The sequence below is a fragment of the Streptomyces sp. NBC_00203 genome (genome assembly GCF_045206325.1).
GTDB classification, from domain to species: Bacteria; Actinomycetota; Actinomycetes; order Streptomycetales; family Streptomycetaceae; genus Streptomyces; species Streptomyces lutosisoli.
On sequence record NZ_CP108126.1, the window covers coordinates 7,782,606 to 7,897,948 of the forward strand.

At 70.4% G+C, this 115,343-nt stretch carries 91 protein-coding genes and 1 riboswitch (1 of these 92 only partly in view); of the genes, 59 read left to right on the forward strand and 32 right to left on the reverse strand.

Annotated elements, in window-relative coordinates:
• Positions 1 to 16 precede the first annotated feature (16 nt).
• Positions 17 to 5,077 (reverse strand): ATP-dependent helicase, encoded by a 5,061-nt coding sequence (locus OG975_RS34775; RefSeq protein ID WP_406333269.1) that lies wholly within the window; start codon positions 5,075 to 5,077, stop codon positions 17 to 19.
• Positions 5,078 to 5,416: 339 nt separating this feature from the next.
• Between OG975_RS34775 and OG975_RS34780 the strand changes: the two genes are divergently transcribed.
• From OG975_RS34780 to OG975_RS34795, 4 genes are all read left to right on the forward strand, one after another.
• On the forward strand, positions 5,417 to 6,364 hold the full coding sequence (locus OG975_RS34780) for an AraC family transcriptional regulator (protein ID WP_406333270.1): 948 nt from the start codon (positions 5,417 to 5,419) through the stop codon (positions 6,362 to 6,364).
• Positions 6,283 to 7,029, forward strand: a complete 747-nt coding sequence (locus OG975_RS34785; RefSeq protein WP_406333271.1) for an AzlC family ABC transporter permease — start codon at positions 6,283 to 6,285, stop codon at positions 7,027 to 7,029. The genes OG975_RS34780 and OG975_RS34785 overlap by 82 nt, the downstream gene beginning before the upstream one ends.
• The gene (locus OG975_RS34790; RefSeq protein ID WP_406333272.1) at positions 7,026 to 7,334 is read left to right on the forward strand and encodes an AzlD domain-containing protein; all 309 of its coding nucleotides are present in this window, start codon (positions 7,026 to 7,028) and stop codon (positions 7,332 to 7,334) included. Before OG975_RS34785 ends, OG975_RS34790 begins: the two co-directional genes overlap by 4 nt.
• A 175-nt stretch (positions 7,335 to 7,509) precedes the next feature.
• Positions 7,510 to 8,712: a PucR family transcriptional regulator gene (locus OG975_RS34795; RefSeq protein ID WP_406333274.1), complete on the forward strand. Its 1,203-nt coding sequence runs from the start codon at positions 7,510 to 7,512 to the stop codon at positions 8,710 to 8,712.
• Between the two features lie 2 nt (positions 8,713 to 8,714).
• On the opposite strand, the gene OG975_RS34800 is transcribed toward OG975_RS34795, so the two are convergent.
• Complete coding sequence (locus OG975_RS34800; RefSeq protein WP_406333275.1) at positions 8,715 to 9,656, reverse strand: hypothetical protein; 942 nt, start codon at positions 9,654 to 9,656, stop codon at positions 8,715 to 8,717.
• Positions 9,657 to 9,736: 80 nt separating this feature from the next.
• Between OG975_RS34800 and OG975_RS34805 the strand changes: the two genes are divergently transcribed.
• Together OG975_RS34805 and OG975_RS34810 are read left to right on the forward strand one after the other, a co-directional pair.
• Positions 9,737 to 9,931, forward strand: coding sequence for a DUF3046 domain-containing protein (locus OG975_RS34805; protein ID WP_406333276.1), 195 nt, complete (start codon positions 9,737 to 9,739; stop codon positions 9,929 to 9,931).
• A 60-nt stretch (positions 9,932 to 9,991) separates the two neighbouring features.
• Positions 9,992 to 11,206 carry an AI-2E family transporter gene (locus OG975_RS34810; RefSeq protein WP_406333278.1) on the forward strand — a complete coding sequence of 405 codons (1,215 nt, stop codon included), beginning with the start codon at positions 9,992 to 9,994 and terminating at the stop codon, positions 11,204 to 11,206.
• On the opposite strand, the gene OG975_RS34815 is transcribed toward OG975_RS34810, so the two are convergent.
• Entirely contained in the window at positions 11,196 to 11,987 is a 792-nt protein-coding gene (locus OG975_RS34815; protein ID WP_406336612.1) for a hypothetical protein, read from the reverse strand. The two genes, OG975_RS34810 and OG975_RS34815, sit on opposite strands and share 11 nt — an antisense overlap.
• A gap of 355 nt (positions 11,988 to 12,342) precedes the next feature.
• Between OG975_RS34815 and recA the strand changes: the two genes are divergently transcribed.
• The 4 genes from recA to OG975_RS34835 all read left to right on the forward strand — a co-directional run bounded on the left by recA (position 12,343) and on the right by OG975_RS34835 (position 17,990).
• Positions 12,343 to 13,467, forward strand: coding sequence for a recombinase RecA (gene recA / locus OG975_RS34820; RefSeq protein WP_330307707.1), 1,125 nt, complete (start codon positions 12,343 to 12,345; stop codon positions 13,465 to 13,467).
• Between the two features lie 3 nt (positions 13,468 to 13,470).
• The gene (recX, locus tag OG975_RS34825; RefSeq protein ID WP_406333279.1) at positions 13,471 to 14,436 is read left to right on the forward strand and encodes a recombination regulator RecX; all 966 of its coding nucleotides are present in this window, start codon (positions 13,471 to 13,473) and stop codon (positions 14,434 to 14,436) included.
• A gap of 336 nt (positions 14,437 to 14,772) precedes the next feature.
• Positions 14,773 to 15,459: an ArsR/SmtB family transcription factor gene (locus OG975_RS34830; RefSeq protein ID WP_406333280.1), complete on the forward strand. Its 687-nt coding sequence runs from the start codon at positions 14,773 to 14,775 to the stop codon at positions 15,457 to 15,459.
• Entirely contained in the window at positions 15,456 to 17,990 is a 2,535-nt protein-coding gene (locus OG975_RS34835) for an FtsX-like permease family protein (protein WP_406333281.1), read from the forward strand. Before OG975_RS34830 ends, OG975_RS34835 begins: the two co-directional genes overlap by 4 nt.
• Before the next feature lie 108 nt (positions 17,991 to 18,098).
• Here OG975_RS34835 and OG975_RS34840 read toward each other — a convergent pair whose 3' ends face one another.
• From OG975_RS34840 to OG975_RS34875, 8 genes are all read right to left on the reverse strand, one after another.
• The gene (locus OG975_RS34840; RefSeq protein ID WP_406333282.1) at positions 18,099 to 18,494 is read right to left on the reverse strand and encodes a rhodanese-like domain-containing protein; all 396 of its coding nucleotides are present in this window, start codon (positions 18,492 to 18,494) and stop codon (positions 18,099 to 18,101) included.
• A complete protein-coding gene (locus tag OG975_RS34845) occupies positions 18,491 to 19,024 on the reverse strand; it encodes a cysteine dioxygenase (protein WP_330307712.1) in 534 nt (177 codons plus the stop codon). Before OG975_RS34845 ends, OG975_RS34840 begins: the two co-directional genes overlap by 4 nt.
• A gap of 76 nt (positions 19,025 to 19,100) precedes the next feature.
• Positions 19,101 to 19,148, reverse strand: coding sequence for a hypothetical protein (locus tag OG975_RS34850; RefSeq protein WP_309506048.1), 48 nt, complete (start codon positions 19,146 to 19,148; stop codon positions 19,101 to 19,103).
• Between the two features lie 314 nt (positions 19,149 to 19,462).
• Positions 19,463 to 21,169, reverse strand: a complete 1,707-nt coding sequence (locus OG975_RS34855) for an FAD-dependent monooxygenase (protein ID WP_406333283.1) — start codon at positions 21,167 to 21,169, stop codon at positions 19,463 to 19,465.
• 172 nt (positions 21,170 to 21,341) lie between these two features.
• Entirely contained in the window at positions 21,342 to 22,250 is a 909-nt protein-coding gene (locus OG975_RS34860; protein WP_406333284.1) for an amino acid ABC transporter permease, read from the reverse strand.
• Complete coding sequence (locus tag OG975_RS34865; RefSeq protein WP_381252206.1) at positions 22,247 to 22,915, reverse strand: amino acid ABC transporter permease; 669 nt, start codon at positions 22,913 to 22,915, stop codon at positions 22,247 to 22,249. Before OG975_RS34865 ends, OG975_RS34860 begins: the two co-directional genes overlap by 4 nt.
• Positions 22,916 to 23,032: 117 nt before the next feature.
• The gene (locus OG975_RS34870; RefSeq protein ID WP_406333285.1) at positions 23,033 to 23,875 is read right to left on the reverse strand and encodes a glutamate ABC transporter substrate-binding protein; all 843 of its coding nucleotides are present in this window, start codon (positions 23,873 to 23,875) and stop codon (positions 23,033 to 23,035) included.
• A gap of 80 nt (positions 23,876 to 23,955) precedes the next feature.
• The gene (locus OG975_RS34875; RefSeq protein WP_406333286.1) at positions 23,956 to 24,732 is read right to left on the reverse strand and encodes an amino acid ABC transporter ATP-binding protein; all 777 of its coding nucleotides are present in this window, start codon (positions 24,730 to 24,732) and stop codon (positions 23,956 to 23,958) included.
• A gap of 284 nt (positions 24,733 to 25,016) precedes the next feature.
• Between OG975_RS34875 and OG975_RS34880 the strand changes: the two genes are divergently transcribed.
• Positions 25,017 to 25,703, forward strand: a complete 687-nt coding sequence (locus tag OG975_RS34880) for a response regulator transcription factor (protein WP_406333287.1) — start codon at positions 25,017 to 25,019, stop codon at positions 25,701 to 25,703.
• 9 nt (positions 25,704 to 25,712) lie between these two features.
• Positions 25,713 to 27,119 carry an ATP-binding protein gene (locus OG975_RS34885; protein WP_406333288.1) on the forward strand — a complete coding sequence of 469 codons (1,407 nt, stop codon included), beginning with the start codon at positions 25,713 to 25,715 and terminating at the stop codon, positions 27,117 to 27,119.
• 77 nt (positions 27,120 to 27,196) lie between these two features.
• Here OG975_RS34885 and OG975_RS34890 read toward each other — a convergent pair whose 3' ends face one another.
• Positions 27,197 to 28,195 carry a TAXI family TRAP transporter solute-binding subunit gene (locus tag OG975_RS34890; RefSeq protein ID WP_406333289.1) on the reverse strand — a complete coding sequence of 333 codons (999 nt, stop codon included), beginning with the start codon at positions 28,193 to 28,195 and terminating at the stop codon, positions 27,197 to 27,199.
• 117 nt (positions 28,196 to 28,312) lie between these two features.
• Here OG975_RS34890 and OG975_RS34895 point away from each other — a divergent pair, with 117 nt between their 5' ends.
• From OG975_RS34895 to OG975_RS34905, 3 genes are all read left to right on the forward strand, one after another.
• A complete protein-coding gene (locus OG975_RS34895; protein ID WP_406333291.1) occupies positions 28,313 to 28,717 on the forward strand; it encodes a MazG nucleotide pyrophosphohydrolase domain-containing protein in 405 nt (134 codons plus the stop codon).
• A gap of 40 nt (positions 28,718 to 28,757) precedes the next feature.
• Positions 28,758 to 30,284 (forward strand): tRNA (N6-isopentenyl adenosine(37)-C2)-methylthiotransferase MiaB, encoded by a 1,527-nt coding sequence (gene miaB / locus OG975_RS34900; protein ID WP_406333292.1) that lies wholly within the window; start codon positions 28,758 to 28,760, stop codon positions 30,282 to 30,284.
• Between the two features lie 112 nt (positions 30,285 to 30,396).
• Positions 30,397 to 31,125: a class III extradiol dioxygenase subunit B-like domain-containing protein gene (locus OG975_RS34905; RefSeq protein ID WP_406333293.1), complete on the forward strand. Its 729-nt coding sequence runs from the start codon at positions 30,397 to 30,399 to the stop codon at positions 31,123 to 31,125.
• A gap of 258 nt (positions 31,126 to 31,383) precedes the next feature.
• Here the strand turns inward: OG975_RS34905 and OG975_RS34910 are convergent, their stop codons facing one another.
• Positions 31,384 to 31,647 carry an antitoxin gene (locus OG975_RS34910; protein ID WP_330307724.1) on the reverse strand — a complete coding sequence of 88 codons (264 nt, stop codon included), beginning with the start codon at positions 31,645 to 31,647 and terminating at the stop codon, positions 31,384 to 31,386.
• A gap of 24 nt (positions 31,648 to 31,671) precedes the next feature.
• Complete coding sequence (locus OG975_RS34915; protein ID WP_406333294.1) at positions 31,672 to 31,866, reverse strand: gliding motility protein; 195 nt, start codon at positions 31,864 to 31,866, stop codon at positions 31,672 to 31,674.
• A gap of 246 nt (positions 31,867 to 32,112) precedes the next feature.
• Between OG975_RS34915 and miaA the strand changes: the two genes are divergently transcribed.
• From miaA to hflX, 6 genes are all read left to right on the forward strand, one after another.
• Positions 32,113 to 33,051, forward strand: a complete 939-nt coding sequence (miaA, locus tag OG975_RS34920; RefSeq protein WP_327432195.1) for a tRNA (adenosine(37)-N6)-dimethylallyltransferase MiaA — start codon at positions 32,113 to 32,115, stop codon at positions 33,049 to 33,051.
• Between the two features lie 107 nt (positions 33,052 to 33,158).
• The gene (locus OG975_RS34925) at positions 33,159 to 33,695 is read left to right on the forward strand and encodes a hypothetical protein (protein WP_330310311.1); all 537 of its coding nucleotides are present in this window, start codon (positions 33,159 to 33,161) and stop codon (positions 33,693 to 33,695) included.
• 100 nt (positions 33,696 to 33,795) lie between these two features.
• A complete protein-coding gene (dapF, locus tag OG975_RS34930; RefSeq protein ID WP_406333295.1) occupies positions 33,796 to 34,665 on the forward strand; it encodes a diaminopimelate epimerase in 870 nt (289 codons plus the stop codon).
• A 302-nt stretch (positions 34,666 to 34,967) separates the two neighbouring features.
• On the forward strand, positions 34,968 to 37,184 hold the full coding sequence (locus OG975_RS34935; RefSeq protein WP_406333296.1) for a RelA/SpoT family protein: 2,217 nt from the start codon (positions 34,968 to 34,970) through the stop codon (positions 37,182 to 37,184).
• A 109-nt stretch (positions 37,185 to 37,293) separates the two neighbouring features.
• On the forward strand, positions 37,294 to 38,790 hold the full coding sequence (locus OG975_RS34940) for a M1 family metallopeptidase (protein ID WP_406333298.1): 1,497 nt from the start codon (positions 37,294 to 37,296) through the stop codon (positions 38,788 to 38,790).
• Positions 38,791 to 38,963: 173 nt separating this feature from the next.
• The gene (gene hflX / locus OG975_RS34945; RefSeq protein WP_381252236.1) at positions 38,964 to 40,460 is read left to right on the forward strand and encodes a GTPase HflX; all 1,497 of its coding nucleotides are present in this window, start codon (positions 38,964 to 38,966) and stop codon (positions 40,458 to 40,460) included.
• A 113-nt stretch (positions 40,461 to 40,573) separates the two neighbouring features.
• Here hflX and OG975_RS34950 read toward each other — a convergent pair whose 3' ends face one another.
• From OG975_RS34950 to OG975_RS34960, 3 genes are all read right to left on the reverse strand, one after another.
• Complete coding sequence (locus tag OG975_RS34950; RefSeq protein ID WP_406333299.1) at positions 40,574 to 41,749, reverse strand: trypsin-like serine peptidase; 1,176 nt, start codon at positions 41,747 to 41,749, stop codon at positions 40,574 to 40,576.
• Between the two features lie 190 nt (positions 41,750 to 41,939).
• Positions 41,940 to 43,169, reverse strand: coding sequence for a trypsin-like serine peptidase (locus tag OG975_RS34955; protein ID WP_406333300.1), 1,230 nt, complete (start codon positions 43,167 to 43,169; stop codon positions 41,940 to 41,942).
• Between the two features lie 319 nt (positions 43,170 to 43,488).
• Complete coding sequence (locus OG975_RS34960; RefSeq protein WP_406333301.1) at positions 43,489 to 45,057, reverse strand: carbohydrate-binding protein; 1,569 nt, start codon at positions 45,055 to 45,057, stop codon at positions 43,489 to 43,491.
• A 402-nt stretch (positions 45,058 to 45,459) separates the two neighbouring features.
• On the opposite strand from OG975_RS34960, the gene OG975_RS34965 reads away from it, so the two are divergent.
• The 5 genes from OG975_RS34965 (at position 45,460) to OG975_RS34985 (ending at position 54,547) form a co-directional block, all read left to right on the forward strand.
• Positions 45,460 to 46,983: a diaminobutyrate--2-oxoglutarate transaminase family protein gene (locus tag OG975_RS34965; RefSeq protein WP_406336614.1), complete on the forward strand. Its 1,524-nt coding sequence runs from the start codon at positions 45,460 to 45,462 to the stop codon at positions 46,981 to 46,983.
• Positions 46,984 to 47,466: 483 nt separating this feature from the next.
• Positions 47,467 to 49,464, forward strand: a complete 1,998-nt coding sequence (locus OG975_RS34970) for an IucA/IucC family protein (protein WP_406333302.1) — start codon at positions 47,467 to 47,469, stop codon at positions 49,462 to 49,464.
• A gap of 39 nt (positions 49,465 to 49,503) precedes the next feature.
• Complete coding sequence (locus OG975_RS34975) at positions 49,504 to 50,409, forward strand: GNAT family N-acetyltransferase (protein ID WP_406333303.1); 906 nt, start codon at positions 49,504 to 49,506, stop codon at positions 50,407 to 50,409.
• A 57-nt stretch (positions 50,410 to 50,466) separates the two neighbouring features.
• Positions 50,467 to 52,482: an IucA/IucC family protein gene (locus OG975_RS34980; protein WP_406333305.1), complete on the forward strand. Its 2,016-nt coding sequence runs from the start codon at positions 50,467 to 50,469 to the stop codon at positions 52,480 to 52,482.
• An 88-nt stretch (positions 52,483 to 52,570) separates the two neighbouring features.
• A complete protein-coding gene (locus OG975_RS34985) occupies positions 52,571 to 54,547 on the forward strand; it encodes an ATP-dependent DNA helicase (protein ID WP_330307734.1) in 1,977 nt (658 codons plus the stop codon).
• Between the two features lie 641 nt (positions 54,548 to 55,188).
• On the opposite strand, the gene lexA is transcribed toward OG975_RS34985, so the two are convergent.
• Complete coding sequence (gene lexA / locus OG975_RS34990; RefSeq protein WP_189188217.1) at positions 55,189 to 55,965, reverse strand: transcriptional repressor LexA; 777 nt, start codon at positions 55,963 to 55,965, stop codon at positions 55,189 to 55,191.
• Positions 55,966 to 56,483: 518 nt separating this feature from the next.
• Between lexA and nrdR the strand changes: the two genes are divergently transcribed.
• Together nrdR and OG975_RS35000 are read left to right on the forward strand one after the other, a co-directional pair.
• Positions 56,484 to 57,038, forward strand: coding sequence for a transcriptional regulator NrdR (gene nrdR / locus OG975_RS34995; RefSeq protein ID WP_406333307.1), 555 nt, complete (start codon positions 56,484 to 56,486; stop codon positions 57,036 to 57,038).
• Between the two features lie 150 nt (positions 57,039 to 57,188).
• A complete protein-coding gene (locus OG975_RS35000) occupies positions 57,189 to 60,092 on the forward strand; it encodes a vitamin B12-dependent ribonucleotide reductase (protein ID WP_406333308.1) in 2,904 nt (967 codons plus the stop codon).
• Between the two features lie 229 nt (positions 60,093 to 60,321).
• Here OG975_RS35000 and OG975_RS35005 read toward each other — a convergent pair whose 3' ends face one another.
• Entirely contained in the window at positions 60,322 to 60,855 is a 534-nt protein-coding gene (locus tag OG975_RS35005) for a TerD family protein (protein WP_406333310.1), read from the reverse strand.
• 155 nt (positions 60,856 to 61,010) lie between these two features.
• Between OG975_RS35005 and OG975_RS35010 the strand changes: the two genes are divergently transcribed.
• The 3 genes from OG975_RS35010 (at position 61,011) to OG975_RS35020 (ending at position 63,322) form a co-directional block, all read left to right on the forward strand.
• The gene (locus OG975_RS35010; RefSeq protein WP_327432209.1) at positions 61,011 to 61,616 is read left to right on the forward strand and encodes a DUF4937 domain-containing protein; all 606 of its coding nucleotides are present in this window, start codon (positions 61,011 to 61,013) and stop codon (positions 61,614 to 61,616) included.
• Between the two features lie 104 nt (positions 61,617 to 61,720).
• Positions 61,721 to 62,380: a histidine phosphatase family protein gene (locus OG975_RS35015; RefSeq protein WP_406333311.1), complete on the forward strand. Its 660-nt coding sequence runs from the start codon at positions 61,721 to 61,723 to the stop codon at positions 62,378 to 62,380.
• A gap of 12 nt (positions 62,381 to 62,392) precedes the next feature.
• Positions 62,393 to 63,322, forward strand: coding sequence for an ADP-ribosylglycohydrolase family protein (locus tag OG975_RS35020; protein ID WP_406333312.1), 930 nt, complete (start codon positions 62,393 to 62,395; stop codon positions 63,320 to 63,322).
• 401 nt (positions 63,323 to 63,723) lie between these two features.
• On the opposite strand, the gene OG975_RS35025 is transcribed toward OG975_RS35020, so the two are convergent.
• On the reverse strand, positions 63,724 to 65,280 hold the full coding sequence (locus OG975_RS35025; protein WP_406333313.1) for an MFS transporter: 1,557 nt from the start codon (positions 65,278 to 65,280) through the stop codon (positions 63,724 to 63,726).
• Positions 65,281 to 65,452: 172 nt separating this feature from the next.
• Here OG975_RS35025 and OG975_RS35030 point away from each other — a divergent pair, with 172 nt between their 5' ends.
• The 3 genes from OG975_RS35030 (at position 65,453) to OG975_RS35040 (ending at position 67,651) form a co-directional block, all read left to right on the forward strand.
• Entirely contained in the window at positions 65,453 to 66,076 is a 624-nt protein-coding gene (locus OG975_RS35030; RefSeq protein WP_406333315.1) for a TetR/AcrR family transcriptional regulator, read from the forward strand.
• Between the two features lie 178 nt (positions 66,077 to 66,254).
• On the forward strand, positions 66,255 to 66,956 hold the full coding sequence (locus OG975_RS35035; protein ID WP_406333316.1) for a ribonuclease HII: 702 nt from the start codon (positions 66,255 to 66,257) through the stop codon (positions 66,954 to 66,956).
• Between the two features lie 68 nt (positions 66,957 to 67,024).
• On the forward strand, positions 67,025 to 67,651 hold the full coding sequence (locus tag OG975_RS35040; RefSeq protein WP_406333318.1) for a hypothetical protein: 627 nt from the start codon (positions 67,025 to 67,027) through the stop codon (positions 67,649 to 67,651).
• A 384-nt stretch (positions 67,652 to 68,035) separates the two neighbouring features.
• Here the strand turns inward: OG975_RS35040 and OG975_RS35045 are convergent, their stop codons facing one another.
• Together OG975_RS35045 and OG975_RS35050 are read right to left on the reverse strand one after the other, a co-directional pair.
• On the reverse strand, positions 68,036 to 68,668 hold the full coding sequence (locus tag OG975_RS35045; protein ID WP_406333319.1) for a hypothetical protein: 633 nt from the start codon (positions 68,666 to 68,668) through the stop codon (positions 68,036 to 68,038).
• A 223-nt stretch (positions 68,669 to 68,891) separates the two neighbouring features.
• Complete coding sequence (locus OG975_RS35050; RefSeq protein WP_406333320.1) at positions 68,892 to 71,096, reverse strand: RecQ family ATP-dependent DNA helicase; 2,205 nt, start codon at positions 71,094 to 71,096, stop codon at positions 68,892 to 68,894.
• 133 nt (positions 71,097 to 71,229) lie between these two features.
• On the opposite strand from OG975_RS35050, the gene OG975_RS35055 reads away from it, so the two are divergent.
• The 7 genes from OG975_RS35055 to OG975_RS35085 all read left to right on the forward strand — a co-directional run bounded on the left by OG975_RS35055 (position 71,230) and on the right by OG975_RS35085 (position 82,301).
• A complete protein-coding gene (locus OG975_RS35055) occupies positions 71,230 to 72,915 on the forward strand; it encodes a DUF4192 domain-containing protein (protein WP_406333321.1) in 1,686 nt (561 codons plus the stop codon).
• A 657-nt stretch (positions 72,916 to 73,572) separates the two neighbouring features.
• Positions 73,573 to 75,558 carry a glycogen debranching N-terminal domain-containing protein gene (locus OG975_RS35060; protein WP_406336616.1) on the forward strand — a complete coding sequence of 662 codons (1,986 nt, stop codon included), beginning with the start codon at positions 73,573 to 73,575 and terminating at the stop codon, positions 75,556 to 75,558.
• Positions 75,559 to 75,689: 131 nt separating this feature from the next.
• The gene (locus tag OG975_RS35065) at positions 75,690 to 76,448 is read left to right on the forward strand and encodes an NUDIX hydrolase (RefSeq protein WP_327432220.1); all 759 of its coding nucleotides are present in this window, start codon (positions 75,690 to 75,692) and stop codon (positions 76,446 to 76,448) included.
• Positions 76,449 to 76,571: 123 nt separating this feature from the next.
• Complete coding sequence (locus OG975_RS35070; protein WP_406333322.1) at positions 76,572 to 78,332, forward strand: ATP-binding cassette domain-containing protein; 1,761 nt, start codon at positions 76,572 to 76,574, stop codon at positions 78,330 to 78,332.
• A 162-nt stretch (positions 78,333 to 78,494) separates the two neighbouring features.
• Entirely contained in the window at positions 78,495 to 79,382 is an 888-nt protein-coding gene (locus OG975_RS35075) for a FadR/GntR family transcriptional regulator (protein WP_406333323.1), read from the forward strand.
• A gap of 429 nt (positions 79,383 to 79,811) precedes the next feature.
• The gene (locus OG975_RS35080; protein WP_406333324.1) at positions 79,812 to 81,350 is read left to right on the forward strand and encodes an RNA polymerase sigma factor; all 1,539 of its coding nucleotides are present in this window, start codon (positions 79,812 to 79,814) and stop codon (positions 81,348 to 81,350) included.
• Between the two features lie 132 nt (positions 81,351 to 81,482).
• Positions 81,483 to 82,301 carry a serine protease gene (locus OG975_RS35085; protein ID WP_406333326.1) on the forward strand — a complete coding sequence of 273 codons (819 nt, stop codon included), beginning with the start codon at positions 81,483 to 81,485 and terminating at the stop codon, positions 82,299 to 82,301.
• 187 nt (positions 82,302 to 82,488) lie between these two features.
• Here the strand turns inward: OG975_RS35085 and OG975_RS35090 are convergent, their stop codons facing one another.
• Positions 82,489 to 82,719 carry a hypothetical protein gene (locus tag OG975_RS35090; protein WP_121406526.1) on the reverse strand — a complete coding sequence of 77 codons (231 nt, stop codon included), beginning with the start codon at positions 82,717 to 82,719 and terminating at the stop codon, positions 82,489 to 82,491.
• 440 nt (positions 82,720 to 83,159) lie between these two features.
• Between OG975_RS35090 and OG975_RS35095 the strand changes: the two genes are divergently transcribed.
• From OG975_RS35095 to OG975_RS35120, 6 genes are all read left to right on the forward strand, one after another.
• Positions 83,160 to 85,283, forward strand: coding sequence for a DNA topoisomerase IV subunit B (locus OG975_RS35095; protein ID WP_330307753.1), 2,124 nt, complete (start codon positions 83,160 to 83,162; stop codon positions 85,281 to 85,283).
• A 582-nt stretch (positions 85,284 to 85,865) separates the two neighbouring features.
• Positions 85,866 to 86,390: a DUF1453 domain-containing protein gene (locus tag OG975_RS35100; RefSeq protein ID WP_406333328.1), complete on the forward strand. Its 525-nt coding sequence runs from the start codon at positions 85,866 to 85,868 to the stop codon at positions 86,388 to 86,390.
• On the forward strand, positions 86,387 to 87,538 hold the full coding sequence (locus OG975_RS35105) for a sensor histidine kinase (protein WP_406333330.1): 1,152 nt from the start codon (positions 86,387 to 86,389) through the stop codon (positions 87,536 to 87,538). The genes OG975_RS35100 and OG975_RS35105 overlap by 4 nt, the downstream gene beginning before the upstream one ends.
• Positions 87,535 to 88,224 carry a response regulator gene (locus OG975_RS35110; RefSeq protein ID WP_406333332.1) on the forward strand — a complete coding sequence of 230 codons (690 nt, stop codon included), beginning with the start codon at positions 87,535 to 87,537 and terminating at the stop codon, positions 88,222 to 88,224. The genes OG975_RS35105 and OG975_RS35110 overlap by 4 nt, the downstream gene beginning before the upstream one ends.
• A gap of 104 nt (positions 88,225 to 88,328) precedes the next feature.
• The gene (locus OG975_RS35115) at positions 88,329 to 88,817 is read left to right on the forward strand and encodes a DUF485 domain-containing protein (RefSeq protein WP_330307757.1); all 489 of its coding nucleotides are present in this window, start codon (positions 88,329 to 88,331) and stop codon (positions 88,815 to 88,817) included.
• Positions 88,814 to 90,406: a cation acetate symporter gene (locus tag OG975_RS35120; protein ID WP_406333333.1), complete on the forward strand. Its 1,593-nt coding sequence runs from the start codon at positions 88,814 to 88,816 to the stop codon at positions 90,404 to 90,406. Before OG975_RS35115 ends, OG975_RS35120 begins: the two co-directional genes overlap by 4 nt.
• A gap of 76 nt (positions 90,407 to 90,482) precedes the next feature.
• Here the strand turns inward: OG975_RS35120 and OG975_RS35125 are convergent, their stop codons facing one another.
• Positions 90,483 to 91,175, reverse strand: coding sequence for a response regulator (locus tag OG975_RS35125; RefSeq protein WP_327432232.1), 693 nt, complete (start codon positions 91,173 to 91,175; stop codon positions 90,483 to 90,485).
• A gap of 162 nt (positions 91,176 to 91,337) precedes the next feature.
• Between OG975_RS35125 and OG975_RS35130 the strand changes: the two genes are divergently transcribed.
• The 3 genes from OG975_RS35130 to OG975_RS35140 are packed head-to-tail and all read left to right on the forward strand — an operon-like array spanning position 91,338 to position 94,139.
• Positions 91,338 to 92,153: an ABC transporter ATP-binding protein gene (locus OG975_RS35130; protein ID WP_406333335.1), complete on the forward strand. Its 816-nt coding sequence runs from the start codon at positions 91,338 to 91,340 to the stop codon at positions 92,151 to 92,153.
• Positions 92,143 to 93,018 (forward strand): ABC transporter permease, encoded by an 876-nt coding sequence (locus OG975_RS35135; RefSeq protein ID WP_406333337.1) that lies wholly within the window; start codon positions 92,143 to 92,145, stop codon positions 93,016 to 93,018. The genes OG975_RS35130 and OG975_RS35135 overlap by 11 nt, the downstream gene beginning before the upstream one ends.
• 56 nt (positions 93,019 to 93,074) lie before the next feature.
• Entirely contained in the window at positions 93,075 to 94,139 is a 1,065-nt protein-coding gene (locus OG975_RS35140; RefSeq protein WP_406333338.1) for an ABC transporter substrate-binding protein, read from the forward strand.
• Positions 94,140 to 94,281: 142 nt separating this feature from the next.
• Here OG975_RS35140 and OG975_RS35145 read toward each other — a convergent pair whose 3' ends face one another.
• The 4 genes from OG975_RS35145 to OG975_RS35160 form a co-directional block, all read right to left on the reverse strand.
• Positions 94,282 to 94,962 (reverse strand): response regulator, encoded by a 681-nt coding sequence (locus OG975_RS35145; RefSeq protein ID WP_406333340.1) that lies wholly within the window; start codon positions 94,960 to 94,962, stop codon positions 94,282 to 94,284.
• Positions 94,959 to 96,764 (reverse strand): ATP-binding protein, encoded by a 1,806-nt coding sequence (locus OG975_RS35150; RefSeq protein ID WP_406333342.1) that lies wholly within the window; start codon positions 96,762 to 96,764, stop codon positions 94,959 to 94,961. The genes OG975_RS35145 and OG975_RS35150 overlap by 4 nt, the downstream gene beginning before the upstream one ends.
• Positions 96,765 to 96,890: 126 nt before the next feature.
• Entirely contained in the window at positions 96,891 to 97,835 is a 945-nt protein-coding gene (locus OG975_RS35155; RefSeq protein WP_406333343.1) for a sucrase ferredoxin, read from the reverse strand.
• 182 nt (positions 97,836 to 98,017) lie between these two features.
• On the reverse strand, positions 98,018 to 99,289 hold the full coding sequence (locus OG975_RS35160; protein WP_406333344.1) for a citrate synthase: 1,272 nt from the start codon (positions 99,287 to 99,289) through the stop codon (positions 98,018 to 98,020).
• Between the two features lie 97 nt (positions 99,290 to 99,386).
• Here OG975_RS35160 and OG975_RS35165 point away from each other — a divergent pair, with 97 nt between their 5' ends.
• Positions 99,387 to 100,553, forward strand: a complete 1,167-nt coding sequence (locus OG975_RS35165; protein ID WP_406333345.1) for a citrate synthase/methylcitrate synthase — start codon at positions 99,387 to 99,389, stop codon at positions 100,551 to 100,553.
• A gap of 250 nt (positions 100,554 to 100,803) precedes the next feature.
• On the opposite strand, the gene OG975_RS35170 is transcribed toward OG975_RS35165, so the two are convergent.
• Both OG975_RS35170 and OG975_RS35175 read right to left on the reverse strand, forming a co-directional pair.
• Complete coding sequence (locus OG975_RS35170; protein WP_406333346.1) at positions 100,804 to 101,040, reverse strand: hypothetical protein; 237 nt, start codon at positions 101,038 to 101,040, stop codon at positions 100,804 to 100,806.
• Between the two features lie 138 nt (positions 101,041 to 101,178).
• Positions 101,179 to 101,721 carry a DUF6082 family protein gene (locus tag OG975_RS35175; protein ID WP_406333347.1) on the reverse strand — a complete coding sequence of 181 codons (543 nt, stop codon included), beginning with the start codon at positions 101,719 to 101,721 and terminating at the stop codon, positions 101,179 to 101,181.
• A 352-nt stretch (positions 101,722 to 102,073) separates the two neighbouring features.
• Here OG975_RS35175 and OG975_RS35180 point away from each other — a divergent pair, with 352 nt between their 5' ends.
• Positions 102,074 to 103,153, forward strand: coding sequence for a CobW family GTP-binding protein (locus OG975_RS35180; protein ID WP_406333348.1), 1,080 nt, complete (start codon positions 102,074 to 102,076; stop codon positions 103,151 to 103,153).
• Positions 103,154 to 103,178: 25 nt separating this feature from the next.
• Here OG975_RS35180 and OG975_RS35185 read toward each other — a convergent pair whose 3' ends face one another.
• Complete coding sequence (locus tag OG975_RS35185) at positions 103,179 to 105,638, reverse strand: DNA topoisomerase (ATP-hydrolyzing) subunit A (protein WP_406333349.1); 2,460 nt, start codon at positions 105,636 to 105,638, stop codon at positions 103,179 to 103,181.
• A gap of 264 nt (positions 105,639 to 105,902) precedes the next feature.
• Between OG975_RS35185 and OG975_RS35190 the strand changes: the two genes are divergently transcribed.
• The 4 genes from OG975_RS35190 (at position 105,903) to OG975_RS35205 (ending at position 110,731) form a co-directional block, all read left to right on the forward strand.
• Entirely contained in the window at positions 105,903 to 107,267 is a 1,365-nt protein-coding gene (locus OG975_RS35190) for a M16 family metallopeptidase (RefSeq protein ID WP_406336618.1), read from the forward strand.
• A complete protein-coding gene (locus OG975_RS35195; protein WP_406333350.1) occupies positions 107,264 to 108,652 on the forward strand; it encodes a M16 family metallopeptidase in 1,389 nt (462 codons plus the stop codon). The genes OG975_RS35190 and OG975_RS35195 overlap by 4 nt, the downstream gene beginning before the upstream one ends.
• 225 nt (positions 108,653 to 108,877) lie before the next feature.
• Positions 108,878 to 109,038, forward strand: a riboswitch (cyclic di-AMP (ydaO/yuaA leader).
• Positions 109,039 to 109,050: 12 nt separating this feature from the next.
• Positions 109,051 to 109,815 carry a M23 family metallopeptidase gene (locus OG975_RS35200; RefSeq protein WP_406333351.1) on the forward strand — a complete coding sequence of 255 codons (765 nt, stop codon included), beginning with the start codon at positions 109,051 to 109,053 and terminating at the stop codon, positions 109,813 to 109,815.
• Between the two features lie 220 nt (positions 109,816 to 110,035).
• Positions 110,036 to 110,731: a GntR family transcriptional regulator gene (locus OG975_RS35205; protein WP_406333352.1), complete on the forward strand. Its 696-nt coding sequence runs from the start codon at positions 110,036 to 110,038 to the stop codon at positions 110,729 to 110,731.
• Positions 110,732 to 110,948: 217 nt separating this feature from the next.
• Here the strand turns inward: OG975_RS35205 and OG975_RS35210 are convergent, their stop codons facing one another.
• Positions 110,949 to 111,230: an HPr family phosphocarrier protein gene (locus OG975_RS35210; RefSeq protein WP_330307773.1), complete on the reverse strand. Its 282-nt coding sequence runs from the start codon at positions 111,228 to 111,230 to the stop codon at positions 110,949 to 110,951.
• Between the two features lie 175 nt (positions 111,231 to 111,405).
• Here OG975_RS35210 and OG975_RS35215 point away from each other — a divergent pair, with 175 nt between their 5' ends.
• The 3 genes from OG975_RS35215 to OG975_RS35225 form a co-directional block, all read left to right on the forward strand.
• The gene (locus tag OG975_RS35215) at positions 111,406 to 114,303 is read left to right on the forward strand and encodes a GNAT family N-acetyltransferase (protein ID WP_406333354.1); all 2,898 of its coding nucleotides are present in this window, start codon (positions 111,406 to 111,408) and stop codon (positions 114,301 to 114,303) included.
• A 150-nt stretch (positions 114,304 to 114,453) separates the two neighbouring features.
• Positions 114,454 to 115,041: a DUF5998 family protein gene (locus tag OG975_RS35220; protein WP_192582336.1), complete on the forward strand. Its 588-nt coding sequence runs from the start codon at positions 114,454 to 114,456 to the stop codon at positions 115,039 to 115,041.
• Positions 115,041 to 115,343 carry the 5' end (the start) of an alkaline phosphatase family protein gene (locus OG975_RS35225; protein WP_406333355.1) on the forward strand. The gene runs 885 nt beyond the window's last position, so only the first 303 of its 1,188 coding nucleotides appear in the window; the start codon lies at positions 115,041 to 115,043; the stop codon falls past the right edge of the window. The genes OG975_RS35220 and OG975_RS35225 overlap by 1 nt, the downstream gene beginning before the upstream one ends.

The following is a 115,343-nucleotide window of genomic DNA, read 5'->3' on the forward strand; positions in this document are numbered from 1 at the left end:
GGCGTCTGTACGGGACTCAGGCGCGGAGGCGCAGTCCGCGGGGGGTCGCGATGAAGCCTGCTCCTTCCAGGAGGGTCCCGAAGGGGGAGGTCAGAGCGGAGGCGCCGTTGACGCGCTCCACCGTGACCGTGCCGAGCGAGCCCGCGCGGGCCGCTGCGGCGAGGGTCTCGGCGGCGGTGTGCAGCCGCGCGTCCTCCGTGACCGAGCTGTCCGGGTCGGCGGGCCAGGCCAGCAGGGTCTTGCCGCCGCGCTCCATGTACAGGGTCAGCTCGCCGTCGACGAGCACGACCAAGGAGCCCGCCTTTCGGCCCGGCTTGTGCCCGGCGTCGGTCGGGGGCTCGGGCCAGGGAAGGGCCGCGCCGTAGGCGTTGGCGGGGTCGGCGGCGGCCAGGACAACGGCTGACGAGGTGGTGCGGGGGCGGGAGCGACTGTTCGAGAAGGCTGGGGTGTTGGGGTAGGCGGAGATGTGGGGGTGGGGGGAGGCGTTGGGGTGGGTGGAGCGGGCCGGGAAGGCCGAGTCGGCCGAGAAGCCGTGGTCGTCGGTGAAGCCGGGTTCTTCCGGGAAGCCGGAGGCGTCCGGGAACGCGGAACCGTCGGGGAATCCGGAGTCGTCAGGCAAGGCAGAACCGTCCGGGACGCCGGAGGTGTTCGCCGGGCCGAGGTCGGGTGCGTAGCCGAAGGTGTCCTTGGGGGCTTGGCCGCCGGGGAAACCTGAGGCGTGCGCCGAGGCGCGGTCGCCGGGGAAGCCGGCAGGGTTCGTGGGGCTTCGGTCGCCAGGGAATCCGTAGGCGCCCGGGGAACCGTCCGGGCGGTTCGGGTCGGACAGGGCTTCGCCCCGGTCCCGCGCGTTTGCCGCCGCGCGCAGCCGGTCCACCGCGCCGTCCATCGCGAACTGGGCGGCGCCGAGACCTTCGACCACATAGCCGCGGCGTGCCTGGCCGCTGTCCTCGAATGCGGACAGGATGCGGTACACCGCGGAGAAGCCGCCTTCGACGCCCTCCGCGGCGACGGCGCCCCGGGTCACCAAGCCGTGCCGGTCGAGCAGGGTGCGGGCCAGGGCGTGGGCGCGCACCGTCGGGTCGGGCTCACGCCCTGGCAGCAGCGACCAGCGGCCCGCCACGGTCGGCGGGCCCGTACGGGACTGGGGGCGGGCGGCGCCGGTCAGGGAGCCGTAGCGTCCGCGCGGGACCGAGCGCTTGGCGCGGTGGGCCGTGGACCCGGCGGTGCGTCCCGAGCCCAGGAGGGAGCGCATCGGCGCGAGCGTGTCGTTCGTGAGCCGTCCGGACCAGGCCAGGTCCCAGACGGCGTCGGCCAGTTGGGGATCGGTGACGTCGGGATGCGTGGTGGCGCGCACCTGGTCGGTGATCTGGCGGAAGAAGAGGCCGTAGCCCCCGGAGAGGGCGTCCAGGATCGACTGGTGGAGCGCGGTCGGCTCCAGGGGGTGCGGGGCCGGCAGGAGCAGCGGCGCCGCGTCCGCCAGATACAGCGAGACCCAGCCGTCCTTGCCCGGCAGCGACCCTGCCCCCGCCCAGACCACCTCTCCCGCGGCCGTGAGCTCGTCGAGCATCGCGGGGGTGTACCCGGCGACCCGGGAGGGCAGGACGAGTTTCTCCAGCGCGGATGCGGGTACGGACGCGCCCTGCAACTGCTCGATGGCGCGCACCAGTCCGTCGATTCCGCGCAGCCCGTGCCCGCTGCCCACGTGCTGCCACTGCGGCAGGAACTGCGCGAGCGCGGCGGGCGGCACCGGCTCCAGCTCGTGGCGCAGGGCCGCGAGCGAACGGCGGCGCAGCCTGCGGAGCACCGTCGCGTCGCACCACTCCTGACCGATACCCGCCGGATGGAACTCCCCTTGTACGACACGGCCGCTTGCTGCGAGTCGCTGCAAAGCCCCGTCCGTGACGGCCGGACCGAGACCGAAGCGGGCGGCGGCCGTCGTCGAGGTGAACGGGCCGTGGGTGCGTGCGTACCGGGCGAGGAGGTCGCCGAGCGGGTCTTTGACCGGCTCGGTGAATGCCTCTGGGACGCCGACGGGCAGCGCCGTACCGAGTGCGTCGCGAAGTCGGCCGGCGTCCTCGATCGCCGCCCAGTGGTCGGCCCCGGCGATGCGGACCCGGATGGCACGGCGGGCGGCGGCCAACTCCTGGGCCCATTGCGGCTCGGCGCCCCGCTCGGCGAGCTCGGCGTCGGTGAGCGGACCCAGCAGACGCAGCAGGTCGGCCACACTTTCGGCGTCCTTGGCGCGACGGTCCTCCGTGAGCCACTGGAGCTCCCGCTCCAGCTCGGCCAGGACATCGGCGTCGAGGAGCTCGCGCAGCTCGGCCTGGCCCAGGAGCTCGGCCAGCAGCCGAGAGTCCAGCGACAGGGCGGCGGCGCGCCGCTCGGCGAGAGGTGAGTCACCCTCGTACAGGAACTGGGCGACGTATCCGAAGAGGAGGGAGCGGGCGAAGGGGGAAGGCTCGGGCGTGGTGACTTCGACGAGTCGCACCTTGCGGGACTCGATGTCGCCCATCAGCTCCGTGAGGCCCGGGACGTCGAAGACGTCCTGGAGGCATTCGCGGACCGCCTCCAACACGATGGGGAACGAGCCGAACTCGCTGGCCACCTGGAGGAGTTGGGAGGCGCGCTGGCGCTGCTGCCACAGTGGGGTGCGCTTGCCGGGGTTGCGGCGCGGCAGGAGCAGGGCGCGGGCTGCGCACTCGCGGAAGCGGGACGCGAAGAGCGCGGAACTGCCGACCTGGTCGGTGACGATCTGGTTGACCTCACCCTTGTCGAAGGCGACGTCCGCCGCGCCGACCGGCGCCTGTTCCGCGTCGTACTCCGTACCCGCCTTCATAGGTGCCTGGTCGAGCAGGTCGAGGCCCATGATGTCGGCGTCGGGCAGCCGCAGCACGATGCCGTCGTCGGCGTGCATCACCTGGGCGTCCATGCCGTACCGCTCGGAGAGCTTGGCGCCGAGAGCGAGGGCCCAGGGGGCGTGGACCTGGGCGCCGAAGGGGGAATGCACGACGACTCGCCAGTCGCCCAGCTCGTCGCGGAAACGCTCGACGACGATGGTCCGGTCGTCCGGGATGTGCCCGCATGCCTCGCGCTGTTCGGCGAGGTACGAGAGCACGTTGTCGGCTGCCCAGGCGTCCAGGCCCGCGGCGAGGAGCCGGAGCCGGGCGTCGTCCTTGGGGAGTGAGCCGACCTCGCGGAGGAACGCGCCGACCGCGCGGCCCAGTTCGAGCGGGCGGCCGAGCTGGTCGCCCTTCCAGAAGGGCAGCCTGCCCGGGACACCGGGTGCCGGGGAGACCAGAACGCGGTCGCGGGTGATGTCCTCGATGCGCCAGGAGCTCGTGCCGAGCGTGAAGACGTCGCCCACACGGGACTCGTAGACCATCTCCTCGTCGAGCTCGCCGACCCGGCCGCCGCCCTTCTTGGGGTCGGCTCCCGCGAGGAAGACCCCGAAGAGCCCGCGGTCGGGGATGGTGCCACCTGAGGTGACGGCGAGGCGCTGCGCGCCGGGGCGCCCGGTGACCGTACCGGCGACGCGGTCCCACACCACGCGGGGCCTGAGCTCCGCGAAGGCGTCGGACGGATAGCGGCCCGCGAGCATGTCGAGCACGGCGGTGAACGCCGACTCCGGGAGCGAGGCGAAGGGGGCCGCCCGGCGGACCGTGGCGAGCAGGTCGTCGACCTGCCAGGTGTCGAGCGCGGTCATGGCGACGAGCTGCTGTGCCAGCACGTCCAGGGGATTGGCGGGGACCCGGAGGGACTCGATGGAACCCGTGCGCATCCGCTCGGTGACCACCGCGGCCTGGACGAGGTCGCCGCGGTACTTGGGGAAGACGACGCCGGTGGAGACCGCGCCCACCTGGTGTCCTGCCCGCCCCACGCGCTGGAGCCCGGAGGCCACGGACGGCGGCGACTCGACCTGGATGACGAGGTCCACGGCTCCCATGTCGATGCCCAGTTCGAGGCTGGAGGTGGCGACCACCGCGGGCAGGCGGCCCGCCTTCAGGTCCTCCTCGACCAGCGCCCGCTGCTCCTTGGAGACGGAGCCGTGGTGGGCGCGGGCGATGACGGGCGGAGCTCCCTGCGCCGCGCCCGAGCCGCCCATCAGCTGGGCCGGGGCGTGAGCCTCCTCAAGGGGCTCGCCGGTCGCCCTCTCGTACGCGATCTCGTTGAGCCGGTTGCAGAGGCGCTCCGCCAGACGGCGGGAGTTGGCGAACACGATGGTCGAGCGGTGGGACTGGACGAGATCGGCGATCCGCTCCTCGACATGCGGCCAGATGGACGGCTTCTCGGCACCCTCCTTGCCATCGGCGACCGGGGAGCCGCCCAACTCGCCCAGGTCCTCCACCGGGACGACCACGGAGAGGTCGAACTCCTTGCCGGACGGCGGCTGGACGATCTCCACCTTGCGCTGGGGCGAGAGATAGCGCGCGACCTCGTCCACCGGACGGACCGTCGCGGAGAGGCCGATGCGGCGGGCGGGCTTGGGCAGCAGCTCGTCGAGGCGCTCCAGGGTGAGCGCGAGATGGGCGCCGCGCTTGGTGCCCGCGACCGCGTGCACCTCGTCCAGGATCACCGTCTCGATGCCTGTCAACGCGTCGCGCGTGGCTGACGTCAGCATCAGGAACAGTGACTCGGGGGTCGTGATCAGAATGTCCGGCGGGCGTGTGGCCAGCGCGCGGCGCTCTGCGGGCGGGGTGTCGCCGGAGCGGATGCCGACCCTCACCTCGGGTTCGGGCTGCCCGAGCCGCACGGCTTCCTGTCGGATGCCGGTCAGTGGGCTGCGCAGATTCCGCTCCACGTCGACCGCGAGGGCCTTGAGCGGTGATACGTACAGCACGCGGCAGCGCTTCTTGGGGTCCGCCGGCGGCGGGGTCGAGGCCAGCTGGTCGAGCGCGGCGAGGAACGCGGCCAGGGTCTTGCCGGAGCCGGTCGGGGCGACCACGAGCACGTCCGAGCCCTCGCCGATGGCCGCCCATGCCCCGGCCTGGGCGGCGGTGGGCGCGGAGAAGGCCCCCGTGAACCAGCCGCGGGTCGCGGGGGAGAAGCCGTCGAGGGCTCGGTGTGCGGAGCTGACCATGTGTCCATCCTGCACCCGGCCACTGACAATCCGTCTGACCTGCGGGAACGCGGCCGTCGGGGCCCATTTCGACTGCGGTGGGTGGTGGGTCGGGGCCGGGGCGGGGGTATCCGTCCTCGGTCTGGCGCGGGATCGGTTGCGTTTTGAAGGAGCCGGTGTTGACGCGCCAGCCGCTGCGGGCGGACACCCCCGCCCCGGCCCCTTCCGCCGGTGGGCGGCTGTCGGCTGGTGGGGGAGGGGTGCGTGCAGCGGCTGTCGGCTGGTGGGGGTGCAGTTGGCAGCTGTCCGGTGTGGTGTCATCGGGCGGCTGTCGTTGTGGTGGTCGCGGAGAATGGCAGTGTGGCGGATTCGGGACGGGAGCGGGCGCGGCACTGGCAGTACGCGGAACTGCCCGGTGTCGATCTGCTGCGTGCCAGCTATGTCGAAAAGATCTTCGTGCGGCATACCCACGAGAACTTCGTCATCGCTGCCATCACCGACGGTGTCGAGGTCTTCCACCATGGCGGTGGCGACCAGTACGCGGGTCCGGGCGCCCTCGCGCTGGTCAACCCCGACACCCCGCACACGGGCCGGGCGGGTGTCCCCGAGGGCTGGCGGTACGGGGCGGTGTACCCGTCGCCGGAGCTGGTGGCCGAGATCGCCGCGGAGACCACCACCATCCGCGGCACCCCCGGGTTCACGAGTCCGGTGCTCGACGACCCGTACGCGGCGGGCCTGGTCCACCAGGTGCTGCGGGCTGCCGAGGAGGGCAACGCGCTCGCCGCCGACACTCTGCTGCGCGTCGCCGTGACCCGGCTGCTGCGCCTGAACGGAGGCCCGCTGCCGCAGCGGGCCGTGCACACCGCGGGCGCCCGCGTCGCCGCACGCGCGCGTGCGGTGCTGGAGGAGCGGATGGTCGAGCCCCCTTCCCTGGAGCGGCTCGCCGCCGACCTCGGCACCAGCCCGTTCGCGCTGCTGCGCGCGTTCCGGGACACCTACGGCATGCCGCCCCACACCTGGCTGACCGACGCCCGTGTACGCCGGGCCCGCCACCTCCTGGACGCCGGTTCCGCGCCCGCCGAGGCGGCCGTCGCCGTCGGCTTCACCGACCAGCCGCATCTCAATCGGCACTTCACCCGGATCGTGGGCGTACCCCCGGGCGCCTACCAGCGCGAGCGCAAGAACGTACAAGACGGTGAGGGCCGACTGCTCCTACCGTCCAGGGCGTGGCAGAACAGACAGCTCTCGCAGACATACGCAGTGAAGAAGGCGGAAAACCCGACGCCGCCGTCGTCCGGGACGCCCTAGGGGTCGGGGTCGCCGTCGGACTGTCCGGGTTCGCCTTCGGGGTGACCTCGGCCGGCAGCGGGCTCACGCTGCTGCAGACCTGCGCGCTCAGCCTCCTGGTGTTCACCGGCGCCTCGCAGTTCGCGCTCGTGGGCGCGCTCGCGGCCGGGGGCAACCCGCTCACGGCGGCCGCGGGCGCCTTCTTCCTCGGGGTGCGCAACGCCTTCTACGGGCTGCGCCTGTCGCAACTGCTCGCCCTCCCGCGCGCGGTGCGACCGTTCGCCGCGCAGTGGGTCATCGACGAGACCACCGCGGTCGCGCTCGCCCAGCCCACCCGCCGCAGCGTCCGCATCGGCTTCACCGTCACCGGGCTCTCCCTCTACGTGCTGTGGAACCTCACCACCCTGCTCGGCGCCGTCGGGGCCGAAGCCATCGGCGACACCGACGCGTGGGGGCTGGATGCCGCCGGACCCGCCGTCTTCCTGGCGCTGCTCGCGCCGATGCTGAAGACCACCACGGAGCGCACGGTCGCGGGTGTCGCGGTCCTTCTGGGGCTCGGTCTGCTGCCCGTGCTGCCCGCCGGAGTTCCCGTACTGGTGGCCGCGCTGGCCGCTCCCGCCGTCCTCTACGTAGAGGGACGCCGCAGCGCGAAGACCGCCAACGACGTGCCAAGGGAAGATCGTTGAACATCTGGATCGCCATCGGCGCGACCGCCGTCGGCTGCTACGCCGTCAAACTCATCGGGCTGCTGATCCCCGCCGGCGTACTGGAACGTCCCCTCGTCCGGCGCCTCGCCGCCCTGCTGCCCGTCGCCCTTCTCGCCGCTCTCACGGCCCAGCAGACCTTCGCCGACGGGCGCGTCCTGGTCGTGGACGCGAAGGCCGCGGGACTCGCCGCGGCGGCCGTCGCGCTGATCCTGCGCGCCCCCTTCCTGCTCGTGGTCGCCGCGGCGGTGGTGGTGACGGCGGGGGTGCGGGCGATGACGAGCTGACGTCCGGACGCACAGCGCTGTCGGCCTTCACGCGTGCGTGTGGGCCGACAGCCCCTCCAAGGCGTCGAAGGCAGCGCGGTCGGCCGGGGGTCCCTCCGGAGCGACACGGTCGATACGTCACAGGCCGCCTGGGTACTGTGACGCGTCACAAGCCGCCCGCCCGCAGGAGCCCGCCGTGCCCCTCTCCGCAGCCGCCAGGGCGCTCGCGCTGCGCTGCGAGCCCCGGGTCAACGAACTGGCCCGGCGGATGACCCGCGAGTCCTTCGAGGCGCTCCCCGGCTACGCGGAGCTCCCGGACGATCTGAAGGACCTGGAGATCGCGGCGACGGCCCGACACGGCATCCGGCTGTTCCTGCGCCGCGCGGGCGACCCGGATCTCGCGCGCGCCGACCTGCGTCTGTTCCGCGAGCGGGCCGCTCAGCGCGCCGAGGAGGGGATGCCGCTGCACCTGCTGCTGCGCACGCACTCCCTGGGCGCGTACGTGCTGTGGCGGGCGCTGCGCGAGACGGCCCGGCCCGGGGAGGAGGCCGCCCTCATAGAACTGGTCGACCTCCTCCTGGAGTCGCACCACAGAGTTGTGGGCTCGGTCGCCGAGACGTACGTCGACGAGCGCACCGCTCTGGAGGCCGACGCCCGCGCCCAGCGCCGCTCGCTGGTCCGCGGGCTGCTGGACGGCGTACTGAAGCCCGGACACATACTCCTGGACGAGCTGCGCCTGGAGGGGCCCGCCCTGGTGCTCGCCCTCGACCTCGGAGTGTCGGCCGAGGGTCCCGTGGGCGAACGGCGGCGGCAGCGCAGGGCGCAGACCGTCCTGGACCACGCCTTCGGTACGGAGGTGGCGGCGCTCCTGGACACAGGCCTGGGCCGTGCCGTCGTCCCCAAGGAGTGCGAGCCGCCGGACGACCTCGCCCGGCGGCTCAGCAAGGCCCTGGGGACACCGGTCAGGGTCGCGCACGTGCCGGCCGCGGGGCCCGCGGACATCCCGGAGGCGGCCCGCACCGCGACGGAGATCCTGCGTGTCACGCGCGCGTGCGGACTGCCGCCCGGACTGCACCGCCTGGAGGACGTCCTTCTGGAGTTCCATCTCTCCCGGCCCGACCCCAGCAGCCACAAGATCGCCGCCCTGCTCGACCCGGTCGCCGACCGCCCCGAGCTCCTGGAGACCCTGCGCACCCACCTCGCGCACCAGCAGGACCGCCGGGCCACCGCCACCGCGCTGGGACTGCACCCGAACACCGTCGACAACCGGCTCGCCAAGATCGGGGAACAGTCCGGCATCGACCTCTCGTCGCCCCGAGGGGCGGCCCTGGCGATCGCTGCACTGCTCCTCAGGGACACCCAGGACACGCCGTCCTACGGCCCGTACGCGCGCCCCTGACGTCAACCGATGGACCGTCCGTACGCCCGCAGCGTGCGCAACGCCTCGATCGTCACCATGGGGCGGCACTCCAGGGCGGTGCTCGGCGCCCACTGACGCCAGCGGATCGGCCAGCCTCCGTCCTCCTCCTGTTCGTCCGCCAGGTGGTCGAGCGAGCGCGTCATCTCCTCGTCGGTGAACCACGCGCGCGCGAGAGACTCGGGAGTCTTCGCGTAGTCGTGCGGGAAGTGGTGCTCGCCCGGCGCGTACCCGGGGGCGACCGGAAACGACTCAAGGTGTTCCGGGTCCAGAGCCGCGAGCCGGTGCTCGCGCACCAGGCGGCCCAGACGGTCGGCGGTCGCCTCCGCGCGCGGGCGGTCGGGGGCGGAGTCCAGGAAGACGACGGCGGCCTCGATCTCGTACGGATGGGACTTCTCCAGCGAATCGACCGCCTGCCAGCAGAAGTCGGTGGCACGGAACAGCCAGGCGTGCCACACCTCGTTGCGGTGCAACAGGCCCACCACGGGCCCGGTGGCCAGGAGTTCGCTCGGCGGGTCGTCGACGATCGGGACGAAGGGAGCCGTCGGATAGCCGCGTTGGCTGGGATGGATCGCCGGCAGTGCGCCGTCCGCCGTCGACACGGAGGTCAGATAGCGGCACACGCGCTCCACGCGCTGTCCGCCGCAGCGCCCGATCGAGTCCAGCACACGCAGCGCGTGCCCGGTGTGCAGCGGCTGGCTGACCGGGCCGCGCAGATCGGGTTCGAGCGCGTGACCGTACCCTTCGTCCTCGTTGCGGTAGGCGGCCAGCGCGGTCTCCACCGCGTCTGCGCCGCCGCCGAGGAAGTGGTACGCAAAGCGGCGCTGCTCCAGTACACGTGCGGTGAGCCAGATGAAGTGCTCGGCGCGTGAGAGCGAGTGCGCCGGGGGCGTCGGGGGGAGTGGGGATGCTCCTGTTTCGGCCATGCGTCAGACCGTAGGACGGAAAGCGGTCTCGGCAAGCGGTCCCGGCTCGGGCCCACTCTCAGGGGCGGGATACTGGAGTCATGCGGTTGACGGTCTTCTGGCAGCGGATGGCGGAGCACTTCGGTGCGGGATACGCCGATACCTTCGCGCGCGATCATGTGATGACGGAACTCGGCGGGCGCACCGTGCACGAGGCGCTGAACGCCGGCTGGGAGGCCAAGGACGTGTGGCGCGTGGTGTGCGCGACCATGAACGTTCCGTACGAAAGCCGCTGACGGACCGGGAAGATCCGGGGGCGGGGGCCGATTGTCGGCGGCGTGGGCGAGACTTGCACCGTGGCCCCGACAGACGAGACCGCACAGGTCGCCCAGCAGGCATCACCGTTCGGCACGACGCCGCCCACCGGCCCCCCGGCCGGGGACACAGCCGCGCCCGGCGGGCGCATGCCGCGCTGGCTGCCGCGCGCCATGGTGCTCGCGCTCGCGCTCGTCGCAGTCTTCCAGCTGGGCAGTTGGGCGTTCCACCAGCTCACCAGCCTGCTGATCAACATTCTCATCGCGTTCTTCCTGGCACTCGCGATAGAACCCGCGGTGAGCTGGATGGCCTCGCGCGGCATGCGCAGGGGACTGGCCACCTTCCTCGTCTTCTTCGGCGCGATGATCGCGATCGCCGGATTCATCACGCTGCTCGGCTCGATGCTCGCGGGCCAGATCATCAAGATGGTCGAGGGCTTCCCCGACTACCTCGACTCGGTCATCAACTGGATCAACACGCACTTCCACACGGACCTGAGACGGGTGGACATCCAGGACAGCCTGGTCCACTCCGACTGGCTGCGGAAGTACGTACAGAACAGCGCCACCGGCGTCCTGGACGTGTCCGCGCAGGTACTGGGCGGCCTCTTCAAGCTGCTGACGATCGCGCTGTTCTCGTTCTACTTCGCCGCCGACGGACCGCGGCTGCGGCGCGCGCTGTGCTCGGTGCTGCCGCCCGCCCGGCAGGCCGAGGTGCTGCGTGCGTGGGAGATCGCCGTCGACAAGACCGGCGGCTATCTGTACTCACGCGGTCTGATGGCGCTGATCTCCGGCGTAGCGCACTACATCCTGTTGGAGTCCCTGGGCGTGCCCTACGCGCCCGTGCTCGCCGTCTGGGTGGGCCTCGTCTCGCAGTTCATCCCCACGATCGGCACCTATCTCGCGGGCGCCCTGCCGATGCTGATCGCCTTCACGATCGACCCCTGGTACGCGCTGTGGGTGCTCATCTTCGTCGTGATCTACCAGCAGTTCGAGAACTATGTGCTGCAACCCAAGCTGACCTCCAAGACCGTCGACATCCACCCCGCGGTCGCCTTCGGGTCGGTCATCGCGGGCACCGCGCTCCTCGGCGCCGTCGGCGCGCTGATCGCCATCCCCGCCGTCGCCACGCTGCAGGCCTTCCTGGGGGCGTACGTGAAGCGCTACGACGTCACGGACGACCCCCGAGTGCAGGGCCACCGCAGTCGGGACTCGGGCACCTTCCTCGCGCGCGTGCGGCGGCTGTTCACCAGGTGAGGACCGCCCACACACCGGCGCCGACGACGGCCGCCGCGTAGCAGCCGGCCGCCGCGTACATCACCCGCTGCTTGTTCCTGTCGCTCCAGGCAGCGCGCGACAGCAGCCAGGCCAGTGCCGGCAGCACCAGCACGGCGTGCAGGCTCACCCCGTGCAGCGGCTTGAACGGGGCCGTCGAGTGGTACGCCGCCTCCTGGTGGCCGGTCCGGGTGAGGATCACCCCGCGCGCGATCATCGCGGCGCCCGTCAGCAGGGCGACGAGCAGGATCGCGAACCCGGAGCGCAGCGCGAGCGGCATCCCCAGTGGGCCTGCGGGGCGGTTCCGGAACGAGGCCACCGCGAACACGGTGAGCAGCATCACGAGAACCCCGCCGCCCACCGCGAGCGTCATGGACACCGCCGTGTCGAAGGCGGTCTCCGTGTTGAGATGCGAGGGCACCCGACGCCACGCCTGCAGGGTGATCCCGCCCACTTCCACGACACAGTCGGCGGCGAACACCACGAGCAGCGTGGTGCGCAACCGCGGCCCGACGCGCAGATACGACGTGACCCACGTGATCGCGATCAGCGTCAGCCCGAAGGAGAGCCCGAAGGTGACGGGCTTGCGCCGGGAGACGGGCCCGTCCCAGGGGCCACCGTCGACGGCGAAGACCACCAGATGCACGCATCCCGAGAGGACGAGCAGGGCCCCCGTCGCATAGCAGAGCCGCTCGGCCGGGCGGAACGTGGGCTTCGAGGGTGTCGGCGTGCGCTTCAAGGGTGCCCGGGACCGGGACCTCATGGTTTCCATGGCCCAAGCCTCGCGAGCAGGCCTCACGGCGTCGTCGTACGGCCGAAGGCACCTGCCGTACGCCCGGGAGAGTAGCCCGGTACCGGACCGTACCGGCGGGAAATCCGGGGCACTGTCAGACCGCGAACGTACTCTCGGAGGTGTCGCGTGGTGCGCTTGACACGAAAATCGAACATCCATTCTCATGGAAGTTCCGGCGGAGCTCTCGACGGGGATTTCGGCAGGGTTTTCATGGAGATGTGCCCGAGTTATCCACAGGCCGGACGGGCGTCGGGGCGCATTGTCAGTGGCAGGCGTTAGCGTCTTTGACGTGAAGCGATCGACTCAAGCAAACCGGGTGGAACCCATGGCAGGAACCGACCGCGAGAAGGCGCTGGACGCCGCACTCGCACAAATTGAACGGCAATTCGGCAAGGGCGCCGTGATGCGCCTGGGCGAGCGGCCGAATGAGCCCATCGAGGTCATCCCCACCGGGTCGACCGCGCTCGACGTCGCCCTCGGTGTCGGCGGCCTGCCGCGCGGCCGAGTGGTGGAGGTGTACGGCCCGGAGTCCTCCGGTAAGACGACCCTGACCCTGCACGCCGTGGCGAACGCGCAGAAGGCCGGCGGCCAGGTGGCCTTCATCGACGCCGAGCACGCCCTCGACCCCGAGTACGCGAAGAAGCTCGGCGTCGACATCGACAACCTGATCCTGTCGCAGCCGGACAACGGCGAGCAGGCTCTGGAGATCGTGGACATGCTGGTCCGCTCCGGCGCGCTCGACCTCATCGTCATCGACTCCGTCGCCGCCCTGGTGCCGCGCGCGGAGATCGAGGGCGAGATGGGCGACTCGCACGTGGGTCTGCAGGCCCGTCTGATGAGCCAGGCCCTGCGGAAGATCACCAGCGCGCTCAACCAGTCGAAGACCACCGCGATCTTCATCAACCAGCTCCGCGAGAAGATCGGCGTGATGTTCGGCTCCCCGGAGACCACGACGGGTGGCCGGGCGCTGAAGTTCTACGCCTCGGTGCGACTCGACATCCGCCGCATCGAAACGCTGAAGGACGGTACGGACGCGGTCGGCAACCGCACCCGCGTCAAGGTCGTCAAGAACAAGGTCGCGCCGCCCTTCAAGCAGGCCGAGTTCGACATCCTCTACGGCCAGGGCATCAGCCGCGAGGGCGGCCTGATCGACATGGGCGTGGAGCACGGCTTCGTCCGCAAGGCCGGCGCTTGGTACACGTACGAGGGCGACCAGCTCGGTCAGGGCAAGGAGAACGCGCGCAACTTCCTGAAGGACAACCCCGACCTCGCCAACGAGATCGAGAAGAAGATCAAGGAGAAGCTGGGCGTCGGAGTGCGTCCCGTGGAGCCCACCACCGAGCCGGGCGCGGACGCGGCGGTCTCGGCCGCCCCGGGCGAGGCCGCGAAGACGGTGCCCGCTCCGGCGGCCAAGGCGACCAAGCCCAAGGCCGCGGCGGCCAAGAGCTAGTCCATGACGCGACGAACCGACTGGGCCGAGTACGCCGACCCTGCCGCCCCCGAAGGGCCAGGGCAGGGGTACCACGGGGGCGACAGTGGCTCGGCCGGAGACGGTGACGGGGGGTACGGCGGCGCGGGAGCGTACGACGGCGGGACGTACGGCCCCGATGACGGGTTCCACGGCGCCGACGGTGGCGTCGAGGGGTTCTACGGCGGCGATCCGGGCGCCGGTCCGGACGGCGAAGCCTCGCCGGACGGAGGCTTGCGGCGCGGTGAACGCCAGCCGGGCGGTCACGGTTCGCCGGGCGGCGCCTCACGCCGAGGCGGCGGTCGGCGTGGCGACGGCGGCTCGCGTGGTGACGGTGGAGCGCGTGGTGGACGAGGGCGTCGCAGGCGTGGCGGTTTTGGTGAGCCGTCAGGCGACCCACAGGACGGAGGCGCCCCTTCCTCGTCGAGGGCCGAGAAGGGGGAGCCCCCAGGGGACCCGGCTGAGCGGGCGCGGGCAATCTGTCTGCGCCTGCTCACCGGGACCCCGCGCACCCGCAAGCAGCTCGCGGACGCACTGCGCAAGCGCGAGATCCCGGACGACGTGGCGGACGAGGTGCTGTCACGGTTCGAGGAGGTCGGCCTGATCAACGACAGTGCCTTCGCGGACGCCTGGGTGGAGTCCCGGCACCACGGCCGGGGTCTGGCCAGGCGGGCTCTCGCCCAGGAGCTGCGGACCAAGGGCGTGGACTCGACGCTGATCGACGAGGCTGTCGGGCAGCTCGACTCCGAGCAGGAGGAGGCGACCGCGCGCGAGCTGGTCGCCCGCAAGCTGCGCTCCACGCGCGGCCTCGACCGAGACAAGCGGTTGCGGCGCCTCGCGGGCATGCTCGCCCGCAAGGGCTACTCCGAAGGCATGGCCCTGCGCGTGGTCCGCCAGGCGCTGGAGGAAGAGGGCGAGGACACGGAGGGACTCGGGGACGAGGGGTTCTGACCCCATGAGGGCTCGGAGAGCGTTGGCCCAGAGTTCCCGGGATGGCCCGGAGCCCTGACCGGCCGCACCGTAATCCGATCCCCAATACACAACCCGATCCCGGGCCTTGAACATGGTGGACGCGCGGGGGCGCCGATCGCGTTCAGGGCCCGGACGTATGCCCGGATGCCTGCCCGGACCCATGCCCGGATGCCTGCCTGGTCGCCTGCCGGACGTGTGCCCGGACGCATGGGCTGAGCAGCTCAACTCCCGCTGGCCGGGGTGGGGTTAACCCCCGGCTGAAGACGCCGGGCCGCCGCAATGCACAGACACCTGTGCACAGACGACTGTGTACGCATGGCACAGGAACCCGGCGCAGAAGAGGAAACACCCCCGAAGGCGCCGCACGCCTCCACCGAGCTCTCCGACCTCGCCACGCTCAAGGCCCTCGCGCAGCCCCGGCGGCAGCGCATGCTCCAGCACCTCACCGTGCACGGCCCCGCCACGTCGGCGACGCTCGCCCGGGCGCTGGGACTCAACACCGGAACCACCAGCTACCACCTGCGCGAACTCGCCCGATACGGCTTCGTGGAAGAGCAGGCCGAGGCGAACGGCCACGGCCGGGAGCGCTGGTGGCGGGCCGTCCCCGGTGACCGGCGCTTCCCGCCGCGCAGCCGCCAGAATCCCGAGATGCGGCTCGTCATGGACGAGTTGAACCACCACGCGTACGCCGCCGACCTCGAACTCTTCGAGCAGATGCAGCTCCAGCCAGGCGCGGGCGAGGATTCCTGGGCCGACGCCTTCCCGTACTCGCGCGGCAGCATCCGGCTGACGCTGCCCGAACTCCGCGCGTTCTTCGAGGAGTACATCGCGCTCCTCAACCGCTACAAGCGCCCGGAAGCCGATACCCCGCCCGACGCGCGCACAGTACTCACCCGGTTCCTCGCCTTCCCGACCCCTGGCGGAGCGCCAGGGAGCCGCCCGGCGCCCCACGGCACGGACCACGACGCACACCACAACAGAAGAGAGAGCGACCCCTCATGATGCTGCGCTACGCCCTGCAGACCGTCCGAGCCCGCAAAGGCGGCTTTCTCGGCGCCTTCCTCGCCCTGATGTGCGCGGCCGCTCTCATCACCGCCTGCGGCACCCTCCTCGAAACGGGCCTGCGCGGCACGATCCGCAGTGAACGTTATGCCGCGACCCCCGTCGTGGTCTCCGCCGATCAGAACGTCCACCAGACCACCGTCAAGCACAAGAAGGGCAAGACCAAGGTCAAGCACAAGGCCAAGCCCATCGCGGAACGGGCCTGGCTGTCCGGCGACCTGGCGGCACGGTTGCGCCAGGCTCCCGGTGTAGGTCGAGTCATCCCCGAACTGACCTTCCTGGCCCAGCCGTTGGCACCCAGCGGGAGCATCGACAAGGACCGGCCCGCCTACGGTCACGCCTGGGAGTCCGCCGCGCTGACCCCGTACACACTCATCACCGGCACCGCGCCCAAGGCCGACGGCGACCTCGTCGTCGACCGCCACTTCGCCGAGCGCGCCCACCTCAAGGCCGGCGACCGCCTCACTGTCCAGTCGACGCAGTCCCCGCGCACGTACCGGATCACCGGGATCGCCGAACCCGCCACGGCCGTACGCCACCAGACCTCCCTCTTCTTCTCAACCTCCGAGGCCCGGCGCCTGGCCGCGCACCCCGGGCAGGTCACCGCCTTCGGCGTACTGCCCGCTCAAGGCACCGACACCGCTGCCCTCAAGCAGTCCGTCGCCAAGGCACTGCACGGCACCACCGCGCAGGTCAGCGCGGGAGACGGCCGTGGCCCGGTCGAGTTCCTGGACGCGGCCGCCGCCCGGACGAAGCTGGTCAGCATGGGCGGTGCCATGGGCGGCACCTCGCTGCTGGTGGCCGTGCTGGTGGTCGTCGGTACCTTCGCCCTCTCCGTGCAGCAGCGTCATCGCGAACTCGCCCTGTTGCGCGCCATCGCCGCCACGCCGGGCCAGATCCGCGCACTTCTCGGCAGGGAGGCCCTCATTGTCGGGGCTGCCGCCGGTGTGACCGGCGCACTCGCGGGGCTGCCGCTGGGCAGCTGGCTGCACAGCCGGTTCGTCGCCATGGGCGCCGTCCCGGCCACGCTTCAGCACACCGTCAGCGTCTTCCCGCTGTTCGCCGCGGTCGCCGCGACACTCCTCGGCGCCTGGGCCGCCGCGCGTATCTCGTCCCGCCGCATCACCCGGATCCGCCCGGCCGAGGCGCTCGCCGAAGCCCGGGTCGAGCGCACCCGCCCCGCATGGGGACGCGTCCTCGCCGGCCTCGCGCTGATGGCCGGCGGCGCCGTCCTCGTCGTCGTGCTCAGCGTTCTGCGCACCGAGCCGGCCTCAACCCCCGTGACCTTCCTTGCCGTTGTGGTCCTCGCCTCCGCCGTGGCACTGCTCGGCCCCCTGCTGGTCAAGGCGGCCGCGGCCGTACTCGCGGGCCCGCTGCGGCTGACCGGTCCCGGCGGCCGTCTCGCCCGCGCCAACCTTCGCGGCAACGCGGCCCGCATGGCCTCCGTCGTCACTCCCCTCACCCTCCTCATCGGTATGACCTGCACGGTTCTCTTCGTCCAGCCGACGCTCGGCGACGCGGCCCGGGCGCAGGCGCGCGAGGGCATCCGCGCCGACTGGGTGCTCGCCGCTCAGGGCCCCGGCGTCCCGGCCGAGGCCGCGCGGCAGTTGCGTACAGGCCACGACGTCGTCACCGAAGTGGTCCGTACGACCGTGCGCGTGGGCCTCGACAAGTACGCGGCCCAGGGCGTCACGCCGGCCGGGCTGACCCGCACCTGGGACCCGGACGTCACGGCGGGCTCCCTGAACGGCCTCAAGGACAGCACCGTCGCGGTCAGTGAACTCGCAGCGGACCAGCTCCACTTGAAGCCCGGCGGCACACTGAAGGTCACCCTCGGCGACGGCACACCCGTCACGCTCACCGTCGCCGCCGTCTACGCCAAGGGTCTCGGCTTCGGCGACCTCACCTTCGCCCATGACCTGGTCGCGCGCCATGTGGACAACCCTCTAGCCACCTCCGTCCTTGTCACCACCGCCCGTACACAGACACAACTCGTGACTACTCTCCGTAAGTTCCCGGCGGTCCATGTCCTCGCGCCGGCCGCCGCGGACTCGATCCAGGCCGCCCGCCAGCAGGCGAACGCCGAGGTGAACTACCTCGCCATGGGACTGGTCCTGGCATTCACCGCCATCGCCGTCGTCAACACGCTGGCCATGTCGGTCTCCGAGCGGGTCCGCGAGTTCGCGATGCTCCGCCTCGCCGGGGCGACCCGTCGGCAGGTACTGCGGATGCTGCGGACCGAGGCGGTGTCGGTGCTGCTGCTCGCCACCGCGCTCGGCAGCGGAATCGCGCTCGCCGTCCTGACCGCGTTCAGCGTCGGCATGACGGGCAGCGCGGCTCCGGCGGTCACACCTCTGGTGTACGTGACGGTCATCGCGGTGGCCGGTGCGCTCGCCCTCGTCGCCTCCGCGCTGCCGGGCCGGGTGGCGTTGCAGGTTCGCCCTGTCACGGTGGCCACGGCCAAGGAGTAAGGGGCAGTACGCAAGGGTGGGCGCCCCTTACATCAAGGGGCGCCCACCACTACGTACGACGTGAAGGACTTTCCCTGCGGTCGGGGAAATCCATGGGGCGGCGGCCGCCTAGGCGGCGGTCACCGGGAACCCGGCCGACTTCCAGGCCTGGAATCCGCCGACCAGATCGGTCGCCCGGTGCAGCCCCAACTGCCGCAGGGACACGGCCGCGAGGCTCGACGCGTACCCCTCGTTGCAGAACACGACGATCCGCAGGTCGTGGCTCGTGGCCTCCGGGGCGCGGTGGCTGCCTTGGGGGTCGAGCCGCCATTCCAGTTCGTTGCGCTCGACGACGAGGGCGCCGGGGATCAGGCCGTCGCGCTCACGCAGGGCCGCGTAGCGGGTGTCGACCAGGAGCGCCTCGCCCGCCTGCGCGGCTTCGTACGCGTCCTTGACCTCCACTCGGTCCAGGCCCTCGCGGACCTGCTCCAGCAACTCGTCGATGCCCACGCGCCGGGTGGTCACTGCCAGTCCTCCGGACGCTCGACGTGCTCCAGGCGCAGCACCTGGCCCGTACGGCTGTAGCGGCGGATCTGCGGGAGCGGTGGGTAGTAGGCGTGGACCGAGATCGCGTGCTTCTCAGGGGACTCGTTGAGTACCTCGTGCACATGGTGGCGGCCGAAGGAGCGGCCCTTGCCCGTCGGCAGCGTTCGTTCCCGGTCGATGTCCTCGGCGAGTTCCAGGGTCTTCCAGCCGTCGGCCGGCAGCCGGGCGGCGAGGGAGTTCTCCTTGAGTTCGCCCGACGCGGTGAGGAAGGCGCCGACGGATTCGGCGTGGTCGTGCCAGCCGGTTCCGGTGCCGGGGGGCCAGCCGATGAGCCAGGCCTCGCTGCCGCCCGGGCCTTCGAGGCGCACCCAGGTACGGCCCTCGGGGTCGAGCGGGAGCGAGGCGATCAGCTCGGCGTCGGCGGCTGTGCGGCGTACGAAGTCGAGCAGGTCGGCCTGGGTGGGAGTTTGCGGGGGTGCGGAGACAGAGACAGAGGGGGACACAGACACTCGTAACCGTCCTGGGGGTTCGCGTGGGGCGCGCGGCGGCACAAGGGCGGCGCGCGAAAGAGGGAGGGATGCGAATTCAGCAGGACGGACGACACACGCAGCCCGCATAGCGGACGAGGTCCATATGGACCCTCCGCCACAGGCGCACACAGGTGTCGGTCACGATCCGGAGTACACCATGGGGGTGCGGGCCGGTCAACTCACCGTCACCATGTGGACGCTCGGTGACGGTGAGTGCGGTGGACGGCCTGGGGCCGGCCGGGCGCGGGGCTTCGACAGCCCGGCTCGTGGGCAGGTCAGGGCGGCGGTACGCGGACTCGGACAGGGCGGATTCCGGGCGACCCGGCCCACCCGTCACCCCGGGCTCGGATGGCCCCGGTCGCCGCTGGTGGGAGCGTCGTCGCCTGCTCGGCCCCTGTTCCGCCCGCACCAGAAAGTTCAGCCCGTGCTCGCCGTGGCCTCCGCTTTCGCCGGTCCGCCCAGTGTCGCCTCGGCCGCCTCGTACAGGTCGGCCGGGCGCACCCCGCTGAACGCGGTGACCAGGTGGCCGTCGGGACGGACGAGGAGCACGGTGTGGGCGGCCGCGCCTGGATAGCTTTCGGCGACCAGCAGCTCGGCGGGGTGCGGCAGGGCGGTCACGGCGGCCGCGAGCCGGGGCATGATTCCGGCCGTCACCCAGTGCTTCCGCTCCCAGACGCCCGTCCCCGGAGCGATCAGCATCACGAGCAGCACCCCGCGCCCCAGGCGCTCCCGCAGTCGTACGAACGAGCCGTCCTCTGCGGTCACCCGCACATCGACGACCGGGGCTCCGGGCGCGGTGTCCACGGGAGCCGCCGAGTCGGCGTGTGGCGGCGCGAGCGGGGAGTCGGCGTACGCCCCCGGCGCTCCCAGCGGGCCGCGACCCAGGTGGCCGTCCGTGAGCAGCGTGTCGTGGCCGCGGGCCGACCCGGGGACGTACGAGCGCAGACCCCCGCCGCCGCGCAGCAGCGGCAACGCCTGGTCGGCGGCGCGCAGCCGGGCGGCGACGACGGCGCGCCGTTCCACCTGGTAGCTGTCCAGCAGCGTCTCGTGCGGCCCGTGGTGCCAGGCCAGCGCCAGCTTCCAGGCGAGGTTGTCCGCGTCCCGCAGTCCCTCGTCCAGGCCCTGGGTGCCGAGCGCGCCCAGCAGGTGTGCGGCGTCCCCCGCGAGGAAGACACGGCCGGCCCGCCACCGGCGGGCGAGGCGGTGGTGGACGGTGTGGACTCCGGTGTCGAGCAGTTCGTACGCGGGTGTGGAGCCGCCGCTCCAGCCCGCGAGGGTCTCCCGGATGCGTGCCAACAGCAGGTCGGGCGTGACCAGGTCCTTGCCCGGGGGCAGCAGCCAGTCCAGGCGCCACGCGTCGTCGGCGAGGGGGCGCGCCGTCACCTCCCCGGCCGAGGGGCCCGACGTCCGCCACGGCGGCATCCGATGCAACAACGCCTCGCCGGGCCACGGAAGTTCCGTACGCAGCGCCGCGACGGCGTGTCGTTCGACGGCGGTACGTCCGGGGAAGCGGATGTCCTGGAGTTTGCGCACCGTCGAGCGCGGTCCGTCGCAGCCGACGAGATAGCTGCCGCGCCACCAGGTGCCCTTGGTGCCCCGGGTGTGGGCGGTGACGCCCGACGTCTCCTGCTCGATGGAGTCGAGGCGGCTGTTCACGGCGACCTTGATCAGCCGCTCGTGGACGATGGCGTCGCGCAGGGCGCCGGTCAGCGCGTGCTGGGCGATGTGCAGCGGGGCGGCGTACTCCTCGGCGTCCGCGGAGCCTTCCGCGTCCCGGGAAACGTGGGTGTCCCTGGAGCCCTGTGCGCCCCTGGTGCCGGCCGTGCGCCTGGAGCTCCCCGCGTCGCCGGAACCCTGCGTGCCGAACGCGATCTCACGCATCACCTGCTTGCGCCGCATCGACCGCCATCCGGCCCAACGGAAACCGGCCTCGGAGAGCGGGAAGCCGGTGAGCCGCTCGACGAGCGCGGTCGTGTCCTCGCGCAGGACGGCCGTCCGCGCGGGCCGTTGTTCATCCTTGCCCAGGCCCTCGTCGAGGACCACGGAAGGGACCTCCTGGCGGGCGAGCGCCAGGGCGAGCGTGAGCCCCACGGGCCCCGCTCCGACGATGATCACCGGGTCCACGGCGCGGTGCCCCCTGCCCGGAGCGGTGTCCTGAGGGACATACGGGAACAGGCAGTTGGAGCGGGGTGCACGATCACAGAACGTATGCAACCCATTGCCGGTGCTTGCGTCAAGTGACGGAGGCAGCGGCCATCACGCCACTGCCTCCGTGCGGCTCATGTCACTTGACTGTTCATCGGATGGCGCCGCCGGCACCGGTCCCGAAGGTGCCCTTCACCTCGGCGGGGTTGAGCTCCACTTCATCGGCGCCGAGGACCGCTCCCGTGCTCTTCTTGCCGCGCCGCAGCCTGCCCTCCAGCCAGCTCGCGAAGCTGGTGAGGGCGAAGTTCAGCACGATGAAGATGGCCGCCACCACGATGAAGCTCGCGATGACGTTGGCGTAGTTGGCCGCGAGCGTGCTGCGCGAGTTGAGCAGTTCGGGGAACGTCAGCAGGACGCCGCCCAGCGCTGTGTCCTTCACGATGACGACGAGCTGGCCGACGATGGCCGGGAGCATGACGGTGACGGCCTGCGGGAGCAGGATGCTCGTCATTGTCTGGCCCTTGCGCAGACCGACCGCGTAGGCGGCCTCCGTCTGCCCCTTGGGGAGGGCCAGGATTCCGGCCCGTACGACCTCGGCGAGGACCGAGGCGTTGTAGAGCACCAGGCCGGTGACGACGGCGTACAGGGGCCGTTCGTCGCTGGGGATGTCCGTGGAGCGGACGTAGAGCTCGTTGGCGAACAGCATCAGCAGCAGCACCGGGATCGACCGGAAGAACTCGACCACCGCACCGGCCGGTGCCCGGACCCACCGGTGATCGGACAGGCGTGCGATACCGAAGAGCGCGCCCAGCGGAAGGGCGATGACCATGGCGAGCGCCGCGGCCTTCAGCGTGTTGGCGAGGCCCGGCAGCAGATACGTCGTCCAGGCGTCCGACGTGGTGAACGGCTCCCAAAGGGACCACTTCAGCTGGCCCTTGTCGTCCATCGTCCGCCAGATCCACCACAGGAAGAGGGCGAGCAGGACGAAGAAGCCCACTGAGAAGATCACATTGCGCCGCTTGGCGCGGGGGCCGGGTGTGTCGTAGAGGACCGAGCTCATCGCTTCACCGCCAGTCGCTTGCCGAGCCAGCCGAGGAAGAGGCCGGTGGGCAGGGTCAGTACCACGAACCCGAGGGCGAAGACCGCGGCGATGGCCAGCGTCTGGGCCTCGTTCTCCATCATTGTCTTCATCAGGGTGGCTGCCTCGGCCACGCCGATGGCGGCGGCCACGGTCGTGTTCTTGGTCAGCGCGATCAGTACGTTGGCCAGCGGGACGATGACCGAGCGGAAGGCCTGCGGCAGCACGATGAGCCGCAGGCTCTGGCTGAAGCTCAGCCCGATGGCGCGTGCCGCCTCCGCCTGGCCGACGGGCACGGTGTTGATGCCGGAGCGCAGTGCCTCGCAGACGAAGGCCGCGTGATAGACGACCAGACTGAGCACCGCCAGCCGGAAGCCCTGGAGCTTGAAGTCGTCGGACGCGCCCATCGTCATACCGAAGATGTCGGCGAGACCGAGCGAGCTGAAGACGATGATGACCGTCAGGGGGATGTTCCGGACGATGTTCACATAGGCGGTGCCGAACCCGCGCATGAGCGGGACCGGACTGACGCGCATCGCGGCCAGCACGGTGCCCAGGACGAGGGAACCGACGGCGGAGAGGGCGGTGAGTTGCACCGTCGTCCAGAACGCCCCGAGGACGTCGTAACCTTCAAGAAAGTCGAACACGATCTCCCGCGCTTCCGGGTGTGTGGCGTACGAGGCGGACGCGGCGCGCCGCCGCCGTGATCGCGGCGGGCGGCGGCGCGCGCCTGCGGAACCCTGCGTTAACAGGGGATTCCTGGGTTACTTGACGATGACGCCGATCTTCGGGGCCTGCTCGTTCTTGTAGTTGGCCGGACCGAAGTTCGCGTCGACGGCCTTCTTCCAGGAGCCGTCGCTGACCATCTTCTCCAGGGCAGTGTTGATCTTGGTGACGGTCGCGGTGTCGCCCTTCTTGACGCCGACGCCGTAGTTCTCGTTGCTCAGCTTGAGCCCGGCAAGCTTGAACTGACCCTTGTACTTGTCCTGCGCGGCGAAGCCCGCGAGGATCGAGTCGTCGGTGGTCACGGCGTCCACGACGCCGCTCTGCAGAGCGGCGATGCACTCCGAGTAGCCGCTGTACTCCTTCAGCTGGGCCTTCGGGGCGATCGTGTCGTGGACGTTCTGCGCCGAGGTCGAGCCGGTCACGGAACACAGCTTCTTGCCGTTGAGGTCCGTGCCCTTGGAGATGTCGGAGTCCTTCTTGACCAGCAGGTCCTGGTGGGCCAGCAGGTAGGGGCCGGCGAAGTCGACCTTCTGCTTGCGCTCGTCGGTGATCGAGTACGTGGCCGCGATGAACTTCACGTCGCCGCGGGCCAGCGCGTTCTCACGGTCGGCGCTCTTGGTCTCGACCCACTCGATCTGGTCGGGCTTGTAGCCGAGCTGCTTGGCCACGTACGTTGCCACGTCCACGTCGAAGCCGGCGTAGGAACCGTCCGGCTGCTTCAGGCCGAGGCCGGGCTGGTCGAACTTGATGCCGACCTTGATCTTGCCGCTGCCGCTGGAGCTGGAACCGGAGTCCTTGCTGTCGTCGCCCCCACAGGCGGTGGCGGTCAGCGCGAGGGCGAGCACAGCGGCCGAAGCGGCGGTGACCTTGCGGAGCTTCATGATGAACATCCTTTGAGTGGTGAAGAGGTGCGGGCCGTCGAGGGCGGGTGACGCGGATCGGCAGGGGCGCGACGGGGCCGTCAGTGATGCAGGATCTTCGACAGGAAGTCCTTCGCGCGGTCGCTGCGCGGGTTGCTGAAGAACTGGTCTGGCACAGCCTCTTCGACGATCCGACCGTCGGCCATGAACACCACTCGGTTGGCAGCCGAACGAGCGAAGCCCATCTCATGGGTGACGACGATCATGGTCATGCCGTCACGCGCGAGCTGCTGCATGACTTCCAGGACCTCGTTGATCATCTCGGGGTCCAGTGCAGAGGTCGGCTCGTCGAAGAGCATGACCTTGGGGCCCATCGCCAGCGCCCGCGCGATCGCGACGCGCTGCTGCTGGCCGCCCGACAGCTGCGCGGGGTACTTGTCCGCCTGCGTGCCGACACCGACGCGGTCGAGCAGCGCGCGGGCCTTCTCCTCGGCCGCCTTCTTGTCGGCCTTGCGCACCTTGATCTGACCCAGCATCACGTTCTCGAGCACCGTCTTGTGCGAGAAGAGATTGAAGGACTGGAAGACCATGCCCACGTCGGCACGCAGCCGGGCGAGCGCCTTGCCCTCCTCGGGCAGCGGCTTGCCGTCGATCGAGATGTCGCCCGAATCGATCGTCTCCAGGCGGTTGATGGTGCGGCACAGGGTGGACTTCCCGGACCCGGAGGGCCCGATGACCACGACGACCTCGCCACGGGCGATCGTCAGGTCGATGTCCTGGAGCACGTGCAACGCGCCGAAGTGCTTGTTGACGCTCTTCAGGACGACCAATTCCTCGGTCGCGGCCACGGCATCCTTGGCCACCGATACTTCGGTCATCGCTTTTGGGCTCCGTCCTCCTCGGTTTCGGAGGACAGTAGTGAGCCCTTACGACCAGCGTCATTACATCTGAGGGGAACTTGAGCATCACGATCCGGTAGCAATCGGGCACGTGTCGTAGTGGCCCTGCACGGTCGCGTACCGGCTGCGTAACGGAAGCCCTCCGCAACCCGAAGCCACTTGACGCCGTCCTTGTCCATCGGCGTGACTTCCATGGTGCACGCGTGCGTGCACCGCGTTCTACAAGCCGAGACCGTACGACCAATGAACCGGAGGGGGCCGGAATGAGACTGCTCCTCGTCGAGGACGACAACCATGTCGCCGCCGCCCTGTCCGCGGTGCTGGCCCGGCACGGTTTCGACGTCACGCACGCCCGCAGCGGCGAGGAGGCCCTGCAGGCGCTGGTCCCGGAGAGTGACGGGTTCGGGGTCGTCCTGCTCGACCTGGGCCTGCCCGACCAGGACGGATACGAGGTCTGCGGCAAGATCCGCAAGCGGACCAGCACCCCGGTGATCATGGTCACCGCGCGCGCCGACGTACGCTCCCGGATCCACGGCCTCAACCTCGGCGCCGACGACTACGTAGTGAAGCCCTACGACACGGGGGAGCTGCTCGCCCGCATCCACGCCGTCAGCCGGCGCAGCGTCGCCGACGACGCCTCGGCCGCCGGCGACAGTGCGCTGCGGCTCGGTCCTGTGCACATCGAACTCCCCAACCGCCAGGTCACCGTTCATGGTTTGGTTGTCCAACTGACCCGCAAGGAGTTCGACCTTCTCGCGCTGCTGGCCCAGCGGCCCGGAGTGGTGTTCCGCCGGGAACAGATCATCAGCGAAGTCTGGCGCACCAGTTGGGAGGGGACCGGGCGCACCCTGGAGGTGCATGTCGCGTCCCTGCGCTCCAAGCTGCGTATGCCGGCGCTGATCGAGACCGTACGCGGCGTCGGGTACCGGCTCGTCGCCCCGGCGTCGTAGCGGGCACGGGTGCGCACACGTCTTCTCCCGCTGCTCATCGTCCTGATGGCCGCCGTGCTGCTCGCGCTCGGCATTCCGCTCGCCGTGAGTGTCGCGGCGGCTCAGCAGCAACGGGTGGTCGTCGACCGCATCGACGACACGGCGCGCTTCGCGGCGCTCGCGCAGTTCGTCACCGACCCGGCGACCGCTTCCCCGGAAACCTTCCCCGACGAGCGCCGCGAGACCCTGCGCAAGGAACTCGCCCGCTACTACAGCGTGTACGGCATCCGGGCCGGTGTCTTCTACCGCAACGGCACGGCCATGGCCAACGCGCCGGATGCCTGGCTCCTCCCCAAGACGGGTGAGGGACGCGACGCCTTCAACGAGGCGCGCCTGAGCCGTCGCAGCCATGACCCGCAGCAGGTCTGGCCATGGCAGCGCCACCGTCTCGTCGTGGCCTCCCCGGTGATCAGGGACGGCGACGTCATGGCCGTCGTCGTCACCGACTCGCCCACCGGGCAGATGCGTTCGAGGACCCTGCACGGCTGGCTGATCATCGGCGCGGGCGAGGTGTTCGCGATGCTCCTCGCCCTCGGTGCCGCGCTGCGCCTCACCGGCTGGGTGCTCAGACCCGTACGCGTCCTCGACGCCACCACCCACGACATCGCGACCGGACGCCTGAAGTCCCGGGTCGCGGCCGCCGGCGGTCCGCCGGAACTCAGACGCCTGGCCCGGTCGTTCAACGAGATGGCGGACAACGTCGAGGACGTGCTGGAGCAGCAGCGCGCCTTCGTCGCCGACGCCTCGCACCAGCTGCGCAACCCGCTCTCCGCGCTGCTGCTGCGCATCGAGCTGCTCGCCCTCGAACTGCCGGAGGGCAATGAGGAGATCGCCTCGGTCCGCACCGAGGGCAAGCGCCTCGCCCAGGTCCTCGACGACCTCCTCGACCTGGCGCTCGCCGAGCACGCCGAGGCGGACCTGTGCCTCACCGACATCGGCGCGCTCACGGCCGAGCGCGTGTCGTCCTGGCAGCCGCTCGCCGAGAGCAAGGGTGTACGGCTGGCGGGGACCTGCCCGGCCACCACCGCCTGGGCCGATCCCGTCACGCTGTCGAGCGCCCTGGACGCGGTGATCGACAACGCGTTGAAGTTCACGCCCGAGGGGGAGAGCGTCGAGGTGAAGGTCGCCTCGAACGGCGAGGTCTCGACCGTCGTGGTCACCGACGGCGGCCCCGGCCTCAGCGACGAGGACCTGGCCCGCATCGGCGACCGCTTCTGGCGCAGCACCGGGCACCAGAACATCAAGGGATCGGGCCTCGGTCTGTCGATCTCACGCGTGCTGCTCTCCGCGGGCGGCGGCTCCATCGCGTACGCCCACAACGAGCCGCACGGCCTGCGGGTGACGGTGACGGTGCCGCGGTCGGGGCCGGCCACCTGAGCGGCCCGCCGGGGACCGGGGAGCGCCTACGAGATACGCAGGGCCGCACCACGTGAACGGCTACGCGATGCGAACGGCTACGGCTTGATCGACCGGTAGTAGCGGCGCGCGCCTTCGTGCAGCGGCAGCGGATCCGTGTAGATCGCCGTTCGCAGGTCCACCAGCTGCGCCGCGTGCACCTGGGCGCCGATGTGGTCGCGGCTGGCGATCACCGTGCGGGTGAGCGCCTCGGTGAGGTTCGCGTCCGCGTCCTCCCGGGTGATCAGGAAGTTGGCCACGGCCAGCGTCTGCACGGACGAGCCGCGCTGCGCCTTGGGGTAGGCATCGGCGGGCATCACCGCAGCCCGGTAGTAGCGGGCGGCGTCGCCCTGCTCGTGCAGCTTCTTGATCAGGTCACTGCCGATCGGCACCAGCCTGATGTCGTCCGTCTTCGAGAGCTCCAGCACGGCGCTCGTCGGGAGGCCGCCCGACCAGAAGAACGCGTCGATCTTGTGGTGTTTCAGCAGGTCGGGCATGGTCGCGATGCCGTTGGCCAGCGGCTCGATGTCCTTGTCGGGGTCGAGTCCGGCCGCCTGGAGCACATGGTTCGCTATCAGCCGCACCCCGGAGCCACTCGGCCCCACGGCGACCTTCTTGCCCCGTAGGTCCGCCACGGACCGTACGGACGACGAGCGCGGGACCACCAGGTGCACATAGTCGTCGTAGAGCCGGGCGCAGCCGCGCAGCCGGCCCGATCCCGGCTTGTTCTGCAGTATGTACGTCTCCACCGCGTCGGCCGCCGCGATGGTGAAGTCGGCCTTGCCCGTCGCCACACGCCGGACGTTCTCCTGCGACCCGTCGCTGTCCAGCAGCTGTACGTCCAGGCGCGGCATGTCCTTGGCGATGGCGCCCTTGAGGAGCTTGCCGTACTTCTGGTAGACCCCGGTCGGGCTGCCCGTACTGAAGGTGATCGTCCCGCTCGGGGACTCCTCGCCCAGCGGCAGCAGCCACCACAGCAGCAGCCCGAAGACCGCGAAAGCGGCCGCCGAGCCGAGCAGCGCGCGGCGTCGGCCGATACGGGGGAGTGCCTGGAACATGCGCGCGATCCTGCCAGCCCGGGGGCGGTCCTGACCAGGGCGGGCTTCTGACCTGGCCAAGGTGCCCAAGCCGTCGGGCGCTCCAGGGGCTCGGCCTCCCGTCGATAGGCTCGTCGGATGCAGCTCTCTCCCGCCTCCCTGGTCCGTGAATTCCACCGCGCCTTCGGCCTCGACGCCCGCAGCACGCCGACAGAGGTCTCCCCGGAGCTGGCCGCCCACCGTGGCGAGCTGCTCGCCGAGGAGGCCGCGGAAGTCGCCGAGGTCTCGGTCACCGGCCCGCTGGACCGGCTGGCGCACGAGCTGGCCGACGTCGTGTACGTGGCGTACGGCACCGCGCTCGTCCACGGGATCGACCTCGACGCCGTGATCGCCGAGGTCCACCGGTCCAACATGACGAAGCTGGGCCCCGACGGCCGGGTCGCCCGCAGGGACGACGGCAAGGTCCTCAAGGGGGAGCACTACCGTGCCCCGGACGTCTCGGAGATCCTCCGCAGCCAGGGCTGGAGGGCCGCCGGGGCATAGGGCGACGGGAGCCACTCCGGGCACCGCCTACCCTTGTCACATGAGCAGCAGCGACCGGAGCCAGGCAGTGGACGTTCAGGAACCCAAGACTTACGAAGTACGCACTTACGGGTGCCAGATGAACGTCCACGACTCCGAACGGCTCTCGGGGCTCCTGGAGGGCGCCGGTTACGTGCGCGCGCCCGAGGGTTCGGACGGTGACGCGGACGTCGTCGTCTTCAACACCTGCGCCGTACGGGAGAACGCCGACAACCGTCTGTACGGCAACCTCGGCCGCCTCGCCCCGATGAAGACGAAGCGCCCCGGGATGCAGATCGCCGTCGGCGGCTGCCTCGCGCAGAAGGACCGCGACACCATTGTGAAGAAGGCGCCCTGGGTGGACGTCGTCTTCGGGACGCACAACATCGGCAAGCTGCCGGTCCTCCTGGAGCGCGCCCGCGTCCAGGAAGAGGCGCAGGTCGAGATCGCCGAGTCGCTCGAGGCGTTCCCGTCGACGCTGCCGACCCGCCGCGAGAGCGCCTACGCCGCCTGGGTCTCCATCTCGGTCGGCTGCAACAACACCTGCACCTTCTGCATCGTCCCGGCGCTGCGCGGCAAGGAGAAGGACCGCAGGACCGGCGACATCCTGGCCGAGATCGAGGCCCTGGTCGGCGAGGGCGTCTCCGAGATCACGCTGCTCGGGCAGAACGTCAACGCTTACGGCAGCGACATCGGCGACCGCGAGGCCTTCAGCAAGCTGCTGCGGGCCTGCGGGCAGATCGAGGGTCTGGAGCGCGTGCGCTTCACCTCGCCGCACCCGCGCGACTTCACCGACGACGTGATCGCCGCCATGGCGGAGACACCGAACGTGATGCCGCAGCTGCACATGCCGATGCAGTCCGGCTCGGACACGGTCCTGAAGGCGATGCGCCGCTCGTACCGCCAGGACCGCTACCTGGGGATCATCGAGAAGGTGCGGGCCGCCATCCCGGACGCGGCGATCACCACCGACATCATCGTGGGCTTCCCCGGCGAGACCGAGGAGGACTTCGAGCAGACCCTTCACGCGGTCCGCGAGGCCCGCTTCTCGGCGGCTTTCACGTTCCAGTACTCCAAGCGCCCCGGAACCCCGGCGGCCACCATGGAGGGGCAGATTCCCAAGGAGGTCGTCCAGGCGCGCTACGAGCGTCTCGTCGCCCTCCAGGAGGAGATCTCCTGGGACGAGAACAAGAAGCAGGTCGGCCGCACCCTGGAGCTGATGGTCGCCGAGGGCGAGGGCCGCAAGGACGGCGCCACGCACCGCCTCTCCGGCCGCGCCCCCGACAACCGCCTGGTCCACTTCACCAAGCCCGACGAAGAGGTGCGCCCCGGCGACGTGGTCACCGTCGAGATCACGTACGCCGCCCCGCACCACCTCCTCGCGGAGGGCACTGCCCTGAACGTGCGCCGCACGCGCGCGGGGGACGCCTGGGAGAAGCGCAATGCCGCGGAGGCCGCGAAGCCGGCGGGTGTGATGCTGGGGCTGCCGAAGATCGGGGCTCCCGCGCCGCTGCCGGTCGCCACGGCCAGTGGGTGCGGCTGCGACTGAGTTCCTGAACTCACGGACGTGCAGACGGAGACGTACTGACCGAGACGTACTGACCGAGACGTGCTGACTGAGGAGTGACGCTCGGCCGCTCAGCGGGGTTACGCTGCCGATCATGCTTGTAGCCGCCGCAGTCCTTCCCTGTCCGCCGCTGCTTGTCCCCGACGTCGCCGCCGGCGCGGCGCCCGAGCTGGACGCCGCGCGCGCCGCGTGCACGGACGCGCTCGGCGTACTCGCCGCCTCCCGCCCCGACCTGCTGGTCGTCGTGGGCCCCGCCGAGCAGAGCGGGCGCGGACCGCACCCGCAGGGCACGCGGGGCTCGTTCCGCGGGTTCGGCGTCGATCTCGACGTACATCTCGGGGGCGACCAGCTGAGCCCCGGGACGTCGGAGCGTGAGCTGCCTCCCTCGCTCGCCGTCGCCGCGTGGCTGCTGGAACGCACACGCTGGTCCGAAGCGTCCGACGCTCCCGTCGAGGGGCTCGGCGTGGGGGAACCTCTCGCGGCTGAGCGGTGTATCCAAGTCGGAGGGGAAATCGTCGGGCGGGCCAAGCGGGTGGCGCTGCTGGTGATGGGCGACGCCAGCGCGTGCCGGACGCTCAAGGCGCCGGGCTATCTCGACGAGCGCGCGGCGGGTTTCGACGCGGAGGTCGCGCGTGCGCTGGGCGCGGCGGACGTGGCGGCCCTCAAGTCGCTGGACACCGAACTGGCGCACGAGCTGAAGGCCTCCGGGCGAGCTCCCTGGCAGGTCCTCGCGGGCGCGGCGGAGGGCGCGGGGCTCGGCGGCGCGCTGTTCTACGACGATGCGCCGTACGGGGTGGGGTATTTGGTGGCGGCCTGGTCCTAGCGGGCCTTCTGAAGAAAGTCGCCGCTCTCTGGGCCGTACGGGCGTGTTACGGGCGTGTACGGGGTCTCCGGGCTGTCTCCGCGGTCAGTGACCGTACCAGCGTGACCGGAGTCTCCGAGCGGACTCCGCCGTCAGTGGCCGTACCGGTGTGAGCGTGGGTTTCCCGGCGGACTCGGCCCTCAGGAGTCCTACGGGCCCGGACACGGCGGACGGCCGGGAGCCCTGAGTGCTCCGCGGCCGTCCGCCGATGTGTGTCGCTCAGGATGCCGGAGGCGGGGACGGTGCGTCCGGCGGAGGCGTAGCGCCGCCACTGTCCTTGTGCGCGAGTCGGTCCATGGCGCCCTTCGCCTTGCCCGTGCCCGTCTGGATCTTGTCGCTGTACTTGTGCTTGGTCTTCTCGTCGACCACCTTCGCGGCCTTGTCGAGACTCTGACCGACCTTGTCCCCGTGCTGCTGCGCGAGGTCAGAGACCTTGTCCTTGGCAGGCGCAAGCTTGGCTTTCAAATTGTCCAGGAGACCCATGGTTCACCTTCCCTCGCGGGCCAGTTACTTGCGGGCGCCCTCGCCGGCCTCATTGTCGGCGGCCTTCTCGGCGGTCTGTTGCTGGGGGATCTCGACGTCCTCCGCGGTGGCGGCTTCGGCGGTCTCCTCCGCCGGCGCCTCGCTCTCGGCCGGGGACGAACCCTTCGCATCTTCCGCCACCTCCGCCTCGGTCTCGGCCGTCAGTGTGTCGGCCTGCACCTCGGCGGTTGACGCCTCCTCCGTAGCCTTCGACCTCCGGAGAAGTCGTGCAAAAACGCCCATATCCACTCCATACGTTACTCGTGAGGGCGAAATCCCGCGTTGCCCGGTGCGTCCCATTGCGTCGCCCGGGTCACCGGTCCTCGAAAACCGGCGGCTGGAACCTCGCAACAGGCAACGACCCCGGACGCGTGGCGTCACGTAGCTCGTTCGAGGAGAGGCCGTGAGGTTTGCGAGACTGGGGCGGTGAGTAGCGCACCCCCCGCCCCCAGGGTCATCGCAGTCGTCGGACCGACCGCGGCAGGAAAGTCCGATCTGGGCGTTTTCCTTGCCCAACGTCTCGGCGGCGAGGTCGTCAACGCCGACTCCATGCAGTTGTACCGAGGGATGGACATCGGCACCGCCAAGCTGACGCCCGAGGAGCGCGGAGGGATCCCGCACCACCTCCTGGACATCTGGGACGTGACCGTCACGGCCAGCGTCGCCGAGTACCAGCGGCTCGCCCGCGCCCGTATCGACGCGCTGCTCGCCGAGGGCCGCTGGCCGATCCTGGTTGGCGGCTCCGGGCTGTACGTCCGCGGGGCCGTCGACAATCTGGAGTTCCCCGGCACCGACCCCGAGGTACGGGCCCGCCTGGAGGAGGAGCTCACCCTGCGCGGCTCCGGCGCGCTGCACGCGCGGCTGGCCGCGGCTGACCCCGAGGCCGCCCACGCGATCCTGCCCAGCAACGGCCGCCGTATCGTCCGCGCCCTCGAAGTCATCGAGATCACCGGCAAACCCTTCACCGCCAACCTCCCGGGCCACGACTCGGTGTACGACACCCTTCAGATCGGCGTCGACGTCGCGCGTCCCGAGCTCGACGAGCGCATCGCGCGCCGGGTCGACCGGATGTGGGAGGCGGGGCTCGTGGACGAGGTGCGCGCGCTGGAGGCGCACGGCTTGCGCGAGGGGCGCACGGCATCGCGCGCGCTCGGGTATCAGCAGGTGCTCGCGGCGCTCGCGGGGGAGTGCACCGAGGAAGAGGCGCGAACCGAGACCGTGCGCGCCACCAAGCGCTTCGCGCGCCGTCAGGATTCGTGGTTCCGGCGCGACCCGCGGGTGCATTGGCTCAGTGGGGCTGCGGCGGATCTCACAGAACTCCCGCAGCTCGCACTGGCGTTGGTCGAACGACCGGTTACAGCCTGATCACGTCCTGGCATCGGGACGCTCCGGCCGTCATCCCGGCCTCCGACGCCGTGCCATCATCGAGCTTCGATCGACCAGTGAAGTCCGAGTTGGGAGGGCGCGTGGCGATGGAGGCCGGCCCTCGCGACACAGCACGAGACACTGAGCACGGGACCGATCCGGACGGAGATCGTCCGGGCATCGATCCTGATGTGGAGCGCCTCGACATCGACCCGGACGGAGAGCGTCTGAGCTCCGACGGGCCCGAGGACACCCCGGGCGGGGTGACCGCCGACGGGCCGGGGCCCGACGAGATGTCCGCGGGACCCGAGGTGGAGGTCGAGCTGCGCCCGCAGCGCAGGCTGCGCATCTGGCAGCTCGCGCCCATCGTGACGCTGGCCGCGATCGGTTCGCTGATGTTCGCCTTCCCGCTGGCCTTCGAGTTCGGTGACGGCGGCGCCGTGGTCGCCATGCTCGGTCTGCTGATCTGCTCGTGCGCCGCGGGCTGGGGAATGATGGCCGCCCGCCGGGTCGGCTACACCTGGCCGGGCTTCCCGCAGCGCGGCTCCGGGCGCCGCCCGGACTGGCGGATTGTGATCGCGTACGTCGTGGTGGTCGCGATGGTGGCGGTGCTCGCCGTGGGGCGCGTGGCCCGGCTGCGCTGAGCCCAGCGCGGCCCAGCTGCTCAGGCCCCACCACGTGACCGGTCTGCTCTGATCGCCCCGCGCGGGCCGGAGTGTCGTACCGACCCCTTACGATCGAGGAATGAGCACGCGGATCGCCTTCCTCAAGGGCCACGGGACCGAGAACGACTTCGTGATCATCCCGGACCCGGAGAACGTCATCGACCTGCCCCCGACCGCCGTCGCCGCCCTGTGCGACCGCCGCGCGGGCATCGGTGGCGACGGTCTGCTGCACGTCGTACGGTCCGCCGCGCACCCCGAGGCCAAGGCGATGGCAGCCGAGGCCGAGTGGTTCATGGACTACCGCAACGGCGACGGCTCGATCGCGGAGATGTGCGGCAATGGAGTGCGTGTGTTCGCGCACTACCTGCAGCGTGCCGGGCATGTGGCCGAAGGAGACATCGCCGTCGCCACGCGCGGGGGCGTGAAGTCCGTGCACCTCTCCAAGGACGGAGATGTCACCGTCGGCATGGGCAAGGCGCTCTTCCCCGAAGGGGACGTCACCGTGAGCGTCGGCGAGCACAGCTGGCCCGCGCGCAACGTCAACATGGGCAACCCGCACGCCGTCGCCTTCGTGGAAGACCTCGCGCAGGCGGGCAACCTGTTCACGCCGCCGCCGTTCAGCCCGGCGTCGGCGTACCCGGACGGGGTCAACGTCGAGTTCGTGGTCGACCGGGGCCCGCGCCACGTCGCCCTGCGCGTCCACGAGCGCGGTGCCGGAGAGACCCGCTCATGCGGCACGGGCGCGTGCGCCGTGGCCGTCGCCGCCGCCCGCCGTGACGACGCCGACCCGGCCGTGACCGGCACCCCTGCGACGTACACCGTGGACGTGCCCGGCGGACGCCTGGTGATCACCGAGCGCCCGGACGGCGAGATCGAGATGACGGGCCCCGCGGTGATCGTCGCCGAGGGCGAGATCGACGCGGAGTGGCTCGACGCCGCGCAGCGCTGAACTTGCGCCGCCGCACCTCTGTGGGACCTGGCGCCGTACCTTTCGGCTCTTCTGCGCCGGGCACCGGCCGAACGCCCTGGCGCTCGCACCGTACGTCACGGCCATTCCAAAAGTTCGAAACCGTAAACCCCTGAACCTTCGCTCGAATGGGTGATCCGTTTCACGCTCGGCGAGAGGCGGTCAACCGGGCGTGGTGGGCTCGGTAGCATCAAGCACCGGCCCGGACGGGGGATCGATGCCATCCCCTGAGCCGTGTTCGCCATGGGGCACCCGTCCGCCGGTCTACGCAGCCGGAGGTGCCCATGAGTGCGGAGGCGACGAATCCCGCGACGCCAGGCCCTGTAACGCCCTCCCCCAACAAGCTCTCGGCCTCTCCCCCGCTCTCGGCTTCGCTCGAGCGGGGGGACCCCCATGAGCAGGCGGTGCCCCCAACGCACCGCAGGAAGGGCCGTCCCCGGATCGACCTGCGCCGCCTGGGCCGGGCCGCGCTGCTCGGCCCCGCGGCCCGCGACCGGCTGCCCGACGCCATCGGCCACGTGGCCGAGGCCCACCGCGCCCACCACCCCGACGCCGGCCTGGAGCCGCTGCGCCGGGCGTACGTCCTGGCCGAGTCCTCGCACCGCGGCCAGATGCGCAAGAGCGGCGAGCCGTACATCACGCACCCGCTCGCCGTGACCCTGATCCTCGCCGAACTCGGCGCGGAGACGACGACGTTGACCGCCTCCCTGCTCCACGACACCGTCGAGGACACGGAAGTGACGCTCGATCAGGTGCGGAGGGAGTTCGGCGACGAAGTCTGCTACCTGGTCGACGGCGTCACCAAGTTGGAGAAGGTCGACTACGGGGCTGCCGCCGAGCCCGAGACGTTCCGCAAGATGCTGGTCGCGACCGGCAACGACGTCCGCGTGATGTCGATCAAACTCGCCGACCGGCTGCACAACATGCGGACCCTGGGCGTCATGCGCCCCGAGAAACAGGCGCGCATCGCCAAAGTGACCCGGGACGTCCTGATCCCGCTCGCCGAACGCCTCGGTGTCCAGGCGCTCAAGACCGAGCTGGAAGACCTCGTCTTCGCGATCCTGCACCCCGAGGAGTACGAGCACACCAGGGAGCTGATCGCCGACAACGCGGCGCGCGACGGCGACCCGCTCACGGAGATCGCCGATGAGGTGCGCACGGTTCTGCGTGACGCCGGGATCCAGGCCGAAGTCCTCATAAGGCCACGGCACTTCGTCTCCGTGCACCGCGTGTCGCGCAAGCGCGGTCCGATGCGCGGCGCCGACTTCGGACGGCTCCTGGTGCTCGTGAACGAGGACGCCGACTGCTACGGAGTGCTCGGCGAACTGCACACCTGCCTCACCCCGGTGGTCTCGGAGTTCAAGGACTTCATCGCCGTCCCCAAGTTCAACCTGTATCAGTCGCTGCACACGGCCGTCGCGCGCGGGGACGGCGAGGTCGCCGAAGTCCTCATCCGCACCCACCAGATGCACAAGGTCGCCGAGGCCGGGGTCATCGCGCTCGGCAATCCCTACGCTCCTCCTTCGGAGGAGCAAGCGGACGGCGACGCGGAGCGCCCCTTCGACGGCGAGCGCGCCGACCCCACCCGCCCCGGCTGGCTCTCCCGCCTCCTCGACTGGCAGGAAGGCGCCCCGGACCCGGACACGTTCTGGTCCACGCTGCGCGAAGACCTGGCGCAGGACCGCGAGATCACCGTCTTCCGCGCCGACGGCGGCTCGTTGGGCCTTCCCGAGGGCGCCAGTTGTGTGGACGCGGCGTACGCGCAGTACGGCGAGGACGCGCACGCCTGCATCGGTGCCCGCGTCAACGGCCGCCTGGCGACGCTGAGTACCGTCCTGAGGGACGGTGACACCGTCCAGCTCCTCATGGGGCAGGACCCCGCCTCCGAGCCCTCCAGAGAGTGGCTGGAGCACGCGCACACGGCTGCCGCGCGGATCGCCATCCAGCGCTGGATGGCCGCCCACCCCTCACCCAGCGGCACGGAGACCCCGGAGGCGCCCGCCGCGACCCCCCGGCCGGCCGCCGACGCGCGCGCCGCACGGCCCTCCGCGAACGCCGTCGTCGACCAGCCCGGCGCTTCCGTACGACTCGCGGGCTGCTGTACGCCCGTACCGCCCGACGAGGTGACCGGCTTCGCCGTCCGCGGGGGTGTGGTGACCGTGCACCGCGTGCAGTGCGCCGGAGTGGAGCGCATGAAGAGCGGGGGGCGCGCGGAGGTCGGCGTGCGCTGGGGTGACACCACCGAGTGCCGGGTCACTCTGGTCGCCGAGTCCTTCGGGCGCCCCCATCTGCTCGCCGACCTCACCGAAGCCATCGCCCTGGAGGGCGTCGCCATCGTCTCGGCGACCGTCGAGCCCCCCAGCCAGCAGCGCGTGCGCCACACGTACACGCTCCAACTCCCGGACGCGGCGCACCTGCCCGGGCTGATGCGGGCGATGCGCAACGTACCGGGGGTGTACGACGTGAACCGGGCGCAGCATCAGGCGGCGGCCGCCCCATGAGCCTCGGTATCAGCCGGCGGCCGCGCAAAAAGCCTCTGTACCGACCCGTTCGGGTGGGCCGGGCGCGAGTCGTCACCGTGGGACGGGTGAGCGCTGGTAGCCGTGGTCCATGCTGCTCACCCCCCGCCCAAGCATTCCTCGTCCCCGCACCCGCCGCATCAAGGCGGCGCTGCTCGCCTCGGCGGTCTCCGTCTGTCTGATCGCCGCGAGCGCCCCCTCACCGGCCACGCCCCTGGGTGTCGGCGACCGCCTCTTCCCGCATCTGGGCAACCCTGGATACGACGTCGAGTCGTACGACCTCGCCTTCACCTATCCCGGCACCAACACCGAACCGCTCGCGGCCGTCACCACGATCGTCGCCGTGACGTCCGCCCGGCTCGACCGGATCAATCTCGACTACGCGCACGGAAAAGTGGGATCGGTCGAGGTCAATGGGGTGCCCGCGGCGTTCACGAGCGCCGGGGAGGACCTGGTCGTGACGCCCGCGGAGCCACTGCCGACGGGCAGCTGGATGCGCGTCACCGTGCACCACACCAGCGACCCGGTCGCCGCCAAGGGCCAGGACGGCGGCTGGGTGCAGACCAAGGACGGGCTCGCGATGGCCAACCAGGCCGACGCCGGGCACCTGGTCTTCCCGTGCAACGACCACCCCTCAGACAAGGCGATGTTCACCATCCACGTGACCGCGCCCAACGGGTACACGGCCGTCGCCAACGGTCTGCCGGCCGGAGCGGACCGTACCCGCCGCTCCACCACCTGGACGTACCGCACCGAGCACCCCATGGCCACCGAGCTGGCCCAGGTGTCCATCGGGCGCTCCACCGTGCTGCACCGGAGCGGGCCGCACGGTCTGCCCGTACGCGATGTCGTGCCCACCAAGGACCGCAAGATGCTCGAACCGTGGCTCAAGAAGACCCCCGGCCAGATCGCCTGGCTGGAGGGGAAGGTCGGCCGGTACCCGTTCGAGACGTACGGGCTGCTCATGGCCGAGGCGCAGACAGGCTTCGAGCTGGAGACACAAACACTCTCTCTCTTCGAGAGAGGGTTCTTCACCGAGCGGGCGTACCCGAAGTGGTACGTCGAGTCGATCATGGTGCACGAGCTGTCGCACCAGTGGTTCGGCGACAGCGTCAGCCCCCGCACCTGGTCCGACCTGTGGCTCAACGAGGGGCACGCCACCTGGTACGAGGCCCTGTATGCGGAGGAGACGGCGGACAGGCCCATGGAGGCGCGGATGAAGGCGGCCTACCGCGCGTCCGACTCCTGGCGAGCCGCAGGAGGGCCGCCCGCTGTGCCGAAGGGACCCAAGCCCGGCCAGAAGATCAGCATCTTCCGGCCGAACGTCTACGACGGCGCGGCACTGGCCCTGTACGCGCTGCGCCAGGAGATCGGGCGCCCCGCGTTCGAGCGTCTGGAGCGGGCCTGGGTGGGCGTGCACCGCGACGGGGTCGCCTCGACGGCCGACTACGTGGACCTCGCCTCCGGCATCGCGGGCCGTGATCTGAGCGAATTCTTCCAGGCGTGGTTGTACGGGAAGACGACACCGCCGATGCCCGGACACCCGGACTGGGAGAGCGACGCCCCACAGGCCCGTAAGGGCGCCTGATAAGTCGCGTGACGAGACGGGCCGTGCCGTGCGACCATCTTCGAGCCGGCGGCGCGGCCCCTCGGGGGGTTGGCCCGGCGGAAACCGGGAATCTCCCGGTGGCCTCGGACGTTGTTCTCTGTGACGGGCGGCGTCCGTCGCCGCACCGTTGACCCCATCGACGTAAGGATCCAATGACCTCCTCTTCTTCCCCTTCCCAGGACGCGCAGAGCTTCGCGCAGAACTACCCCGAAGGTCTTCGGGCCGATGCCCTGATGGAAGAGGACGTCGCCTGGAGCCACGAGATCGACGGAGAGCGGGACGGCGAGCAGTTCGACCGCTCCGAGCGTGCGGCCCTGCGTCGCGTGGCGGGCCTTTCCACCGAGCTCGAGGACGTCACCGAGGTCGAGTACCGACAGCTCCGCCTGGAGCGCGTCGTACTCGTCGGCGTCTGGACCACGGGGACCATTCAGGACGCGGACAACTCGCTCGCCGAGCTGGCAGCCCTCGCGGAGACCGCGGGCGCGCTCGTGCTCGACGGCGTCGTCCAGCGCCGTGACAAGCCCGACGCGGCCACCTACATCGGTTCCGGCAAGGCCAATGAGCTGCGGGACATCGTCCTGGAGACCGGCGCCGACACCGTGATCTGCGACGGTGAGCTGAGCCCCGGCCAGCTGATCCACCTCGAGGACGTCGTCAAGGTCAAGGTCATCGACCGTACGGCCCTGATCCTCGACATCTTCGCCCAGCACGCCAAGTCCCGAGAGGGCAAGGCGCAGGTCGCGCTCGCGCAGATGCAGTACATGCTGCCGAGGCTGCGAGGCTGGGGTCAGTCGCTGTCCCGTCAGATGGGCGGCGGCAAGGGCGGCGGCCTCGCCACCCGTGGTCCCGGTGAGACGAAGATCGAGACGGACCGGCGCCGTATCCGCGAGAAGATGGCGAAGATGCGCCGGGAGATCGCGGACATGAAGACCGGCCGTGAGATCAAGCGCCAGGAGCGCCGTCGCAACAAGGTTCCCTCGGTAGCCATCGCCGGATACACCAACGCGGGCAAGTCGTCCCTGCTCAACCGCCTCACAGGCGCGGGCGTGCTCGTCGAGAACGCGCTGTTCGCGACCCTCGACCCGACCGTGCGCCGGGCCGAGACCCCGAGCGGGCGGCTGTACACGCTGGCCGACACGGTCGGGTTTGTACGCCACCTGCCGCACCACCTGGTCGAGGCGTTCCGCTCCACCATGGAGGAGGTCGGCGACTCCGACCTGATCCTGCACGTCGTGGACGGCTCGCACCCGGCGCCGGAGGAGCAGCTGGCCGCCGTGCGCGAGGTGATCAGGGACGTCGGCGCGACCAACGTGCCCGAGATCGTCGTGATCAACAAGGCGGACGCGGCCGATCCTCTGGTGCTCCAGCGACTGCTGCGGATCGAGAAGCGGTCCATCGCGGTCTCGGCCCGTACCGGCCGGGGCATGGCGGAACTGATCGCGCTCATCGACAACGAACTGCCGCGCCCCTCGGTCGAGATCGAGGCGCTCGTGCCGTACACCCACGGCAAGCTGGTCGCCCGCGCGCACAACGAGGGCGAGGTCATCTCCGAGGAGCACACCCCGGAGGGCACGCTGCTCAAGGTGCGGGTGCACGAGGAGCTGGCGGCGGATCTGACGCCGTACGTTCCGACACCGGCGCTCCCGTAGCGACGGACGCACACCGTCGTAAGACCGTATGAAGGCCCGCCCCCTTTCCCAGGGGGCGGGCCTTCATGGTGCGTACGCGCACAGGACATCCGTCGTGTGTACGCGCGAGGCGCCTACTGGCCGCCATACTCCTTACTCATGGTCTCGTAGAGCTGCTCGGCGCCCTTGCCCAGCTGCGGTCCGGCCAGCCAGGTGTTGTCGGACGGGCCGATCGACGTGTTCGAGACGAGCTTCGTCTCGCCGTCGACGACTCGGAACCAGCCGCCGCCTGACGAACCGCCGGTCATGGTGCATCCGATGCGGTACATCGTCGGCAGGGTCGGGTCCAGCGAGAGCCGGCCTGGCTTGTCGACGCACTTGAACATGTTCAGACCGTTGTATGGCGGTGCGGCCGGGTAGCCCCAGGCGCCCATCGCGCTGACGTCCTGGGCGGACGGTGCGGAGAAGTCCACGTCCAGTGCGTTGCCGACGGTCTCCTCAAGGGACTTGGTGCCCTGCTCCGGCTTCACGTGCAGCACGGCATAGTCGTACGGAGCGCCCGCGCCGCCCGTCTCGTCGCCGCCCGAGATCCACTCGTTCGAGGTGGAGGCCCAGTCCGCCCACCACTGGCCGTACGGGGCGATCTCCGACGCCGTGGCGCTGCCCAGCTCGGACTCGGACTTGCCCTGGTCGTTGTAGGAGGGCACGAAGGCGATGTTGCGGTACCAGCCGCCGCTGCCGCCGGCGTGCACGCAGTGGCCGGCGGTCCACACGAGGTTCGACTTGCCGGGGTGGTTCACGTCCTTGATGACCGTGCCCGAGCAGACCATCGAGCCCTCGGGGGAGTCGAAGAAGACCTTCCCGACCGGAGCGGCGTAGTCGTGGTACGGAGTCTTCTCGGCCTTGGCGTCGACCGGCGCCGGATCCGGGTCGCTGATGCCCTGGTCGGCCGCCGCGTCCTTCGCCGAGATCGTCTTGTCCGGGTCCTTGGCGGACTTCATCCGCTCGGGCTTCCACAGCCCCTCGATCACCGGGTTGACGAAGTCCTTGGCCTCACTGAGCCACTTGTCCTTGTCCCAGTTCTCCCAGCCGCCGTTCGCCCACTGGTCGACGTCGATGCCGTGCTCTTTGAGCTTGTTCTTGATGTCGTCCGGGATCTTGATCTTGTCGTCGCCGCTCTGCGACGAGGAGGCGGGGGAGTCATCGCTCGCCTTGTCGTCACCCGAGTTGCAGGCGGTGGCGGTCAGTGTCAAGGCCGCGACCAGACCGGTGGCGGCGAGGAAGGTGCGCCGCCTTCTTGAGGAACGCATGATGCTGAAACCCCCGATGGTGCCGTTGTGTCATGTGCTCGTCGGGCGAAGGGGGACCCGCCGCGGCACCCCGCTCGAACGCGACACCCCCACCATGCCCGTGCAGTCGGGGACGAACGGCGGCGGGCCGTCGAACGTGCCCATGAGCGGGCCCACCGCCGTCTGTCCGATCCCTGTTACGTCCTGCGCATCACTGCCCGGCGAACTTCCCGCTCACCGAGTCGTACACACCCTTGGCCACATCACCCAGCCGCGGACCCGCCAGCCAACCGGACTTGACCGGTCCGATCGAGGTGTTGGACACCAGCGCGGGCTTGCCGTCCGAACCCGTGGCCACCCAGCCGCCGCCGGACGAACCACCGGTCATCGTGCACCCGATCCGGTACATCGTCGGGTCGGACTGCGCGACGGACAACCGTCCCGGCTTGTCCGTGCACTGGTACAGCTTCTGGCCGTCGAACGGTGCCGCCGCCGGGTAACCCGTCGCCGTGATGCTCGACACCTTCGGCACGGCCGGAGCCGAGAAGTTCACCGGAAGCGCCGAACCGACCGTCTCCTCAAGGGACTTGCCGCCACTGCCCTTCTCCGGAGTCACATGCAGCACGGCGAAGTCGTACGAGGCTCCCTGGCCGCCCGTGGAGCCGCCCTGCTCGATCCACTGGTCCGAGGTCTGCGCCCAGTCGCTCCACCAGACGCCGTACGGAGCGACCTCCGTCCGGGCGGCCTTCTCCAGCTGGGCAGCCGTCTTGCCGGAATCGTTGTACGACGGCACGAAGGCGATGTTGCGGTACCAGCCGCCCTTCTTGCCGGCGTGCACACAGTGGCCCGCGGTCCACACGAGGTTGGACTTGCCCGGGTGCGCCGGGTCCTCGACCACCGTCGCCGAGCAGACCATCGTGCCCTCGGGGGAGTCGAAGAACACCTTGCCCGCCTCGGGCACGTTGGCGTGGTACGCGGTCTTCACGGCCTGCGCGGTCACGGCGGCCGGAGTCGGGTCCGTGACGCCCTGGTCACCGGAGAGGTCGCTGTCGTCGACCCCGTTGTTCTTGTCCGGGTCGTCGGCGCCGCGCATCCGGTCCGGGTCCCACAGTCCCTTGATGATCGGGTTGATGTAGTCGTCGGCCTCGCGCAGCCAGTCGTCCTTGTTCCAGTTCTTCCAGGCGCCGTCCTTCCACTTGTCGATGTCGATCCCGTGCTGCTTGAGCTTGTTCTTGATGTCGTCCGGGATCTTGATCTTGTCGTCGCCGCTCTGGGTGGCGGACGCGGTGGAACCGCCGCTCGCCTTGTCGTCGCCCGAGTTGCAGGCGGTGGCCGTCAGCGCCAGCGCCGCGGTGAGGCCGACGGCGGCCAGCACGGGGGAGGTTCTGCGGCGCGCGCTCCTCCCTCGACGAGCGGCGAAGGGCGGGCGTATCGATCGCATGGTGTAACTCCCCCTGAGCGTATGGGAACTGAGCGCTCCCTTGGTACGGGACCGCGGGCGCCGTTCGGCCGGTACGCGTGAGCGGATCAATGGGTACGGCTGAACGGTTCGTTCGGCACGGCTGAACGGCACCAAAGACTATGCGGTCGCTGTGGGGGACATCTGACGGAACGGCAACGGTTTCGCTACGGGCTGTCTCACCAACTGCGTCCAGTTGCGGACGCGTAGGGCGGGAACAGCGGACCGGCCCGTCCGGGCGAGGCGGACGGGCCGGTCAGGGGCATCGCCGGCCCCGGCACGCTCGACGGGGCCGGGCCGGTTACGGCGTCACCACGGTGCCGCCGAATGTGACGGCGAGGTGGCCGTCCGAGGCGTAGGACCAGCCCAGGGCGCCGGAGTACGAGGAGCAGCGGGACCCGTTCGAGCCGGTCCAGAACTGGTTCGAGCTGTCGGCGTCACCGATGGTCTTGTCGTTCGAGCCGCTGACGCTGAACCGGCACGAGGTGTTGGTCCGGAACACCGAAGTGCCGGCGTCGAACGAGAAGTTGCGCTCCGCGTTGTCGATGCTGGCGTTGTTCGAGATGGTCATCGTGCCGGGGTTGCTGTTGTAGGTGAACCCGTGATGGCCGTTGCCGTAGGCGATGCTGTGCTGGACGACGTGGTTGACCGCGATGTCGTCGCCGCCGAGCTTGTAGCCGTTGCGGTCGCCGTTGGAGTTCACGGTGCCGTCGGAGAGCGTGCCGTTGTTGTAGGACAGGGAGTACTCGATGGTCACCGGGCCGATGGCACCCGTGTCGGTCTTGGTGTAGAGGTCCCAGCCGTCGTCGATGTTGTTGTGGGAGACGTCGTACCGGAAGACGTTCCCGGTGCCGGTGGTGAGCTTCGCGGCGAAGCCGTCGGCGTCCTCGCCGTCGGAGTCGGCGTTGTCGTGCGACTCGGCGCTCACGATCAGGTTGTTGGACGGCCACTGGGAGCTGGGGGTGCTGGAGGAGATCCGGCCGAGCTGCAGCCCCGTGTCGCGGTTGTAGCGGGTCACCGTGCGCTCGATGACGTTGTTGCTGCCGCCGACGTAGATCCCGTTGTCACCGGCGTGCTCGACGACGATGCCGTAGACGTGCCAGTACGAGGCGTTCAGCTGGAGCCCGCGGTTCGACGAACTCTCGCTCTGCGCCGAGAAGTTCAGCACCGGGGTCTCGCCCGGGTAGGCGGACAGGGTGGTGCGGGCGCTGGAGGTGCCGTCCGTGCCGGCCGGGACGGTGACCGTCGACGAGTAGCTGTACGTCCCGCCCCGCAGGTAGATCGTGCCGCCGGAAGTGATGCGGCTGATCGCCGAGGTGAGCGTCGTCGGGGCCGACTCCGTTCCGGCCGCACTGTCGGTGCCGCTCGGGGACACGTACAGCACGGTGCCCGCCGCCGCCCCGGACACCTCGGCGTCGAGGTAGTCGACGTTCGGCAGTCCGGCTGAGCCGGTCGGGTTGAGCCGGATGGTGTTGCTGCCCGCGGCCACCGGGACCGTGAGCGTTTTCGTCGTCCACGTCGACCAGGCGCCGGTGCCCTCGAACGACGCCGACGTGGCCGTCGAGCCGTTCACGGTGATGTCCGCGGGCCGTGCGCTGGTGGTCCCGTTGGCAAAGCGGACGTTCAGCGTCGCCGTGCCCGCGCTGGCGGCGTTCACGGTGAACTGCGCGTACGCGCCGACCGCGTTGGTGCCGTTGCAGAACCCGCTGCCGGAGTAGCCGGCCCAGTCGGAGTCGAGGGTGCCGGTGCAGACCGCCGGGGAGCTCTCGGCCTCGTAACGGGTGGACGCGGCCTGCGCCGTGTTGCCGGACAGCGCGACGAGCGCGCCGGCTAACAGGCTGACGGTCGCGATGACTGGTCTCAGTTGCATCGTTCGCCTCCAGGTTGGTTGTTTCGTCTGAACAGGGGTGGGGCCGACCCCTTTCTGCCGCGGTTGTGGGTGTGGCAACGTGACAGGTGGGGAAAGCGCTTTCATCGAAAGTTAAGTCCGTGTGACGTGAGCGCGTCAATAGACGTGTACGTGATTTCTGTTCACGAACATGAACTTGAATATGGGCTGCTGCCGAGGGTGAGGCGAGGGCTGTGGACCCCGCCGGGATCGCTCACGGTTCCGTCGCGGCAACGATCTTCGACTCACCCGCTTCCCCGCGCGGGCCGCGTCGTTGGTACGTACGGGGGACCTGCCGCCTGCGCTCAGAGCCTCCTGCCAACTCGCCTCTGGACAGCGGGAGGACCTGTAGTCGTGGCCGTGACCGAGTCTGCGGTGGTGCCGATGGGGGCGCCCGGGGTTTCTGAGGGGGCGCGGGAGGGGGCTCCGGGAGCGTCCGAGGGGGCGCGCGCGGCGCACGAGGGGATTCTGCGGCGCCAATCGGCGCGCGAGTCGGCGGCGCGCACCTATGCGCGCGCCCTGCCGATCGTTCCCGTGCGGGCGCGCGGGCTGACGATCGAGGGCGCCGACGGGCGCCGCTATCTCGACTGCCTCTCGGGCGCCGGGACTTTGGCCCTCGGACACAACCATCCAGTGGTCCTGGAAGCGATCAGAAAGGTCCTCGATTCGGGGGCACCGCTGCACGTCCTCGACCTCGCCACGCCCGTGAAGGACGCCTTCACCACCGAGTTGTTCCGCACGCTGCCGCCCGAGTTCGCCGCCCGCGCGCGGATCCAGTTCTGCGGACCGGCCGGGACGGACGCGGTCGAGGCCGCGTTCAAACTGGTGCGCGCGGCGACCGGACGCTCGGGGATGCTCGCGTTCACCGGTGCCTACCACGGGATGACCGCGGGGGCGCTCGAAGCATCCGGAGGCGCGACCGAGGTACGTGTCGCGCGCCTGCCCTATCCGCAGGACTACCGCTGCCCATTCGGCGTCGGCGGCGACCGCGGCGCCGAACTCGCCGCGCGCTGGACCGAGTCGGTGCTCGACGACAGCAAGTCGGGCGTACCGCGCCCCGCCGGGATGATCCTCGAACCCGTCCAGGGCGAGGGCGGGGTGATTCCCGCCCCCGACGAGTGGATGCGCCGGATGCGCGAGATCACCGCGTCGCGCTCCATCCCCCTGATCGCGGACGAGGTCCAGACCGGAGTGGGCCGCACCGGCGCCTTCTGGGCGGTGGAGCACAGTGGGATCACACCGGACGTGATGGTCCTGTCCAAGGCCATCGGCGGCAGCCTGCCGCTCGCCGTCGTCGTCTACCGCGACGACCTCGACGTCTGGCAACCCGGCGCCCACGCGGGCACGTTCCGCGGCAACCAGCTCGCGATGGCGGCGGGCACGGCGACCCTCGCGTACGTCCGCGAAAACGGTCTCGCTGAGCGCGCCGGGACTCTGGGTGCCCACTTGCTGGCCCAACTCCGGAAACTCGCAGACGAGTTCCCCTGCATCGGCGACGTACGCGGTCGCGGACTGATGATCGGCGTCGAACTCGTCGACCCCGAGGCGGCCCCGCATCCCGCTGCCGACGGCCCTCGCCCCGCCGCCCCCGAACTCGCCGCCGCCGTCCAACGAGAGTGCCTCCGCCGCGGCCTGATCGTGGAACTGGGCGGCCGCCATTCAAGCGTGGTGCGCCTGCTGCCCCCGCTGACCATCAGCGACGAACAGGCGACCGCGGTGCTCGACCGACTCGCGGACGCGGTGGGGGCGGTGGCGCGTGGGGACTCGGGGCGTGGCGGGGAGGGACCTCGCGGTGTCGATTCACCTCGCGGCGCTGAAAGACCTCGCGGTGCCGACGAGGCTCGCCGTGCTGACGAGCCCCGTGGCGAGGGCGGGCTTCGCGGTGACGGACCGGGACTGGGGCGCTGACGGACGCCGTAGTGCTGGGAACGCTGAGGGGGCGCTGTCGTGTCTCGATGTGTTGGCCGACGTGTCGGGTTCGGCGTCCGTCGTACGAAGCTGGGGCCGCGGGATCGCACTATCGCTCAGCCAGCCGGGCCGACGAGCCAGACCGGCCAGCCAGGCCGACGAGCCAGGTCGACGAGCCAGACCGGCCAGGCAGACCGACGAGCCAGACCGGTCAAGCAGACCGGCCAGGCCCAGCCCGAGCAGCGTCGAACCGCCTCAGCCCATTTGTTCCCCCACCCGGATCAGGCCAGCTCCACCCGAACCACCCCACCAGGAGCTGTGCCCCTCACTCCTTGAAGTCCAGACGCCGCGCGCAGACCACCGCCATCTCGTCCCGACCCACCACCCCCACCGGAAATCAACCAGAACGCCAGAGGCCCAGCGCACGCCAGTACCGCCCCGGTTCGTCGCCGCACGAGCCCGAACGCCCCCCAAGGAACTCTCGTGAACGCCACCCCCGTACCCGACGGCCCTCCCCAGATCCACGAGCGAGCGGCCCGTGGCACGCAGACCCCGCTTGTGCCGGGCGCCGAATCGGTCCCCCGGCAGAAGGAAGGGGCCCGGGAGTCCGAGCGGCTGCGCGGCGCCACCGCCGATCTGTTGGAGCATCCCGACACGCAGACCGCGGCCCAGGCGGCGGCCGTCGAGAACCTGCTGCGGTGCTGGGTACGGGAGAACAACCTGCCCGCTCCTGACGACGGCACCCTCCGCATCCCCCTCTCCGCCAGTGGCACGACCCTCCTGGTCCCTGTCCATTACTGGTCCGCCACCGGCTGGCACCGCTTCGGCCTTCCCTACCTCGCCGACGCCCCTGACGAGGCGCCGCCCGCCGACGCGGTCACCGTGGCGGCATTGATTGCACGGCAAGCGGCTGCGGGCGCATCGGCAGCCACCGCCGTCGCCCCGGCAGCCGCCAGCGTCGACCCGGCAGGCGCCACCGTCGACCCTCGGGCCCTCCACGGCCCGGCCGGTGACGGAGCCGACCTCGTCGGCCGCGTCGCCGACTCCGTCCGGCGCACCGCCGTGTTCCTCCGCGACCGCAGGGAACACCCCGCCGATGATCCCGACCTCTTCCTCGCCGCCGAGCAGGCGCTCCTGTTCGGCCACCCGCTGCACCCCACACCGAAGGGCCGAGAGGGCCTCTCCGAAGCCGAAGCCCGGCTGTACTCACCCGAATTGCGCGGCTCCTTCCCCCTGCACTGGATGGCGGTCGCCCCCTCGGTGCTGGGAGCCGACTCGGCGTGGACGGAGCGCGGTCGTCCCGTCTCGGCGGAGCAACTCACCGCACGCCTGGCCGGCGGTGGGCTGTCGTTGCCCGGCGGTTTCACTGCCGCCCTGCCGCTGCACCCCTGGCAGATGCGCGAGGTCCGGCACCGTACCGAGACCGCGGCGCTGCTGGACGCCGGGCTGCTCCAGGACCTCGGCGCGCAGGGCACCCCATGGCACCCCACCTCCTCGGTCCGCACCGTCTACCGCGCCGGCGCCCCCGCGATGCTGAAGCTGTCGCTGGGCCTGCGCATCACCAACTCCCGTCGTGAGAACCTCCGCAAGGAACTCCACCGTGGCGTGGAGGTCCACCGTCTGCTGCGCAGCGGCCTGTTCAAGCAGTGGCAGGCCGCCCACCCGGGCTTCGACATCGTCCGCGATCCGGCCTGGCTCGCCGTCAATGGTCCGGACGGCAGCCCCGTGCCCGGGCTCGACGTGATGATCCGCCACAACCCGTTCAGCCCGACGGACGACGTGTGCTGCATCGCGGGACTGGTCTCGCCCCGGCCGCACGCCCAACCCGGCGCAGGGAGCCCGGCACAGGGCCGGCCCCTCATTCGGTCCCGGCTCACCGAGATCGTCACCAGTCTCGCCGGACGCACCGGCCGCCCGCGCGGCGCCGTGGCCACCGAGTGGTTCCTGCGCTATCTGGAGCAGGTCGTACGCCCCGTGCTCTGGCTGGACAGCGAAGCGGGAATCGCTCTGGAGGCACACCAGCAGAACACCCTGCTCCTGCTGGACCCCGAAGGCTGGCCCAAGGGCGGCCGCTACCGCGACAACCAGGGCTACTACTTCCGCGAGTCACGGCGCGCGGAACTCGATGCCCGGCTGCCCGGCATCGGCGAACACAGCGACACGTTCGTCTCCGACGAGGTCACCGACGAGCGCTTCGCCTACTACCTCGCCATCAACAACGTGCTCGGCCTCGTGGGCGCGTTCGGCTCCCAACGCCTCGCCGACGAAGAGCTGTTGCTCGCGGCCTTCCGGCGCTTCCTCTCCGACGTGGCCACCGGTCCGGCCCGGCTGCGCACATCCCTGCCGGCCCACCTGCTCGACTCACCCGTCCTGCGCTGCAAGGCCAACCTGCTGACCCGGCTGCACGGCCTCGACGAGCTGGTCGGTCCCGTCGACACCCAGTCCGTCTACGTCACCATCTCCAACCCCCTTCATTCCTGAGGAACATGACCCACCCCGTCTCCTGAGAGGAGCGTCGCCGTGCCTCCCACCGATGCGAGCACCGACGCCGGTACCGCCCCCGTCACCGAACTCGGCACCGACACAGGGACCTGCTCGGGTCCCAGCTCGGGCTCCGGTGCGAGCACGGACAGCGAGGACACCCTTGACCTGCGCCTCCCCGACGAGCTCATCGCGCTCTTCGCCGCGGAAGCCGGGGCACAGGGCAGGCCCACGGGTGACGCCATGGGCGACGTCACGGGAGAGGCCATGGCCGACACCACGGGACAGGCCCGGGCCCTGCGCGAAGCCACGGGGGAAGCCTCGGGAGACCGTCGGGGCATGGCGGAGACCTCTGCCGTCGCCCCGGCCGACGACGACCTGCTGGACCGCGTCGGCGGCTGGGGGCCCACCCTTACGCCTGTGGGCGTCTTCCACCTTGTCCCCGTGCGGGTCGAGCGCGATCTCCCGCTCATCACTCGCTGGATGAACGACCCTGCCGTCGCGGAGTTCTGGGACCTGGCGGGGCCCGAGTCCGTGGCCGAGGAGCATCTGCGCCTCCAGCTCGACGGCGACGGACGCAGCGTCCCCTGCCTCGGGGTACTGGATGGCAGCCCGATGAGCTACTGGGAGATCTACCGCGCGGATCTCGATCTCCTGGCTCGCCACTACCCCGCCCGACCGCACGACACCGGAATTCACCTCCTCATCGGCGGTGTCGCCCATCGTGGGCGAGGCCTCGGCTCCACCCTGCTCCGAGCCGTCGCAGACCACGTACTGGACAAGCGCCCCTCATGCGCTCGCGTCGTCGCGGAACCCGACCTTCGCAACACTCCCTCCGTCTCCGCTTTCCTGAGCGCCGGCTTCCGGTTCTCCGCCGAGGTCGATCTGCCCGACAAGCGGGCAGCCCTCATGGTCCGAGACCGGGCCCTGCGCGATCTGTTGTAGCGCCGTCACTTTTAGTACACCGCTCGTCCCGATCCGGTTCCCTGTCGAGGAGTCCCCGTGCCGAATTCATCCGCCACCCCGGCCTCCGGAGAGTCGCCCACGCTGTACGACCCACCTGAGCTGAGCGAAGACGGGTGGGAGCAGGCCGGCCGCCGCCTGCTCGCCAAGATGATCGGCGAGTTCGCGTACGAGGGAATCATCCAGCCGGAGCCGGAGCCGGAGCCGGAGCCGGAGCCGGAGCCGGAGCCGGAGCCGGAGCCGGACCTGGGGCGGGGGGTGGAGCCGGAGGGGACGCTCACCCCGGCCTCCGCGCCTGCCCCTGCTCCCCTCCCGTCCCCGGCTGCCTCAGTCCCGTCCGCGCCCCCGGCCTCGGTCCCGAACCTGGAGGAAGAACCGACTTCGCCCGACAGCCGCTGCGCTCCGTACACCCTCCGCCTGGACGCCGGTGGCATCGTGTCCTTCCGCGCCCGCCGTACCGCGTACGACGGTTGGCGCGTGGACCCCCACTCGCTCACCCTCGTTGAGGGAGAGGCGGAGCCCCGGCCCTTCACCGACCCGGTCGGCTTCCTCACCCGTGCCCGAGGCACCTTGGAACTCGACGGAGCGACGCTCGGCCATGTCATCCGTGAGCTGAGCACCACCCTGGCCGCCGACGCGCGCCTCGGCCACAACGCCCTCGCGGCGGCCGAGCTGGCCGACCTGGGATACGCGGAACTGGAAGGCCATCAGACCGGGCACCCCTGGATCGTGCTGAACAAGGGCCGGCTCGGCTTCTCCGCGCGAGACGCCGCCGTCTGGGCACCCGAGGCACGCCGGGCGACGGCCCTACCGTGGATCGCGGTGCACACCACGCTCGCCACCTATCGAGGTGTCTCCGGCCTCGACACCGCCGCACACCTCTACGCGCGCGAACTCGCCCCCGCCACCAGGGAGTCGTTCGACGGATTACTCCGCGCGCGCGGGCTCACGCCGGAGTCGTACCTCTATCTGCCCGTGCACCCCTGGCAGTGGGACGACGTCGTGCTGCCTCTCTTCGCGCGCCACGTCGCAGCGGACACGATCGTGCCGCTGCACTCGGACGGTGATCTGCGCCTGCCTCAGCAGTCGGTCCGTACGTTCCTCAACGTGTCGCGCCCGGACCGGCACACCGTGAAGCTCCCGCTGTCCGTCCTCAACACCCTGGTGTGGCGCGGCCTTCCGACGGAACGGACGCTCGCGGCCCCCGCCGTCACCGCCTGGATGCACGCCCTGCGCGACGCCGACCCGTTCCTGCGCGACACCTGCGGGGTGATTCTGCTCGGCGAGGTCGCCTCGGTGACCGTCGGACATCCGGTGTACGACGCCCTCCCAGAAGTGCCCTATCAGTACAAGGAGCTACTCGGAGCGATCTGGCGCGAGCCGGTCTCCCGCCATCTGGCCCCCGGTGAACGTGCCCGCACGCTGGCCGCGCTTCTGTACACCGACCCGGAGGGCCGTGCCTTCACAGCACAGCTGGTCGCTCGCTCGGGACTGGCTCCGAAGATCTGGTTGCGACGCCTCTTCGCCGCACTCCTGCCGCCGCTGCTGCACTGCCTCTATCGGTACGGCACTGTGTTCAGCCCACATGGAGAAAACGCGATCGTTGTCTTCGACGACCATGACGTACCGGTCCGGCTCGCGGTGAAGGACTTCGTGGACGACGTCAATGTGAGCGCGGAGCCCCTGCCCGAGCATGCCTCCATGCCGGACGACGTACGGAACGTGCTGCTCACCGAGCCGCCCGCGTTCCTGACCCAGTTCATTCATTCAGGGCTCTTTATCGGAGTGTTCCGCTATCTCGCACCGCTCTGCGAGGAGCAACTGGGCGTTCCGGAGGACCTTTTCTGGTCCCTTGTCCGAGCGGAGATCATTCGCCATCAGGCGCGCTTTCCCGAGCTCAAGGAGCGCTACGAGATGTTCGACCTGCTCACTCCCCGGATCGAGCGCCTGTGTCTGAACCGAAATCGGCTGCACCTCGATGGCTACCGCGACCGCCCCGAGCGCCCGCACGCCGCCGTGCAGGGCACTGTCCCGAACCCCCTCCACCAGCCTTGATCACCGGGTCCGTACTCGTCTTGATCACGTCCGTCGGCCCCACCTTGATCGCTCGATTGTCAGTGGCGCCCCGTAGGCTGGCAGCGCTATGACAAAGCCCTCACTCCCCGAACTCCTGCATGCTGCCGTCACTGCCGTCGGCGGTACGGAGCGCCCTGGCCAGGTGACCATGGCCGAAGCCGTCGCGGGCGCCATCGACGACAGCTCCCACCTGCTGGTCCAGGCGGGCACCGGCACCGGAAAGTCGCTCGGCTACCTGGTGCCGGCGCTCGCGCACGGGGAGCGCGTGGTCGTGGCGACCGCCACCCTGGCGCTGCAGCGGCAGCTCGTGGAGCGTGACCTGCCGCGCACCGTGGACGCGCTGCATCCGCTGCTGCGCCGCCGCCCCGAGTTCGCGATGCTGAAGGGCCGCTCCAACTATCTGTGCCTGCACCGCCTGCACGAGGGTGTGCCGCAGGAAGAGGAGGAGGGCCTCTTCGACCAGTTCGAGGCGGCCGCGCCCACCAGCAAGCTGGGCCAGGACCTGCTGCGGCTGCGGGAGTGGTCGGACGAGACCGAGACCGGCGACCGCGACGACCTCACGCCGGGTGTCTCCGACCGTGCCTGGGCCCAGGTGTCCGTCTCGTCCCGGGAGTGCCTGGGCGCCACGAAATGCGCCTACGGAGCGGAGTGCTTCGCCGAGATGGCCCGCGAGCGCGCCAAGCTCGCCGAGGTCGTCGTCACCAACCACGCGCTGCTCGCGATCGACGCCATCGAGGGTGCGCCGGTCCTCCCGCAGCATGAGGTGCTGATCGTCGATGAGGCCCATGAGCTGGTCTCCCGGGTCACCGGTGTAGCGACCGGCGAGCTCACCCCCGGCCAGGTCAACCGAGCCGTCCGGCGCGCCGCGAAGCTCGTCAACGAGAAGGCCGCCGACCAGCTCCAGACCGCCGCCGAGGGCTTCGAGCGGCTCATGGAGCTGGCGCTGCCGGGACGCCTGGAGGAGATCCCGGAGGACCTCGGGTACGCCTTGATGGCGCTGCGCGACGCCGCCCGTACGGTGATCTCGGCACTCGGTTCCACACGCGACAAGTCCGTCCAGGACGAGGACGCGGTACGCAAGCAGGCCCTGGCCTCGGTGGAGACCGTGCACGACGTGGCGGAGCGCATCACCAACGGCTCCGAATGGGACGTCGTCTGGTACGAGCGCCACGACCGCTTCGGCGCTTCGCTCCGCGTGGCTCCCATGAACGTGTCCGGGCTCCTCAGGGAGAAGCTCTTCGCCGACCGGTCCGTCGTCCTGACCTCCGCGACGCTGAAGCTCGGCGGCGACTTCAACGGCGTGGGGGCGTCGATGGGGCTCGCCCCGGAGGGCACAGAGGGCGAGGATCTTCCGCAGTGGAAGGGCGTCGACGTCGGCTCGCCCTTCGACTACCCCAAGCAGGGCATCCTCTACGTCGCCAAGCACCTTTCGCGCCCCGCGCGGGACGGCGATCGCGGGGACATGCTGGACGAGCTCACCGAGCTGATCCAGGCCGCCGGTGGCCGCACGCTCGGCCTGTTCTCCTCAATGCGGGCGGCCCAGCTCGCGGCCGAGGAGCTGCGGACGCGTATGCCCGAGTACCCGATCCTGCTGCAGGGCGAGGAGACGCTCGGCGAGCTGATCAAGAACTTCGCGGCCGATCCCAAGACCTGCCTCTTCGGCACGCTCTCGCTCTGGCAGGGCGTGGATGTCCCGGGCCCCAGCTGTCAGCTCGTCGTCATGGACAAGATCCCCTTCCCGCGCCCCGACGACCCGCTGATGAGCGCCCGCCAGAAGGCGGTCGAGGACAACGGTGGCAATGGCTTCATGGCGGTGGCCGCCACCCACGCCGCGCTCCTCATGGCCCAGGGCGCCGGCCGCCTGGTACGGGCGACGGGGGACCGGGGTGTGGTCGCCGTACTCGACCAGCGCCTGGCCACGGCCCGCTACGGCAGCTATCTGAAGGCGTCCTTGCCCGACTTCTGGTACACGACGGACCGCAACCAGGTCCGCAGGTCACTCGCTGCGATCGACGAGGCGGCGCGGAAGGCGGAGGACGCGTAGCGCCTGGCGGCGAGCGCACGGGCGGCGGGCTGGTCACGGGGCCGTACGGAGGCCGCACGGGTGGAGCGGCCCGCAGTGTCCGTGTCGACGGCGAGGGTATGAGGGTATTCGGGCCGATGGTGAGGTGACGGGCCCGGTGCTGGGAGGGAGGTCGTGCTTCCGGCGGCGTCTTCGCCTGGGCACACCAGCTCCACCAGCCCCTGTCGGGCACCGCGCTCAAGGGTTCCCGTACGTGTTGCTGCACCGCCCCTCGCACGGGACGGGCCGCTCCGTTGCACGCCCGGTGGGCAACGCCGGCCCAGCCAGGTCATCACGGTCTGCCAGGCGCCCCTGGCAACACTGGCTCAGAATTCCCGTGAGCCCAGGCCGCGCGCAGGGCGGCGAACCGCACGTCCCAAGCCTCAGCCAGAGAGCGCATCACCCCGTTCAAGGCCCCGCCGGGTAGCGCACGGCGCGTCGCACGCCGACCCCTCGGCCAGGGAGCCCCCAGCACCCAAAGCCCCGGCCGCGGAAGCGCACTCCCCATGCCGAAAGCCCCCCGCCAGGAAGGCGCAGAAGACGCGGCAGGGCCCCGGAACCGGCGCAGTTGGTCCCGGGGCCCGGTCAGGGGCGGGGCGGTGCGTCCCGCCCTTCGCGGGTCGTTACACCCGCCGCAGCACTGCCACGACCTTGCCGAGGATGGTCGCCTCGTCGCCGGGAATCGGCTGGTACGCGGAGTTGTGCGGCAGCAGCCACACATGCCCGTCCTCGCGCTTGAAGCGCTTCACCGTGGCCTCGCCGTCCAGCATCGCGGCCACGATGTCGCCGTTCTCCGCGACCGGCTGGCGGCGGACCGTCACCCAGTCCCCGTCGCAGATGGCGGCCTCGATCATCGAGTCACCGACGACCTTCAGGACGAACAGCTCACCGTCACCGACCAGCTGGCGGGGGAGGGGGAAGACGTCCTCGACCGACTCCTCGGCGAGGATCGGGCCACCGGCGGCGATACGGCCGACGAGTGGCACGTACGACGCGGCCGGCTTGCCCGCCGTGTCGGTGGGCTGGACCGAGGACTGGTCGGAGCCCCGGACCTCGTACGCACGCGGGCGGTGCGGGTCGCGGCGCAGAAAGCCCTTGCGCTCCAATGCCATCAGCTGATGCGCGACCGAGGAGGTGCTGGACAGGCCGACCGCCTGTCCGATCTCGCGCATCGACGGCGGGTAGCCGCGCCGCTGCACGGAGTCCCTGATGACCTCGATCACCCGGCGCTGCCGGTCTGTGAGCCCCGAGCTGTCCGCGCGGATGCCTGGAGGTCGGCCTGGCAGGGAGCGCTTGGGTCCCTCATGATTCACGGCTTCGTTCATCGCATGCACCGGCTCGAGTCGGCCCTGGGAGCGGTCCTGGGCAGTGATGGTGGCACTGTCTGCGGTGGTGGTCACGTCGGCCCCTCTCGATGGTCTCCCTGCTGGACAACGGTAGTTGCTTTCGAAAGGTTGCGCCAAACACACGTTCGAGTGAAAAAGCGCGGATTGCCTGACGTGATCATGTGTCTGGGTGTATGGCTCGCGACGCACCTGGCGGACAAAAGGACCCATTGCTGTACTCTTCACCGCCGGGGCGATGAGCGTGCCAGCACATGTGGGCCGCGGCCCAGTCTGCCATCCGGCACCCCGCCAAGCAGGTACCGACCCCCTGTCTGCACGGCCATCACGGTATCTCCGCGTGTCCGGGATCGGTATGGCCGTGCGGCACATGCCAATACGCGTGCGACACGCGCGTCGTGGGCCAATTTGGGCGCTGATCCCCACATCTAGTGGTTGGATTGCAACAGCAGCCCAGAAGTTGTGGTCCCCCGGGTCTTCAGGCCCTCGGTCATCGCCTATGCTTGGGGCTGCTTCGAGGGGCCCAAGGGGTCTCGCGAGGTCTATGAGTCGTGCTGTGAAGGAGGGTTGGAGCCATGCACTGCCCCTTCTGCAGGCACCCTGACAGCCGCGTCGTCGACAGTCGTACGACCGATGACGGCACGTCGATCCGCAGGCGCCGCCAGTGCCCCGACTGCTCCCGTCGTTTCACGACCGTGGAGACGTGTTCGCTGATGGTGGTCAAGCGCTCCGGCGTGACCGAGCCCTTCAGCCGCACCAAGGTCATCAATGGTGTGCGCAAGGCATGCCAGGGGCGGCCCGTCACCGAGGACGCGCTCGCCCAGCTCGGCCAGCGGGTCGAGGAGGCGGTGCGGGCCACCGGAAGCGCCGAGCTGACCACTCACGACGTGGGGCTGGCCATACTCGGTCCGTTGCAGGAACTCGACCTCGTCGCCTATCTGCGGTTCGCGTCCGTGTACCGGGCGTTCGACTCGCTCGAGGACTTCGAGGCCGCCATCACGGAACTCAGGGAAGAGACGAGGCAGCGCCCCGCCGCGGACGAGGAAGTCGCGGACGTGGAGCGCCCGGAAAGCGACCGCGGGTCCGGAGGGGCTGTCCAGGTCCCCGTGCCCGCCAGCGCCGCCGACTGACGCGAAGGCCGACTCGGGTCGGCTGGTCGGTGGCGACCACAGACCTGCTCCGCGGGGCCGCGTGAGCGGCGCGCGCAGCATCAGACACACACCGTGCCACGGGAAGAACGAGGCACTTCAGGGCGTTTTAGCCCGATACAGGGAGGCGGCATGACAGAGACGGCGAGCGGTCCGGCACGAGGTTCCCGCGCCAAGGGCGGAACCAAGGCCAGCAAGGGACTGCGCATCGAGCGCATCCACACCACCCCCGGCGTGCACCCGTACGACGAGGTGGAGTGGGAGCGCCGTGACGTCGTCATGACCAACTGGCGCGACGGCTCGATCAACTTCGAGCAGCGTGGCGTCGAGTTCCCCGGCTTCTGGTCGGTGAACGCGGTCAACATCGTCACCAGCAAGTACTTCCGCGGTGCTGTCGGCACCCCGCAGCGCGAGGTGAGCCTCAGGCAGCTCATCGACCGCATCGTGAAGACGTACCGGAAGGCCGGTGAGGACTACAAGTACTTCGCCTCGCCCGCCGACGCCGAGATCTTCGAGCACGAGCTCGCGTACGCCCTCCTGCACCAGATCTTCAGCTTCAACAGCCCGGTCTGGTTCAACGTCGGCACGCCCCAGCCCCAGCAGGTCTCCGCCTGCTTCATCCTGTCCGTCGACGACTCCATGGAGTCGATCCTCGACTGGTACAAGGAAGAGGGCATGATCTTCAAGGGCGGTTCCGGCGCCGGCCTGAACCTCTCCCGCATCCGCTCCTCCAAGGAGCTCCTCTCCTCGGGTGGCAACGCCTCGGGTCCCGTCTCCTTCATGCGTGGTGCCGACGCCTCTGCAGGAACGATCAAGTCGGGTGGCGCCACGCGCCGCGCGGCCAAGATGGTCATCCTCGACGTCGACCACCCCGACATCGAGGACTTCATCGAGACCAAGGTCAAGGAGGAGGAGAAGATCCGCGCCCTGCGTGACGCGGGCTTCGACATGGACCTGGGCGGCGACGACATCACGTCCGTCCAGTACCAGAACGCCAACAACTCGGTCCGCGTGAACGACACGTTCATGAAGGCGGTCGAGGAGGGCGGCAAGTTCGGCCTGACGTCTCGCATGACCGGTGAGGTCATCGAGGAGGTCGACGCCAAGTCGCTCTTCCGCAAGATGGCCGAGGCCGCCTGGGCCTGCGCCGACCCGGGCATCCAGTACGACGACACGATCAACCAGTGGCACACGTGCCCGGAGTCCGGCCGCATCAACGGCTCGAACCCGTGCAGCGAGTACATGCACCTGGACAACACGTCCTGCAACCTCGCCTCGCTGAACCTGATGAAGTTCCTGAAGGACGACGGCAAGGGCCGCCAGTCCTTCGAGGTCGAGCGTTTCGCCAAGGTCGTCGAGCTGGTCATCACCGCGATGGACATCTCCATCTGCTTCGCGGACTTCCCGACGCAGAAGATCGGCGAGAACACCCGCGCCTTCCGTCAGCTGGGCATCGGTTACGCCAACCTCGGCGCCCTCCTGATGGCGACGGGCCACGCCTACGACTCCGACGGCGGGCGCGCCCTCGCCGGTGCCATCACCTCGCTGATGACCGGTACGTCGTACAAGCGTTCCGCCGAGCTCGCCGCGGTCGTCGGCGCCTACGACGGCTACGCCCGCAACGCGCAGCCGCACCAGCGCGTCATGAAGCAGCACTCCGACGCCAACGCCGTGGCCGTCCGCGTGGACGACCTGGACACGCCGATCTGGGCCGCCGCCACGGAGGCCTGGCAGGACGTACTGCACCTCGGTGAGAAGAACGGCTTCCGCAACGCGCAGGCCTCGGTCATCGCCCCGACCGGCACCATCGGTCTCGCGATGTCCTGCGACACCACCGGCCTTGAGCCCGACCTCGCGCTGGTCAAGTTCAAGAAGCTGGTCGGCGGCGGCTCGATGCAGATCGTCAACGGCACCGTGCCGCAGGCCCTGCGCCGCCTGGGTTACCAGGAGGAGCAGATCGAGGCGATCGTCGCCCACATCGCCGAGAACGGCAATGTGATCGACGCGCCGAGCCTCAAGCACGAGCACTACGAGGTCTTCGACTGCGCCATGGGCGAGCGCTCCATCTCCGCGATGGGCCACGTCCGCATGATGGCCGCGATCCAGCCCTGGATCTCCGGCGCGCTCTCCAAGACGGTCAACCTGCCGGAGACGGCGACCGTCGAGGACGTCGAAGAGGTCTACTTCGAGGCGTGGAAGATGGGCGTCAAGGCGCTCGCGATCTACCGCGACAACTGCAAAGTCGGCCAGCCCCTCTCCGCGAAGACCAAGGAGAAGGAGAAGGCCGAGGTCACGGCCAAGGCCGAGGAGACCATCCGTACCGCGGTCGAGAAGGTCGTCGAGTACCGCCCGGTCCGCAAGCGCCTCCCCAAGGGCCGTCCCGGCATCACCACCTCCTTCACGGTGGGCGGCGCCGAGGGCTACATGACCGCCAACTCCTACCCGGACGACGGTCTCGGCGAGGTCTTCCTGAAGATGTCGAAGCAGGGCTCCACCCTCGCGGGCATGATGGACGCCTTCTCGATCGCCGTCTCGGTGGGTCTGCAGTACGGCGTGCCTCTGGAGACGTACGTCTCGAAGTTCACGAACATGCGCTTCGAGCCGGCCGGCATGACGGACGACCCGGACGTGCGGATGGCGCAGTCGATCGTCGACTACATCTTCCGTCGCCTGGCGCTGGACTTCCTGCCCTTCGAGACGCGCTCCGCGCTCGGCATCCACTCCGCCGAGGAGCGTCAGCGTCACCTGGAGACCGGTTCGTACGAGCCGTCTCTCGACGATGTCGACGTCGACGTCGAGGGTCTGGCCCAGTCCGCGCCCCGTGCGCAGGAGCTGAAGGCCGTCGCCACCCCCAAGGCCGAGGTCGAGGCGGCCGAGCCCGCCCCGAAGCAGGCCCACACCAGTGCCGAACTGGTGGAGATGCAGCTGGGCATCCAGGCGGACGCCCCCCTGTGCTTCTCCTGCGGCACGAAGATGCAGCGGGCCGGTTCCTGCTACATCTGCGAAGGGTGCGGGTCGACCAGCGGTTGCAGCTGATGTCGGACGCCTGCTAGGCGGATGAACCAGCTGGTCAGGGCGGTGGAGCTGATATCCGGGCTCCACCGCCCTCTCCGTTTTCCGGCCCAGGGCACGCGCATGTCCAGCAACCCGGGGAGAATCACCTGAAGCCCCGAAGGGCGGCACGGCCACCGGCCGTGCCGCCCTTCAGCGTTATCGCGGTCCTAAGGAGAGGCCCGTTTCGGTGGGGTCGCTAGGGAATGCGATTTCAGGCTTCCGAAGGGTTGCCCATGACCCTGGCGAAGGTCGCCGGGTCCGTGTCGTAGCCGTGGATGCCGGGGTGGAAAGTCCACTCTTCGGAGTCGTCGCGTACGAACTCCCCGACCGTAGCGGCCGTCGCTCCCAGGACGTCGCCGAAGTTGTCCTCCGCCAGGACGGTGTAGCCCTCACGCATGCGAAAGCCCGGATTGAGCACACCCACGAACGTTTTGTGGCCGGCGCGCTGTTGGATGAGGACGCCGACCACCACGCGCGCGTAGCGGCTGTTCAGGCGGTCCAGCTCCAGCGTCATGACCTCGTCCCAGCCGAAGCCCTTGCCGTCCTTGCTGTCCCGGTTCAGATAGATGGTGCCGTCCGGTGAGCGGCTGTCGAAGTGCACTACGTAGACCGGCTTTTCGTTCGGGTCGGCCGACAGATAGGTCGCCGCGATGATGTCGAGATCGGTCGCGGGCTCACCGACAGGACTCGGATCCCACTTCACCGCCAACTCAACCTTGCGGATTCCCTTGTTGAGACCGTTCACCAGATCTCCCCTCCCCGTTCCCCATGTGCTGCCTGGCCCAACTACCCTGCGATCAGGGCCGGTTGTCCATCGTGCCACGCGCGCCGGGGCGCTCGCGCGGATGTACTCCGCCGGAGCGTGACCGGCGCCACGCTCCGTGGCCTTACGATGGCGCGGTGCTGGTCAAGTGGATTCGCTGCACCGTGGTCGACCGCCGCGGTTTCGAGCGGGGGCAGCGAAAGTGGGCGGGGCTTCTGGGGGAGCCGGGTTTCCGGGGACAGGGCGGGGGATGGAGCCGGGGGCGGTCCGGCGTCGCGCACATCTTCGCCTTCTGGGAAAGCCGTGCCTTCTACGACTCCTTCATGGCCCGCTCCCACGACCGGCTCGCCGCCGCGCAGTCGGGCACCTTCAAGGACTCGCAGGTCAAGCTGTTCGATCACCGTTTCGACGTGAAAACCGGCTTCGAGCCGCGCTTCACGGACGCCGACCTGGTACGTGTGGCCCACTGCCGGATCCACGAGGAGCGGGCGGAGCACTTCGCGCTGATGCAGGAGAAGGTCTGGAACCCCGCGATGGCGGGCTCGCCCGGCATGGTGCGGGGCCTGTTCGGTGAGGCGCCCGGCCATGAGTTCCTGATCCTGTCCATGTGGCAGTCGGCCGCGGAGCACGGCAAGTACCGCGCCGAGCGAGTGGAACGCCTCGCGCTGCGCGCCCAGATCGAGGCCGACGTCGCGGCCCTCGCGGGCGACATCGTGGAACTGGAGCCCAGCTGGACGGTCTGAGGGGGCCGTCCGCGGTGGTTCCCGTGAGCAAGAACCGTGTGACCTACGCCGTATGGAGCCCGTACGAGTGCTCGATCGGCCCTCACACGATCTAGGGTCTTGGCATGGCTCGACCACGGCGCATCGTCCTTGTCCGGCACGGCGAGTCGGCGGGCAATGCCGATGACACCGTGTACGAACGCGAGCCCGACCACGCTCTGGCGCTCACCGAGAAGGGGTGGCAGCAGGCGGAGGACACGGGCAAACAGCTGCGGGAGATCTTCGGACGGGAGCGCGTAAGCGTTTACGTGTCCCCGTACCGCCGCACCCACCAGACGTTCCGCGCCTTCCACCTCGACCCCGAACTCGTACGGGTGCGCGAGGAGCCGCGACTGCGCGAGCAGGACTGGGGCAACTGGCAGGACCGCGACGACGTACGCCTCCAGAAGGCGTACCGCGACGCGTACGGGCACTTCTTCTACCGCTTCGCGCAGGGCGAGTCCGGTGCCGACGTGTACGACCGGGTGGGCGGCTTCCTGGAGAGCCTGTACCGGAGCTTCGAGGCCCCCGACCACCCGCCGAACGTGCTCCTGGTGACCCACGGCCTGGCCATGCGGCTGTTCTGCATGCGCTGGTTCCACTGGACGGTCGCGGAATTCGAATCGCTGTCGAACCCTGGGAACGGAGAGACGCGAATGCTCGTTCTGGGGGAGGACGGCAGGTACACGCTTGACCGGCCTTTCGAGCAATGGCGTGATCCGGAATCGTACGGAGTCACCGGATAGAGTGGCAGGGCGATGACCGCTGACTCCTCACCCGACAGGCGCTTGGACCGCGCCCTGGCCAGCCTGCGCGGACTCGCGGTGGGAGACGCGCTGGGCTCGCAGTACTTCGTGCCCGCGAACTACCCGCTGCTGAAGAGCCGTGAGCTGCCGCCCCATTCCTGGCAATGGACCGACGACACCGAAATGGCCTGCTCCGTAGTGGCCGTTTTGGCCGCGCACCACCGCATCGACCAGGATGAACTGGCCCACTCGTTCGCCGAGCACCACGACTTCGACCGGGGCTACGGGCCCGCGGTCAACCGCCTGCTGCGGCAGATCCGGGAAGGTGGCGACTGGCGCGAGCTGGCATCCGCCCTCTTCAAGGGCCAGGGCTCGTGGGGCAACGGCGCCGCGATGCGGATCGCCCCCTTGGGGGCCTGGTACGCGGACGACCCGGAGCAGGCGACGCACCAGGCGGAGATCTCGGCGTACCCCACGCACCAGCACCGCGAGGCCGTGGTCGGCGCCATGGCCGTCGCCGCGGCCGCCGCGCTGGCGGCCGACCCGGCGGGGCCGCCGAGCGCCGAGGCGCTCCTGGACGGCGTCATCGCGCTCGTACCGCGCAGCGCCGTCGGAGCCGGGCTGCGGCGCGCCCGGGACATGCTCGACTACGGGGACACCGCGACTGTGGCCGCCGTACTGGGCTGTGGACGGCGTACGTCGGCCCACGACACCGTGCCGTTCGCGCTCTGGTCGGCCGCCCGGGCCCTTGGTGACTACGAAGAGGGTTTCTGGGCCACCGCCCAGGTCGGCGGCGACGTGGACACGACCTGCGCCATCGTGGGCGGCGTGGTCGCCGCCGCGAAGGCGGGGGCGCCTCCGAGTGCGTGGCTGGAGCGTACGGAGAGGCTGCCGGACTGGATGCCGGGTCCCGCGTACGGGCGTACGACGAGCGGCGCCTAGGCGCGTACGGCCCGAGGGGCTCCCAGGGCGGCCGTACGGCGCTTCAGGCGGCCCCAGGGTCGGGGATCCGGGGAAACCCCGGCAGAGGTCCCCGCAGCCGTCTCAGGGGCGGCGACGCGTGCGGCCTGGGTCTCTGCCGCGGGCCTGCCACAGCACGGTCGGCGGCACTCCCTGGGGCGCCGTGCCCCAGGGGCTCCCTGTCCGTCACGCCGTCTGTGGATCATGACGGGCGTGCGCCGACGGGACGCCGTGGGGCTCTGGCTCGGCCTGGTCGTCGTGCGCATCACGTACAGGCGGTGCCGAGGGAGCCCGCCGCTCTCCGATCGTCCTGCGGATGGCCGGACCGGCCTCCCTCGCCGTCAGGTTCTCCCGGACCCGGTCCGGCCTCCGCGGTGTCGTCGTCAGCCCCCGGCAGGGCCTGCCGTGCCGGCGAGGGCGTCCAGGTCGCTCTTGCGGACCCGGATCACCAGCACGGCCGTGATCAGGGCCAGCAGGGCCATGGCGGCCGCCGGAATGAAGGCCGTCGAGATGCCCTCGGCGAGCACCTGGTGACCCCAAGGAGCGGGCAGCTGGTGGGTCTTGGCGAATTCCGCCTTCTGTTCGGGCGAGCCGTCCGTCAGGAACTTGGGCATCTGCTTCTCCGCCTCGTCACGGCTGGCCGAACCGAAGACCGTGGTGAGGATGGAGAGGCCGAGCGAACCGCCCACCTGCTGCGTGACATTGAGCAGACCCGAGGCCGCGCCCGCCTCGTGCTGGGCGACACCCGAGACCGCGGTGACCGTCAGCGTCACGAAGTTCAGGCCCATGCCGAAGCCGAACAGCAGCATCGGGCCGAGCACTCCGCCGACGTACGAGCTGTCAGGGCTGATGAACGTCTGCCAGCCGAGCCCGAGTGCGACGAGCGTCGAGCCGACGAGCATGAACGGCTTGGGGCCGAGCACCGGCAGGAACCGCTGCGACAGACCCGCGCCGACCGCGATCGCGACCGTCACCGGGAGGAAGGCCACACCGGCCGAGATCGGGCTGTACCCCAGTACGTTCTGCACGAAGAGCACGATGTAGAAGAACATGCCGAACATCGCCGCCGCCAGGCTCAGCATGATCACATACGTGCCCGAGCGGTTGCGGTCGGCGAACATCTTCAGCGGTGTGATGGGCTCCTTGGCCCGCCTCTCGATGACCCCGAAGGCCACCAGCAGCACCACGGCCGCGCCGAACGACCCGATCGTGACGCTGTCCCGCCAACCGTCTTCCGAGGCGCGGATGAAGCCGTACACCAGGGACGCCATTCCGGCCGTCGAGGTGAGCGCACCCGCGATGTCGAAGCGCCCGGGGTGGCGTTCGGACTCGCTGATGTACATCGGCGTGAGTACGGCGATCAGCACCCCGATGGGTACGTTGACGAAGAGGACCCAACGCCAGTCGAGCCACTCGGTGAGCATGCCGCCGGCGAGCAGACCGATCGCTCCACCGCCGGCCGAGACCGTGGCGAAGACGGCGAACGCCCGGTTCCGCTCAGGGCCCTCGGGGAATGTGGTGGTGATGAGCGCCAGCGAAGTGGGCGACGCGATCGCGCCACCAACGCCCTGCAGGGCACGCGCGGCCAGCAACTGCCACGGTTCCTGGGCGAGTCCGCCGAGCAGCGAGGCGAAGGTGAACAGCAGGATGCCGGTCATGAAGACCCGGCGCCGACCGAGGATGTCACCGGCTCGGGCGCCGAGAAGCAGCAGGCCACCGAAGGTGAGGGTGTACGCGCTGACCACCCACGTCAGGTCGGTCGTACTGAACTTGAGCGCGTCTTGAATGTGCGGGAGCGCGATGTTCACAATCGTCGCGTCGAGTACCACCATGAGTTGGCAGGCCGCGATGACGGTGAGTGCGATGCCGGGATGCCCCTCCCGGCGGGCCACTCCCGACTTCGGGCGCTCTGGGTCCTGAATCAACTGAGAGGTTGTCACTATGGGTCCCCCACAAGTGCGTTAGTGAACGCTCGCGTTCACTGCCGCGTCAACGGTAGTGAGTCCCCGACAGTGAACGCAAGCGTTCACTGAAGTCGCTGCCGCATGGCGTCAACTCGACCGCTCTTCTCTCCCCGAAAATCCCGCTCCCCTGCACAACGGAGACAGTCAGATGGTTACTTCGCGTTGGACGGCCGCCCCCGCTCAGACGGCCTCCTCGCGCCGACGCGGTGCCGTACTCGAGCGCGCGATCCTCGACGCCGCGCTGGAACAGCTCGGCACGGTCGGTTGGAACGGCCTCACGATGGAAGGCGTCGCCGCGCGTGCCCAGACCGGCAAGGCCGCGGTCTACCGCCGCTGGCCGTCCAAGGAGGACCTCGTCGCGGACGCGCTCCAGGCCGGACTGCCGAGCCCGGAGGAGGCGCCCGACCTCGGGAGTGTCCGGGAGGACCTGCTGGAACTGTGCCGGCGGGTGCGTGAGGCGATGTACTCGCAGCCCGGATTCGCGCTGCGTTCAGTGCTTCACGAATGCGATGTGGCTCAGGCCGAGCGCTTTCACCGGGTGATCCTCGGCGGGGTCGTCGAGCCCACCATGCATCTGCTGCGAGAGGTCATCGACCGTGGAATCGAAAGGGGAGAGGTGCGTCCCGACGCCGCGAACGCCTACGTCTTCGACGCCATTCCGGCGATGATGATGTATCGCTCCAAGGTGTGCGCGAGCGAATGGAGCGAGCGAGACCTGGAGGAGATGATCGACCAGTTGATGGTCCCGCTGCTCCGGCAGGGGGTCGCCTGATCGACCCTCGTGCGGACGCTCTGGTCGACCCTGCCGCGGACACCCTGACGGGCCCCGACGCGGACACCGTGACGGACCCCGACGCGGACACCCTGGTGGACCCGGATGCCAGCACCCCGGTCGCTCGGGGAAACCGGGGTGTCGCGAGGGCCTTCGGGCGGCGTAGGCTGAGGTCGCCATGCCGTACGAACCACCGACCCACACCGTCGAGCGCTCCCTCCGCGCCACGACCGGAGCGAAGATCATTGCCGGTGTCGACGAGGTGGGCCGCGGCGCGTGGGCCGGCCCTGTCACCGTCTGCGCCGCCGTCACAGGACTGCGCCGTCCGCCGGAAGGGCTCACCGACTCCAAGCTGCTGACCGTCAAGCGGCGTACCGCGCTCGCCGCGGAGTTGGAGAAGTGGGTGACGTCGTACGCCCTGGGTCATGCCTCTCCGGAGGAGATCGACGACCTGGGGATGACGGCCGCGCTGCGACTGGCGGCCGTGCGTGCGCTGGAAGCGCTGCCGGTCCGTCCCGACGCGGTGATCCTCGACGGGAAGCACGACTATCTCGGTGCTCCCTGGCAGGTCCGTACGGTGATCAAGGGCGATCAGTCCTGCGTCGCCGTCGCGGCGGCTTCGGTGATCGCCAAGGTTCAGCGCGACAAAATGATGGCCGAACTGGGCATCGACCATGCAGAATTCGGTTTTGCGGCCAACGCCGGGTACCCGTCGCCGGTCCACAAGGCCGCGCTGGAGGAGCGGGGCCCCACCCCGTACCACCGGTTGTCGTGGGCGTATCTTGATGCGCTGCCCCAGTGGCGGCACCTCAAGAAGGTCCGCAGCTGGGCGAACGGAAACGTTCCGGAGATCGAGGGCCAGCTCGGCTTCGATTTCTGACGGTTCCGCTCGCACTCATGTGCCACCCGCCGACGCGAGTCGCACCGGCGTTTGATAAATATCAGCTCATGCCTCTCATTCCCGAGGAGCCTCAGATTCACGAGAGTGCCCAGGGTCCCCGCGCAACTCCGGCCAGTGGCCGCATCGCGCCGACCCCCCGTCCCGTACCCGGCCCCCGTCCCGCGGCTCCGCCGCGTCCCGGCCGTCCGGGTCCTGTCCGGCCGATGCCGGCCCAACGCACCCCGCGTGAGCCGGTCGCGGCCTCGCCGGGACCCTCCGCCCCGGCGGCCGCACCCGCTGCCGCCACCCCGCAGATCCAGCTGATCCCGGCTTCGGCCGAGGGTGCGCTGGACGCCGCCGAAGAAGCCGTCGACCTGCTGCTGGAGTCGGGCCGCGCGCCCGGTGAGGTGCTGGTGATCACCACCGGCGAACCGCACCCGTGGGCCGCGCACGAGCTCTCCTTCGGCGAGGCCGCGTACTGGGCGCAGCACGACTCGGGCGACGACGTCTTCTACGCCGACGCCTCCGTGGCGGGCCGGGCCGCGTCCCGTCCCGTGGTCGTGGTCGCCGTCAACGGTGGTCCCGACACTGCCGCCGCCACCGCGCTGCCACTGGCCCTCGGCCGGGCCGGCGCCCTGCTGATCGTCTGCGGCGACCCGCAGCAGATCAACTCGGTGCTGGGCGCGGGGGTCTGAGCCGGTTCCGGACGCCGTCCGGGATCCGTTCGGGGGGACGCTGAGGGTGCCGCTGCGGCGGCACCTGCACGGCGGGCGTTTCGGCCTGCCTGTGGCGCGTCCCGCATCCCCGTACGAGGGGGGTGGTGTTTTGCCGCACACCCCTCGCGTGTGTCGTAGTCCGTCGCCTGTGCCGTACGTCTGTCGTACGTCCCTGGAGCGGGCCATTGCGTGGCGGTGCCCCGTCGATCGCTGAACCACTGCTGGGTCATCTCACGCTTGCATGTCCCGGCTGCCCGGCTGCCCGGCTGCCCGGCTGCCCGGTGTGCGGTGGGCACGGCCGTGCAGGTGGGATGCGTGGTCCGCGCTCTCCACCGGTTGGTTCAGCGACTCAGGGGTGGCGTCTCAGCGGGCGGCTGCCCGGCGCAGTACCTCCGACGCGACGCCTCCGGTGCGTGGCAGCGGTGGCAGCGCCTCGCCCGTGAAGAACTCCGGCGGTGAGTCCGCGTTGGGGCGGCGTCCGCCGCGGCCCTCGCCGAGGACCTGCCAGCCGTCACGCGTCAGGGTGATGTACGCCCCGCAGCGCAGCCCGTGGAGGGTGCAGGCGTCCCGCAGCCCCCACATCCACGCCCCGTCCTCCTCCGTCCAACGCGCGTCGCCGTCACGGCAGTAGAGCAGCACCGCCGTACGCACCGGGGTGCGGCGCCGCAGGTCGTGCGGGATGACCCGGCGCAGCTGTGCGAGCAGCGCGTTGCGGAACATCCAGCCGTCGGCCGGAGCCGGACGCCGGATGAATGAGGCACTCGCCGCCAGCCGCTCGTCCGGATCGAGGACAGCCACGACCGCGGTCGAGGGCCTGGGCCGGTGCCGGGCGTGCAGTCCGCTGACGACCTCCCGGGGATTGCGCAGCAGCGGAATCCCGGCGGAGGCCCACTCGGCGGGTTCGAGCATCCGGGCCAGTGGGTTGGCGGAAGCGGCGGACAGGTCGGCAGACGTCGACATGGATGCCGCCGAGGACGGAGCGAATCCGAAGGTCACGGTCCTCCCTTCGGCTACGCGCCCACACTGCGGGCGGGGTCGGACTTGGGGGAGCGCACGCCGCAGCAGAGCCCTACCGGACCACGGGCGAGCCGTGCGGGGAGCGGACTTCAATTCTTCCTGTCGAACTTGGTTGCGGCAACGAGCAATTGGGGCCACAGACCGTTTTCAGGCGATGCGTCGCCTATATCCCTGCCCAGTGTTTCGCCCAGCGATGCGTGAGTCACGCTTGCACGGCGAGGACCAGCGGCAACACCCCCTGCGCACCGGCTCGGCGAAGCATGCGCGCGGCCACGGCGAGTGTCCATCCGGTCTCCGTCGCGTCATCCACGAGCAGTACGGGACCGCCCGCTTCTTTCAAAGCGGCGGCCAGTTCCGGCGGGACGGTCAGCGCCCCGTCGAGAGCCTTCAGCCGCTGGGCGCTGTTGCTCCGGGAAATCGGTGACGCCTCGCCGACGTATTCCACGGACCCCAGCAGCGGCAGCCGGCCGATCTCCGCGATCCGGGCACCGAGGGACTGGATCAGCTGTGGCCGCGTACGGGAAGCCACGGTCACCACGCCGACCGGGCGCGGCTGCGCGTCGGGCTGTCCCGAGGCCCAGCCGCCGGGTCCCTTCGCCCAGTCGGTCAGCACACCGACCACGGCCTTGGAGACATCGTCCGGTACGGGTCCGTCCGGGGCCTGGGGTGCGAGCATCGGTCGCAGCCGGTTGCCCCAGCCGATGTCCGAGAGTCGACCCAAAGCGCGCCCCGGAGCGGCCTGTTCGCCGGCCGGGATACGTCCCTTCAGCTCGATGCCGACCGCGGGCAACCCCGTCGGCCACATCTTCCGGGGCTCGACGTCGACGCCCGCACGGCCGAGCTCGCCGTTGGCCGCCTCCAGTGCCGCGGGGGACACGGACGCCTCGAACCGCGCTCCCGCGCAGTTGTCGCAGCGCCCGCACGCCGTCGCCCCCTCGTCGTCCAGCTGCCGCCGCAGGAACTCCATCCGGCAGCCGGTCGTCGTGACGTAGTCCCGCATCGCCTGCTGCTCGGCCGCCCGCTGCTTGGCGACCCAGGCATAGCGCTCGGTGTCGTACGTCCACGGAGTGCCCGTGGAGATCCAGCCGCCCTGGACCCGGTGCACCGCCCCGTCCACGTCGAGCACCTTGAGCATGGTCTCCAGACGGGACCTGCGCAGCTCCACGAGCGGCTCGAGGGCGGGGAGCGAGAGCGGCCGGCCGGCCCGGGCCAGGGCGTCCAGTGTGCGGCGCACCTGCTCCTCCGGAGGGAAGGCGATCGACGCGAAGTACTCCCAGATCGCCTGGTCCTCCTTGCCCGGCAGGAGCAGCACCTCGGCGTGTTCCACACCGCGGCCCGCGCGCCCCACCTGCTGGTAGTACGCGATGGGGGAGGAGGGCGAGCCCAGGTGCACCACGAATCCGAGGTCGGGCTTGTCGAAGCCCATGCCCAGCGCGGACGTGGCGACCAGGGCCTTGACGCGGTTGGCGAGCAGGTCCTCCTCGGCCTGCTGGCGGTCCGCGTTCTCCGTCTTCCCGGTGTACGACGCCACCGTGTACCCGCTCTGGCGAAGGAACGCGGTGACCTCCTCGGCGGCGGCCACCGTGAGCGTATAGATGATGCCCGAGCCCGGCAGGTCGTTCAGGTGCTCGCCCAGCCAGGCCATCCGGTGGGCGGCGTCGGGCAGCCGCAGCACGCCGAGGCTCAGGCTCTCCCGGTCCAGCGGACCGCGCAGGACGAGCGCGTCCGTGCTGGCTCCGGTGCCCAGCTGCTCGGCCACGTCGGCCGTCACGCGCGCGTTGGCCGTCGCGGTGGTGGCGAGGACCGGGACACCGGGCGGGAGGTCGGCGAGCATCGTGCGCAGCCGGCGGTAGTCCGGCCGGAAGTCGTGGCCCCAGTCGGAGATGCAGTGCGCCTCGTCGACCACGAGCAGGCCGGTCGCCGCGGCCAGCTTGGGTAGCACCTGGTCGCGGAAGTCGGGATTGTTGAGCCGCTCCGGGCTCACCAGGAGAACGTCGACCTCGCCGGCGGCGACCTCGGCCTGGATCGTCTCCCACTCCTCCGTGTTGGAGGAGTTGATCGTCCGCGCGTGGATTCCGGCGCGGGCGGCCGCCTCCACCTGGTTGCGCATGAGCGCGAGCAGCGGTGAGACGATCACCGTGGGTCCGGCGCCCCGCTCGCGCAGCAGCGCGGTCGCGACGAAGTACACCGCGGACTTGCCCCAGCCCGTGCGCTGAACGACCAGGGCTCTGCGCTTGTCGGCCACCAGCGCCTCGATGGCGCGCCACTGGTCCTCGCGCAGCCGGGCCTCGCCCGACCGGGCGCCGACGAGGCGGGCCAGTACGGCATCGGCCGCGGTACGCAGGTCGTCGTCGACCGCGTTGCGCAGGTTTTCGGTGGCCGTGGGTCGCGGGTCTTCGTTGGTCATGGCCCCATGCAACCCGATGGGTCGGACATCGCGCGAACGTGCCCGTCGAACTGTGGACAAGTTCTGTCGTGGTCATGGTCGGAGTTATCCACAGGCCGAAGCGGAATTTCGTGATCCGCGGGATGGTCACGGCATGACGAATCACGACGAAGCGGCCGGCAGGTCCGGCGACGAGGACATCTGCGGGCTCGGCGGGCATGAAGGGCATGACATGTACGGCGGAGGCGGGGAGCGCCACGGGCAGAGGGGGCCAGGCGGTCGGTCCCGGGACGAGGAGCACGAGCTGCCCGGCGGGCATTCCGGCCAGGGCGAGTACACCGCGTGCGCGGGGCACGGTGTCACCGGCACGCCGGGCACTCCCGGAGGTGCGGGAGTTCCCGGCGGCGAACATCAGGTCACCCTGCGCACACCGGCCGAACTGGCCGACGCGCTTCCCTACTTGCTCGGGTACCGGCCCGAGGACAGCATCGTGCTGGTCGCCCTGCACGACCGGGAGCGGCGCGGCCGGTTCGGCGGCCGTGCGCGGCTCGGTATCCCCGCCCACGCGGAGGACTGGCCGTCCGTGGCCGAGCAGTTGGCGCAGGGGCTTGTGAAGGGAAGCGAGCGCAGAGGCTCCCGGCCCGAGAGCATGGTCGCCTACCTCTGCCAGGAACCGGGCAGCGGTGAATCGGGACGGGAGGTCATGGAGCGTCTGCGCCCGCTCGCGCAGTTGCTGCGCACGGCATGCGGCCGCCTCGACGTCCCGGTGATCGAGGCGCTCTGCATCTCCGACGGCCGCTTCTGGTCGTACACCTGCCCGGGCCAGGGGTGCTGTCCGCCGGAGGGCGAGTCGATGGGGCTGCCCGGGACGTCCGTCCTGGCCGCCGCCGCGACCTATGCGGGCCTTCAGGTACGCGGATCCCTGCGGGAACTGACGGCCAGGCTCCTTCCCTGGGAGTCGGCGGCCGCGCAGGAGCAGGAGGTCGCGCTCGACATGGCGAGCATGGCTCTGGTCCCGAGGATCCTGGACGGCGAGAGCCGCGCGGAGGTGGCGGAGGAGGCCCTCGAACTGGCCCGGCGGATCATCGGACGCCTCGCCGACGCTCCACCGGTGTCCGGCACACGTCCGGCCGACCTGCGCGACGACGGACTCCTGGAACACGAGGAGGCCGCCACGCTGATTCTCGGCCTCCAGGACCGCACCACCCGTGACCGCGCCGCGGAGTGGATGGAAGGCGACGAGGCCGTCCCGGCCCTGCGTCTGTGGCGGGCCCTGTCCCGCCGCTGCGTCGGCCCCTACCGCGAGCACGCCGCCGCGCCCCTCACGCTCGCCGGGTGGGTCGCCTGGTCCACGGGGGACGAACTGGAGGCCCGAGAGGCCCTCGCCATGGCGCTCGGCGCCGATCCCGACTACCTCTTCGCCCGCCTCCTGCACCAGGCGTGCAACGAGGGCCTGGACCCGGAGTCCATCCGCCGCTGCCTGCGCGCGGAGCGCACCGGCCGTGCCCCGGCGGATCTGGAGCAGCCCACCGAACTCACGGCGCCGCTCACATCGGCAGAACCGACACCCGGTCCCCGGCTGCACGGTGCCGGATCTGCCACCCGGCGCCGACGCCGGCCGCGCCCGGCAGGGAACGGCGGAGTGCGTCCGAGCCGCCGCGGCCCCGGGACACCGAGCGATCGCCGCCGCGGCCCCGGGACACCGAGCGATCGCCGACGCAGGCCCACCGACGAGGTCCCGCCCGCCGGGGACGGACCGGGGCGCGCGGCCGAGGGCACGAGCGGTCGGCCACGGGCGCGCCGGGACGGCGGTCGGCAGGGTGCGGGGGAGGACGTGTGAGTGCGGGGACGGGGGTGGGGTGGGGCGGCTCGGGTTCGGCGAGCGGGTGCCCGGCGCTGGTGCGGGGACTCGCTCAGGGGTGGGCGAGTGGGGTGCCCTGGGGGAAGCGTTCGTCCGGGCGCGGCGTCGCGTGGCGGCTCGACTCCTACGGAGCCGCTGGGGACCGCTGCTTTCGCCGTGCGGAGGCTGGGCGCCGTTCCCGCCGCACCGACGGCGAACGGCACTTCCGCCCCGTGGATGTCGAGCGGTGCGTGCTTCCAAACGCCGACGTCAGCTTCCGCGTGCGCACCGAGCGTCCGCCGAGCGGGCGCGTGGCATGCCTGCCACCCCACCGCCATTCGGTCGGCTTCCCCGGCCGAGGGCGTGACCCCGGGCGGGGCCGCTCCGTTCACCTGAGTGGCGGAACCCATGGCCGGGTCGCGCCGCCGCAACGCCCCCGACCCTACGGAGCCCCCCACCCGGCGCCGAGCGCGCTCAAGGCGCACCGAGCGCGGAGGAAGCTGCCCCATGCCCTTGCCCAACCCGTCCTCGGCCCCCGACGGCGACCTTCCGCCCTTGCGAAGGATCGCGCAGCCCGCCACGCGTCGGGGCGACCCGTCGGCCCCGATCGCGGGAAGGGACAGCGGCTCGGCCTCCTTCACGGGGGCGGGCGGTCCCATGGCTCCCCAGGCGTCGCTTCCCATACGGCGCCGGACCGTGGACCTGCCGCCCGCCCACACGGCCCTGATCTGTGTCGCCCTGCCGGGGCTGGCGATCTCCACGGAGCAGGGGCAGTTGACCGGCCAGGGGCTGGAGGGGTTCTACCGGGCGGGGCGGCGTATGCTCTCCCGCTGCCAGGTGAGGGTCGCGGGCCGGGAACCGCTCGCTGTGCAGGCCCGGATGGTGGCGGCCGACCAAGCCCGCTTCGTGGGGACGCTGCGCGCATCCCCCGACGCCGGCCCGGATCCGGACGTGCTCGTCGAACGGACCCGGTACGCGGACGGCACCGAGCGGATCACCCTGCAGAGCGCGGCCCCTCGTACCCTCCACCTGCCCGTCGAGGTCGCCCTCGGCACGGATCTCGCGGAACTCGGCTCGGTCGCCTCGGGTCGAGCCGGGCCCGAACTGCCCGCCAGTGTCCACGACTCCGGCCTGCGGTGGTCCTGCGCCACGGGGCACTCGGCCGTCACCGCCGACCCGCCGCCCACCGACGCCCTGGCCTCCGCGGGACTGCTCCGCTGGGAGCTCGAACTGCCGCCGGGCGGCACGCGGAGCGTGGAGCTGCGCGTACGGCCGGACGGTGCGGGACTCATCAGAGCGGCTGGACGCGGCGCGGCGAGCCCGTTCGCCCCGGCCCGGGCGGCGGGCGACGACCCGAGGGTCCTGCCACTCCTGCGTACCTGTGTGGAGGACCTCCAGGCGCTGCTGCTGCGCGACCCGCGGCACCCGTCCGACCCGCACCTCGCGGCGGGTGCTCCCTGGCGGTGCGGCCTGGCACCGGCGGAGGCGCTTGTCGCGGCACGGATGACGCTGCCGCTCGGTACCCGCCTCGCCGCGGGCACCCTGCGAACTCTCGCCCGCACGCAACTCGCCGGACCGGGAGCGCGGTCCGGTCTGATTCCCGGCCCGCGCCGGGACGGGGGGCCGCACCTGCCACCGGGCTGCACCGCGACAGAGGCGACCCTGCTCTTCCCCGTGCTCCTCGCGGAGGCCCGGCGCTGGGGACTGGCGCAGCAGGAGGTCGAGGAGCTGCTGCCCACGGCCGAGCGGTGCCTCACGTGGCTGCGGACCACCGTCGGCGACGGCAACTATCTGCCCGACCCACACCCCGGCGGGCCGCTGCGCTGCGAGACACAGGCGCACGCCCACCGGGCGGCACTCCTGGGCGCGGATCTGCTCGACGCGCACGGTCGGACAGGTGGCGCGGGGCTGCGGCAGTGGGCCCAAGAGCTGCGCACCGCGTTCCGCGACGACTTCTGGCTCGAAGACCGGGGAGGCGGCAGACCGGCGGCCGCCCGCGCCCCGGACGGGCGCCTCGTGCCTTACCTCGGATCGGGCACCGCCCACCTCCTCGACACCGGTCTGCTCGGGTCCGGGGCACTGGCCCCCGGTCTGCTCGACAAAGTGCAGACCGAGCAGCTCGCGCGGCTGCTCGGCGGTCCGGCCATGGATTCGGGCTGGGGGTTGCGCAGCCTGGGGGACAAGGAGGCGGCGTACAGCCCGTTCGGCCATCGCGGTGGTGCCGTGCGCGTCCAGGAGACGGCGATCGCCGTCGCGGGGCTGGCCGCCGCGGGCTACGAGAAGGAGGCGAGCTCGCTCCTGCGGGGCGTACTGGCGGCGGCCGAGGCCTTCGGTCACAGGCTGCCGGAGATGTACGCGGGGGAGCAGCGCACGGAAGGGAGCGCCCCGCTGCCCCATCCCGCGGCCTGCCGACCGGCGGCCACGGCAGCGGCCGCCGGGGTGCTGCTGCTCACCTCCCTGGCCGGGATCCGCCCCGACGCCCCGGCCGGAACGGTGACGCTGCGCCCGGTCCGCGGTGCGCCGCTGGGCGAGATCGGGCTGACGGGACTGCGGATCTCGGGTGCCCCCTTCTCCGTACGCGTCAGCAGGCTCGGCCTCGCCATGGTCGAGGAGGCCGCCGACGGACTGCAGTTGGGGGTGTGACCTTGCGGGGAGCGTCCACGGACGGCGCCCCGTGGCAGCCCGTGGGCGCCGTGCCGGACGGACGTGGATCAACCGTGGATGCGGCTGACGAAGGGAGTGTTTATCGTCAGGCAGACGACTATGATCGCGGCATGCCCTACGACCCGTCGGCCTTTCCGCCCTTCGCCGTGACCGTGGACCTGGTCGTGCTGACCGTGCGCCGCCATGCCCTGTGCGCGCTGGCGGTACGGAGGGGCGAGCAGCCGTTCCAAGGGCGGTGGGCACTCCCCGGCGGCTTCGTGCGGCCCGACGAGGATCTGGGCCAGGCGGCGGCACGCGAGCTGGTCGAGGAGACCGGGCTGTGCGCCCACGACCCGTCCGCGCCCGCACAGGACAACGGCGCGCACCTGGAGCAGCTGGCGACATACGGCGACCCCAAGCGCGACCCTCGGATGCGCGTCGTCAGCGTCGCCCACCTCGCGCTTGCTCCTGATCTGCCGGCGCCCCGGGCCGGCGGCGACGCCAACAGTGCGCGCTGGGCGCCTGTCGAGGAGCTGCTGCAGCAGGGTGGTTACGGGCGCGACGGGGAACAGGCGGCGCCTCTGGCCTTCGACCACGCGCAGATCCTCTCGGACGGCGTGGAGCGCGCCCGGTCCAAGATCGAGTACTCGTCGCTGGCCACCGCCTTCTGCCCGACCGAGTTCACTGTCGGTGAGCTGCGCCGCGTGTACGAGGCGGTGTGGGGCGTGGCGCTCGACCCACGCAACTTCCACCGCAAAGTGACGGGAACGCCGGGCTTCCTGGTGCCCACGGGCGGTACGACCACGCGCCAGGGCGGCCGCCCCGCCCAGCTCTTCCGCGCGGGCGGCGCCACGCTGCTCAACCCGCCGATGCTCCGCCCCGAGGTCTGACCAGGGCGGGGGAGGCGGGAACCGGCGGTGAGGGCCGGGGTGTGCTCGCAGGAGGTGTGAGGCCTGCCGAGGCGAGCCTCAAGGTGCCCGGAAAACCGGAAATGTCGCGCTATCTTGCTGAGAGTGATCCAGGCCATCGGACTGACCAGCAACCCTCGCAAGGAGCTTCCGCCCGCCGTCGACGACGTGTCCTTCGAGGCGCGTGCGGGCCGCGTCACGGCGGTCCTCGGAGCGCCGGGCGCAGGCAAGACGACGGCGCTGAAGCTCATGCTCGAACTTCAACAAGGTCGCGGAATCACCTACTTCAGAGGCCGCCCGCTGCATCGGATCGCCCATCCGTCGCGTGAGGTCGGCGTGCTTCTGGGCGAGGTGCCCGGCCATCCGGCGCGGACGGTCCGCAGCCAGCTCCGGATGCTGTGCGCCGCCGCAGGCGTGCCCGTGCGACGCGCGGACGAAGTGCTCGAAGTGGTCGGGCTCGTCAGCCTCCGGGACGAACGCCTGGGCACGCTCTCGCGCGGCATGGACCGACGCCTGGGCCTGGCGTGCGCACTCCTGTCCGACCCGCACACCCTTGTCCTCGACGCCCCCGCCGACGCACTCGACGCCCGCGAAGGGCGCTGGCTGCACGGAATTCTGCGCGCGCACGCCGCGCAGGGCGGCACCGTGCTGTTCACCACGGACGATCCCAAGGAGGCCGCGCGAACCGCCGACCAGGTCGTCACGTTGGAGGAAGGCAGGCTCGTCGCCGACCAGGAGGCCGCGGACTTCGCGCGCACCCGGCTCCGCCCCAGGGTCGCCGTCCGCAGCCCGCACGCCGTCCGGCTCAGCGCCCTGCTGACCAAGGAGGCCCGCACCGCACAGCGCTCCGTCGAGGTCGTACGTGAGGAGGGCAACCGGCTCTCGGTGTACGGCAGCACCTGCGCCGACGTCGGCGAGACCGCCTTCCGGCACGGCATCCTCGTACACCAACTCGCCGACGAGATCGGCGATATGGGGCCCGTCGCAACGCCGTCCGGCGACGCGGACGCCCATGAGGCCGGCGAGCCGCGCCAGGCCGAGACGCTGGCCGCGAACGCCCTGCCTCCGCTGCCGCAGCCCATCGCCGTGCGACAAGCCCCGAGCCCGCTGCGTCCCCTGCGCTACGAACTGCGGCGCGCCGCCGGAGTCGGCACCGGCTATCTCACCGCGGCCGCCGTTCTCGTCACCTCGGCCCTCCTGTCCGTACTCCTGGCCAGAATCGGTCACACGCCACAGCCGCGTCTCCTGGCCGCGTGGCCACGGGAACTTCCCTTGCCGCCCGCCGCGCTCGGCGCGGGACTGCTCGGCGCCATCGCCTTCGGCGAAGAGTTCCGCCACCCCGCCCTGGCCGTGGACCGCGGTACCGTCCCCCGCCGGCTGGGGCTGCTCGCCGCCAAACTCCTCGTCGCCTCGACGACCGCGCTGATGCTGGCCTTCCTCACCCTGGGATGCGACCTCGAAGTGCTCTACCTCGTCTACGGACGGGAGCTCACCGAGGTTCCCTCGGACTGGCTTTCGCTGGGCGCCAGTTGGATCGGTCTCGTGGTGGGTTGCTCCTGGGCGGGCGTGCTGGCCGCAGGCATCTTCCGGTCCACGACCGCCGGGCTCGCCGCGGTGCTCGCGGTGCCGATCGTCGTCGTACCGCTCGTACAAAAGGCCTTGGCGGGGCCGTCTGTGCGGACCGCGGCAGGGTTCCCCTGGAGGCTGCGCGAGCTGGTGCTGATGCAGTGGCCGTTCGGAGGCGAGCGCTATCTGGCGGCCGGGGTGCGGGTGCTCGCCCAACCCGTGGGCGGTGCGCTGATGTTGTCGCTGACCGCCCTGCTCTGCGCATATCTGCTCACGACCCTGCGGAGCAGGGTCCGATGACGACCGTCCGCGCCCTTCCGTTCCCGCCGTGCGCACAACTCCCCGAAGAACGCCCATTTCTTTCCGATAAGGCGTCAATTGCGACGGGGTGAGCGATCACCCTTTCGTGTGCTTTTCACCAAAGACCTCAAGGGAGTTGGAGCCAGCGCCGACAAAGGATCCGTGAGTACCCTTGCGCAGACCATGATGACCGCCGCCCGCTCCGCAGACTCCGGCCTGGCCGGCCCGGGCGAACTCGACCGCTACCCCTATGCCGAGGCTCCTGGCGCCGACCGTGTGGGCGTCCCCGTGTGGGAGAGCGCGGACCCGGAGCTGGGCCGCGTGGGCCGACGCGCCGCGGGCAGCCGCGGACGCGGGCTGCACGGACAACTCGTCCAGCAGCTGGGCCAGATGATCGTCTCCGGCGACCTGGGCGCGGACCGCCCGCTCGTCCCCGAGGAGATCGGCCAGCGGTTCGAGGTCTCCCGCACCGTCGTCCGCGAGTCGCTTCGCGTCCTGGAGGCGAAAGGACTGGTCAGCGCCCGCCCGAACGTCGGCACGCGCGTGCGCCCCGTCAGCGACTGGAACCTGCTCGACCCGGACATCATCGAGTGGCGGGCCTTCGGTCCGCAGCGCGACGACCAGCGACGCGAGCTGAGCGAGCTGCGCTGGACCATCGAGCCGCTCGCCGCGCGCCTCGCGGCCGGGCACGGGCGCGAGGAGGTCCAGCAGCGGCTCGGCGACATGGTAGAGATCATGGGCCACGCCATGGCGCAGGGTGACTCGCTCACCTTCTCGCGGGCCGACGCCGAGTTCCACTCGCTGCTCATCCAGCTCGCGGGCAACCGGATGCTGGAGCATCTCGCCGGGATCGTGTCGGCCGCGCTCCAGGTCTCCGGCAGCCCCGTCACAGGCTGTGACCGGCCGAACGACGCCTCCATCGCGCACCACGCCCGCATCGTCGACGCCCTCGCCGCGGCCGATGGAGCCGGGGCTGAGGCGGCCATGCGGCAACTTCTCACCGTCCACCCCGAGGTGGAGCGCGTGGTGCCCGCGCCGCGCGAGCACTGACCGCGCACCGAGGGCGGCGCGGTCGGGGGCGTGTGTCCTCTCCTGGCATCGCGTGGCCGGCGAACCATCGCCCGTCGGACCCCGTCGGATCCTTCTGGGACCTGGCGGGGTCCGGCGGTGCGAAGGGGCGGTGAGCCCGTCGGCTGCGGCGATGAGTCCACCGGCTGACCTCCTCTGACCGTATCTGGCCGCTTTTGAGCGCTTACGGGGTGTGACTCGGGCCACGCAGATTGGGCGTAACGCTCTTCGGAACAGCGCGATGACCTAAGAGGTGACAGCCGAGGAGGGAATACGGACGCCGTTTGCGGCGCTGTGCATCTTCCCGGCCCCCGCCCGCGCCGTCGGCCCATCCCCAAGTCGGCGGTCGTCGGTTCCTGTCCACAATGGATGGGGCCGGAAGCCGTTTTCCAACGTTCCGAGAGGTTGTTCGTGTCGGCCAGCACATCCCGTACGCTCCCGCCGGAGATCGCCGAGTCCGTCTCTGTCATGGCGCTCATTGAGCGGGGAAAGGCTGAGGGGCAGATCGCCGGCGATGACGTGCGTCGGGCCTTCGAAGCTGACCAGATTCCGGCCACTCAGTGGAAGAACGTACTGCGCAGCCTCAACCAGATCCTCGAGGAAGAGGGTGTGACGCTGATGGTCAGTGCCGCGGAGCCCAAGCGCACCCGAAAGAGCGTCGCAGCGAAGAGTCCGGCCAAGCGCACCGCCACCAAGACGGTGGCGGCCAAGACGGTGACCACCAAGAAGGCCACCGCCACCGCCGCCTCGGCAGCGTCCGTCGCCGGCGATCCGGCTGAGGACGCGTCCACGACGCCCGCCGCCAAGAAGACGACCGCCAAGAAGGCCGTCGCGAAGAAGACGGTCGCCAAGAAGACGGCGGCCAAGAAGACCACCGCCAAGAAGGACGACGCCGAGCTCGTCGACGACGAGGCCACCGAGGAGATCCCGGGCGCCGGTAAGCCCGGCGAAGAGGAGGAGGAAGGGGCCGAGAACAAGGGCTTCGTCCTCTCCGACGACGACGAGGACGACGCGCCTGCCCAGCAGGTGGCCGTGGCAGGCGCCACCGCCGACCCCGTCAAGGACTACCTCAAGCAGATCGGTAAGGTCCCCCTCCTCAACGCCGAGCAGGAGGTCGAGCTCGCCAAGCGCATCGAGGCCGGTCTGTTCGCCGAGGACAAGCTGGCCAACGCCGACAAGCTCGCCCCCAAGCTCAAGCGCGAGCTGGAGATCATCGCCGAGGACGGCCGCCGCGCCAAGAACCACCTCCTGGAGGCCAACCTCCGTCTGGTGGTCTCTCTGGCCAAGCGCTACACCGGCCGCGGCATGCTCTTCCTGGACCTCATCCAGGAGGGCAACCTCGGTCTGATCCGCGCGGTCGAGAAGTTCGACTACACCAAGGGCTACAAGTTCTCCACGTACGCCACCTGGTGGATTCGTCAGGCGATCACCCGCGCCATGGCCGACCAGGCCCGCACCATCCGTATCCCGGTGCACATGGTCGAGGTCATCAACAAGCTCGCGCGTGTGCAGCGCCAGATGCTCCAGGACCTGGGCCGCGAGCCCACCCCGGAGGAGCTGGCCAAGGAACTCGACATGACCCCGGAAAAGGTCATCGAGGTCCAGAAGTACGGCCGCGAGCCCATCTCGCTGCACACCCCGCTGGGCGAGGACGGTGACAGCGAGTTCGGTGACCTCATCGAGGACTCCGAGGCCGTCGTCCCGGCCGACGCGGTCAGCTTCACGCTCCTCCAGGAGCAGCTGCACTCTGTTCTCGACACCCTGTCCGAGCGCGAGGCGGGCGTCGTCTCGATGCGCTTCGGTCTCACCGACGGTCAGCCGAAGACCCTCGACGAGATCGGCAAGGTGTACGGCGTGACGCGTGAGCGGATCCGCCAGATCGAGTCCAAGACGATGTCGAAGCTGCGTCACCCGTCGCGTTCCCAGGTGCTGCGCGACTACCTCGACTAGGTCTCGGCCGTACGTCGCTGAGGGCCCGACTCCCGAAGGGGAGCCGGGCCCTCAGTTCGTGTGCGGAGTGCGTGCCCGCGCGTACTGGATCACGCTGGGTGTTCCATGACCATCCCGGAGTGAGGAGCGCGCATGCGCCGTCCCTTTGCCTCAGTGCTGGCCCTCGCGGCCGCCGCAGCCCTGATACCGCTCGCGTCCCCCGCTCCGGCGGCGACCGACAGCGTTGTCATCGGCGGCTATCCGGTCGAGATCTCCGAGAGCCCGTGGACGGTGGCGCTGTCCAGCCGTGACCGGTTCGGGGGTACGCGCGCGGGACAGTTCTGCGGAGGAGTGGTGATCGGCCCTTCCACGGTTCTGACCGCGGCCCACTGCCTGGGCGCGGACGTACTGGGGGCGCCGCCGCGCCAAGTACGTGACCTGAAGGTCATCGCGGGCCGCGGGAACCTGCTGTCGAACGACGGCAAGGAGATCCCGGTACGCGACATCTGGGTCAACCCGAACTACGACGGCAATACGAACGCCCGGGACTTCGGCGTGCTCACGCTCGCCGCTCCGCTTCCCGACAGCTCGGTCATCCGTATGGCGCCCTCCAGAGACTCCGCGTACGAGCCGGGTAAGGCCGCCGTGGTCTACGGCTGGGGTGATACGACGGGTGGTGGCGACTACGCCCACAGTCTGCGGGCCGCGCGCGTGAACGTGCTCCCTGACGCCTCCTGTGAGCGGGCCTATCCGGGCAGCTCGGACGGCGCGTACGAGGCGGCGTCCATGCTGTGCGCCGGAGAGGTCGCGGGCGGGCGCGACGCCTGTCAGGGGGACAGCGGCGGGCCGCTGGTCGCCCAGGGGCGGCTCATCGGCCTTGTGTCCTGGGGCAGCGGCTGTGGGCGCGCAGGGAGCCCAGGGGTCTACACGCGGGTCTCGGACGTAGTCCGGACGCTTGGTGGGGGCCGCTGAGGGCGATGGACGCGGTACCCGTGCGGGTGCTCGCTGAGCGCCACGGGCGATGCGGTACGCGTACGAGTGGGCCGCTGAGTACGACGGGCGATGCGGTATGAGTACGGGCGGCCACTCCCTGTGTCCAGAGAGTGGCCGCCCGCTCACCGGCCTGATGCCGGCACTCGCTCGTCGTTGATGCGAAGTGTCAGCGTTCTTCGTCGTTGACGCTCTCGGGAACGGACGTCAGTCGCTCCGTCTCGTCCTGTATCTCAGCGGCGATCTTCTTGAGTTCCGGCTCGAACTTGCGACCGTGGTGGGCGCAGAAGAGCAGTTCTCCGCCGCTCAGGAGGACGACGCGCAGATATGCCTGGGCGCCGCAACGGTCGCAGCGGTCAGCGGCCGTCAGCGGGCTCGCGGGGGTCAGAACAGTAGTCACGTCGCCTCTTCTCTAGCTCGACGAGCTGTCGTACCAGGGTCAACATCCAACCAGGCCGAAAACGTTCCCGCTCGTGGCTTTTCCTCGAAAATTTCTCTCCGGGGCGGCTGTCTGCTGCCGGGTGGCGGCGAATGAGCCGTATTTCGTGTCTTCGTGTCTTACGGGTTCGCGCAGTCTGTCAGGGTCAGTCCTCCCGGCTGGGTTGCCGGTTGTTCATGAGGACGTGCCCGGAGCCTAAATGGTTCATGCCTCGAAGGGAACGTGATATGTACTTCACTCCATCGAGGGATCGAACACCCATGCGACTCTGGACTAGTCTGAGTTCATGCGAGGGTGGCGTTACAACGGCTCTACCAGGCCTCGGTACCCTCTGAGCGGCGACCGAAGCCGGGCCCTTACCCAAAAGGGTCCCACCTGAAATTCAGCGAGGAGCGAACCGCGTGACCGCCGAGACGTCCGTGCCGTCCACAGCGCTGCTGACCGGAGCAGACCGGGACGGTTCCAACTACACCGCGCGGCACCTGCTCGTCCTCGAGGGGCTCGAGGCCGTGCGCAAGCGCCCGGGCATGTACATCGGGTCGACCGACAGCCGCGGTCTGATGCACTGCCTGTGGGAGATCATCGACAACTCCGTGGACGAGGCCCTCGGGGGCTACTGCGACCACATCGAGGTAATCCTGCACGACGACGCCTCCGTGGAGGTGCGGGACAACGGCCGTGGCATCCCGGTCGACGTGGAGCCCAAGACGGGCATGTCCGGCGTCGAGGTCGTGATGACCAAGCTGCACGCCGGCGGCAAGTTCGGCGGCGGCTCGTACGCGGCCTCCGGCGGTCTGCATGGCGTGGGCGCCTCCGTGGTGAACGCGCTCTCCGCCCGCTTGGACGTCGAGGTGGACCGCAGCGGCAACACCCACGCGGTGAGCTTCCGGCGCGGTACCCCGGGAGCGTTCAAGGCGGACGGTCCCGACGCCGCCTTCGACGCTACGAGCGGGCTGCGCAAGCTCAAGCGGATCCCTAAGACCCGCACCGGTACGCGCGTGCGCTACTGGGCCGACCGCCAGATCTTCCTCAAGGACGCCAAGCTCTCCCTGGAGAATCTGCACCAGCGCGCCCGCCAGACCGCGTTCCTGGTGCCGGGCCTGACCATCGTCGTCCGCGACGAGTACGGCCTCGGTGAGGGCGGTAGCAAGGGCGAGGAGTCCTTCCGCTTCGACGGCGGCATCAGCGAGTTCTGCGAGTACCTGGCCACCGACAAGCCCGTCTGCGACGTCCTCCGCTTCTCCGGGCAGGGCACCTTCAAGGAGACGGTCCCGGTCCTCGACGCCCATGGGCAGATGACGCCGACCGAGGTCACGCGTGAGCTCGGCGTCGATGTCGCGATGCGGTGGGGCACCGGCTACGACACGACCCTCAGGTCGTTCGTGAACATCATCGCCACGCCCAAGGGCGGAACCCATGTCGCGGGCTTCGAGCAGGCCGTCACGAAGACCGTCAACGAGGTGCTGCGGGCCAAGAAGCTGCTCCGTGTTGCCGAGGACGACATCGTGAAGGACGACGCGCTGGAAGGCCTGACGGTTGTCGTCACCGTGCGCCTCGCCGAGCCGCAGTTCGAGGGGCAGACCAAGGAGGTGCTCGGTACCTCGGCGGCCCGCCGCATCGTGACCAACGTGGTGTCCAAGGAGCTCAAGGCGTTCCTGACCACTACGAAGAGGGACGCCGCCGCGCAGGCCCGGGTCGTCCTCGAGAAGGCCGTCGCCGCCGCCCGCACGCGGATCGCTGCCCGCCAGCACAAGGACGCGCAGCGCCGGAAGACCGCCCTTGAGTCCTCCTCGCTGCCCGCCAAGCTCGCCGACTGCCGCAGCGACGACGTAGAGCGCAGCGAGCTGTTCATCGTCGAGGGCGACTCCGCGCTCGGTACGGCCAAGCTCGCCCGGAACTCCGAGTTCCAGGCGCTGCTGCCGATCCGCGGCAAGATCCTCAACGTTCAGAAGGCGTCCGTGACGGACATGCTGAAGAACGCCGAGTGCGGCGCGATCATCCAGGTCATAGGAGCCGGGTCCGGGCGGACCTTCGACATCGACGCGGCGCGTTACGGGAAGATCATTCTTCTCGTCGACGCCGATGTCGACGGTGCGCACATCCGGATTCTGCTGCTGACGCTGTTCCAGCGGTACATGCGGCCGATGGTCGAGGCGGGGCGGGTGTTCGCGGCGGTGCCGCCGCTGCATCGCATCGAGCTCAGCCAGCCGAAGAAGGGCCAGGACAAGTACGTCTACACGTACTCGGACCGTGAGCTGCGCGAGACTCTGCTGGAGCTGCAGCGCAAGAACGTGCGGTACAAGGACTCGATCCAGCGCTACAAGGGTCTGGGCGAGATGGATGCCGATCAGCTGGCCGAGACGACGATGGATCCGCGCTATCGGACTCTGCGTCGGATCAACATCTCCGACCTGGAGGCGTCCGAGCAGGTGTTCGACCTGCTGATGGGGAACGATGTGGCGCCGCGGAAGGAGTTCATCTCCAGCTCGGCGGCGACGTTGGATCGGTCGCGGATCGACGCGTAGGGGTTCTGGCGGGGCGGGCGCCTGCCGGTGGGTGGGCTGGGGCAGTGCCGGTACATCGCAAGCCCGTCGCCGGTGGGCATTGCCGTCTGCTGCCACGGCGGGACTTGGCCATAACCACGTAAGCGACGGGCTTGCGATGTACTGGCACTGCCCCTTCCGTGCGCTGGCGCCTGCGGGTGGGGTGGGGGCTGCGCTCAGCACTCCCCCCCCCGGCCCGCCCCTGTCTTTTGTCTTGTTGTCTTGATCTTTTAGGGGCGCGGGGAACTGCGCGACCAGCCCCCACCGTCCCGCAGACGACAAACATCCCGGGTCTTTTCAGGGGCGCGGGGAACGGCGCAGTCTTTTGGGGGTCTGGGGGCGGAGCCCCCAGGAACGGGATGGGACGGGTAGGGGCGGCGGGGGCGATGACCGCTGCGGTCACCCGGCCACGGCGCTCCACCCGTGGGTGGAGAGTCGGGGCGGTCAGGGATCCACCCACGATCCACCCCGGCTCCGATCTGCTGACCAGCCATTTTCCGTAGCGTCGAAGGCGTCGACAGCTCCCGCTGCCGAAACCGCTCTTCCTCGCTCGCGGAGGCCGTGATGTCCGGGCTCGTCAATGCTTTCGTGATCTGCGCCGTTGTCGTGCTGGTGATCGCGCGCCAGTTCCGCACCCGCAGGATCGGCACGGACAGGCGCTGGTGGATCGTGCCCGCCGTCCTGGTCGTAGTGGCGCTGCGCGAGCCCGGATTGATAGACCCCCACCATCACGCGGAGGCGTTCCTCCTGCTCGGTGCGGAGGTGTTCATAGGCTTGGCCACCGGGGCCGGCTGGGCGTGGACCACGCGGATATGGACGGCGCCGGACGGCTCGGTGTGGAGCAAGAGCACCAAGGCCAGCGTGGCCGTCTGGATCGTGGGCATAGGCCTGCGTGTGGGCCTGTTCGGCATCGGCGCCCTGTTCGGCGTGCACCAGCACTCCTCGGCTCTGCTGCTCGCTCTCGCGGCCACCCTGCTGGTCCGCTCCGGCCTCCTGGTCTGGCGTACGCAGTCCCTGCTCCCTGCCAACGGGCAGAGCCCGGCGTACGGTGACGGCCTGGCTCAGGCCCCGTGGAAGGAGCGCGTGTGAGGGAGAACGCGTGGACGCGCTGGCCCTCCCGCGAGGCCCTCTCCCGAGAGGGAGTGCCCACGGCCCGGCGCGCGCTTGCCTGGACGCTGCGCGCCCTAGCCCTCGGCACTCTCATCGCGACCACCTTCACGGACAAAGGCCTGCACGGCTGGGGTACCGCGGCGGGCGTTGCCGGGGTCGTCCTCTGCGCGGTTCTCACGTGGGCCTTCTGGCGGACCACGCTCGCGCACCGTCTGTTGCCCTCCTTGGGGTTGCTCGCACTGCTGCTGGCGATTGCGACGGTGGGGCAGGGTGTCGGCTTCCGGGTACCGGCTCTCGTCCTGTGGTGCGGGTGCGCAGTCAGCGCCATCGAGCGGCTGCCTCTCGCGGCGGCGCTGCCTGCCACCTCTGTGGCGCTGAGTGGGTACGCGGCGGCCAACAACGACGTGTGGCTGACCACCGCGGCCACCGCCGGGGGGCTCGTCCTGGCCGGGTATGTGCTGCGCCTCGACGCGGAGGCGCGGGGGAGCGCGCAGCGGCTCCTGGCCCAGGAGCGCGCCGCGCGCGCGGCCGAGGCGGAGTCGGCGGCGCTGGCGGAGCGGGCCAGGATCGCGAGGGAGATCCACGATGTGCTGGCCCACAGCCTCTCGGCGCAGCTCGTGCACCTGGAGGCGGCCCGGCTGCTCATCGAGCGGGGCGCGGACCGGGACACGATCCTCGAACGGGTCGTGGGGGCACGGGGGATGGCCCGCGAGGGGCTCGCGGAGACCCGGCAGGCGCTCTCCGCGCTGCGAGGCGAGATGTCTCCGCTGGAGGACTTCCTCAGCGAACTCGTCGCCACGGCCGACGGCGCCGACGTCACCGTTACGGGCGAACGCCGGCTGCTGCGCGCCGAGGCCTCGCAGGCGGTGCGCAGAGTCGCGCAGGAGGCCCTGACGAACGTGCGCAAGCACGCTCCGGGCGCCAAGGTCCATGTACGGCTGGACTACGGAGTGCACGAAGTGACGCTGGACGTACGGGACTCGGGCGGGACGCCGGGCGAGCTCAGCAGCTCGGGAGCCGGGTACGGTCTGCTGGGCATGCGGGAGCGTGCCGAGCTGCTGGGTGGCTCGTTGGAGGCCGGGCCGGACGAGGAGGGGTTCGTGGTGACGCTGAAGGTGCCCGTATGACGGAGGCGGTGGAGGCGGGCAGGAAGCCGGCGCGGGTCGTGGTGGCGGACGACCAGACCGTGGTGCGTGAGGGCATTGTGATGCTGCTGGGTCTGCTGCCCGGGATCGAGGTCGTCGGAGCGGCCGGGGACGGGAACGAGGCCGTGGCGCTTGTCGCCGAACTCGCCCCGGACGTCGTGCTGATGGATCTGCGGATGCCCCGCTGTGACGGTGTCGAGGCGACCCGGCGCATCCGCACCGAGCACCCTGGGACGCAGGTCGTCGTGCTCACGACGTACGCGGACGACGAGTCGCTGTTTCCCGCGCTCAGAGCGGGGGCTCGCGGCTATCTCACCAAGGACGCGGGAGGCGACGAGATCGTACGGGCGGTGGAGAGCGTGCTGTCCGGGGATGCGGGACTCTCGCCGAGCATCCAGCGGCGGCTGCTGGAGCGGCTGTCGGAGCCGGAACCCGGACCGGTCCTGCCTCCGGAGGCGCCGGACGGGATCACCGCGCGCGAGACCGAGGTGCTTCTGCTGATCGCGGAGGGGCTCAGCAACCAGGAGATCGCCCGCAAGCTGCATGTCTCCACGGCCACCGTGAAGACCCACATCAACAACCTCTTCGCCAAGACGGGGCTGAAGGACCGTGCTCAAGCAGTCCGTTACGCCTATGGGAAGGGTCTCGTACGGCCACCGGCCGGCTGAGTCACCTGATGGGGTGAAGAGCACGGAGAGAAGAGTCCGGGATCTTCCCGATCTGCCCATCCTTGGGCACGTGGCCGAAACGGGCCGCGGACAAGGAGAGTTCGGTGGAGAAGCACGACGGCGGCGACACCGGGGAGGTCCGGTTCGACGACCCCTGGTACGACGCGCTCGCCTCCGGCTGGGGTGAGCTGGACGGCACGGGTGCGCCCGCTCCCGCCGTGCCGGCCGCGCGCTCGGAGCACGAAGGGCGGGCGGGCGGTGCGGCCGACGTCTATCTGGAGGTGCAGCGCAGCGCGGCCTTCCAGGAAGTGCGCAGCCGCTACCGGAGGTTTGTGGTCCCGGGCGTCGCCGTGTTCTTCACCTGGTACGTGGGCTATGTGGTGACCGCGACGACGGCGCCCGGGTTCATGGCCCGGCCCGTGGCAGGCGCTGTGAACGTGGCGCTGCTCGCGGGGCTCGGGCAGTTCCTCACGACGTTCCTGTTCACCTGGGCGTACGCGCGGCATGCGCGGCTGCGCAGGGACCGGGCCGCGCTCGATCTGCGCTGGGACACCCAGGAGCTGACGCGCAACGTCAGAGGTGGTGAGCGGTGACCGACAACCATCAGACGCTGGCGCTGCTGCTGTTCAGCGCGTTCGTGGCGGTGACGCTGGCGATCACGACGTGGGTGAGCCGCAACCGCCATGGTTCGGCGGAGGAGTTCTATGCCGGCGGGCGGCTGTTCTCTCCGATGGAGAATGGTTTTGCCATCTCCGGCGACTACATGTCGGCGGCTTCCTTCCTGGGCGTCACGGGGCTCATCTCGCTCTACGGGTACGACGGGATGCTGTACGTCGTGGGGTTTCTCGTCGCCTGGCTCGTGGTGCTGTTCCTGGTGGCCGAACTGGTGCGCAACTGCGGGCGGTTCACGCTCGCGGACGTGGTCGCGGCCCGGATGAGCGAGCGGCCGGTGCGGATCGCGGTGGGAACTTCCTCGGTGACCGTGTCCGTTCTGTATCTGGTGGCGCAGATGGTCGGAGCGGGCAGCCTGGTCGCGCTGCTTCTCGGGGGTACGAGCGAAGCCGCGCGGAACTGGACGGTGATCGGCGTCGGCGCGCTCATGGTGATCTATGTGTCGCTGGGAGGGATGCGGGCCACCACGTGGATTCAGATCGTCAAGGCCGTCCTGCTGCTGGGCGGGGCCATCGCCCTGACCGTGCTCGTCCTGGTGCGATTCCACGGAGACATCAACCAGTTGCTGCGTTCGGCGGCGCAGCGCAGTGGACACGGCGCGGCGTTCCTGGCGCCCGGGCTGAAGTACGGCGGGGGCTGGACGGCGCGCTTCGACTTCATCAGCCTGGGGCTCGCGCTGGTGCTCGGCACGGCCGGGCTGCCGCACATCCTGTCCCGGTTCTACACCGTGCCGACCGCGCGGGCCGCGCGGCGCTCGGTGGTCTGGGCGGTCGGGCTCATCGGGGGCTTCTACCTGATGACGATCGTGCTGGGCTTCGGCGCGGCCGCAGTCGTCGGCCCGGACGCGGTGCGCGGGTCGAACGCGGCGGGGAACACTGCGGTTCCGCTGCTCGCGCTCGATCTGGGCGGCGGTGCCAACTCAACGGGAGGAACGGTTCTCTTCGCGATCGTCGCCGCCATCGCCTTCGCCACCATCCTGGCGGTCGTCGCCGGAATCACCCTCGCGTCCTCGGCGTCCGTGGCCCATGACCTGTACGCGTCGCTGCGCCGCCGGCACGCGAAGCCGCGCAGCGAGGTGGCCGTGGCGCGGGCGGCGGCCGTCGGGATCGGTGTCGTCGCGATCGCCCTCGGGCTGCTGGCCCGCGATCTCAACGTGGCCTTCCTGGTCGGCCTCGCCTTCGCGGTCGCCGCGTCCGCGAACCTGCCGGTGCTGCTGTACTCGCTGTTCTGGCGGTCTTTCACGACGCGAGGCGCGGTGTGGGCCGTATACGGCGGCCTGGTGCCCGCGCTGGGGCTCGTGCTGCTGTCCCCGGTGGTGTCGGGGAGCCCCGAATCGTTGTTTCCGAGCGTGGACTTCCAGTACTTCCCGCTGCAGAACCCGGGGCTCGTCTCGATCCCCCTGGGCTTCCTCGCGGGCTGGCTCGGCACCGTCACCTCGGCGGAGCCGCCGGACGAGGCCAAGCACGCCGAGACCGAGGTGCGCGCCCTTACCGGGGCCGGGGCGGTCTGAGGGGCCTGAGGGCGCCTCCAGGGGGCGTACGGAGCCAGCAGGGGGCCGCGCCTCCATCGACGTACGCCATGGATCTCTAGGGCGCCACCCACGCGTACCGATGCTCCGGACGCCCCGTGTCCCCGTACTTGAGCGAGAGGCGCAGGCGGCCGGCCTGTTCGAGGTGGCGCAGATAGCGTTGGGCGGTGGATCGGCTCAGGCCGGTCTCGGCGGCCACCTCATGGGCCGACAGCGGGTGGCTCGCGCGGTGCAGTACATCGCAGATGAGGTCCGTGGTCGGCTCCGAGTGACCGCTGGGCAGTCCCGGTGACGAGGGCGCGGGCGTGGTCCGCAGGGCGCCGAAGATCCGGTCGACCTGCTCCTGACCGGCCACGCCACGGCCGCCCACCCGGTCGACGGTGCGGCGCAGGGCGGCGTACGAGTCGAGGCGGGTGCGCAGGGCGGCGAAGGTGAACGGCTTGACCAGATAGTGCAGGGCGCCCAGGCGCATCGCCGTCTGCACGGTGGCCACGTCACTGGCCGCGGTGATCATGATGACATCGGTGCCATGGCCGCGTTCGCGCATCCGGTGGACCAGTTCGAGGCCCGTCTGGTCGGGCAGATAGTGGTCGAGCAGCACCAGGTCGATGGGCGCGCGCTCGACGGCGGCCAGGGCCTGGGCAGCACTGTGCGCGCGGGCGGCCACCCGGAATCCGGGAACCTTCCCCACGTACTTCGCGTTGATCTCAGCGACGCGGAAGTCGTCGTCCACGACCAGGACGTCAATCATCGGGCCTCTTTCCCTCAAGGCCTGGCGAGCGTTAAGCCCGTGTTTCGGCTCCGCTGTTTGTAGCGCGAGCAAAACGAGCACAACAGGCTGTTGCAGGCAAAAGAACTCCATGCGCTCAGAAGACTGCTGCTGTGGCCCGGGCCACATCTACGGTCCCGGGCCATGAGCGCAGACACCAGCCCCGCCATCGAGCTGCGGGGCGCGAGCAAGATCTTCAAGACCCCGTCAGGGGGTCTGCACACGGCGGTCAGGGAGCTGGACCTGACCATCGGCCGTGGCGAGTTCGTGGCCGTCGTCGGCCCCACCGGCTGCGGAAAGTCGACCACGCTGACCCTGGTGAGCGGTCTCGAAGAGCCCACCGAGGGCGAGGTCCTGGTCGCCGGCGAGCCGGTCGCCGGCGTCGGCGACAAGGTCGGCTTCGTCTTCCAGCAGGACGCCACCTTCCCCTGGCGTACGGTCCTGTCGAATGTGATGGCGGGACCCCGCTTCCGCGGCGTGCCCAAGGCGGAGGCCAAGCGGAAGGCCCGTGAATGGCTTGCCCGAGTCGGGCTCGCGGCCTTCGAGGACCGCTATCCGCACCAGCTCTCCGGCGGCCAGCGCAAGCGTGTCGCCCTCGCCGCGACCTTCGTCAACGACCCCGAGATCCTGCTGATGGACGAGCCCTTCTCGGCGCTCGACGTACAGACCAGGGCCCTGATGTCGGACGAGCTGCTCGAACTGTGGGAAGGCACGGGCGCCTCGGTCGTCTTCGTCACCCACGACCTGGAGGAGTCCATCGCGCTCGCCGACAGGGTCGTCGTGATGACCGCGGGACCCGCCACGGTGAAGCAGGTCTTCGACATCGATCTGCCGCGGCCGCGCAAGGTCGAAGCGGTGCGCCTGGAGCCGCGGTTCATCGAGATCTACCGCGAGATCTGGGAATCGCTCGGCGAAGAGGTCCGCATCACCCGCGAGAGGGGTGCGGCGAATGTCGCCTGACATCATGCCCGAGGCCGTTGTCGCCCTGACGATGACCGAGCCCGGCAACAAGGGGCGCGCACACTCCCGCGCCCGTGCCGCCCGCAGACGCAAGGCCGTCGTCGTCGCCGCCCGCGCACTGCTCCTGGTCACCGTGCTCGGCCTGTGGGAGGTGTTCGCGCGGGCCAAGGTCATCGATCCGTTCAACTTCTCGATGCCGTCGAAGATCTGGGACCAGATCTACACGTGGGTGATGCACGGGACCGCGCTCGGATCCTTGGGGGAGCAGGTCTGGTACACGCTCCACGAAGCGCTGCTCGGCTGGGTCATCGGTGTGATCGCCGGTGTGGTCTTCGGCATCGCGCTGGGGCGGATCGCCTTCCTCGCCGATGTCTTTGGTCCATACATCAAGGTGCTCAACTCAATACCCCGGATCATCCTTGCGCCCATCTTCGTGATCTGGTTCGGGCTCGGACCGGCCTCCAAGGTCGCGTCGGCCGTGGTGCTCGTCTTCTTCCCGGTCTTCTTCAACGCCTTCCAGGGTGCCCGGGAAGTCGACCGCAACCTCGTGGCCAACGCCCGGATCCTGGGCGCGAGCGACCGCCGGGTGACGCTTCAGGTCGTCATCCCGTCCGCCACCTCGTGGATCTTCACCAGCCTCCACGTCAGCTTCGGCTTCGCGCTCATCGGCGCCATCGTCGGCGAGTACATCGGTGCCACCAAGGGCATCGGCCTGCTCGTCGCGCAGTCGCAGGGCACCTTCAACGCGGCTGGTGTGTACGCCGCGATGGTCATCCTCGCGGTCGTCGCCCTGCTGGCCGAGGGACTGCTGACCTTCGCCGAGCGCCGCATCTTCCGGTGGAAGCCGTCGGACTCCGACCGCTGACCCCGTCGTACCCACCAACTCCTCCCTCCCACCAGCTCACAAGGACGTGACCCACCATGCGCAAGACCGCCAGATACTCCGCGCTGGCAGCCGCCGGTCTGCTCGCCCTCACCTCGCTCACCGCCTGCGCCAACGACGCCGCCAGCTCGACGGCCGACTCCGGCAGCAACGGGGGTGGCGGCAAGGGTGAAAACGTCAAGATCATGGTCGGTGGCCTGGACAAGGTCATCTACCTGCCCGCGATGCTCACGCAGCGGCTCGGCTACTTCAACGACGAGGGTTTGGATGTCCAACTTCTGAGCGAGCCGGCCGGTGTTCAGGCCGAGACGGCCCTGGTCTCCGGACAGGTGCAAGGAGCCGTCGGTTTCTACGATCACACCCTGGATCTGCAGACCAAGGGCAAGTCCGTGGAGTCCGTGGTGCAGTTCTCGCAGGCGCCCGGCGAGGTCGAGATCGTCTCCAAGAAGCGTGCGGACGACATCACGTCGCCCAAGGACTTCAAGGGCAAGAAGCTCGGCATCACCGGGCTCGGCTCCTCGACCGACTTCCTCACGAAGTACCTCGCGGTCAAGAACGGTGTGAAGGTCAGCGAGTTCACGCCGGTCGCCGTCGGCGCCGGACCGACGTTCATTTCCGCCCTCCAGCAGGGGGCCATCGACGGCGGCATGACGACGGACCCGACCGTCGCCACGGTCCTGCAGAAGGACCTCGGCAAGGTGCTCATCGACATGCGTACGCCGCAGGGGTCGCAGGAGGCGCTCGGCGGGCCGTACCCCTCGTCCAGCCTCTACATGCAGACGGACTGGGTGAACAGCCACAAGGAGACGGTCCAGAAGCTGGCCAACGCCTTCGTGAAGACCCTCAAGTGGATGTCCGCGCACACCGCCACCGAGATCGCGGCCAAGATGCCCGCCGACTACTCACAGGGCAGCAAGACGCTCTACGCCTCGGCGATCCAGAGCACGCTGCCGATGTTCACCGAGGACGGTGTGATGCCCCAAGACGGCCCCGAGACCGTCGAGAAGGTCCTCAAGGCGTTCAACCCCAACATCCAGAACGCCAACGTGGACCTGAGCAAGACGTTCACCACGGAGTTCGTGAAGAAGGCGGCCACAGGCTGAGTCCGTGGCCCAGGCCATCGCGGACGAGTCCGTGAAGAGGGCCACCGGCTGAGTCACCCCGGCGCGCGTACGGCTGTTCTCCCCTGACAGCCGTACGCGCGCGGGGGCGCGGTCGCTTCCCCCGCCTTCCTCGGCCGTGCCCTCAGGCGCGGGTCGCCCAGACGTAGCGATGCTCCGGGCGGCCCGCGTCGCCGTATTTGAGGGTCAGCCTGGCCCTCCCCGTGCGCTCCAGGAGCTTCAGATAGCGTTGGGCGGTCTGCCGGCTCAGTCCGGTCACCTCCGCGATCTCCTGGGCCGACAGGGGGCCCTCGGCGTTCACCAGGGCGCGGCGTACGAGCTCCGCGGTCGTGGGGGAGTGGCCTTTCGGCAGATCCGGCTCCGCGCTCGCCGACAGGGCGCCGAAGATCCGGTCCACCTCGGACTGCTCGGCCTCGCCGCCGCCGTCGAGAGTGCGGCGCAGATCCGCGTACGCCTCCAGTTTGGCGCGCAGGCCCGCGAAGGCGAACGGCTTGACCAGGTACTGGAGTGCGCCCTGCCGCATCGCCGCCTGGACGGTCGAGATGTCACGTGCCGCGGTCACCATGATCACGTCGGTCTGGTGGCCGCGCCGACGCATCTCCTGGACGACCGCTAGGCCCGTCTCGTCCGGCAGATAGTGGTCCAGGAGAACCAGGTCCAGATGGGGCAGCGCCTCCATCCGGCGCAGCGCCTCGGCCGCGCTGTGCGCCTCGCCCGCGACATGGAAGCCCGGAACCTTCTCCACGTAGGCGGCATTCACGCGCGCGACCCGGGTGTCGTCGTCCACGACCAGGACCTCGATCATCGCGACTCCTCCTTGGCGTCCGTGGCGTTCTTGGCTTCCGTGACAGCGCTGGGGGTCTCCAGGGAGGGGGTCGGTATCGGCACGAGCCGGGGTTCGGGTTCCGGCGCGAGGCGCGATTCCGGTGGGGTCGGTTCCTGCCGCTCCGGCGCGAGCGCGGGCACCGTCAGCGCCTCCGGTTCCGGTGCGAGCCCCGGCTCGGTCAGTGCCTCCGGCAGTACGACCGTGAACTCCGCGCCCCCGCCGTCCGCCTCGGCCACCTCCGCGCTGCCACCCTGCCGCTCGGCGAGTCGGCGTACCAAGGAGAGGCCTATTCCGCGCTTGCCGTGCGCCGGGGGCTTCTTGGTGGTCCACCCGTCGGTGAAGATCAACTGCCGCCGCTCCTCCGGGATTCCGGGCCCGGTGTCCCGTACCCGCAGTACGGCGGTACGCCCCTCGGCGCGCAATTCGACCTCCACGCGCGCGTGCGGTGTGCCCGCGACGGCGTCGAGGGCGTTGTCGACGAGATTCCCGACGACGGTCACCAGACCCCTCGGGTCGATCAACCGGTCCGGCAACATCGTTCCGTCCGAGATCCACAGGGCCACACCGCGCTCGGCCGCGACGGTCGCCTTGCCGACCAGCAGGGCGGCGAGCAGCGGATCGTGGATCTTCTCGGTGACCTGTTCGGCGGTGACCCTGTGGTCGCCGACCACCTCTCCGACGAACTCCACGGCATCGTCGTACATCTCCAGTTCGAGCAGCCCCAGGAGCGTGTGCATACGGTTGGCGTGCTCGTGGTCCTGCGCGCGCAGGGCGTCGATCAGGCCACGCGTGGAGTCGAGCTCGCGGCCGAGCTGCTCCAGCTCCGTGCGGTCGCGCAGCGTGGCGACGGCACCCCCGTCGTCGGTGGGCATCCGGTTGGCGACCAGGACGCGCTGCCCGCGGACGGTAAGCAGATCGGTGCCGGTGACGCGTCCGGCCAGCACATCGGTCGTACGTCCCGGACCGAGCGCGTCGTCGAGCGGCTGCCCGATGGCCTCGGCGTCGACGCCGAGCAGCCGTTGCGCCTCGTCGTTGAGGAGGCGAACGCGGCCGCCGCGGTCCAGGGCGACGACGCCCTCCCGGATGCCGTGCAGCATCGCCTCGCGCTCCGCGAGCAGTGCGGAGATGTCGGAGAAGGCCAGGTCACGGGTCTGCCGCTGCACCCGTCGGGAGATCAGATACGCGGCCAGCGCACCGACGGCCATGGCTCCGCCCGCGTACCCGAAGAGCCCCGGGATGGCGTCGATCAGCCGGGCGCGCACGCTGTCGTACTTGATGCCGACCGAGACGGCGCCGATGATGTCGCCGTCGACGCCGCGCAGGGGCACCTTGCCGCGGGCCGAGCGGCCCAGCGTGCCGGTGTCGATCTCCATGACGTCCTTGCCGCTCAGGGCCTCGCGCGGGTCGGTCGAGACCGGCTTGCCGATCTCCGTCGGATCGCGGTGCGACCAGCGGATGCCCTTCATGTCCATGACTACGACGTACTCGGCCCCGCTGGCCTTCCGGATCCGCTCGGCCTCGGCCTGCACGGGCCCGTCCACGGACGGTCGCGTGGTCCGGAGGTCCTCGGCTATCTGCGGCTGGACCGCGGTGGTCTGCGCGATCGCGAGTGCGCGGCGCATCGCCTGGTCGTCCAGCTGTGCGCTGAGCGGCGCGAGGAACAGTCCGGTGGCGAGGACGGCGACTCCCGCCGCGATCGCCACCTGCATCAGCAGCACCTGCGAGAACACCCGCCGCGGCAGACCGAGGCGCAGTCGTCGTGCGGGGGGAGTGGGGCTCATGCCTATGACGGTACGGGGGCGGGCGAGCCCTGCCGTAGGGAGTGTGGCGTGGATCTCCTGACCGTCAGGTGTGGAAGCCGTGCGGGAGGGATACGGCTACGCAGCCGATGAACGCCGGATCCGCCGTCAGCAGGGCACGGCGAGCGCCGTCCGCGCCAGCTCCCGCACCGCCACCACGTCCATCCGGGCAGGCGACCCCAGCACCGAACCGCAGCTCTCCGGGCGGGGCGGCAGCGAGGCGCCCTGCGCGACGCTGACGCGCCACAGACGGCCGTCGGTGTGGGCGACGGTGACCTCCCAGCGCGGCGCGGTGCCGTCCGTACGGACCACGGTCAGGGCGTCGGCGGCGTACTCCCCCGTGGCCTTACGCACGGCCAGCTCGGCCGCCTGGCCCGGTCGCTCCCACGCGGAGCGCCCGCGGCAGCCCTCGGTGACCACGCGGCCCTCCCGGACGCCCTGGAGGGCTTCCTTGACGGCGTGGGCCTCGGCGCGCCCGTACGCGTATCCGTACGGCAGGACGAGCAGCGTGGGCGAGAAGCGGTGACCGCCCAGATGGGTGACCTCCCAGACGCCCTCCACCCCGGAGGTGGCGAGCTCGGCCGCGAGCGGGCGTCCGAGCAGGGCGCAGCAGCGGTCGCGCTTGCCGTTGGTGCAGACGAGAGCGAGCGGGTCCCCTGTGTGGGGCCGGCCCTGAAGAACCGTCTCGAAGGTATGCGGGTCACCCATGCCCAAGGCGGCGAAGTCGAGGTTGAGCACCTGCTCGGGGTCGGACGTCATGGCGCTGTGCAGCCATACGTTTCCCGGAGTGGTGTGGGCTACATACACATGGCGCTCCGCGAGCGTGCCGCAGTCGGCATGCCGTCCGGGGCGGCGGATGAGTGCGATCCGTACGCCGGTGCCCTCCGCGGCCGCTTCGAGAGCGCGGCCGAGCACGGGGTCCAGGTGGCTCTCGGTGAGCGCCTTGGCGCCCCAGGGCCCGGGCTGCTCGATCAGCAGCCATGTCCTCGCGGTGGCGGCGGTCCCCGCGAGGGGCTCGTCGAGGTCCCGCGACGCCGTCGTGCACGTACTCACAGAGGTGAGCCTAACCTGACTTGCGCCGGGGCGACTTCCGATCGCGTGGATGGGGGCGCGTTTGGGGCGCCCTCGGCGCACGGCGGGGCGTGGGGGCGTGCGGACGGGGAGCGGATGGGTTGGGCGCGCTTCCACGTACCGACCGACTCCGCCGGAAGTGGCTGTGAGGGCCGCGCGCCCGCCTACCGCCCCAACGGGCCGGGGAGTGGCTGCGGAGGTCGTTCGCCCACGTATCGGCCGCTCGGGCGCATGCGCAGCGGGCGTTCCTCGTACTCCTCCAAGGTGTGAGCGATCCAGCCCGCCGTCCGGGCGATGGCGAAGATCGTCTCGCCCGCGGACGCGGACATGCCGGAGGACACGGTGAAGACGGCGAGCGCCAGGTCGACGTTGGCGTGCAGGGGCGTGTGGCGGGCGGTCGTGGTCACGATGTCGCGGGCGGCAGCCAGGGCGGGCGCCGCGCCGGGCATGTCCTCCAGGAGGGTGAACAGGGCACGCGCGCGTGGATCCTCGCCGGGGTAGAGCCGGTGCCCCAGTCCGGGAACACGGCGCCCGGCGCGCAGCTCGTCCGCGACCACGGGCGCCGCGCTGCCCAGGTCCAGGACGTCAAGGAGCAGCCGGTGGGCGAGCCCGCTGGCCGCGCCGTGCAGCGGGCCCTCGAGCACGCCGAGGCCCGCCGACACGGCGGCGTACGCGTGGGCCCGGGCCGACGCGGCGACCCGGACCGCGAGCGTCGAGGCGGCCAGGTCGTGGTCGACGAGCAGCCCAAGTGCCGTGTCCAGTACGCGCAGTGACGCGTCGTCGGGCGTACGGCCGGAGAGCCGTCCCCAGAGGCGGTGGGCCAGCGGGCCCTCGTCGCGGTGGTCGTGCCGCAGGGGCGGAAGCGCGGCGACGAGGGTGGGGATCAGGGTGCGTCCGGTGCCGAGGACGGCGTCCTCGGAGAGGTCGAAGCGCAGCGGGTCGGCGGCCGCGGCGGCGATCGCGGCGACGCGCAGCCGGTCGGTCGGGCCGCTGTGCTCGGGCAGCGCGTCGACGGTACGGCGGGCGACGTTCACCGACGCCTCCGGGGCGGTGAACGTGACGCCGGGCCGCAGCTCTCCGGTCCACAGCCATTCGGCGATCTCTTCGTAGGAGTACCGCGCGGCCAGTTCGGTCGCGTCGACGCCACGGAAGTAGTACCGGTCCTTGTCGATCAGGGTGATGCGGGTACGGACCGAGAGCTCGCCGCCGGTGCTGGAACTCCCGCCGGTCTCCCGCCTGTTGCGCCGTGCGAGCGACTCCACCTCCTTGGCGTCGAATGTGCTCCCGCGCCCTCCGGGGTCGCGTCGGCTGCTGAGCTGACCGCGGCTCACATACGCGTACACGGTCTCGGGCTTCACACCGAGCAGCTCGGCGGTCTCCTTGGTGCTGAGCCGTCGGCCTTCGAGCCCTGGCGTTGCCGCTTCTCGATCCCTCATGGGCGCCACCGTATCCGTGTATCGGCATATTGATCGAATCAATATTGACAGGAAATGAGTCAAGCATGGACAGTCGAATCAAGTCCAGGGAGGAAACATGCCGATCAACCGAGCCGCGTCCACCTCTGTCGACGTACCGCGAGGACTCGCGGGCGTCGTCGTCACCGACACCGAACTGGGTGACGTCAGGGGGCTGGAGGGCTTCTACCACTACCGCCAGTACTCGGCCGTCGAACTCGCGCAGACCCGCGGCTTCGAGGACGTCTGGCATCTGCTGGCCCACGGCGAACTGCCCGACGCGGCACAGCTCGCCGCCTTCACCGCACGGACCGCTCGGCTGCGCCGGCTGCCGGACGAGGTGCGCGCCGCGCTGCCCGCGATCGCCGCGGCGACGGGAATGTCGGGACCGCTCGCCGGTCTGCGCACCGCGTTGTCGCTGTTCGGCGCCTCGTTGGGGTTCCGGCCCGTGTACGACATCGATGCCGACCGGCGCCGAGCGGACACCCTCGCGGCGTCCGCGGCCGTACCGACGCTGCTCACCGCGCTGTATCGGCTCGGGCAGGGGCTGGAGCCTGTGGAGCCGAGGGAGGACCTCGCGTACGCCGCCAACTACCTGTACATGTTGACGGGGTCGGAGCCGGATGCCGCATGTGCCCGTGCGGTCGAGCAGTACTTGATTTCCACCATTGATCACGGATTCAATGCATCAACGTTCACAGCCCGGGTGATCGCATCGACGGGCGCGGACGTCGCGGCGTGCCTCGTGGGCGCGGTCGGCGCCCTTTCAGGGCCTCTCCATGGTGGCGCCCCCAGTCGCGCCCTGGACACCCTCGACGCGATCGGCACCCCCGACCGCATCGACCCGTGGATCCGCGATCGCGTCCTCGCGGGCGAGCGCATCATGGGCTTCGGGCACCCCGTCTACCGTACGGAGGACCCGCGTTCGCGCATGCTCCGCGGCATCGCGCAACGGTTCGGCGGCCCGTTGGTCGACTTCGCCGTCCAGGTCGAACGCCAGGTGGAAGCGATACTGGCCGAGCTCAAGCCCGGCCGTGAACTCCACACCAACGTCGAGTTCTACGCCGGCGTCGTCATGGAACTCTGCGGCCTGCCCCGCGAGATGTTCACCCCCACCTTCGCGGCGGCCCGTGTGGTCGGATGGAGTGCCAACATCCTGGAACAGGCGCAGGACCCGAAGATCATTCGGCCGGCGGCGCGGTATGTGGGGCCGGCGGCGCCGGTGGCGGTGCCGCAAGCGGCCTGAGGGGTGCCGGACACGCATGAGGTCCGGCACCGATCGGTGCCGGACCTCACGAAGCTGTCGTCGAGCGCCGCTGGGCGGGTGGGCGCCGGGCTGCTCGGTCTGTCCCTGGGCGGAGGGGTTGGTGCGCGGGACGCGAACGGTGCGTGGAGGTGCGGGCGGGGAGAGCGTGTCTTCTGGAGGTGAGCCTCAACGGGGTGACCGGGGGGACCTCAACAGTTGACGAGTCTGTCCATGCGGAGCCCTGCGGCCTTCACGCGTCGGGGATGTCGGCTTTCGCGCGCACGAGCGTCTCCCGGCTGACGATCACGATCCGCTCGTAGTCCGCTCGCGCGGCATCGGCGGGAAGCTCACCATCGAGTGCCGCAGTGGCTTCGGTCCCGATGACGGCGAAGTTGCCGTCACTGAGCTCGAAGATATCGGGGCAGGTCTCGCCGGACAGGCTGCCTCGTTCGCGGGGGGACGCACCGATGCGGCGCACGATCTTCAAGGTTCTGGTCCTCGCCTCTAGACGTGAAGGACCCCGGTCCTCGCACTGCTGGGCAGTCGAAGGCCGGGGGCCAGGTTAACCCGATACGGGCGGGGCCAGGGTAAACCTTTGATTGTTTCCGTTGTGGGAAGACTGGCGTTACTCCTCGGGCGGTTCGCCTACGACCCACCACCGTTCGGTGTCTGCCTCATCCAGATCGTGGATGAGCGCATCCACCATCTGACCTACTCGGGCTTCCTCCGAAGCGTCCTTGAGGCTCGCGCGATGGCGGCGCGTCGCGTCCCAGTAGTCTCGAAAGATCGCGCTCTGGCAGATCACTCGAAGATGCCCATGCAGCTCTTCCCAGTTGACGACCCCCACCCGGTAGGCGAGCAGGGCGTTGGTGTACATCGCGTTGGCGAAGAGATACTGACGCCGCTTGGTCGGGTCCACCTCGTCGATGGTGCTCAGGACCTCGGCGAGATCCGGATCGTCCAGAGCCTTGTCGAGCAGATACGCCTGAAGGCGTTGTTGCTCCGCAAGCCTCGCGTCCCGATCGGCGTTCCGTTCTACCTGCGCGACCCGCAGGCGAAGTGCCTCGAACCGTCGCTGTTGAGCGGCCAGGACCACGAGGATCCCGACCGCGAGCCCTGCCGTTGCGGCAGAACTCAACCCCCGTATCCCAAAGTTCTGTGTGACCATGTCAACCCCCGAATCAGGCGACCGTCCGCCGGTCGTCGGGTGCGGGGCGACAGGGAGCGGACCGGCGAGCGGTGGGCGGCGCGCTTGCCGTCTCCCAGTTTTGCCGAGCGGCTCTGATCGGCAGGGAGGCGGAGAGGAGGCGCACGGAGGGAAGTGCGGGTCGCGTTTCCCGGCGCCATGTCCAACGTGTGCCCCGCGAGCGCCGCTAACAATCGTTCACTTCGGGGCGATTCCTCCCGCTCGTATGCTGGGTCGGCATTCTTTCCTCGTACGAGTGCCGGTGCGTGCGCCGTCCTCGTACAGGAGCCGGTCCGCGAGCCGGTGTACGCATCGGTGTGAAAGAGGTCGCCCGTTGAGCCAGCCCAGTCCGCAGCAGATCCAGATCGGGCCGATCCAGGTCGGGCAGATCCCCGTTGTCGTCCTCGCCGGGTTCCTCGGGTCGGGGAAGACCACACTGCTCAATCACCTGCTGCACCACAGCGGCGGCAGTCGGATCGGAGCCGTCGTCAACGACTTCGGCGCGATCGAGATCGATGCCATGGCGGTGGCCGGGGCGCTGGGGGATTCCACCGTTTCCCTGGGGAACGGGTGTCTGTGCTGTGCGGTCGACGCCAGTGAGCTCGATGAGTATCTGGAGCGGCTTGCCCGGCCCTCGGCAGGTATCGACGTCATCGTCATCGAGGCGAGCGGGCTCGCCGAGCCCCAGGAGCTCGTGCGGATGGTCCTCGCGAGTGAGCATCCGCGGATCGTGTACGGCGGGCTCGTCGAGGTCGTCGACGCCGTCGAGTTCGACGCAACGCGCGTGAAGCATCCCGAGATCGAGCGGCATCTCGCACTCGCCGACCTTGTCGTGGTCAACAAGGTCGACAGGGCGGCGGACGGTGAGCGGGTGCTCCGCGCCGTGCGAGAGCTCGCCGACCGTGCCGCTGTCGTGCCCGCCACCTATGGCCGCATCGATCCCGAGTTCCTCTTCGACTGCCGGCCGAGCGAGGAGCGCATCGGGCAGCTGTCCTTCGACGATCTCCACCGGCACGACGATGGCGATCAGCAGAGCCATGACGAGCACCTGCACTCCGCCTACGAATCCCTCTCCTTCAGCTCCGAAGTGCCCCTCGACCCCCGGCGGTTGATGGACTTCCTCGACAGCAGGCCCGAGGGGCTCTACCGCATCAAGGGGTACGTCGATTTCGGCGTCCAGGACAGCGTCAACCGGTATGCCGTGCATGCCGTCGGGCGGTTCCTGCGCTTCTATCCGGAGCCCTGGGCCCGTGCCGAGGCGCGGCTCACCCAGCTCGTCCTGATCGGCTCCGGCATCGACCTGGCCGCTCTGACCAAGGAGCTGGAGGCGTGCAAAGAGGACGCCCCACACGCCGACGAGCACAGCATGTGGGGCGTCCTGCGCTACGTACAGGAGCCGAGCCCGGAGGGCTGACCCGAGTCCGCGGGCCGGCCAGGGGTTACACCGGGCCCGCCACCACCGCCACCGTCTTCGCCAGCGACACGCCCGAGCCGTCCCGGCGCGGGTCCATCTCCGGCAGCTCGGCGGGCGTGCCGTTCCGCTGCGCGGCCCGCGCCGGTGCCGGGCCGGCCCAGCCCAGCGACAGGCAGTCCTCGCCCTTCAGGAACCGCTGGCAGCGCACGCCGCCCGTGGCGCGGCCCTTGCGCGGGTACTGGTCGAACGGGGTGAGCTTGGCCGTGGTCTGGACGGAGTCGTCCAGCGTGCCGCGCGAGCCCGCCACCGTGAACACCACCGCGTCCACCGCCGGGTCGACCGCCGTGAAGGAGATCACCTTCGCGCCGTCGGTGAGCTTGATGCCCGCCATGCCGCCCGCCGCGCGGCCCTGCGGGCGGACCTGTGAGGCCTGGTAGCGCAGCAACTGGGCATCGTCCGTGATGAAGACCAGGTCCTCCTCGCCGGTGCGCAGCTCGACCGCGCCGACGATCTTGTCGCCGTCCTTGAGGGTGATGACCTCCAACTCCTCCTTGTTCGAGGGGTAGTCGGGCACCACACGCTTGACGACACCCTGCTCGGTGCCGATCGCCAGGCCGGGCGACGACTCGTCGAGCGTCGTCAGACAGACCACCGACTCGTCCGCCTCCAGGGAGGACAGGAACTCCGAAATCGGCGCGCCCCCTGAGAGGTTGGGCGCCGATGCCGTCTCCGGCAGCTGCGGCAGGTCGATCACGTTCAGGCGGAGCAGGCGACCGGAGGATGTGACCGCGCCGACCTCGCCGCGGGCCGTCGCGGGCACCGCGGAGACGATCAGGTCGTGCTTGGTGCGCTTGGCGTCCTCGACTTCCCCGAAGGGGTCGCCGTTGGCCGTACGGGCGAGGAGGCCCGTCGAGGACAGCAGCACCCGGCACGGGTCGTCCGCCACCTGGAGCGGGACCGCCGAGGCGACGGTGCCCGCGGACTCCAGGAGAACCGTGCGCCGGTCGGTGCCGAACTTCTTGGCCACGGCGGCCAGTTCGCCGGAGACCAGCTTGCGCAGCTCGGAGTCCGAATCCAGGATGCCGGTCAGCTCGTCGATCTCGCCGTTGAGCCGGTCGCGCTCCGACTCCAGCTCGATGCGGTCGAACTTGGTCAGGCGGCGCAGCGGCGTGTCCAGGATGTACTGCGTCTGGATCTCGGAGAGCGAGAAGTGCTCGATCAGGCGCTCCTTGGCCTGCGCCGAGTTCTCGCTGGAACGGATGAGGCGGATGACCTCGTCGATGTCCAGAAGGGCGACGAGGAGGCCCTCGACCAGGTGCAGCCGGTCGCGCTTCTTGCTGCGGCGGAACTCGCTGCGGCGGCGCACGACGTCGAAGCGGTGGTCGAGGTAGACCTCCAGGAGCTCCTTGAGGCCCAGCGTCAGCGGCTGGCCGTCCACCAGGGCCACGTTGTTGATGCCGAAGGACTCCTCCATCGGCGTCAGCTTGTAGAGCTGCTCCAGGACCGCTTCCGGCACGAAGCCGTTCTTGATCTCGATGACCAGACGCAGCCCGTGCGCACGGTCTGTGAGGTCCTTCACATCGGCGATGCCCTGCAGCTTCTTGGCGCCGACCAGGTCCTTGATCTTGGCGATCACCTTCTCCGGGCCGACGGTGAAGGGCAGTTCGGTGACGACCAGACCTTTGCGGCGCGCCGTCACGTCCTCCACGGACACCGTGGCGCGGATCTTGAAGGTGCCGCGGCCCGACTCGTACGCGTCCCTGATCCCGGTGAGGCCGACGATCCGGCCGCCGGTGGGGAGGTCGGGGCCCGGGACGAACTTCATCAGCGTCTCGAGGTCGGCGCCCGGGTACCGGATGAGGTGGCGGGCGGCGGCGATGACCTCGCCGAGGTTGTGCGGCGGCATGTTCGTCGCCATACCGACGGCGATGCCGGACGAACCGTTGACCAGCAGGTTCGGGTACGCCGCCGGGAGGACGTCCGGTTCCTGCTCCTGGCCGTCGTAGTTCGGCGTGAAATTGACCGTGTCCTCGTCGATGGACTCGGTCATCAGTGACGTCGCGTCGGCCATCCGGCACTCGGTGTAACGCATGGCGGCCGGCGGGTCGTCGTTGCCGAGCGACCCGAAGTTGCCGTGGCCGTCGACCAGCGGCAGGCGCATGGAGAAGGGCTGCGCCAGGCGGACCAGCGCGTCGTAGATCGACGCGTCGCCGTGCGGGTGGAGCTTACCCATGACCTCGCCGACGACGCGGGCGCACTTCACATAGCCGCGGTCGGGGCGCAGGCCCATCTCGTTCATCTGGTAGACGATGCGGCGGTGCACGGGCTTGAGGCCGTCGCGCGCGTCCGGCAGGGCTCGCGAGTAGATGACCGAGTACGCGTACTCGAGGAAGGAGCCCTGCATTTCGTCCACGACGTCGATGTCGAGGATCTTCTCCTCGTACGAGTCGTCGGGCGGCGGGGTCTTCGTGCTGCGGCGGGCCATCGCTGCTGCGGCTCCTTCACAGTCTCTGCCGGGGCATGAACGGGTTCTGACGCGGACCATTGTGGACCGCCCCACTGACAACGCCGACCGCGACCCGTCCGTAGCGGCCCTCGGAGGGTCTGCCGGGACGCGGCTGTGACGTACGCGAGTCTCGCTCTCGGCGTACGAGGTGCGGGAACTTCGCCACCTGTCGGCGCGCTTGCATACAGTGGCAGGACCGACAGGAACTACGCAGTTTCCGCGATCGAAGGGACGTACATGCCCATGGGTCACACGGCCACAGCTGAGGCAGGCTCCGGCGGCCTGACAGCGACCGAGCACCGCCTGGCCAACGGCCTGCGCGTGGTGCTCTCCGAGGACCATCTGACCCCGGTCGCGGCGGTGTGCCTCTGGTACGACGTCGGCTCGCGCCACGAGGTCAAGGGCCGTACAGGACTTGCTCACCTCTTCGAGCACCTGATGTTCCAGGGCTCCAAGCAGGTCCACGGCAACGGCCACTTCGAACTCGTCCAGGGCGCGGGCGGTTCGCTCAACGGCACGACGAGCTTCGAGCGGACCAACTACTTCGAGACCATGCCCACCCACCAGCTGGAGCTCGCGCTCTGGCTGGAGGCCGACCGCATGGGTTCGCTGCTCGCCGCGCTCGACGACGAGTCCATGGAGAACCAGCGGGACGTCGTCAAGAACGAACGCCGACAGCGCTACGACAACGTGCCCTACGGAACCGCGTTCGAGAAGCTGACCGCGCTCGCGTACCCCGAGGGCCACCCCTACCACCACACCCCGATCGGGTCGATGGCGGACCTGGACGCGGCCACCCTGGAGGACGCCCGCGCGTTCTTCCGCACCTACTACGCGCCCAACAACGCGGTGCTGTCGGTCGTCGGCGACATCGACCCGGAGCAGACGCTCGCCTGGGTCGAGAAGTACTTCGGCTCCATCCCCGGGCACGACGGCAAGCCCGCCCCGCGTGACGGCTCGCTGCCCGACATCATGGGCGAGCAGCTGCGCGAGGTCGTCGAGGAAGAGGTCCCGGCGCGTGCCCTGATGGCCGCCTACCGGCTCCCGGAGGACGGCACGCGCGCGTCCGACGCGGCCGACGTGGCGCTCACCGTCCTCGGCGGCGGCGAGTCCTCCCGGCTCTACAACCGGCTCGTACGCCGCGACCGCACCGCCGTCGCGGCCGGGTTCGGCCTGCTGCGCCTGGCCGGAGCGCCCTCCCTGGGGTGGCTGGATGTGAAGACGTCCGGCGATGTCGAGGTCCCGGTCATCGAGGCCGCCGTCGACGAGGAGCTCGCCCGGTTCGCCGAGGAGGGCCCCACGTCCGAGGAAATGGAGCGCGCCCAGGCCCAGTTGGAGCGCGAGTGGCTGGACCGGCTCGGCACGGTCGCTGGCCGCGCCGATGAACTGTGCCGGTTCGCCGTCCTGTTCGGCGACCCGCAGCTCGCCCTGACCGCCGTGCGGCGCGTCCTCGACGTCACCGCCGAGGAGGTCCAGGAGGTCGCCAAGGCCCGCCTGCGCCCCGACAACCGCGCGGTGCTCGTCTACGAACCGACCGTCGCCGAGACCGCTGAAACCGCCGAAGACACCGACGCCGCTGAAGACACCGACGAGGAGGCGGCGAAGTGACCGAGCTCGCCACCATGGACTTCCACCCGCAGCCCCAGGCCGGCGAGGCCAGGCCGTGGGCCTTCCCGTCGCCCGAGCGCGGCACGCTCGACAACGGTCTGACCGTCCTGCGCTGCCACCGCCCCGGCCAGCAGGTCGTCGCCGTCGAGGTGATCCTCGCCGCGCCGCTGGAGGCCGAACCCGCGGGCCTCGACGGCATCGCCACGATCATGGCGCGCTCGTTCTCCGAGGGCACCGACAAGCACTCCGCCGAGGAATTCGCCGCCGAGCTGGAGCGCTGCGGCGCCACCCTCGACGCACACGCCGACCACCCCGGCGTACGCCTGTCCCTCGAAGTCCCCGTCTCGCGCCTCCCCAAGGCGCTCGGTCTGCTCGCCGACGCCCTGAGGGCACCGGCGTTCGCGGACAGCGAGGTGGAGCGACTGGTCCGCAACCGCCTGGACGAGATCCCGCACGAGGCGGCCAACCCGGCCCGCCGCGCCGCCAAGGAGCTCTCCAAGGAGCTGTTCCCGGCGACCGCGCGCATGTCGCGCCCGCGCCAGGGCACCGAGGAGACCGTCCAGAAGATCGACTCGGCGGCCGTACGGGCCTTCTACGAGAAGCACGTTCGCCCCGCGACGGGCACCGCGGTCATCGTCGGTGACCTCACCGGTGTCGACCTCGACGCGCTGCTCGCCGACACGCTCGGCTCCTGGACCGGCTCGTCCGCCGAGCCGCGTCCCGTGCCGCCGGTGAGCGCCGACGACACCGGCCGCGTGATCATCGTGGACCGGCCCGGCGCCGTCCAGACACAGCTGCTCATCGGCCGCGTCGGCGCCGACCGGCACGACCGCGTGTGGCCCGCCCAGGTGCTCGGCACGTACTGCCTCGGCGGCACCCTCACCTCGCGCCTGGACCGTGTCCTGCGCGAGGAAAAGGGATACACCTACGGTGTGCGGGCGTTCGGCCAGGTGCTGCGCGCCGCGCCGGACGGCACGGGCGTCGCGATGCTCGCCATCAGCGGCTCCGTGGACACCCCGAACACCGGTCCGGCGCTCGACGACCTGTGGAAGGTGCTGCGCACCCTCGCAGCCGGGGGCCTGACGGACGCCGAGCGCGATGTCGCCGTGCAGAACCTGGTGGGTGTGGCGCCCCTCAAGTTCGAGACCGCGGCGGCCGTCGCGAGCACGCTCGCCGACCAGGTCGAGCAGTACCTGCCGGACGACTACCAGGCGACGCTGTATCAGCAGCTCGCCGCGACCGGCACCGTGGAGGCCACCGCGGCCGCCGTGAACGCCTTCCCGGTGGACCGTCTGGTGACCATCCTCGTGGGCGACGCCGCGCAGATCGAGGAGCCCGTCAAAGCCCTCGGAATCGGTGAAGTGAGCGTCGTCCGGGCCGAGTAGAGCAGAGCGGAACAGAGCCACTCCCTGAGGACCCGGGTGACTGAAGAGTCACCTGGGTCTTCTTTTGTCCGGACTTCGTTCCCAAGATGTCCGTATTGGTAGGGAGGTTGCCTGTCTGCCCTGTGTCATGCGCTACAAAAGCCGTGATCCGTTTGTCGATTGAAAGATGTCCCGATTAGCGTCGGTGCGGCTGTTCGTCAGGCAGTGCGCCGCGCCCGCGGCACCGGACAGTCATCGCCGAGTCCCCGTACGGCGCGAGCCAGGGGAGCCGGGGACCCATACGTAGTCCCTGGGGTGAATCGGACGCCCTCCCAGGAGGGGGTCTGTAGGAGACCTTCCTGCTCCGAACCCGTCAGCTAACCCGGTAGGCGAGAAGGAAGGAAAGGATCAGCCCCTACATGGCGTTCACCTGTGGCACAGGGAAGCACCGTCGCCCGAGCCGCGTGCAGCGCACGACCACGAACGCCGTCGGCGTCGCGGCGCTCGCCACCACCGGTGTCATCGGAACCCTGGCCGCCCCCGCGCTCGCCGCGGAGTCCACCGTCGAGCAGACCGGGCTCACCCCCGTCATCACCATCGGCGACTCCCTCGCCGAGAAGATCGACGCCCAGGCCGCGGCCCAGCAGCACGCCGCCGACGAGGCCGCCGCGAAGAAGGCTGCCGAGCAGGCCGCCCGGAAGCAGGCCGCGGCGGAGGCGAAGAAGGAGCGCGAGGCCAAGGAGCGCGCCGCCCGTGCCGCCGAGCGCAAGCGCCTCAACACGTTCGTCGTGCCGATCACCGGCTCGTACATCTCCACCGGCTACAAGGCCGGCGGCAGCCTCTGGTCCTCCGGCAGCCACACCGGCGTCGACTTCCATGCCGCGTCCGGCACCTCGGTGCACTCCGTAGGCTCCGGCACGGTCGTCACCGCCGGCTGGGGCGGCGCCTACGGCAACCAGGTCGTCATCAAGATGCACGACGGCACGTACACCATGTACGGCCACCTGTCGTCCATCGGCGTCTCCGTGGGGCAGACGGTCACCCCGGGCCAGCAGATAGGCCTCTCCGGGGCCACCGGCAACACCACCGGGCCGCACCTCCACTTCGAGGCCCGTACGACCGCGGAGTACGGCTCGGACATCGACCCCGTCGCCTACCTTCGCTCGCATGGCGTGAACGTCTGACGTTCGACGGTATGAACGTCTGACGACCGCTTCACCAGATCTCCATCACTTCCGATGCCCCGGCCCGCCGAGCCGGGGCATCGTCGTTTCGCACGGCCGTCTGTCCAAAAAATATCCCTGGATTCCGGCCTGCCATCGGAAATTCCGGCTCCCTGCAATAGAGTCACTGAACAAGCGTCAATCGATGGCGTTTCGCGGGGATTAAAGCGGAGGTCCGGTCATGCGTATTCCGGCGCACTCGGTATGCACGGCGATCCGTGACGACATCGTCGCGGGTGTCTACGAGCGAGGGAGCCGGCTCACCGAGGAACTGCTCGCGCGTCGCTACGGCGTCTCGCGCGTCCCGGTGCGCGAGGCGCTGCGCACGCTGGAGGCCGAGGGCTTCGTCGTGACCCGGCGGCACGCGGGCGCGTGCGTCGCGGAGCCCACCGAGCTGGAGGCCTCCGACCTCCTCGAGATGCGCATGCTCCTTGAGCCGCTGGGTGCCGCGCGGGCCGCGCAGCGCCGTACCGAGGCCCACCTCAAGGTGCTCCGAGGCCTGGTCAGGCTGGGTCAGGAGCGGGCCAGAAGGGGCCACAGCGAGGATCTGCGCTCGCTGGGCGGCTGGTTCCACGAGACCCTCGCGCAGGCCTCCGGAAGCCCCGCGCTGACCTCCACGCTCAGCCAGCTGCGGCACAAGATCGCCTGGATGTACGCGGTGGAGGCACCGGCCAACCCCGCGGAGTCCTGGGCGGAGCACGGCGGCATCGTGGACGCGGTCGCGCGCGGCGACAGCGAGCGGGCCAGGGCGATCACGGCCCTGCACACCGAGCGCGCCTCGGCCGCGCACCGGCTCCGGTTTCCCGGCGGCGGAGATCGTCCGGAACGTGTGAGGACTTCGCAACATCCCGTAAACATGACGGGCCTGCGGCATTAACAAGGGCGCCGTATACAAAGAGGGATATTCAGCAGGGGTCTATTTCTGTTGCCCCTCTTTTCGCGTGCCGTGAATTCCGGTGCGCGCTATTTCCGTGTCTGTGGCGCGAGGTGTGCGGGCGGTGCGCGGAGAATTCCTGGACGGTGGACCGAAAAGCGGCGGAGCCGCGCCGCCCGGGATGGGGTGACGCGGCTCCGCCGCACAGTGCGTGTGATGCTCAGACGGTCTCGGGGAGCTCCTCGAGACCCTCGGCGACCAGCTTCGCCAGACGGTCGAGGGCGGCTTCCGCACCCTCGGCGTCGGAGGCGAGGACGATCTCCTCGCCACCCTGGGCGCCCAGTCCGAGGACCGCGAGCATGGAGGCCGCGTTGACGGGGTTGCCGTCGGCCTTGGCGATCGTCACGGGGATGCCGGAGGCCGTGGCGGCCCGGACGAAGATGGAGGCGGGACGGGCGTGGAGGCCCTCAGCCCAGCCGACGTTGACGCGGCGCTCAGCCATGTGATGCTGCCCTTCAGTGTTCAGGGTTGTCTAGACCAGTGTCCCATATCGTGAAGCATGCCCGGGCGGCACTTCGTCCCGCCCGGAGTGACGTCGGACCGCGGCCTCGGTCCGACTTCCGTCCTCCACAGACTGCCTCGCGCCGTTGTCGGACGCGAGCCGTACTCTGGGCCCCATGCAGACCTCGTCGGACCGGCACGAGTACCCCGCTCACTGGGAGGCCGACGTGGTGCTGCGCGACGGCGGCACCGCACGCATCAGGCCCATCACCGTTGATGACGCCGAGCGTCTGGTCAGCTTCTACGAGCAGGTGTCCGACGAGTCGAAGTACTACCGCTTCTTCGCGCCGTATCCGCGCCTGTCCGCCAAGGACGTCCACCGCTTCACGCACCACGACTTTGTGGACAGGGTGGGTCTCGCGGCCACAGTGGGCGGCGAGTTCATCGCCACCGTACGCTATGACCGGATTAATGCCGACGGCCTGCCCGCCTCCGCGCCCGCCGACGAGGCCGAGGTCGCCTTCCTCGTGCAGGACGCCCACCAGGGCCGCGGCGTCGCCTCGGCTCTCCTGGAACACATCGCGGCCGTGGCGCGCGAGCGTGACATCCGCCGCTTCGCCGCCGAGGTGCTGCCCGCCAACACCAAGATGATCAAGGTGTTCACGGACGCCGGGTACCAGCAGAAGCGGCACTTCGAGGACGGCGTCGTACGCCTGGAGTTCGACCTCGAACCCACCGACCGCTCGCTCGCCGTGCAGCGCGCGCGGGAGCAGCGTGCCGAGGCCCGGTCCGTGCAGCGGCTGCTCGCGCCGGGCTCGGTCGCCGTCATCGGCGCGGGCCGCACACCCGGCGGGGTCGGCCGCAGTGTCCTCACCAACCTCCGCGCTGCCGGATTCACCGGCCGTCTGTACGCGGTGAACAAGGCGGTCCAGGAGAAGGAACTCGACGGAGTCCCGGCCCACCGTTCCATCCGCGAGATCGACGAGCCCGTGGACCTCGCCGTCGTCGCCGTGCCCGCGCCGTACGTCCCCGAGGCCGTCGCCGAGTGCGGCGAGCACGGGGTACAGGGGCTCGTGGTCGTCTCCGCCGGGTACGCCGAGAGCGGCCCCGAGGGGCGCGAGCGCCAGCGCGAACTCGTCCGCCAGGCGCGTACGTACGGGATGCGCATCATCGGGCCGAACGCCTTCGGAGTCATCAATACGTCCCCCGGCGTGCGGCTCAACGCCTCGCTCGCCCCGGAGATGCCGCGCCCCGGACGGATAGGCCTGTTCGCCCAGTCCGGCGCGATCGGGATCGCCCTGCTGTCCCGGCTGCACCGGCGCGGTGGCGGTGTCACGGGCGTGACCGGTGTGTCCACCTTCGTCTCCTCCGGGAACCGGGCGGACGTGTCCGGCAACGACGTGCTCCAGTACTGGTACGACGACCCGGACACCGACGTCGTCCTGATGTACCTCGAATCCATCGGCAACCCGCGCAAGTTCACCCGCCTCGCACGGCGCACGGCCGCGGCCAAGCCGCTCGTCGTGGTCCAGGGGGCGCGCCATGGCGGGGCGGCTCCCCAGGGACATGCTGTTCGGGCCACGCGGCTGCCGCACGCCACCGTGTCGGCGCTGCTGCGGCAGGCCGGGGTGATCCGGGTCGACACGATCACCGAGCTCGTCGATGCGGGGCTTCTGCTGGCACGCCAGCCGCTCCCTCTTGGGCCCCGGGTGGCGATCCTGGGGAACTCGGAGTCGCTGGGGCTGCTGACGTACGACGCGTGTCTGGCCCAAGGCCTGCGGCCGCTGCCGCCGCTGGATCTGACGACGGCGGCGTCGGCGGAGGATTTTCGCGAGGCGCTGGCACGGGCGTTGGACGACAACGGGTGTGATGCCGTTGTCGTGACCGCCATACCGGCGGTGGGGGAGACGTCGGCTGCCGATGAAGCCCTGGCGCAGGCGCTCCGTTCCGCTGCCGCGGCGGCTCCGGCCAAGCCGGTGCTTGTGGTGCACGTCGAGCTGGGCGGGCTGGCGGAGGCGTTGTCGGCTGCTGCCAGTACCGCACCACAGGGAGCTGCATCGGCACGGTTGCCCACAGGGGCAGCGGGAGCGACACCCGGAGCGGTACCGGGGGCCGGAGCCGAACCGGGAACGGCACCTCCGCCCGCCGTAGGCGCCACCCCACGCGGCCCCGGCACGGTCCCGCCTGCCCCCGGCACGACCCCTCCCGACTCCCGTCTCATCCCCGCCTACCCCGCCGCCGAACGAGCCGTCCGCGCTCTGGCCGAAGCCGTCCGATACGCCCAGTGGCGGCGCGACGCCGCTGAGCCCGGCAAGGTGCCCGAGTTCGAGGACATCGACGAGAAGGGGGCCGCCGGGCAGATCGACGGGCTGCTCGCGCGGGGCGAGGGGCTGACCCTCGGCATGGAGGAGACCTGCGTGCTGCTCGGGCGGTACGGCATCGACGTACGCCGTGCCCTGCCCGCGCCCACGCCGGACGACGCCGTGGCGGCCGCGGGCGCCGTCGGCTACCCCGTGGCCCTCAAGACCACCGCCCCGCATCTCCGGCACCGCGCGGACCTGGGCGGCGTACGGCTGGATCTGGCCGACGAGGAGCAACTGCGGCGGGCCTACGCGGAGTTGACCGAGCTGTTCGGGAAGCCGGAGGAGCTGCGGCCCGTCGTGCAGGCGATGGCACCGCGCGGGGTCGACACGGTCGTACGGGCCGTCATCGACCCGGCGGCCGGAGCGGTGCTCTCGTTCGGGCTGGCCGGGGCCGCCTCCGAGCTGCTCGGGGACACCGCGCACCGGCTGATTCCGGTCACCGACCGGGACGCTACGTCGCTGGTCCGGTCGATCCGGACGGCGCCGCTCCTGTTCGGCTGGCGCGGCTCCGCTCCGGTCGACACCGCCGCCCTCGAAGAGCTGATGCTGCGCGTGTCCCGGCTGGTCGACGACCACCCGGAGGTCGTCGCGGTGTCTCTGGAGCCCGTGGTGGTCGCCCCGCACGGCCTGAGCGTGCTGGGCGCGACCGTACGGCTGGCACGCGCGCCCCTCCGTGACGACCTCGGCCCCCGGACCCTTCCCGTCATCTGAGTCGCACCTGATCCATCCGCGGATCCATCCGCGATCCATCTGCCGACCCCGCCGCGGATCTGTGCCGTCCCTGTGCCGTCTCTGTTCCGTCCACGACAGACAGCCGCGAGCGGTGCCTCGCAGTCAGCGGGCCCCCGTAGGATGGACATCATGGCCAAGACCAGTACGACGACCCAGGGGCTGCGAGCGGCGATCGAGCGCAGCGGCTACTACCCGGCCCTCGTGGCCGAGGCGGTGGAGGCCGCGATCGGCGGCGAGACCATCCGGTCGTACCTGGTCCACCAGGAGACCACGTTCGACGCGAACGAGGTGCGGCGGCACGTCACCGTGCTCGTCCTCACCGGCAACCGCTTCATCGTGAGCCACACCGACGAGCAGAACGCGGACACCACGTCCCCGACGCCGTACGCCACGACGTCCACCGAGTCGGTGAAGCTCGGCCGTATCTCGTCGGTCGTCGTCAGCCGTGTCGTCGCGAACCCCGAGTCGTACACGCCGGGCACACTGCCCCGCGAGGTCGTCCTGACCATCGGCTGGGGCGCCGTCTCCCGCATCGACCTGGAGCCCGCCGCCTGCGGCGACCCCAACTGCGAGGCGGACCACGGCTACACGGGCAACTCGACGGCGGACGACCTCAGCCTGCGTGTCAGCGAGGCCGGAGACGGCCCGGAGACGGTCCGCCAGGCCCTCGCCTTCGCGCAGTCCCTCTCCGAGGCGACCGCGGACGTCGCCCGCTGATGGCGCTGCCCACCTGGGACCACCCGGAACCGCTCGCCGTCGACTCGGCGCCCGTCCCCGAGTACGGCGCCGGATCGCTGGCCGACCTGCTGCCCACGCTCGCCGCGGGCATGGCCGTGCCCGGCATGACCGCCGCCATACCCGAGCTGACCGAGGCCGACCGTAACTGCGTCTTCCTGATAGACGGTCTCGGCTGGGAGCAGCTGAAGGCGCACCCTGACGAGGCCCCCTTCATGGCGTCGCTCCTGGCGTCCTCCCGAGGCGGCACGGGCCGTCCGATCACCGCGGGTTACCCCGCCACC

Coding starts and splice junctions, on each gene's coding strand:
- OG975_RS34775 (WP_406333269.1), bottom strand. CDS start 5,077: ATGGTCAGCTCCGCACACCGAGCCCTCGACGGCTTCTCCCCCGCGACC.
- OG975_RS34800 (WP_406333275.1), bottom strand. CDS start 9,656: ATGGCCGAAACAGGAGCATCCCCACTCCCCCCGACGCCCCCGGCGCAC.
- OG975_RS34805 (WP_406333276.1), top strand. CDS start 9,737: ATGCGGTTGACGGTCTTCTGGCAGCGGATGGCGGAGCACTTCGGTGCG.
- OG975_RS34815 (WP_406336612.1), bottom strand. CDS start 11,987: ATGAGGTCCCGGTCCCGGGCACCCTTGAAGCGCACGCCGACACCCTCG.
- recA (WP_330307707.1), top strand. CDS start 12,343: ATGGCAGGAACCGACCGCGAGAAGGCGCTGGACGCCGCACTCGCACAA.
- recX (WP_406333279.1), top strand. CDS start 13,471: ATGACGCGACGAACCGACTGGGCCGAGTACGCCGACCCTGCCGCCCCC.
- OG975_RS34830 (WP_406333280.1), top strand. CDS start 14,773: ATGGCACAGGAACCCGGCGCAGAAGAGGAAACACCCCCGAAGGCGCCG.
- OG975_RS34835 (WP_406333281.1), top strand. CDS start 15,456: ATGATGCTGCGCTACGCCCTGCAGACCGTCCGAGCCCGCAAAGGCGGC.
- OG975_RS34860 (WP_406333284.1), bottom strand. CDS start 22,250: ATGAGCTCGGTCCTCTACGACACACCCGGCCCCCGCGCCAAGCGGCGC.
- OG975_RS34870 (WP_406333285.1), bottom strand. CDS start 23,875: ATGAAGCTCCGCAAGGTCACCGCCGCTTCGGCCGCTGTGCTCGCCCTC.
- OG975_RS34875 (WP_406333286.1), bottom strand. CDS start 24,732: ATGACCGAAGTATCGGTGGCCAAGGATGCCGTGGCCGCGACCGAGGAA.
- OG975_RS34880 (WP_406333287.1), top strand. CDS start 25,017: ATGAGACTGCTCCTCGTCGAGGACGACAACCATGTCGCCGCCGCCCTG.
- OG975_RS34890 (WP_406333289.1), bottom strand. CDS start 28,195: ATGTTCCAGGCACTCCCCCGTATCGGCCGACGCCGCGCGCTGCTCGGC.
- OG975_RS34895 (WP_406333291.1), top strand. CDS start 28,313: ATGCAGCTCTCTCCCGCCTCCCTGGTCCGTGAATTCCACCGCGCCTTC.
- miaB (WP_406333292.1), top strand. CDS start 28,758: ATGAGCAGCAGCGACCGGAGCCAGGCAGTGGACGTTCAGGAACCCAAG.
- OG975_RS34905 (WP_406333293.1), top strand. CDS start 30,397: ATGCTTGTAGCCGCCGCAGTCCTTCCCTGTCCGCCGCTGCTTGTCCCC.
- OG975_RS34910 (WP_330307724.1), bottom strand. CDS start 31,647: ATGGGTCTCCTGGACAATTTGAAAGCCAAGCTTGCGCCTGCCAAGGAC.
- OG975_RS34925 (WP_330310311.1), top strand. CDS start 33,159: ATGGAGGCCGGCCCTCGCGACACAGCACGAGACACTGAGCACGGGACC.
- dapF (WP_406333295.1), top strand. CDS start 33,796: ATGAGCACGCGGATCGCCTTCCTCAAGGGCCACGGGACCGAGAACGAC.
- OG975_RS34935 (WP_406333296.1), top strand. CDS start 34,968: ATGAGTGCGGAGGCGACGAATCCCGCGACGCCAGGCCCTGTAACGCCC.
- OG975_RS34940 (WP_406333298.1), top strand. CDS start 37,294: ATGCTGCTCACCCCCCGCCCAAGCATTCCTCGTCCCCGCACCCGCCGC.
- hflX (WP_381252236.1), top strand. CDS start 38,964: ATGACCTCCTCTTCTTCCCCTTCCCAGGACGCGCAGAGCTTCGCGCAG.
- OG975_RS34950 (WP_406333299.1), bottom strand. CDS start 41,749: ATGCGTTCCTCAAGAAGGCGGCGCACCTTCCTCGCCGCCACCGGTCTG.
- OG975_RS34955 (WP_406333300.1), bottom strand. CDS start 43,169: ATGCGATCGATACGCCCGCCCTTCGCCGCTCGTCGAGGGAGGAGCGCG.
- OG975_RS34960 (WP_406333301.1), bottom strand. CDS start 45,057: ATGCAACTGAGACCAGTCATCGCGACCGTCAGCCTGTTAGCCGGCGCG.
- OG975_RS34965 (WP_406336614.1), top strand. CDS start 45,460: ATGGGGGCGCCCGGGGTTTCTGAGGGGGCGCGGGAGGGGGCTCCGGGA.
- OG975_RS34985 (WP_330307734.1), top strand. CDS start 52,571: ATGACAAAGCCCTCACTCCCCGAACTCCTGCATGCTGCCGTCACTGCC.
- nrdR (WP_406333307.1), top strand. CDS start 56,484: ATGCACTGCCCCTTCTGCAGGCACCCTGACAGCCGCGTCGTCGACAGT.
- OG975_RS35000 (WP_406333308.1), top strand. CDS start 57,189: ATGACAGAGACGGCGAGCGGTCCGGCACGAGGTTCCCGCGCCAAGGGC.
- OG975_RS35015 (WP_406333311.1), top strand. CDS start 61,721: ATGGCTCGACCACGGCGCATCGTCCTTGTCCGGCACGGCGAGTCGGCG.
- OG975_RS35020 (WP_406333312.1), top strand. CDS start 62,393: ATGACCGCTGACTCCTCACCCGACAGGCGCTTGGACCGCGCCCTGGCC.
- OG975_RS35030 (WP_406333315.1), top strand. CDS start 65,453: ATGGTTACTTCGCGTTGGACGGCCGCCCCCGCTCAGACGGCCTCCTCG.
- OG975_RS35035 (WP_406333316.1), top strand. CDS start 66,255: ATGCCGTACGAACCACCGACCCACACCGTCGAGCGCTCCCTCCGCGCC.
- OG975_RS35040 (WP_406333318.1), top strand. CDS start 67,025: ATGCCTCTCATTCCCGAGGAGCCTCAGATTCACGAGAGTGCCCAGGGT.
- OG975_RS35050 (WP_406333320.1), bottom strand. CDS start 71,096: ATGACCAACGAAGACCCGCGACCCACGGCCACCGAAAACCTGCGCAAC.
- OG975_RS35055 (WP_406333321.1), top strand. CDS start 71,230: ATGACGAATCACGACGAAGCGGCCGGCAGGTCCGGCGACGAGGACATC.
- OG975_RS35060 (WP_406336616.1), top strand. CDS start 73,573: ATGGCTCCCCAGGCGTCGCTTCCCATACGGCGCCGGACCGTGGACCTG.
- OG975_RS35065 (WP_327432220.1), top strand. CDS start 75,690: ATGCCCTACGACCCGTCGGCCTTTCCGCCCTTCGCCGTGACCGTGGAC.
- OG975_RS35085 (WP_406333326.1), top strand. CDS start 81,483: ATGCGCCGTCCCTTTGCCTCAGTGCTGGCCCTCGCGGCCGCCGCAGCC.
- OG975_RS35100 (WP_406333328.1), top strand. CDS start 85,866: ATGTCCGGGCTCGTCAATGCTTTCGTGATCTGCGCCGTTGTCGTGCTG.
- OG975_RS35110 (WP_406333332.1), top strand. CDS start 87,535: ATGACGGAGGCGGTGGAGGCGGGCAGGAAGCCGGCGCGGGTCGTGGTG.
- OG975_RS35125 (WP_327432232.1), bottom strand. CDS start 91,175: ATGATTGACGTCCTGGTCGTGGACGACGACTTCCGCGTCGCTGAGATC.
- OG975_RS35130 (WP_406333335.1), top strand. CDS start 91,338: ATGAGCGCAGACACCAGCCCCGCCATCGAGCTGCGGGGCGCGAGCAAG.
- OG975_RS35135 (WP_406333337.1), top strand. CDS start 92,143: ATGTCGCCTGACATCATGCCCGAGGCCGTTGTCGCCCTGACGATGACC.
- OG975_RS35140 (WP_406333338.1), top strand. CDS start 93,075: ATGCGCAAGACCGCCAGATACTCCGCGCTGGCAGCCGCCGGTCTGCTC.
- OG975_RS35145 (WP_406333340.1), bottom strand. CDS start 94,962: ATGATCGAGGTCCTGGTCGTGGACGACGACACCCGGGTCGCGCGCGTG.
- OG975_RS35150 (WP_406333342.1), bottom strand. CDS start 96,764: ATGAGCCCCACTCCCCCCGCACGACGACTGCGCCTCGGTCTGCCGCGG.
- OG975_RS35160 (WP_406333344.1), bottom strand. CDS start 99,289: ATGAGGGATCGAGAAGCGGCAACGCCAGGGCTCGAAGGCCGACGGCTC.
- OG975_RS35165 (WP_406333345.1), top strand. CDS start 99,387: ATGCCGATCAACCGAGCCGCGTCCACCTCTGTCGACGTACCGCGAGGA.
- OG975_RS35175 (WP_406333347.1), bottom strand. CDS start 101,721: ATGGTCACACAGAACTTTGGGATACGGGGGTTGAGTTCTGCCGCAACG.
- OG975_RS35185 (WP_406333349.1), bottom strand. CDS start 105,638: ATGGCCCGCCGCAGCACGAAGACCCCGCCGCCCGACGACTCGTACGAG.
- OG975_RS35190 (WP_406336618.1), top strand. CDS start 105,903: ATGGGTCACACGGCCACAGCTGAGGCAGGCTCCGGCGGCCTGACAGCG.
- OG975_RS35200 (WP_406333351.1), top strand. CDS start 109,051: ATGGCGTTCACCTGTGGCACAGGGAAGCACCGTCGCCCGAGCCGCGTG.
- OG975_RS35205 (WP_406333352.1), top strand. CDS start 110,036: ATGCGTATTCCGGCGCACTCGGTATGCACGGCGATCCGTGACGACATC.
- OG975_RS35210 (WP_330307773.1), bottom strand. CDS start 111,230: ATGGCTGAGCGCCGCGTCAACGTCGGCTGGGCTGAGGGCCTCCACGCC.
- OG975_RS35215 (WP_406333354.1), top strand. CDS start 111,406: ATGCAGACCTCGTCGGACCGGCACGAGTACCCCGCTCACTGGGAGGCC.
- OG975_RS35220 (WP_192582336.1), top strand. CDS start 114,454: ATGGCCAAGACCAGTACGACGACCCAGGGGCTGCGAGCGGCGATCGAG.